Origin of the sequence: Bacillus sp. FSL K6-0138, from assembly GCF_037982765.1 — a bacterium.
Classification (GTDB): domain Bacteria; phylum Bacillota; class Bacilli; order Bacillales; family Bacillaceae; genus Bacillus; species Bacillus glycinifermentans.
Genome location: NZ_CP150286.1, coordinates 1,016,394 through 1,131,736, shown reverse-complemented (window position 1 = coordinate 1,131,736; position 115,343 = coordinate 1,016,394). Strand labels below are relative to the sequence as shown.

At 45.9% G+C, this 115,343-nt stretch carries 114 protein-coding genes and 3 pseudogenes (2 of these 117 cut by a window edge); 44 read left to right on the top strand and 73 right to left on the bottom strand.

Annotated features, from left to right (window positions below; translation table 11 throughout):
- On the bottom strand, positions 1-1,298 hold the 5' portion of the coding sequence (locus tag MHB78_RS06180; protein ID WP_046131331.1) for an alkaline phosphatase family protein. Its footprint begins 184 nt before the window's first position; 1,298 of the gene's 1,482 nt are visible here — the first part of the coding sequence; it begins with the start codon at positions 1,296-1,298; the stop codon falls past the left edge of the window.
- Between the two features lie 34 nt (positions 1,299-1,332).
- Positions 1,333-2,445 carry a glycosyl transferase gene (locus MHB78_RS06175; RefSeq protein WP_046131330.1) on the bottom strand — a complete coding sequence of 371 codons (1,113 nt, stop codon included), beginning with the start codon at positions 2,443-2,445 and terminating at the stop codon, positions 1,333-1,335.
- 94 nt (positions 2,446-2,539) lie between these two features.
- Between MHB78_RS06175 and MHB78_RS06170 the strand changes: the two genes are divergently transcribed.
- On the top strand, positions 2,540-3,088 hold the full coding sequence (locus MHB78_RS06170) for a hypothetical protein (RefSeq protein ID WP_046131329.1): 549 nt from the start codon (positions 2,540-2,542) through the stop codon (positions 3,086-3,088).
- Positions 3,089-3,118: 30 nt separating this feature from the next.
- Here MHB78_RS06170 and MHB78_RS06165 read toward each other — a convergent pair whose 3' ends face one another.
- The 3 genes from MHB78_RS06165 to MHB78_RS06155 form a co-directional block, all read right to left on the bottom strand.
- Positions 3,119-3,937: a metallophosphoesterase gene (locus MHB78_RS06165; protein ID WP_046131328.1), complete on the bottom strand. Its 819-nt coding sequence runs from the start codon at positions 3,935-3,937 to the stop codon at positions 3,119-3,121.
- A 187-nt stretch (positions 3,938-4,124) separates the two neighbouring features.
- Positions 4,125-4,955 carry an undecaprenyl-diphosphate phosphatase gene (locus tag MHB78_RS06160; protein ID WP_340033748.1) on the bottom strand — a complete coding sequence of 277 codons (831 nt, stop codon included), beginning with the start codon at positions 4,953-4,955 and terminating at the stop codon, positions 4,125-4,127.
- A 101-nt stretch (positions 4,956-5,056) separates the two neighbouring features.
- Complete coding sequence (locus MHB78_RS06155; protein WP_046131326.1) at positions 5,057-6,208, bottom strand: AI-2E family transporter; 1,152 nt, start codon at positions 6,206-6,208, stop codon at positions 5,057-5,059.
- 217 nt (positions 6,209-6,425) lie between these two features.
- Between MHB78_RS06155 and MHB78_RS06150 the strand changes: the two genes are divergently transcribed.
- Both MHB78_RS06150 and MHB78_RS06145 read left to right on the top strand, forming a co-directional pair.
- Positions 6,426-7,412, top strand: a complete 987-nt coding sequence (locus MHB78_RS06150; RefSeq protein WP_046131325.1) for a Gfo/Idh/MocA family oxidoreductase — start codon at positions 6,426-6,428, stop codon at positions 7,410-7,412.
- A gap of 80 nt (positions 7,413-7,492) precedes the next feature.
- Positions 7,493-8,853, top strand: a protein-coding gene (locus tag MHB78_RS06145) for an IS3 family transposase (protein ID WP_099047013.1) whose coding sequence is annotated in 2 segments (ribosomal slippage) — positions 7,493-7,964 and positions 7,964-8,853 — 1,362 coding nt in all. Because the reading frame shifts where the segments join, the coding sequence is not laid out codon by codon here.
- Between the two features lie 59 nt (positions 8,854-8,912).
- On the opposite strand, the gene MHB78_RS06140 is transcribed toward MHB78_RS06145, so the two are convergent.
- The 3 genes from MHB78_RS06140 to MHB78_RS06130 form a co-directional block, all read right to left on the bottom strand.
- Complete coding sequence (locus MHB78_RS06140) at positions 8,913-10,898, bottom strand: methyl-accepting chemotaxis protein (protein ID WP_046129952.1); 1,986 nt, start codon at positions 10,896-10,898, stop codon at positions 8,913-8,915.
- A gap of 129 nt (positions 10,899-11,027) precedes the next feature.
- A complete protein-coding gene (locus MHB78_RS06135) occupies positions 11,028-13,013 on the bottom strand; it encodes a methyl-accepting chemotaxis protein (protein WP_046129951.1) in 1,986 nt (661 codons plus the stop codon).
- A 144-nt stretch (positions 13,014-13,157) separates the two neighbouring features.
- A complete protein-coding gene (locus tag MHB78_RS06130; RefSeq protein ID WP_046129950.1) occupies positions 13,158-15,143 on the bottom strand; it encodes a methyl-accepting chemotaxis protein in 1,986 nt (661 codons plus the stop codon).
- A 176-nt stretch (positions 15,144-15,319) separates the two neighbouring features.
- Here MHB78_RS06130 and MHB78_RS06125 point away from each other — a divergent pair, with 176 nt between their 5' ends.
- Positions 15,320-16,057: a protein-glutamine gamma-glutamyltransferase gene (locus MHB78_RS06125; RefSeq protein ID WP_046129949.1), complete on the top strand. Its 738-nt coding sequence runs from the start codon at positions 15,320-15,322 to the stop codon at positions 16,055-16,057.
- Positions 16,058-16,105: 48 nt separating this feature from the next.
- Here MHB78_RS06125 and MHB78_RS06120 read toward each other — a convergent pair.
- The 7 genes and pseudogenes from MHB78_RS06120 to MHB78_RS06090 all read right to left on the bottom strand — a co-directional run.
- A pseudogene (locus MHB78_RS06120) lies at positions 16,106-16,284 on the bottom strand (nitronate monooxygenase); the annotation flags it as partial.
- Positions 16,285-16,408: 124 nt separating this feature from the next.
- The gene (locus MHB78_RS06115) at positions 16,409-16,810 is read right to left on the bottom strand and encodes a secondary thiamine-phosphate synthase enzyme YjbQ (RefSeq protein ID WP_046129948.1); all 402 of its coding nucleotides are present in this window, start codon (positions 16,808-16,810) and stop codon (positions 16,409-16,411) included.
- Between the two features lie 36 nt (positions 16,811-16,846).
- Positions 16,847-18,532, bottom strand: a complete 1,686-nt coding sequence (locus tag MHB78_RS06110) for an alpha-glucosidase (protein ID WP_046129947.1) — start codon at positions 18,530-18,532, stop codon at positions 16,847-16,849.
- 91 nt (positions 18,533-18,623) lie between these two features.
- The gene (locus MHB78_RS06105) at positions 18,624-19,355 is read right to left on the bottom strand and encodes a glycoside hydrolase (protein ID WP_046129956.1); all 732 of its coding nucleotides are present in this window, start codon (positions 19,353-19,355) and stop codon (positions 18,624-18,626) included.
- A gap of 238 nt (positions 19,356-19,593) precedes the next feature.
- Entirely contained in the window at positions 19,594-20,883 is a 1,290-nt protein-coding gene (locus MHB78_RS06100; RefSeq protein ID WP_046129946.1) for a hemolysin family protein, read from the bottom strand.
- Positions 20,884-20,932: 49 nt separating this feature from the next.
- Complete coding sequence (locus tag MHB78_RS06095) at positions 20,933-21,610, bottom strand: zinc metallopeptidase (RefSeq protein ID WP_046129955.1); 678 nt, start codon at positions 21,608-21,610, stop codon at positions 20,933-20,935.
- A gap of 99 nt (positions 21,611-21,709) precedes the next feature.
- Positions 21,710-21,934, bottom strand: coding sequence for a hypothetical protein (locus MHB78_RS06090; RefSeq protein ID WP_046129945.1), 225 nt, complete (start codon positions 21,932-21,934; stop codon positions 21,710-21,712).
- A 190-nt stretch (positions 21,935-22,124) separates the two neighbouring features.
- Between MHB78_RS06090 and MHB78_RS06085 the strand changes: the two genes are divergently transcribed.
- Both MHB78_RS06085 and MHB78_RS06080 read left to right on the top strand, forming a co-directional pair.
- On the top strand, positions 22,125-22,379 hold the full coding sequence (locus MHB78_RS06085) for a protein mistic (RefSeq protein WP_046129944.1): 255 nt from the start codon (positions 22,125-22,127) through the stop codon (positions 22,377-22,379).
- Positions 22,376-23,359, top strand: a complete 984-nt coding sequence (locus MHB78_RS06080) for a potassium channel family protein (RefSeq protein ID WP_046129943.1) — start codon at positions 22,376-22,378, stop codon at positions 23,357-23,359. The genes MHB78_RS06085 and MHB78_RS06080 overlap by 4 nt, the downstream gene beginning before the upstream one ends.
- On the opposite strand, the gene MHB78_RS06075 is transcribed toward MHB78_RS06080, so the two are convergent.
- From MHB78_RS06075 to MHB78_RS06060, 4 genes are all read right to left on the bottom strand, one after another.
- Positions 23,356-23,760 (bottom strand): YugN-like family protein, encoded by a 405-nt coding sequence (locus MHB78_RS06075; RefSeq protein ID WP_046129942.1) that lies wholly within the window; start codon positions 23,758-23,760, stop codon positions 23,356-23,358. The genes MHB78_RS06080 and MHB78_RS06075 overlap by 4 nt on opposite strands.
- A 44-nt stretch (positions 23,761-23,804) precedes the next feature.
- Entirely contained in the window at positions 23,805-24,371 is a 567-nt protein-coding gene (locus MHB78_RS06070; protein ID WP_046129941.1) for a YetF domain-containing protein, read from the bottom strand.
- A 132-nt stretch (positions 24,372-24,503) separates the two neighbouring features.
- On the bottom strand, positions 24,504-25,856 hold the full coding sequence (locus MHB78_RS06065) for a glucose-6-phosphate isomerase (protein ID WP_046129940.1): 1,353 nt from the start codon (positions 25,854-25,856) through the stop codon (positions 24,504-24,506).
- Between the two features lie 282 nt (positions 25,857-26,138).
- Complete coding sequence (locus tag MHB78_RS06060; RefSeq protein WP_046129939.1) at positions 26,139-27,302, bottom strand: iron-containing alcohol dehydrogenase; 1,164 nt, start codon at positions 27,300-27,302, stop codon at positions 26,139-26,141.
- Positions 27,303-27,438: 136 nt separating this feature from the next.
- On the opposite strand from MHB78_RS06060, the gene MHB78_RS06055 reads away from it, so the two are divergent.
- Positions 27,439-27,675, top strand: coding sequence for a DUF378 domain-containing protein (locus tag MHB78_RS06055; RefSeq protein WP_046129938.1), 237 nt, complete (start codon positions 27,439-27,441; stop codon positions 27,673-27,675).
- Positions 27,676-27,730: 55 nt separating this feature from the next.
- Here MHB78_RS06055 and yugI read toward each other — a convergent pair whose 3' ends face one another.
- From yugI to MHB78_RS06040, 3 genes are all read right to left on the bottom strand, one after another.
- Positions 27,731-28,120: a S1 domain-containing post-transcriptional regulator GSP13 gene (gene yugI / locus MHB78_RS06050; RefSeq protein ID WP_046129937.1), complete on the bottom strand. Its 390-nt coding sequence runs from the start codon at positions 28,118-28,120 to the stop codon at positions 27,731-27,733.
- Positions 28,121-28,326: 206 nt separating this feature from the next.
- On the bottom strand, positions 28,327-29,487 hold the full coding sequence (locus MHB78_RS06045) for an aminotransferase (RefSeq protein WP_046129936.1): 1,161 nt from the start codon (positions 29,485-29,487) through the stop codon (positions 28,327-28,329).
- Position 29,488: 1 nt separating this feature from the next.
- Positions 29,489-29,989, bottom strand: a complete 501-nt coding sequence (locus MHB78_RS06040) for an Lrp/AsnC family transcriptional regulator (RefSeq protein ID WP_046129935.1) — start codon at positions 29,987-29,989, stop codon at positions 29,489-29,491.
- A gap of 180 nt (positions 29,990-30,169) precedes the next feature.
- Here MHB78_RS06040 and MHB78_RS06035 point away from each other — a divergent pair, with 180 nt between their 5' ends.
- Positions 30,170-30,991, top strand: a complete 822-nt coding sequence (locus MHB78_RS06035; RefSeq protein WP_046129934.1) for an alpha/beta hydrolase — start codon at positions 30,170-30,172, stop codon at positions 30,989-30,991.
- 308 nt (positions 30,992-31,299) lie between these two features.
- Here MHB78_RS06035 and MHB78_RS06030 read toward each other — a convergent pair whose 3' ends face one another.
- Positions 31,300-31,554: a DUF1871 family protein gene (locus tag MHB78_RS06030; protein ID WP_046129933.1), complete on the bottom strand. Its 255-nt coding sequence runs from the start codon at positions 31,552-31,554 to the stop codon at positions 31,300-31,302.
- 168 nt (positions 31,555-31,722) lie between these two features.
- On the opposite strand from MHB78_RS06030, the gene MHB78_RS06025 reads away from it, so the two are divergent.
- Complete coding sequence (locus tag MHB78_RS06025) at positions 31,723-32,886, top strand: MalY/PatB family protein (protein WP_046129932.1); 1,164 nt, start codon at positions 31,723-31,725, stop codon at positions 32,884-32,886.
- A 29-nt stretch (positions 32,887-32,915) separates the two neighbouring features.
- On the opposite strand, the gene MHB78_RS06020 is transcribed toward MHB78_RS06025, so the two are convergent.
- Complete coding sequence (locus MHB78_RS06020; protein ID WP_046129931.1) at positions 32,916-33,110, bottom strand: hypothetical protein; 195 nt, start codon at positions 33,108-33,110, stop codon at positions 32,916-32,918.
- Positions 33,111-33,169: 59 nt separating this feature from the next.
- Between MHB78_RS06020 and MHB78_RS06015 the strand changes: the two genes are divergently transcribed.
- Positions 33,170-33,556: a kinase-associated lipoprotein B gene (locus MHB78_RS06015; protein ID WP_046129930.1), complete on the top strand. Its 387-nt coding sequence runs from the start codon at positions 33,170-33,172 to the stop codon at positions 33,554-33,556.
- Positions 33,557-33,584: 28 nt separating this feature from the next.
- On the opposite strand, the gene kapD is transcribed toward MHB78_RS06015, so the two are convergent.
- Entirely contained in the window at positions 33,585-34,202 is a 618-nt protein-coding gene (gene kapD / locus MHB78_RS06010) for a 3'-5' exonuclease KapD (protein ID WP_046129929.1), read from the bottom strand.
- A gap of 296 nt (positions 34,203-34,498) precedes the next feature.
- On the opposite strand from kapD, the gene MHB78_RS06005 reads away from it, so the two are divergent.
- The 3 genes from MHB78_RS06005 to MHB78_RS05995 all read left to right on the top strand — a co-directional run bounded on the left by MHB78_RS06005 (position 34,499) and on the right by MHB78_RS05995 (position 38,079).
- The gene (locus MHB78_RS06005) at positions 34,499-35,677 is read left to right on the top strand and encodes an MFS transporter (RefSeq protein ID WP_046129954.1); all 1,179 of its coding nucleotides are present in this window, start codon (positions 34,499-34,501) and stop codon (positions 35,675-35,677) included.
- An 89-nt stretch (positions 35,678-35,766) separates the two neighbouring features.
- A complete protein-coding gene (locus MHB78_RS06000) occupies positions 35,767-37,650 on the top strand; it encodes a transglycosylase domain-containing protein (RefSeq protein WP_046129928.1) in 1,884 nt (627 codons plus the stop codon).
- Positions 37,651-37,680: 30 nt separating this feature from the next.
- Positions 37,681-38,079 (top strand): thiol-disulfide oxidoreductase DCC family protein, encoded by a 399-nt coding sequence (locus tag MHB78_RS05995; RefSeq protein WP_046129953.1) that lies wholly within the window; start codon positions 37,681-37,683, stop codon positions 38,077-38,079.
- Positions 38,080-38,141: 62 nt separating this feature from the next.
- Here MHB78_RS05995 and MHB78_RS05990 read toward each other — a convergent pair.
- Both MHB78_RS05990 and MHB78_RS05985 read right to left on the bottom strand, forming a co-directional pair.
- Positions 38,142-39,697 (bottom strand): IS3 family transposase gene (locus tag MHB78_RS05990; RefSeq protein WP_231947364.1). Its coding sequence is split into 2 segments (ribosomal slippage): positions 38,142-39,040 and positions 39,040-39,697, totalling 1,557 coding nucleotides; the frame shifts between segments, so codons are not numbered across the junction.
- Positions 39,698-39,792: 95 nt separating this feature from the next.
- Positions 39,793-40,350, bottom strand: coding sequence for a YufK family protein (locus MHB78_RS05985; protein ID WP_046131669.1), 558 nt, complete (start codon positions 40,348-40,350; stop codon positions 39,793-39,795).
- Positions 40,351-40,542: 192 nt separating this feature from the next.
- Here MHB78_RS05985 and malK point away from each other — a divergent pair, with 192 nt between their 5' ends.
- The 10 genes from malK to MHB78_RS05935 all read left to right on the top strand — a co-directional run bounded on the left by malK (position 40,543) and on the right by MHB78_RS05935 (position 51,608).
- Positions 40,543-42,144 carry a malate sensor histidine kinase MalK gene (gene malK, locus MHB78_RS05980; RefSeq protein ID WP_046131670.1) on the top strand — a complete coding sequence of 534 codons (1,602 nt, stop codon included), beginning with the start codon at positions 40,543-40,545 and terminating at the stop codon, positions 42,142-42,144.
- Positions 42,137-42,844: a response regulator gene (locus MHB78_RS05975; protein ID WP_046131671.1), complete on the top strand. Its 708-nt coding sequence runs from the start codon at positions 42,137-42,139 to the stop codon at positions 42,842-42,844. The genes malK and MHB78_RS05975 overlap by 8 nt, the downstream gene beginning before the upstream one ends.
- Before the next feature lie 357 nt (positions 42,845-43,201).
- Entirely contained in the window at positions 43,202-44,281 is a 1,080-nt protein-coding gene (locus MHB78_RS05970) for a BMP family protein (protein ID WP_046131672.1), read from the top strand.
- 114 nt (positions 44,282-44,395) lie between these two features.
- Complete coding sequence (locus tag MHB78_RS05965) at positions 44,396-45,931, top strand: ABC transporter ATP-binding protein (protein WP_046131673.1); 1,536 nt, start codon at positions 44,396-44,398, stop codon at positions 45,929-45,931.
- On the top strand, positions 45,924-46,970 hold the full coding sequence (locus MHB78_RS05960; protein ID WP_046131674.1) for an ABC transporter permease: 1,047 nt from the start codon (positions 45,924-45,926) through the stop codon (positions 46,968-46,970). The genes MHB78_RS05965 and MHB78_RS05960 overlap by 8 nt, the downstream gene beginning before the upstream one ends.
- A complete protein-coding gene (locus MHB78_RS05955; protein ID WP_046131675.1) occupies positions 46,971-47,930 on the top strand; it encodes an ABC transporter permease in 960 nt (319 codons plus the stop codon). It begins immediately after the preceding gene.
- 228 nt (positions 47,931-48,158) lie between these two features.
- Positions 48,159-48,692 carry a CDP-diacylglycerol--serine O-phosphatidyltransferase gene (gene pssA, locus MHB78_RS05950; RefSeq protein WP_046131676.1) on the top strand — a complete coding sequence of 178 codons (534 nt, stop codon included), beginning with the start codon at positions 48,159-48,161 and terminating at the stop codon, positions 48,690-48,692.
- Between the two features lie 6 nt (positions 48,693-48,698).
- Entirely contained in the window at positions 48,699-49,181 is a 483-nt protein-coding gene (locus tag MHB78_RS05945; protein WP_046131677.1) for a DedA family protein, read from the top strand.
- Between the two features lie 34 nt (positions 49,182-49,215).
- Positions 49,216-50,004 carry a phosphatidylserine decarboxylase gene (locus MHB78_RS05940; RefSeq protein ID WP_046131678.1) on the top strand — a complete coding sequence of 263 codons (789 nt, stop codon included), beginning with the start codon at positions 49,216-49,218 and terminating at the stop codon, positions 50,002-50,004.
- A gap of 263 nt (positions 50,005-50,267) precedes the next feature.
- Entirely contained in the window at positions 50,268-51,608 is a 1,341-nt protein-coding gene (locus MHB78_RS05935; protein WP_046131679.1) for a 2-hydroxycarboxylate transporter family protein, read from the top strand.
- A gap of 48 nt (positions 51,609-51,656) precedes the next feature.
- Here MHB78_RS05935 and MHB78_RS05930 read toward each other — a convergent pair whose 3' ends face one another.
- On the bottom strand, positions 51,657-51,878 hold the full coding sequence (locus MHB78_RS05930; protein ID WP_046131680.1) for a hypothetical protein: 222 nt from the start codon (positions 51,876-51,878) through the stop codon (positions 51,657-51,659).
- A gap of 243 nt (positions 51,879-52,121) precedes the next feature.
- On the opposite strand from MHB78_RS05930, the gene MHB78_RS05925 reads away from it, so the two are divergent.
- Genes MHB78_RS05925 through mnhG form a run of 7 tightly spaced genes read left to right on the top strand, consistent with a single transcriptional unit; the run spans position 52,122 to position 57,888 of the window.
- Positions 52,122-54,524 carry a Na+/H+ antiporter subunit A gene (locus MHB78_RS05925; RefSeq protein ID WP_046131681.1) on the top strand — a complete coding sequence of 801 codons (2,403 nt, stop codon included), beginning with the start codon at positions 52,122-52,124 and terminating at the stop codon, positions 54,522-54,524.
- Positions 54,521-54,952: a Na(+)/H(+) antiporter subunit B gene (locus MHB78_RS05920; protein WP_046131682.1), complete on the top strand. Its 432-nt coding sequence runs from the start codon at positions 54,521-54,523 to the stop codon at positions 54,950-54,952. The genes MHB78_RS05925 and MHB78_RS05920 overlap by 4 nt, the downstream gene beginning before the upstream one ends.
- On the top strand, positions 54,952-55,293 hold the full coding sequence (locus MHB78_RS05915) for a Na(+)/H(+) antiporter subunit C (RefSeq protein ID WP_046131683.1): 342 nt from the start codon (positions 54,952-54,954) through the stop codon (positions 55,291-55,293). Before MHB78_RS05920 ends, MHB78_RS05915 begins: the two co-directional genes overlap by 1 nt.
- A complete protein-coding gene (locus MHB78_RS05910) occupies positions 55,286-56,764 on the top strand; it encodes a Na+/H+ antiporter subunit D (RefSeq protein WP_046131684.1) in 1,479 nt (492 codons plus the stop codon). The genes MHB78_RS05915 and MHB78_RS05910 overlap by 8 nt, the downstream gene beginning before the upstream one ends.
- Before the next feature lie 5 nt (positions 56,765-56,769).
- Positions 56,770-57,246, top strand: a complete 477-nt coding sequence (locus tag MHB78_RS05905; RefSeq protein WP_046131685.1) for a Na+/H+ antiporter subunit E — start codon at positions 56,770-56,772, stop codon at positions 57,244-57,246.
- Positions 57,246-57,530 (top strand): Na(+)/H(+) antiporter subunit F1, encoded by a 285-nt coding sequence (locus MHB78_RS05900; protein ID WP_046131686.1) that lies wholly within the window; start codon positions 57,246-57,248, stop codon positions 57,528-57,530. The genes MHB78_RS05905 and MHB78_RS05900 overlap by 1 nt, the downstream gene beginning before the upstream one ends.
- Positions 57,514-57,888, top strand: a complete 375-nt coding sequence (gene mnhG, locus MHB78_RS05895; protein ID WP_046131687.1) for a monovalent cation/H(+) antiporter subunit G — start codon at positions 57,514-57,516, stop codon at positions 57,886-57,888. Before MHB78_RS05900 ends, mnhG begins: the two co-directional genes overlap by 17 nt.
- Positions 57,889-57,929: 41 nt before the next feature.
- Here mnhG and MHB78_RS05890 read toward each other — a convergent pair whose 3' ends face one another.
- The 6 genes from MHB78_RS05890 to degQ form a co-directional block, all read right to left on the bottom strand.
- Positions 57,930-58,322 (bottom strand): hotdog fold thioesterase, encoded by a 393-nt coding sequence (locus MHB78_RS05890; RefSeq protein WP_046131688.1) that lies wholly within the window; start codon positions 58,320-58,322, stop codon positions 57,930-57,932.
- Positions 58,323-58,341: 19 nt separating this feature from the next.
- Positions 58,342-58,980, bottom strand: a complete 639-nt coding sequence (locus MHB78_RS05885) for a response regulator transcription factor (RefSeq protein ID WP_046131689.1) — start codon at positions 58,978-58,980, stop codon at positions 58,342-58,344.
- An 82-nt stretch (positions 58,981-59,062) separates the two neighbouring features.
- Positions 59,063-61,381: an ATP-binding protein gene (locus MHB78_RS05880; protein WP_046131690.1), complete on the bottom strand. Its 2,319-nt coding sequence runs from the start codon at positions 61,379-61,381 to the stop codon at positions 59,063-59,065.
- A gap of 40 nt (positions 61,382-61,421) precedes the next feature.
- Entirely contained in the window at positions 61,422-61,586 is a 165-nt protein-coding gene (gene comX / locus MHB78_RS05875) for a competence pheromone ComX (RefSeq protein ID WP_046131691.1), read from the bottom strand.
- Positions 61,587-61,596: 10 nt separating this feature from the next.
- Entirely contained in the window at positions 61,597-62,469 is an 873-nt protein-coding gene (locus MHB78_RS05870; RefSeq protein WP_046131716.1) for a polyprenyl synthetase family protein, read from the bottom strand.
- A gap of 189 nt (positions 62,470-62,658) precedes the next feature.
- The gene (gene degQ, locus MHB78_RS05865; RefSeq protein WP_046131692.1) at positions 62,659-62,799 is read right to left on the bottom strand and encodes a degradation enzyme regulation protein DegQ; all 141 of its coding nucleotides are present in this window, start codon (positions 62,797-62,799) and stop codon (positions 62,659-62,661) included.
- A gap of 492 nt (positions 62,800-63,291) precedes the next feature.
- Between degQ and MHB78_RS05860 the strand changes: the two genes are divergently transcribed.
- Positions 63,292-63,639 (top strand): hypothetical protein, encoded by a 348-nt coding sequence (locus tag MHB78_RS05860; protein ID WP_231947384.1) that lies wholly within the window; start codon positions 63,292-63,294, stop codon positions 63,637-63,639.
- A 50-nt stretch (positions 63,640-63,689) separates the two neighbouring features.
- Here MHB78_RS05860 and MHB78_RS05855 read toward each other — a convergent pair whose 3' ends face one another.
- The 7 genes from MHB78_RS05855 to MHB78_RS05825 all read right to left on the bottom strand — a co-directional run bounded on the left by MHB78_RS05855 (position 63,690) and on the right by MHB78_RS05825 (position 69,453).
- On the bottom strand, positions 63,690-64,907 hold the full coding sequence (locus tag MHB78_RS05855; RefSeq protein WP_046131693.1) for an HDOD domain-containing protein: 1,218 nt from the start codon (positions 64,905-64,907) through the stop codon (positions 63,690-63,692).
- 154 nt (positions 64,908-65,061) lie between these two features.
- Positions 65,062-66,531, bottom strand: coding sequence for a nicotinate phosphoribosyltransferase (locus MHB78_RS05850; RefSeq protein WP_046131694.1), 1,470 nt, complete (start codon positions 66,529-66,531; stop codon positions 65,062-65,064).
- Between the two features lie 17 nt (positions 66,532-66,548).
- On the bottom strand, positions 66,549-67,100 hold the full coding sequence (locus MHB78_RS05845) for a cysteine hydrolase family protein (RefSeq protein WP_046131695.1): 552 nt from the start codon (positions 67,098-67,100) through the stop codon (positions 66,549-66,551).
- Positions 67,101-67,237: 137 nt separating this feature from the next.
- A complete protein-coding gene (locus tag MHB78_RS05840; RefSeq protein ID WP_046131696.1) occupies positions 67,238-67,630 on the bottom strand; it encodes a YueI family protein in 393 nt (130 codons plus the stop codon).
- A 99-nt stretch (positions 67,631-67,729) separates the two neighbouring features.
- Positions 67,730-67,978, bottom strand: coding sequence for a YueH family protein (locus MHB78_RS05835; protein WP_046131697.1), 249 nt, complete (start codon positions 67,976-67,978; stop codon positions 67,730-67,732).
- 74 nt (positions 67,979-68,052) lie between these two features.
- Positions 68,053-68,277 carry a spore germination protein gene (locus tag MHB78_RS05830; RefSeq protein ID WP_046131698.1) on the bottom strand — a complete coding sequence of 75 codons (225 nt, stop codon included), beginning with the start codon at positions 68,275-68,277 and terminating at the stop codon, positions 68,053-68,055.
- 72 nt (positions 68,278-68,349) lie between these two features.
- The gene (locus MHB78_RS05825; RefSeq protein ID WP_046131699.1) at positions 68,350-69,453 is read right to left on the bottom strand and encodes an AI-2E family transporter; all 1,104 of its coding nucleotides are present in this window, start codon (positions 69,451-69,453) and stop codon (positions 68,350-68,352) included.
- Positions 69,454-69,634: 181 nt separating this feature from the next.
- Here MHB78_RS05825 and MHB78_RS05820 point away from each other — a divergent pair, with 181 nt between their 5' ends.
- The 3 genes from MHB78_RS05820 (at position 69,635) to MHB78_RS05810 (ending at position 72,694) form a co-directional block, all read left to right on the top strand.
- Entirely contained in the window at positions 69,635-70,075 is a 441-nt protein-coding gene (locus tag MHB78_RS05820; RefSeq protein ID WP_046131700.1) for an Rrf2 family transcriptional regulator, read from the top strand.
- Positions 70,076-70,197: 122 nt separating this feature from the next.
- Positions 70,198-71,094: a prolyl oligopeptidase family serine peptidase gene (locus MHB78_RS05815; RefSeq protein ID WP_046131701.1), complete on the top strand. Its 897-nt coding sequence runs from the start codon at positions 70,198-70,200 to the stop codon at positions 71,092-71,094.
- A gap of 145 nt (positions 71,095-71,239) precedes the next feature.
- Positions 71,240-72,694 carry a hypothetical protein gene (locus tag MHB78_RS05810; protein WP_046131702.1) on the top strand — a complete coding sequence of 485 codons (1,455 nt, stop codon included), beginning with the start codon at positions 71,240-71,242 and terminating at the stop codon, positions 72,692-72,694.
- Here the strand turns inward: MHB78_RS05810 and MHB78_RS05805 are convergent.
- From MHB78_RS05805 to MHB78_RS05765, 9 genes are all read right to left on the bottom strand, one after another.
- The gene (locus MHB78_RS05805) at positions 72,691-73,221 is read right to left on the bottom strand and encodes an HD domain-containing protein (protein ID WP_046131703.1); all 531 of its coding nucleotides are present in this window, start codon (positions 73,219-73,221) and stop codon (positions 72,691-72,693) included. The two genes, MHB78_RS05810 and MHB78_RS05805, sit on opposite strands and share 4 nt — an antisense overlap.
- A gap of 211 nt (positions 73,222-73,432) precedes the next feature.
- Complete coding sequence (locus MHB78_RS05800) at positions 73,433-74,164, bottom strand: (S)-benzoin forming benzil reductase (protein WP_046131704.1); 732 nt, start codon at positions 74,162-74,164, stop codon at positions 73,433-73,435.
- 21 nt (positions 74,165-74,185) lie between these two features.
- Entirely contained in the window at positions 74,186-74,641 is a 456-nt protein-coding gene (locus MHB78_RS05795) for a hypothetical protein (RefSeq protein ID WP_046131705.1), read from the bottom strand.
- Positions 74,642-74,652: 11 nt separating this feature from the next.
- Entirely contained in the window at positions 74,653-75,123 is a 471-nt protein-coding gene (gene essA / locus MHB78_RS05790) for a type VII secretion protein EssA (protein WP_231947385.1), read from the bottom strand.
- A 1-nt stretch (position 75,124) separates the two neighbouring features.
- A complete protein-coding gene (esaA, locus tag MHB78_RS05785; protein ID WP_046131707.1) occupies positions 75,125-78,235 on the bottom strand; it encodes a type VII secretion protein EsaA in 3,111 nt (1,036 codons plus the stop codon).
- On the bottom strand, positions 78,232-82,716 hold the full coding sequence (gene essC / locus MHB78_RS05780) for a type VII secretion protein EssC (RefSeq protein ID WP_046131708.1): 4,485 nt from the start codon (positions 82,714-82,716) through the stop codon (positions 78,232-78,234). The genes esaA and essC overlap by 4 nt, the downstream gene beginning before the upstream one ends.
- A 36-nt stretch (positions 82,717-82,752) precedes the next feature.
- A complete protein-coding gene (gene essB / locus MHB78_RS05775; RefSeq protein WP_046131709.1) occupies positions 82,753-84,069 on the bottom strand; it encodes a type VII secretion protein EssB in 1,317 nt (438 codons plus the stop codon).
- Positions 84,070-84,083: 14 nt separating this feature from the next.
- Complete coding sequence (locus MHB78_RS05770) at positions 84,084-84,323, bottom strand: EsaB/YukD family protein (protein ID WP_046131710.1); 240 nt, start codon at positions 84,321-84,323, stop codon at positions 84,084-84,086.
- Positions 84,324-84,403: 80 nt separating this feature from the next.
- On the bottom strand, positions 84,404-84,700 hold the full coding sequence (locus MHB78_RS05765) for a WXG100 family type VII secretion target (protein ID WP_046131711.1): 297 nt from the start codon (positions 84,698-84,700) through the stop codon (positions 84,404-84,406).
- Between the two features lie 485 nt (positions 84,701-85,185).
- Here MHB78_RS05765 and MHB78_RS05760 point away from each other — a divergent pair, with 485 nt between their 5' ends.
- Positions 85,186-86,424: a PucR family transcriptional regulator gene (locus MHB78_RS05760; protein WP_046131712.1), complete on the top strand. Its 1,239-nt coding sequence runs from the start codon at positions 85,186-85,188 to the stop codon at positions 86,422-86,424.
- Positions 86,425-86,537: 113 nt separating this feature from the next.
- Entirely contained in the window at positions 86,538-87,677 is a 1,140-nt protein-coding gene (gene ald, locus MHB78_RS05755) for an alanine dehydrogenase (protein ID WP_046131718.1), read from the top strand.
- A gap of 63 nt (positions 87,678-87,740) precedes the next feature.
- Here the strand turns inward: ald and MHB78_RS05750 are convergent, their stop codons facing one another.
- Positions 87,741-88,337, bottom strand: a complete 597-nt coding sequence (locus MHB78_RS05750; RefSeq protein WP_046131713.1) for a sulfite oxidase-like oxidoreductase — start codon at positions 88,335-88,337, stop codon at positions 87,741-87,743.
- Positions 88,338-88,437: 100 nt separating this feature from the next.
- Between MHB78_RS05750 and MHB78_RS05745 the strand changes: the two genes are divergently transcribed.
- Positions 88,438-89,034 carry a biotin transporter BioY gene (locus MHB78_RS05745; RefSeq protein ID WP_046131714.1) on the top strand — a complete coding sequence of 199 codons (597 nt, stop codon included), beginning with the start codon at positions 88,438-88,440 and terminating at the stop codon, positions 89,032-89,034.
- A 79-nt stretch (positions 89,035-89,113) separates the two neighbouring features.
- On the opposite strand, the gene MHB78_RS05740 is transcribed toward MHB78_RS05745, so the two are convergent.
- The 3 genes from MHB78_RS05740 to MHB78_RS05730 all read right to left on the bottom strand — a co-directional run bounded on the left by MHB78_RS05740 (position 89,114) and on the right by MHB78_RS05730 (position 93,673).
- Positions 89,114-90,442, bottom strand: coding sequence for a Na+/H+ antiporter family protein (locus MHB78_RS05740; RefSeq protein WP_046131715.1), 1,329 nt, complete (start codon positions 90,440-90,442; stop codon positions 89,114-89,116).
- Between the two features lie 262 nt (positions 90,443-90,704).
- On the bottom strand, positions 90,705-92,057 hold the full coding sequence (locus tag MHB78_RS05735; protein WP_046131917.1) for an IS1182 family transposase: 1,353 nt from the start codon (positions 92,055-92,057) through the stop codon (positions 90,705-90,707).
- 125 nt (positions 92,058-92,182) lie between these two features.
- Positions 92,183-93,673, bottom strand: coding sequence for a leucyl aminopeptidase (locus MHB78_RS05730; RefSeq protein ID WP_046131623.1), 1,491 nt, complete (start codon positions 93,671-93,673; stop codon positions 92,183-92,185).
- Between the two features lie 155 nt (positions 93,674-93,828).
- Here MHB78_RS05730 and MHB78_RS05725 point away from each other — a divergent pair, with 155 nt between their 5' ends.
- A complete protein-coding gene (locus tag MHB78_RS05725; RefSeq protein ID WP_046131624.1) occupies positions 93,829-94,305 on the top strand; it encodes a divergent PAP2 family protein in 477 nt (158 codons plus the stop codon).
- A gap of 39 nt (positions 94,306-94,344) precedes the next feature.
- Here MHB78_RS05725 and MHB78_RS05720 read toward each other — a convergent pair whose 3' ends face one another.
- The 4 genes from MHB78_RS05720 to MHB78_RS05705 all read right to left on the bottom strand — a co-directional run bounded on the left by MHB78_RS05720 (position 94,345) and on the right by MHB78_RS05705 (position 97,066).
- On the bottom strand, positions 94,345-95,007 hold the full coding sequence (locus MHB78_RS05720) for a 3D domain-containing protein (RefSeq protein WP_046131657.1): 663 nt from the start codon (positions 95,005-95,007) through the stop codon (positions 94,345-94,347).
- Positions 95,008-95,147: 140 nt separating this feature from the next.
- Positions 95,148-95,468, bottom strand: coding sequence for a YuiB family protein (locus MHB78_RS05715; protein ID WP_046131658.1), 321 nt, complete (start codon positions 95,466-95,468; stop codon positions 95,148-95,150).
- Between the two features lie 73 nt (positions 95,469-95,541).
- Positions 95,542-95,670, bottom strand: coding sequence for a YuiA family protein (locus tag MHB78_RS05710; RefSeq protein ID WP_161797075.1), 129 nt, complete (start codon positions 95,668-95,670; stop codon positions 95,542-95,544).
- 178 nt (positions 95,671-95,848) lie between these two features.
- Positions 95,849-97,066, bottom strand: coding sequence for an NAD(P)/FAD-dependent oxidoreductase (locus tag MHB78_RS05705; protein WP_161797076.1), 1,218 nt, complete (start codon positions 97,064-97,066; stop codon positions 95,849-95,851).
- Positions 97,067-97,435: 369 nt separating this feature from the next.
- Between MHB78_RS05705 and yumC the strand changes: the two genes are divergently transcribed.
- Positions 97,436-98,434, top strand: a complete 999-nt coding sequence (gene yumC / locus MHB78_RS05700; RefSeq protein ID WP_046131626.1) for a ferredoxin--NADP reductase 2 — start codon at positions 97,436-97,438, stop codon at positions 98,432-98,434.
- A 29-nt stretch (positions 98,435-98,463) separates the two neighbouring features.
- On the opposite strand, the gene MHB78_RS05695 is transcribed toward yumC, so the two are convergent.
- On the bottom strand, positions 98,464-98,670 hold the full coding sequence (locus MHB78_RS05695) for a hypothetical protein (protein ID WP_046131627.1): 207 nt from the start codon (positions 98,668-98,670) through the stop codon (positions 98,464-98,466).
- A gap of 144 nt (positions 98,671-98,814) precedes the next feature.
- Here MHB78_RS05695 and MHB78_RS05690 point away from each other — a divergent pair, with 144 nt between their 5' ends.
- The gene (locus MHB78_RS05690; RefSeq protein WP_046131628.1) at positions 98,815-99,039 is read left to right on the top strand and encodes a cold-shock protein; all 225 of its coding nucleotides are present in this window, start codon (positions 98,815-98,817) and stop codon (positions 99,037-99,039) included.
- Between the two features lie 494 nt (positions 99,040-99,533).
- A pseudogene (locus MHB78_RS05685) lies at positions 99,534-100,657 on the top strand (Rap family tetratricopeptide repeat protein).
- Positions 100,658-100,996: 339 nt separating this feature from the next.
- Here MHB78_RS05685 and MHB78_RS05680 read toward each other — a convergent pair.
- The 3 genes from MHB78_RS05680 to MHB78_RS05670 all read right to left on the bottom strand — a co-directional run bounded on the left by MHB78_RS05680 (position 100,997) and on the right by MHB78_RS05670 (position 102,694).
- Positions 100,997-101,362, bottom strand: a complete 366-nt coding sequence (locus MHB78_RS05680; protein ID WP_046131630.1) for an iron-sulfur cluster assembly accessory protein — start codon at positions 101,360-101,362, stop codon at positions 100,997-100,999.
- 76 nt (positions 101,363-101,438) lie between these two features.
- Positions 101,439-102,293 carry a diaminopimelate epimerase gene (dapF, locus tag MHB78_RS05675; RefSeq protein WP_046131659.1) on the bottom strand — a complete coding sequence of 285 codons (855 nt, stop codon included), beginning with the start codon at positions 102,291-102,293 and terminating at the stop codon, positions 101,439-101,441.
- Positions 102,294-102,457: 164 nt separating this feature from the next.
- On the bottom strand, positions 102,458-102,694 hold the full coding sequence (locus MHB78_RS05670; protein ID WP_046131631.1) for a YuzB family protein: 237 nt from the start codon (positions 102,692-102,694) through the stop codon (positions 102,458-102,460).
- A 272-nt stretch (positions 102,695-102,966) separates the two neighbouring features.
- Here MHB78_RS05670 and MHB78_RS05665 point away from each other — a divergent pair, with 272 nt between their 5' ends.
- Entirely contained in the window at positions 102,967-104,034 is a 1,068-nt protein-coding gene (locus MHB78_RS05665; protein ID WP_046131632.1) for an NAD(P)/FAD-dependent oxidoreductase, read from the top strand.
- A 206-nt stretch (positions 104,035-104,240) separates the two neighbouring features.
- Here MHB78_RS05665 and MHB78_RS05660 read toward each other — a convergent pair whose 3' ends face one another.
- The 3 genes from MHB78_RS05660 to MHB78_RS05650 form a co-directional block, all read right to left on the bottom strand.
- Positions 104,241-104,834 (bottom strand): dienelactone hydrolase family protein, encoded by a 594-nt coding sequence (locus tag MHB78_RS05660; RefSeq protein ID WP_046131633.1) that lies wholly within the window; start codon positions 104,832-104,834, stop codon positions 104,241-104,243.
- A 63-nt stretch (positions 104,835-104,897) separates the two neighbouring features.
- Positions 104,898-105,116, bottom strand: a complete 219-nt coding sequence (locus tag MHB78_RS05655) for a hypothetical protein (protein WP_202049493.1) — start codon at positions 105,114-105,116, stop codon at positions 104,898-104,900.
- A gap of 5 nt (positions 105,117-105,121) precedes the next feature.
- The gene (locus MHB78_RS05650) at positions 105,122-106,228 is read right to left on the bottom strand and encodes a Rap family tetratricopeptide repeat protein (protein ID WP_046131660.1); all 1,107 of its coding nucleotides are present in this window, start codon (positions 106,226-106,228) and stop codon (positions 105,122-105,124) included.
- Positions 106,229-106,472: 244 nt separating this feature from the next.
- Between MHB78_RS05650 and MHB78_RS05645 the strand changes: the two genes are divergently transcribed.
- A complete protein-coding gene (locus tag MHB78_RS05645) occupies positions 106,473-106,961 on the top strand; it encodes a phenolic acid decarboxylase (RefSeq protein WP_065894769.1) in 489 nt (162 codons plus the stop codon).
- A gap of 21 nt (positions 106,962-106,982) precedes the next feature.
- On the opposite strand, the gene MHB78_RS05640 is transcribed toward MHB78_RS05645, so the two are convergent.
- Together MHB78_RS05640 and MHB78_RS05635 are read right to left on the bottom strand one after the other, a co-directional pair.
- On the bottom strand, positions 106,983-107,255 hold the full coding sequence (locus MHB78_RS05640; RefSeq protein ID WP_046131661.1) for a hypothetical protein: 273 nt from the start codon (positions 107,253-107,255) through the stop codon (positions 106,983-106,985).
- A gap of 95 nt (positions 107,256-107,350) precedes the next feature.
- Positions 107,351-107,680 (bottom strand): YuzD family protein, encoded by a 330-nt coding sequence (locus tag MHB78_RS05635; RefSeq protein WP_046131636.1) that lies wholly within the window; start codon positions 107,678-107,680, stop codon positions 107,351-107,353.
- An 84-nt stretch (positions 107,681-107,764) separates the two neighbouring features.
- On the opposite strand from MHB78_RS05635, the pseudogene MHB78_RS05630 reads away from it, so the two are divergent.
- Positions 107,765-108,101 (top strand): annotated as a pseudogene (locus tag MHB78_RS05630) (NifU family protein).
- A 41-nt stretch (positions 108,102-108,142) separates the two neighbouring features.
- Here MHB78_RS05630 and MHB78_RS05625 read toward each other — a convergent pair.
- From MHB78_RS05625 to yutH, 6 genes are all read right to left on the bottom strand, one after another.
- The gene (locus MHB78_RS05625) at positions 108,143-110,113 is read right to left on the bottom strand and encodes a S9 family peptidase (RefSeq protein ID WP_046131637.1); all 1,971 of its coding nucleotides are present in this window, start codon (positions 110,111-110,113) and stop codon (positions 108,143-108,145) included.
- A gap of 104 nt (positions 110,114-110,217) precedes the next feature.
- A complete protein-coding gene (thrB, locus tag MHB78_RS05620; RefSeq protein ID WP_046131638.1) occupies positions 110,218-111,150 on the bottom strand; it encodes a homoserine kinase in 933 nt (310 codons plus the stop codon).
- Positions 111,147-112,205 (bottom strand): threonine synthase, encoded by a 1,059-nt coding sequence (gene thrC, locus MHB78_RS05615; RefSeq protein WP_046131662.1) that lies wholly within the window; start codon positions 112,203-112,205, stop codon positions 111,147-111,149. The genes thrB and thrC overlap by 4 nt, the downstream gene beginning before the upstream one ends.
- Positions 112,205-113,506: a homoserine dehydrogenase gene (locus MHB78_RS05610; RefSeq protein ID WP_046131639.1), complete on the bottom strand. Its 1,302-nt coding sequence runs from the start codon at positions 113,504-113,506 to the stop codon at positions 112,205-112,207. Before MHB78_RS05610 ends, thrC begins: the two co-directional genes overlap by 1 nt.
- A 229-nt stretch (positions 113,507-113,735) precedes the next feature.
- Complete coding sequence (locus MHB78_RS05605; protein ID WP_046131640.1) at positions 113,736-114,698, bottom strand: D-glycerate dehydrogenase; 963 nt, start codon at positions 114,696-114,698, stop codon at positions 113,736-113,738.
- A 97-nt stretch (positions 114,699-114,795) separates the two neighbouring features.
- Positions 114,796-115,343, bottom strand: the 3' portion of a protein-coding gene (yutH, locus tag MHB78_RS05600) for a spore coat putative kinase YutH (RefSeq protein ID WP_046131641.1). Its footprint extends 460 nt past the window's final position; 548 of the gene's 1,008 nt are visible here — the last part of the coding sequence; the start codon falls outside the window, past its right edge — the gene reads right to left on this strand; its stop codon occupies positions 114,796-114,798.

The following is a 115,343-nucleotide window of genomic DNA, read 5'->3' as shown; positions in this document are numbered from 1 at the left end:
CCTGGCTTTGCGCTGACGATCAAATAGTCGCCTTCATGTGAAAAACATGAGCTGTACAGCCTTGCCAAAGCATCCGGAAATTTCCCGTAAGCTACGCTTGTCTCTGCAACCGTCAAATCGAGCAATTTGCCGTCGCCTTCCAATGTCCACGATTGCCCGTATTCGTCCGTTCTATCGCCCCCCTGCTTGAATATCAGCTTTCCATCCCGTCCGCCTGATATCACCTCTACGGCATTCTCTTCATTTTTCCAGGCGATAATGTCGATTCTTTCGTCTTTTTTAAGCTGTTCGGCAACCTGTTGCAGCGGCAGCTTTTTTTGATCCAGCGTGTAGATGAACGCCATCCGTTCATTCACGGCCAGAACGATTTCATCATCAGATGTCACGCCTTTTTTCAGCTTTACGATTCGGTAGCGATCCAAAAGACCCCTTAAGTCAATCAGCGCTTCTTGCTTCTTTTCGCTGATCCACGATTGGCCGTTGTCCCCCAACACGATCCAGATGTTTTGCTTTAGCGCGTCTTCCCATGACCGAAAGCTGTTCAAAATCTTTTGTACATGCCTGTCGGCTTTTGCGATTCCTTTTACGTCGTTTCTCCCGTTTTTATGTACATGCTGGTCAAGGTCGGGAAAATATGCGAGAACGAGCGGAGGGACTTGATTTAATCGGATCAGGTGGCTCAATTCGTTCGCTGAAAAGCGGTCATTGAATCCGAATTTTTTCAAAAGGGAAAGGTTTCCCGGATTTATTTTTGAAAAACCTCCGTAAGAAAACAGCTGCGGCGCATTGATTTTCACGGTATGATTCAGCCCCGTCACCCAGGAAGCAAGTACGGGAACATGCAGATAGCCGTCCCTGCTTCCCCTGTGAATGAGCGCATTGATCGAGCATGTTTCAATGCCGTTTTCGGCAAGCTCTTCATGAATCGTTTTCACCTGCTGATTCAAGTGCGTTTGGTTCAAATTATAGAAGATGTCGCGTGATGATTGTTTGATGCCCAGCTTGATCAGCTCGCGGATATGGCTGCCGTAGTTGATGATCCGGTTTTCTTTCTTGTTGAACCAGACGAGGGCCGGCACCTTGTGGCGGTCGCTGTATACGCCCGTTAACAGCGAGCTGTCGACGGTGACGGACATTGTCGGAAACGGGCTGATGACATTCGGTTCATAATGGCCGTTTTCTAGCAAAAATTTCATGGCTGGAGCCTGTCCGCTATTAATCGCCCGGCTGAGGGGCTCGTGCATAAGCGAATCGATCAGCAGCATGATGACAGATTTCTTATTGTCTTCCGCTTTCATAACCCTTATCTCCTTTCTCTCGCAGCCATTCTATCTATTTGGCCGCCGTCATGATCTTTTCCAGTATTTCCTCGACGTCCCGTTCAGACGTTTCGTGCATGTATCGGCTGATGTTTAAGGAATGGCGGACGGTTCCGTCTCTCGAGCTTAAAAAGGATAGCAGCTGTTTTTCAATCGGTTCATCTTTTCCCTTTTTCAGCTCCATGACAAGCCTTTTTTTCTTGAGAATGTTCAGGTTCATTTCCTCCTGACCAGGCAGCGCATCATAAATGAAAACCGGCAGCCTTTTTTCAATACATTCGCTGATTGTCACGCCCCCCGGTTTTGTAATGATTCCCGAGGCCTGCTCGTATAATCGGTTCATTTCGGCTTTGCTTTCGATATAAGGCAGCGGTTTGATGAAAGGATCGTTTGCCCTTTTCACATAGCGGTAGAGCTTTTCGTTTTTTCCGCATAATATGTGGTATACGGCACGCCCTTTAGGCGAGAGCTCCCTCACCAGTTTAAAAATGCCGCCTACTCCCATGCTTCCTCCGGTGATGAGAATGTTGTAGTGCGGTTGCGTTCCCTCTTCTTCCATAAACGCCGCAGCCGTCTTGTACGAATGGTGGATCGGAATGCCGGTTAAAAAGATTTTTCCTTCATCAACTCCTTCAGATATGAGCTGGTCTTTTATGTCTTTGATCGGCGCAAAATGATAATCGATATGTTCCCTTCCCCATATTCGGTTAACGAAAAAGTCCGTATAGACATTCACAACGATCAGCCCGGGATATTGGGCTTTTAGCCGATTGAGCAAATAGGAAGGCAGCGCATGCGTGCAAAATACAATATCGGGTTTTTTTTCGGCAATGATCTTCTGCATGTTCTTTAAAAACATCAGCTCATATATGTAATGGCGTTTCTTCGGGCGATGATTCCCGCACGCCAGAAGATGATAGACGGCGCTGTACACTTTCGGGAAATATTGGATCCACTTCAAGTATGCTGAGGAGGACATCCGTTCGACGCGACCGTACGCATATGAAAAAATATCGATTTTTTCGCATTGGTGCCCTTGGATGCCAGGATTTGTATGAAGCGAATCGGCAACGTGGTGATGGCCGGTCGAAATGCTGAGAAAAGGAAAAATCAGAATCGTTGTCATCTCTATCCTCCATGAAATTGTTTTCCATTTATATTTTTCAAATAATCAAGGCAAAATATAAGTGCATTTTCTGAAATAAAAGGAAGGTGACGACTTGAGAAGCTGTTTTTTGTCAATTTGGAGCGTGATTGACCCTTTTTATTATTTTTTTTCAAGACTGACGCTCATCGATAAAAGCCAATCAAACATTTTTCGCGTCCGCTTAACGAAATACAAAGGGATCGATGTGGTATTAAGCGATGGAACGGTGATTAAAAAGAATGATGTTCTGATTAAAATTCATCTGCATAATATTAAACTGATCAAGGAGATGCAACATATTGAGAGCGCTGTCAGAAGAGGCATTCTCATTTATCAAAAGACGTGTATTTCAATGCCGGCATTGGCGGAATATGTCAACAACCATCGGAAATCGGATCAAATTAAAGGCATTATCGGCATTACGACGCTGCATAAAGGTGTGGAGAGACTCGGTTTCGAAGCTGTTGAGCCTGCAAATCGGTTTTACCGGTTTTTTAAAAAGCTGACGCAAATCCCGATTTTATATTTAACGACTTCTCAATTTTCTTTCCGCGGCATTCCCCCTTCCCGCTATTTGTTTATCTCTAAAGAAAAGCTGTTCAATTCCTATCTGCATAAATAAAAAAAGAGACTGATACTCCAGCCTCTTTTTTTATGAAATATGGTGGAACGTCACTTCAGGACGGCTGCCAATTCGGATATTCGCCCCGGTCTGGCCCAGCCCTTCACTGATGTAAAACGGTTTGTTATGAAGATAGTGAAGCCCTTTGATCATGTTCATGCGGACGAGCTTCCCCATTTTGACAAGGTGATAAGGCTTCGGCCAATGGATCTGTCCGCCGTGAAAATGTCCTGATAGAAGATAGTCAAAATGAAAATCCTTCATCTCGAGGACAACGTTTGGATCATGCGTCAGTACGAGACGGTAGCCATCCTTTACCCCTTTGTAGGAGTCGGTTATATTGCTTCTGTTCGTACTGTAATCATCGATGCCGATAATGTTCAGCGTCTCGCCGCCGACTTGAACGGAGACATTTTTGTTTTGAAGGGTGATACACCCGTTTTCCTCCAATACGCGTTTCAGCTTTTCGAAGTGTTCGCCTTTCAGGATATAGTCGTGATTTCCGAATACAGCGTACATGCCATAGGCGGGTTTGAGCTCCTGAAGAGCTTTCAAGTAGTTTGCGAGTTTAGGAATATTTCTTTTTCGGTCGAGAAAATCGCCGGTTAACGCGATAAGATCGACTTGTTTTTTCTTTGCAAGGTCAAGAATCTGTTTCGGTGAAATCGAAATGTTTTCTAAATGAAGATCTGACAGATGAAGAATGTTGAGCTTCTTCTTGAAAGTGTCGCCTTTCGCACGATCGACAGATATGGTGTTGACTTTCACATCTTTCGTATTGTGATTTGCTTTATATAAAAAAGGAACGAATCCTATGAACAACAATAAAAAAACAACAGCAAAAAACATTTCAATATCTCCTCCCTCCTACCAGTATAGTAAGTCAGGAGGCTGTTTAACAGTGGGAAATATTAGGATGTAAATCTATTGACCTATATAAAAACCGATTTCGTCAGCGAAATCGGTTTTGCATGCGAAGAAAGCCTGCCGCATCAGCGTTCTTCTTACAGCCTGACGCGGAATGATCTTCCACCTCTTACAGAAATAAAGCAAATAATACGATCCCTAAAATGATCCGATAGATGGCAAACGGAACAAGCTTAATTTTGTTGATCAATTTAAGGAAAAAACGGACGACAAACAGAGCAACAATAAAAGCGCTGATAAACCCGGCGATAAAAAACGGCAGAAGATCCGTGCTGAGATATTCCCAGTTTTTGACCAATGACAGCAGGCTTGCCCCCGCCATGATCGGCATCGCCATAATAAACGTAAAATCTGAGGCCGCCCTGTGGTTTAATCCGAAGATGACGCCGCCGGAAATCGTCGAGCCTGACCTTGAAAAGCCCGGCCAAAGGGCGAGACATTGGAAGAGTCCGATGCCGAACGCCTGTTTATAGGTGATCCGGTCGACTGAATCTGTGGCAGGTTTTCTTTTGTTGATCCAGTCGGCGGCAAGCATCAGCACGGCCCCTGCGATCAGGCCGAACGCCACCGTCTTGACGGAGAACAGGTGCTCGTCAATATAATCTTCGAATAGAAATCCTAATACCGCCGCGGGAACGAGTCCGACCGCGATTTGGGCGATCGTCAGGCGGCTGCCTTCTTTTTGGGCTTCCGTTATGTTTTTCTTCATTCCAAGCAGATTCAGAATCCTGTCTTTAAACACGATGGCGACGGCCAGAATCGAGCCGAGCTGAATGACGACTTTAAAGGTATTCGCCGCTTCCGGAGTCAAGATCTCCTTTGACTTCAGCCAGAGATCATCGACGATGATCATATGGCCCGTAGAAGAAACGGGCGCATATTCCGTCAAACCTTCAACGATTCCTAAAATGACTGCAACAATGATATGCCAAATGTTCATAAGTCCTTCCCTTCGCTTGACACGCTTCTTTGTGCCGAAATTTTTAAAACTTGTCTCTTATAGGCATTTATATATGTTTGAACGGCGTTTATGCCGATGAATTATGCGTTGTTCTCGTTCGTTTTTTCATAAAGGTCTGAACGCTGTTTAAACCAGTCAAACAAATGCGTGATCACCACTTTGATGACGGCATATCCCGGAATGGCTAGGATCACGCCGATGACGCCGAACAGCTTGGCTGACGTCAAAAGCACGAAAATGATCGTGACTGGATGGATGTGCAGATTTTTTCCCATAATCTGCGGAGAAATGAATTTCCCTTCAAACAGCTGGACAACGGTCCAGACGATGATCAGTTTCACGAGCATGAACGGAGATGTGACCAAAGCGATAATAATCGCCGGCGTAATTGCGATCGTCGGGCCCAAATACGGGACGATGCTCGTACAGGCAGCAACAAGTGCAAGCAGTGAAGCATAATCAAGGCCGATAATCAAATAACCGATGAACAACAGGCATCCGATGCAGAAGCTGACAATGATCTGTCCCCTGATATAGGAGCTCAGGCGGTGATTCATTTCGGACATGACGACATACGTCTGCTCCCGCAGACGGGTCGGGACAAATTTTAAGATAAACAGCGGCAGCTTTTTGCCGTCTTTTAATAAGTAAAACAGGATAAACGGTACCGTCACAATGGAAATCACGATTTCCGTCACGGCGCCGATGAAGGTTCCGACGCCTGTAAAAGTATTGTTTAATATCGTGCTCGCCTGATCGGATACTTTGCTGGCCAAATCCGTCAAGTTGATGTTCAGCGTTTGCTGGGCCTGGTTGAAAAACTGGCTTCCGATCAGCTGTTTCATTTGGTCTTCGACAATATGGACATACCTTGGAAAATTGTCGACAAGGCTCGTGATCTGTTCTTTCAAAAGCGGAATCACCGAGACGATCGAGATCGTAATAAGCCCGATGATCACGATATACAGAAGAAGGATCGAATAAATCCTTTTTACCTTTTTCCGTTCCAGAAAATCGACGATCGGATTCAGCAGATAATAGGCGACACCCGTCAGCACAACGGGCAGGCCGACCGTTTCAACCAAAACGATAAAAGGGGTGAAAATAAAAGACGCTTTCGTAAATACTAAGATGTTCAAACCGATCAGCAGCAGGACGAGCAAAAACAGTACGAATTTGTTGTCTAAAAAGAACTGTTTAAACCTGCCGCCCCACATATGTAAAGAGTTCATGGCGATCCTCCATTATATTTGATCTTTTTTATAAATTGTACACTATTCCTCCTATACTGAAAAATAAAATCCGTATGTATTTTGGTCTTTTTTTCCGCTTTTACCTTTATACATATACGACAGCGCTTTTTCATTTTTGCCGCTCCCTTTGCCCGCGCTTGTCCCGGCATTTACGGTATAATATGAAGTATAACCATGCGAAAGGGAGAGATTTGATATGGTACGGTTTGGGGTTATCGGAACCAATTGGATTACAGACCGCTTTCTTGAAGCTGCCGGAATGGCGGACGGTTTTCAGTTCACCTCCGTGTATTCCAGGTCTGAGGAGCGCGGCCGGGCGTTCGCCCAAAAATACGGCGTTACGGCGGTTTTTACAGATGCAGAAGAGATGGCGAAAAGCGATCTGATTGACGCTGTCTATATCGCAAGTCCTAATTCTTTACATAAAGAACAAGCGATCATGTTCATGGAAAACGGAAAGCACGTGTTATGCGAAAAGCCGCTGGCATCCAATATGAAAGAAGCCGAAGCAATGGTGAAAACCGCAAAGATCCAAAAAGTCGCTTTTATGGAAGCGATGAAAACGACATTTCTGCCAAACTTTACAAACATCATCAGCCATTTGCCGCGAATCGGAAAGATCCGCCGCTTTACAGCCAGCTATTGCCAATATTCTTCACGGTATGACGCGTATAAAAGCGGAACCGTGTTAAATGCGTTTAACCCCGCTTTTTCAAACGGCTCGCTGATGGATATCGGCGTTTATTGCGTCCATCCGGCAGTTGTCCTGTTCGGAAAGCCGCTTGAAGTCAAAGCGAATGGTCTGATTCTCGAGTCAGGCGCCGACGGGGAAGGGACGATTCTGTTAACATATCCGGAGCATGAAGCCGTTCTGATGCATTCGAAAATATCCAATTCCTTCATGCCGGCCGAAATTCAAGGGGAAGACGGGTCAATCGTCATCGATAAGATTCACCGCCCTGAAAAAGTCGAAATCCGCTACCGCGACGGAAGAGTCGAAGATATTACGGTTCCGGACGAAAAACCGGCCATGTTTTACGAAATTGAGGAGTTCATCACTCTAATCAAACAGGGACGGCTTGAATCCCGGCTGAATACGTTCGAACGCTCCCTTGACACGTTATCCGTCATGGATGAAGCACGGAAACAGATCGGCCTCGTTTTCCCCGCCGATCAAGCATGATCAGCCTGAAGAAAAGGCTGCCGGAATGAACTGCACCCCAATTGTTAGACACCATCTAACAATCGGAGGTGCAGTTTTTTATGGCTAAATTTACAGCTGAGGAAAAAATACAAGCGGTCAAAAGGTATCTTGCGGGTAGGGAAGGGCATAAAACAATCGCCAGAGAGATCGGTGTTTCGTCAGGTGTGTTTCAGGTATGGATTCGCAAATACCATTACCATGGAGAAAGTGCGTTTCAAAAACTCTATACAACCTATTCTGTAGAAGATAAACTGAAGGTACTTCACTATATGATCGAAAATGGGACGTCGATCCGTGAAACAGCCGCCATCTTCAATATTCAAGCACCTTCTACGGTGGCTCAATGGCAGAAACTGTTCGAAACCGGAGGAATCGATGCCCTAAAACCGATGAAAAAGGGGCGGCCGTCAATGACAAAGAAAAATCAAAAAAGAACGAAGAAACAAACACCGCAAGAAGGATCAGTGGAAGCCATGCAGGCTGAAATTGAACGTCTGCGAATGGAGAATGCCTACTTAAAAAAGTTGAATACCTTAGTTCAAAACAAGGAAAAATTACAAAACAAGAAAAGGCCCAAGTAGTATTTGAACTAAGGACTGAATTTCCGGTAAAAGCCCTGCTTAAACTGGCTGGAATTCCGCGCAGTACGTATTATTACTGGGTCAAAACCTTCGGTCTTCCAGACAAAGATGCCAAATTAAAAACACTGATTCAATCGATTTATCATGAACATAAAGGCCGTTACGGGTACCGCCGGATACGCGACGAGCTTAAAAACCGGGGATATCAAATGAATCATAAAAAAATATATCGCCTCATGAAGGAACTGGGGTTGAAATGTCTCGTACGGATGAAAAAATACCGTTCGTATAAAGGAGAAACCGGCACGGTGGCACCAAACAGGCTAGAGCGGAATTTCAAGGCGGAAAAGCCGAAGATGAAATGGGTAACAGATATCACGGAATTTAAATTATTTGGGGAGAAGCTCTATTTATCGCCAATGCTTGATTTATTTAATGGCGAAATCATTGCTTATACAATTGGATCCAGGCCAACGTATTCATTGGTATCCGAGATGTTGGAAAAATCATTTGAACAGCTGACAGATAAAGAAAATCTGTTGATTCACTCCGATCAGGGCTGGCACTATCAAATGAAACAGTATCGCCACGCCCTAAAGGAACGAAATATTATTCAAAGTATGTCTCGTAAGGGAAACTGTTACGATAACGCGGTCATTGAAAGTTTCTTTGGTATTTTAAAATCAGAGTTTATCCATTTCAACGAATTTCAAAGCATCGAGCATTTTAAACAAGAGCTCGTAACATATATCGATTACTATAATCACAAACGGATCAAGGCAAAATTAAAAGGCATGAGCCCAGTACAATACCGGATTCATGCCAGTCATGTTACTTGAGAAAATAAGCTGTCTAACTTTTGGGGGTCACTTCAGAAAAAGTCCGGCAGCCCTTTTTGCTATTCAATTTTAAATTTTGTCGTTAAATCGCGGAGCTCTTCCGCCATTTGTTCAAGCGTTGCCGCGGACGAGCTGATCTCTTCCATTGAAGCGAGCTGTTCTTCCGCCGAGGCAGCGATATCCTGAATGCTGCCCGAGCTTTCCCTTGAAACATCGGCAATCTCCTCAACGGCTTCTGCGACTTCCTCAGACCCTGCTGAGAGCTGTTCAACAGCCGCGTTCATGTCCTTTAGCTTTTCCGCGATTTCGTTCGTCATATTGTAGATTTGCTTAAAGCTTTTGTCCGTTTCGTCCGTAATCGTAAGCCCGGACTGAACTTCGCGGTTGACGGCCTGGAACATGTCAAGCGATTTTCCGATCTCCTGAACGATTTCCTGAATGAGGCCTTCGATTTCCTTCGCAGAGGATGCCGATTGTTCTGCCAGCTTGCGCACTTCTTCAGCTACGACCGAGAAGCCGCGTCCCGCTTCGCCGGCCCTTGCCGCTTCAATCGCGGCATTAAGCGCCAATAAATTCGTTTGATCTGCAATGCCGTTGATCACTCTGAGAATGGCCGTAATATCTTTTGACTTTCCTTCAAGTCCTTTGACGACAGATTCCGCCTGTTTCACGGACTGATCGATTGAATTCATCTGTCCGACCGTTTGCTGGACGAGATCTCCTCCCGTACCGGCGATTTGCGTCGATTGTGCGGACGAATCAGTAATCGCAGCGGAAACTTTAGACATTTCAAGCAGTCTCTTGTTCATCTGAGTCAGCTGCTGGGAGCTTGTTTCGACTTTCTCGCTTTGGCTTTCATTTCCGTTTGAAAATTGTTCGATCGCCATTGTAATGTGCTCGGTCGCTTTGCTTGTCTGATCCGCGCTTGCGGTCAGCTGTTCTGAAGAAGACGCCACATTTTCCACGGACGTTTGGATAACGCCGATCAGCGAGCGCAATGATTCAGCCATTTCATTAAAGCTCATGCCGAGCTGTCCAATTTCGTTTTTGGAGCGGACGTTGATGTTTTGCGTGAGATCGCCGGCGCTGATGCTTTTCGCCGAAGAAACGAGCTCGCTTAACGGTCCTGTGATCGATCTGATAATGAAGAACATCAGGATCACGCCCGCTGCGATGCTAACGGCCAGCGTGATGAGAGCGGCATACAAAACAGGCTGGGACGCTTCTTCGATTTCATTCGCATACATCGTACCGCCGATCTTCCAGCCCGTCAGCTTGTTTGTTGCAAAAGCCATCTGCTTGTCGCCGTCCAGGTTAAATTTAGCGATGCCTTCATCTTTTGCATACATTTGCTTGGACCAGCTGCTGTCTCCAATATCTGTGCCCGCTTCCTTTGTCGGATGGGCAACGAACTTTTTGTCGGCACTTGTGATAAAGGCGTAGCCTTTTTTCCCGATCTTGACGCGGTCGGTTGCTTTAATCAGCGCTTCAATCTTCATGTTGACCGCCACAACCCCGGAGCCGTCTGACGTTTGCTTGGCGATTGTGACGACCAGCGTTCCGGTTGAAGCTGTCTTATATGGATTTGTAACGATCACTTTTCCTTTATTTTCAACGGCTTGCTTATACCAGTCCCGATCAACCGGATTATATCCGCTCGGCATCTCCTGAAACGGATAGCGGACGAACAGCCCGTCTTTTGATCCGGCGAAAATGCCTTCAACATCTTGATTCAGCTTGGCGTACTGTTCAAACTTTGCTTTTAAAGTGGCGTTGCCTTTCTCTTTAAACGCACTTTCTTTAATCCAGTCGCTGAAGTAGGATATAGCCGTCGATTTCTGGCTGATATTCTGATCGATAATGTCATTGAGCTGTTTTACGTTTTCCTGCGCATTGCTCATGATTTCTGTATCAAGCGTACTGCTGGCCGTATGATAGGCGCTGTAAGAGAGCACGATAATAGGAACGGTTAAAATTAACAAAAATGAAAGAATTAATTTCTTTACAATTGAGGGACGTTTGATCCAATTTATCATTTTTGACATATTCTAGTTGACCCCTTTTCTTTTATATTTTTAATATCGGATTCTTATAAAAAATTTTTTATTGATTTTTTAATTTTTTATAATAGCAGATCGCCAAAAAAACACCCGGGGAACGCCCGGGTGCTTTCATTATTCGATTTTAAATTTCATTGTCAGATCGCGAAGTTCTTCAGCAAGCTCCGCCAAGGTCGTAGAGGATGCGCTGATCTCTTCCATTGAGGCAAGCTGCTCTTCCGCTGAAGCGGCGATATCCTGGATGCTTGCCGAACTCTCTCTGGAAACGTCCGCTATCTCTTCGACGGCGCCGGATACTTCCTGAGAGCCTTTTGACAACTGTTCGACCGCTGCATTCATCGTTTGCAGCTTGCCGGCGATCTCATTTGTCATATCGTAAATCGTTCTGAAGCTTGACTGTGTTTCATCGGTTATTTCAAGCCCTGACTGAACTTCATGATTGACCGATTTAAACATATTCAGCGAGTTGTCGATTTCTTTGACGATTTCCTGAATCAAGTCTTCGATCTCTTTAGCAGAGCCTGCCGACTGTGCAGCCAGCTTCCGCACTTCTTCGGCAACGACTGAAAAGCCTCTGCCGGATTCTCCGGCGCGCGCTGCTTCGATTGCGGCGTTCAGCGCCAGCAGGTTCGTCTGGTCGGCAATTCCGTTGATGACGCGCAGTATGCTTGTGATGTCTTTTGACTTGGCTTCAAGCCCTTTGACAACAGATTCTGCCTGTTTGACTGACCGGTCGATCGAATTCATTTGGCCGACCGTCCGCTGAACGAGCTCCTCGCCTTTTCCGGCGATCTCGGTTGATTTTACGGAGACATCGGTAATGGCAGCCGATGTTTTTGTCATGTCATGAATCCCGTGATTCATTTTATTTAGCTGATGCGCGCTTGCTTCCACTTTTTCTTTCTGGCTTTCGTTTCCGTCCGAAAATTGTTCGATCGCCATAGTAATGTGCTCAGTCGCCTTGCTTGTCTGCGCAGCGCTTGCGTGGAGTTCTTCAGAAGATGCGGCCACATTGTCAACCGACGATTGAATGACGCTGATCAATGAGCGCAATGATTCGGCCATTTCGTTAAAGCTCGTGCCGAGCTGACCGAATTCGTCTTTTGACTTCACTTCGATCTGCTGCGTCAAATCGCCGCTGCTGATGCTTTTCGCCGATGATACGAGCTGATTTAAAGGCTTGCTGATGCCGCGGACGATGAAGTAGACGAGGATGGCGCCAAGCACAATCGCGACGGCTAAAATGATTACGGCCATGTTGAAGACCGGCTGCGCCGCTTGTGTTATTTCATCTGTGAACATCGTTCCGCCGATTTTCCAGCCGGTTAATTTATTTGTTGTGAAAGCCATCTGCTTTTCTTTGCCTTCAAAGGTGTACTTAAACGAACCGTTTTCTTTGCCGTACATCTGTGTAACCCAATCGCCCTGGCCTTCCGTTCCGGCTTTGATTGTCGGGTGGGCGATATATTTTTTATCCGCGCTTGCAATAAATGCAAACCCGTCTTTTCCGATATTGACACGCTTCGTCGTTTTAATCAGATCATCTATTTTCATGTTGACCGCGACGACCCCTGAGCCGTCTGCCGTTTGTTTTGCAATCGTGACAACCGTCGTTCCTGTTGAAGCGGTCTTATAAGGATCTGTAACGACCACTTCGCCTTTTTTCTCAACGGCTTTTTTATACCAGTCTCTTTCAACAGGATTATAATCGCTTGACATCTTTTCTTCAGGATAGCGGACGAACAGGCCGTCTTTTGAGCCTGTATAGATGGCTTCAACATCCTGGTTGAGCTTTGCGTATTGCTCAAACTTTTCCTTCAACGTAGCGTTTCCCTTTTCTTTATAGAGCTTTTCATTAATCCAGTCGCCGAAATATGAAACTGCATTTTCTTTTTTTTCGATATTTTGATCAATGATTTCATTCAACTGTTCAACATTGTCGCGGGCGCTTCTCATAATTTCGCTTTCAAGGGTGCTTCCCGCGGTTTGATAGGCGCTGAAGGAGAGCGCCAAAATCGGAACCGTCAAAACCAATAGAAAACTTAAAAACAGCTTTTTGGAAATTGACGGACGTTTGATCCATTCCAATAGTTTGTTCATATGATATAACTCCTTTTAGCTTTCAAATTCATGAAATTAATATCGGACCTTTATCATATTTATGTATATAAAAAAACTTTTTTAAGCGTTTTGAAATATTCTAAAAATAAACAACAAAAAGAAGATGCCAGGCAGCTCCTTCTATTATTCAATCTTAAATTTTCTCGTCAGGTCGCGGAGTTCTTCAGCCATTTGCTCAAGCGTCGCCGCGGACGAGCTGATCTCTTCCATCGATGCCAGCTGTTCCTCCGCAGATGCGGCGATGTCCTGAATGCCGGCGGTATTTTCTCTTGAGACTTCGGCGATGTCCCCGACAGCTTCCGATACGTCCTGCGAGCCTTTTGACAGATGTTCGACCGCTGCGTTCATCGTTTGCAGCTTGCCGGCAATCTCATTTGTCATTTCATAAATATGTTTGAAGCTGGACTCGGTTTCTTCGGTGATTTTCAAACCTGACTGCACTTCATGATTGACCGACTGGAACATCGTAAGGGAATGTTCGATTTCTTTGACGATTTTCTGTATTAAATCTTCGATCTCTTTAGCAGAGCCTGCCGATTGGGCGGCCAGCTTCCGCACCTCTTCAGCAACGACGGAAAATCCGCGGCCCGACTCCCCGGCGCGTGCGGCTTCGATTGCAGCGTTCAGCGCCAGCAAATTCGTCTGATCGGCGATGCCGTTGATGACGCGCAAGATTGCCGTAATATCCTTTGATTTGGCTTCAAGCCCTTTAATGACGCCTTCGGCCTGTTTGACTGAGCGATCGATTGAATTCATCTGGCCGACGGTTTTTTGCACGAGCTTCCCGCCCGTTTCGGCCATTTTTGTCGATTGTACCGAGGAATCTGTTATCTCTTCTGATACCCGGGTCATATCCTTTAACCTGTCATCCATGTTTCTTAATCTGTGCGAGCTCGCCTCGACTTTTTCGCTTTGGCTTTCAGCCCCGTTGGAGAATTGCTCGATGGCCAGTGTGATGTGCTCCGTCGCCTTGCTCGTCTGATCTGCGCTTGCCGTCAACTGTTCTGAAGAAGACGCCACATGCTCGACCGATTCCTGAATGGCGCTGATCAGAGAGCGCAGCGATTCAGCCATCTCATTAAAGCTTGTGCCGAGCTGTCCGAGCTCATCATTTGAGCGGACGTCGATTTTCTGCGTCAGATCGCCGTTGCTGATGCTTTTCGCCGATGATACGAGCTGATTCAAAGGCTTGCTGATGGCACGGACGATGAAGTATACAAGAATGCCGCCAAGGACAATTGCGGCGGCCAAAACGATTGCCGCCATGTTGAAAACGGGCTGTGCCGCATCTGTTATTTCATCCGTAAACATCGTTCCGCCGATTTTCCAGCCTGTCAGCTTGTTTGTCGTATAAACCGTCTGCATCTCCTTATCCTGATCATTGTATGTGAGCATACCTTTTTCCTTGCCGTACATCTGCTCTGACAAGCTTGATTCGACTTCGGTTCCGGCCTCGATTTTCGGGTTGGCTACGTATTTTTTTTCAGCGCTTGAAATAAAGGCAAATCCCCTTTTTCCGATGCTGACGCTGTTTGCCGATTCAATCAGCTGGTCGATGTTCATGTCAAGCGCGACAACGCCTGAGCCATCGTCGTTTTGCTTGGCGATTGTTATGACCATATGGCCTGTTGAAGCAGACTTGTAAGGTTCAGTGACGATCGTCTCGCCTTTTTTCTCAACGGCCTGCTTATACCAATCTCTCTCAACCGGGTTATAGCCGCTAGGCAGTTTTGCATTCGGATATTGAGTATAGGCGCTTTCCTTAGATCCTGTGTATACAAGCTCGACATCTTTGTTTTGCTTAATGTACTGTTCGAATTTTTCTTTTAAAGAAGCCTGTCCTTTTTCGGTATAGGCCTTTTTATTGATCCATTCACTAAAATAAGACACATCGGTTTCCTTGCTCCCGACAGTTTGGTTGATAATATCATTTAACTCATCGACATTGGCTTTCGCGTTTCTCATGATTTCTTCTTTAAGCGTGCTGCTGGCCGTATAATACGAACTTGCCGCAAGTACGAGAATCGGAACTGTCAAAACCAGAATAAATGAGAAAATTAATCTTTTTGAAATAGACGGACGCTTGATCCAATCCAATACCCTTTTCATTTTCCTTACCCCTTTTCATCGATTTACTCATTTAATATCGGAGAAGGGGCCCGTTTTTACATCGAAAAAGAAAAAAAGTAATTTTCAAAAAACAGCCCTTTCGCGAATCGATGCCGCCGTTTCCCCTGCCCAAGCTTTAGGCATACGATAATAAAAAAGGAAAAAGGGTGCTTTTTATGATCAATATTTCAGGATATTGGCTTCGCCCGGAAGACGCGGAGAAACTGAACATCAGCCAAATGCAAAAGAACATCGTCAATCAGATGATTTCAATGCCTGCACAGTATAGATATGATGCGGTTCGCGAGCTGCTGTTCGAACTCAGCTTCAGGGAACATACCGTCGAATCGGCTAAAGCGCTGATCAACAGCGGAGCAAAGTTTGCCACTTTTTCAAAGACGTATGGCAATGAGGCGTTCTGGAGGGTGACGCCGGAAGGAGCGTTAGAATTGAGGTACAGAGCGTCCGCTTCCAATGCGATTAAAAACATTTTTGGAAGCGGTTCTCTTTACGCGTTTGAATGTGCGACCGCGATCGTCATCATCTTTTATATGGCGCTGGTCAGGACGATCGGCGATCAGGCTTTTGACAGGCATTATGACAGGATCATTCTATATGATTGGCATTATGAGAAGCTGCCGATCTTCACCGAAAAAGGAAACGATTTTCTTCCGGGAGACTGCCTGTATTTCCAAAATCCCGATTTCGACCCGTCAAGACCCCAATGGCGCGGGGAAAACGCCATTTTTTTAGGCAATGACCAATATGCGGCACACGGCTTAGGCATTTTGAGTGCGGGAAGCATCATTGAAAAGCTGAACCGGCTGAGAAAGCCCGGTGCACAGACGTCCGCCCACCTTCTTGCCCAAACCACGCGGGTTGATATTCCGGCGTTATACCAGATGGTTAGATAGCTCGGACGGCACAAGCTGATCCAGCAGTTCCTTTACGGTTGTTTTCCTGCCGCCGGCCGCAATGAGCGGCACAGACACATGATCGGCAGCTTGCAGAATCAAGGCCGTCGAGCCGCCGGCCGGCTCTCCTTTCGTCTGCAGAAAGTTCCCTTGCGGCCGCCCGCTTCGCTTCCTTGGACGACGATGAGATCCATTCTCCTTTCTTCAAGCAGAACTGTCTCTTTCACTAAGACCGCACAACAGCCCCGTTTTTTCAGCTCGGGGACGGCTGCAGCAAGTGCGGGCGTCGGCGGCGCCTGTATGACGGGTAGCGATAACCCTTCATAAACTCATTCATCGTATTTCCTCTTTTTAGCCGGCGATGATTTTAACATAACACGTCCTCGACCTCGGACCGTCAAATTCACAGAAATAAATCCCCTGCCATGTCCCGAGCACCAGCTTCCCGTCTTCAATGATGATATGCTGCGACGCACCGACTGTACTTGACTTCATATGTGCCGCAGTATTTCCTTCCATATGGCGGTCAAGCCGGTGTTCCCATGGATACACTTCGTCAAACCGCCTCAGCATATCCCGTTTTACATCGGGATCGGCATTTTCGTTGATCGTGATGCCCGCCGTCGTATGCGGGCAATAGACGATAACAGCGCCGCTGGATACTTCCTCTTCGCTGATAAATGCCTGCACTTCGTCAGTGATATCGAGCATTTCATCCCGTTTGTTCGTCTGAATGGCTATTTTTTTCAACATGTCAATCTGCTCCTTTCTTTCATCTTCAATTCGCTGTCAATTTCCGATCTCCTGTTTTGGCAGGACATAAACCCGTGCTTCATAAGGCTTCATCATAAACGAAGTCAGATGCTGATGAGGTTTTATAGCGATATTGGAAAGCAAGAGTCCGCCGCTCGATAAAGGGTAAGCGGGATGACGGTAAAGCGCGGAATCCGGACTGAGATTTGCCATCACTAGCGCGGTTTCTCCTTCAAGCTTGCGCAAATAGGCAAAAATTTGCGGGTCCTCCGCAAGGATGATTTCAAACGCGCCGTCAATGAACACATCATGCCGTTTCCTGATGGCGATCATCCGTTTGTAGAAATGGTAGATCGAATCCGGGTCCTGCTGCTGGCAGGCGACATTGATCAAGCGATGATTTTCATTAACGGGCAGCCACGGTATTCCGCTTGAAAAGCCGGCATTGCCGGAATCCGTCCATTGCATCGGCGTCCTCGCATTATCCCTGCTCCTCATCCAAATCGCTTTCATCGTGTCTTCGTGTGATCTGCCGGCTTGTCTTTGCCTGTCATAATAATGTTTTACGGAAATATCGTCATAATCATCGATATCGAAAAACGCAGCATTTGTCATTCCGATTTCCTGCCCCTGATAAATAAAAGGCGTACCCTTCATTAAAAAATACATAGCAGCCAAGGCTTTCGCACTCTCATTTCTGTATGTCCCGTCATCCCCCCATACCGAAACAGAGCGGGGCTGATCATGGTTTTCCGTAAAAAGCGCATTCCATCCCACCCCTTCAAGGCTGGTCTGCCAGTCTGACAAAATGCGTTTCAGTTTAACGATATCGATTCGCGCTCCTCCCTCAATGTCCCAAAGGCCGAGATGTTCGAACTGAAAAATCATGTTGAAAACCCCGTTTTTCTCGCCGGCCCATTCTGCAGCTTCATCCGCTTTGACCCCGTTTGCCTCCCCGACCGTCATGATGTGCCCGTGTTTTGCAAACGTTTCCTGCTTCAGCTCCCGAAGGAATTCCATAATCCCGTCAACATTCATGTGATAATCATAGGAGGGTACATAGGGAAGATCATTCGGATTGGGCAGGTCGGGGAGCCCTTCCTTTTTCTTAATATGGGAAATCGCATCCACCCTGAAACCGTCTATTCCTTTTGCAATCCACCAGTTCACCATCCCGTATACGGCGCGGCGCATGCCGCTGTTTTCCCAATTCAAATCAGGCTGTTTTTCCGCAAATACATGCAGGTAATACTGATCAGTTTGACGATCATGCGTCCAGGCGGAGCCGCCGAATATGCTTTCCCAATTATTCGGCTCACCGCCGTCTTTCCCGTCCCTCCAAATATACCAGTCGCGTTTCGGCGATTCTTTATCAGCCCTTGATTCGATAAACCATGGATGCTCATCGCTGGTATGGTTGATGACAAGATCGATGACAAGCTTCATGCCGAGCTGATGGGTCTCAGACAATAAGGCGTCAAAATCGTCCATCGACCCGAATTCTTTTAAGATGCTTTGATAATCTCTAATATCATAGCCATTGTCGGCATTCGGCGAATCAAAAACGGGACAAATCCAGATGGCGTCAGCCCCCAGTTCTTTTATATAAGAAAGCTTTGCCCTGATTCCGTTAATATCCCCGATACCGTCTCCGTTCGAATCCATAAAGCTGCGCGGATAAATTTGATAAACAACCGCCTCTTTCCACCATGCCCTTGTCATCAGCACACTCCTTATCAGTTATTTCGTTTGATATATATAGAAAAAAGCGCAAAAAAATCACCGCCCTTTTAAAAGAGCGGCGGTATCACCTTTAGCGGACCGTAACATCCCAATTGGAAATGTTAATCTGTCCCGTCCCTCCGAAAATTTCCGTTCCGAATTCGACGCTGCTGACATATTTGGTTTTAGAGAGCCATTTCTTTGAATCCGCGAGGTAGTTTGTGAAGTCGCGGATGTTTAGGCTTGCGCTTTGAACATTTGATGTTCTGACAAAGGAATACACATTCCAGCCCTTGCCGTTCCCTGCATCTACATATCCTTTGTGCACGTTCCATTTGTGGCCGCCGATTGAAACAGTTTCGACGTAAGAACCTAACGGCCCGGCGTTTGTATTGTTCAGCCAAATCATGATTTCATCGGTTGGAGCAGTGTCCCAGCTCGCTTTATTCGTGTTGTGCAGCCAAATGTCATAGGCGGCATTATACGTTCCGTTCGCACTGATCGAATAGCTGACTTTTGTGTTGATATTTTTTCGATCTGACAGACGGGTCGGTAGTCCGCTTCCCTTCGTATAGCCTTCTGTCCAATGCCAACCGCTGACAATCGACGGATACGCCTTCACAGAGCTTGTGCTGCTCGGCCAATTCCATACCCAGCCTAAATCGGAATCGCTGTTATGATAAATGGTCTGCCACCAGCCGCTGACTTGATCAGCTCCCCATACATTGTTGAAAATGTAGTACTTTTTGTTTTTAAAATATATTTTGTCTGACGGGGTTGAGGACGAAGCTCCAAAGGCCGTAAGCGGCCCCGCCAATAACATGATGCATGCGATGCCAAATAGAAGAATTGATTTTACGGCATGTCTGTTCACGTTTTCAAAACCTCCTTATATGATGTACAGACGATATTATAAAAGAGATTGGACAACAGTACATTCGCAAAAAGTCATGATTTCCCATGAATACATCTTCTTATCTTTTTCACATTACCCTTCAGACAGGAAGCAAACAGCGGCTATAGAACTAAAAAAGCAGCCGCACGGTCCCGGCAGCTGCAATTTAAAAATCCGTTTTTTTGATTTCGACAAAGCGAATATGATGATCTTCAGCGTCAAGAATCTTAAATTCGCATCCCTCCGAACGGAAAATATCGCCGTTTTTGAGTTCCATTTTTTGCGTGAGGAGCCATCCGCCAATCGTGTCGACCTCTTCGTTTTCGATCGCGATGTGAAGCAGGTCATTCACTTCGTCAATGAGCGCTTTGCCGTCCATGATATAATGATGCTCGCCTTTTTTAACGATATGCGGCATTTCATCCTGATCAAATTCGTCCCTGATTTCCCCGACAATTTCTTCCAAAATGTCTTCAACGGTGACAAGGCCGGCCGTTCCTCCATATTCATCGACAAGGATCGCCATGTGGATGCGCTCTTTTTGCATTCTGATCAACAGCTCCTGGATGGGGATGCTTTCGATCACTCTGATGACCGGCCTCATCAGCTCGGACAAATCAATTGTCTGATCGAGAAAGTACGATTTAAAGAGATCCTTGCTGTTGATGATGCCGATAATATGGTCTTTATCATCCTTTATCACCGGATATCTTGTGTAGCGTTCATTCATGACCGTTTCAATCGCTTCCTTCATCGACTGATCCGACGAAATCACCGCAATCTCCGTCCTCGGCACCATAATTTCCCTTGCCAGCCGGTTGTCAAATTCGAAGATTTTTGTGACATATTTATACTCCGACTGGTTGATCTCTCCCTTTTTATAGCTCTCGGAAAGCATGATCCTCAGCTCTTCCTCGCTGATTACCACTTCATGCTCCTTCACCGAATGAAAGCCGAACAGCTTGGCCAGCGCGCTGGCTGAGCCGTTTAATAATTTAATGAAAGGAAACATGATTTTATAGAAAATAATAAGCGGCCTCGCCGTCCATAAGCTGACAGCCTCCGCTTTTTGAATCGCAACCGTCTTCGGTGCAAGTTCTCCCATTACGACATGAAGAAAGGTAATGACGACAAAAGCCGTTACGACCGACGCGATCCTTAAAACAGATTCAGGCATGCCGACGTAGGCAAATACCGGGTGGATGATTTTTTCAAACGTCGACTCCCCCAGCCAGCCGAGTCCCAGAGCCGTAATGGTAATGCCGAGCTGACAGGCGGATAAATATTCATCAAGGTTTGAAACGACCCTTTTGGCTGCGATCGCCCGCACATCTCCGGTCGCAACCAATTGATCGATTTTCGTGCCGCGAATTTTGACAATCGCAAACTCTGCGACGACAAAGAAAGCCGTAGCTGCGATTAAAAGCATGACGAGTATGACATTCAAGATATTCAAAAAAAACCCTTACCAAACATGGTAAGGGGTCACCTCCTCTGACTAAAGGTTAATCATCATTACGACCGGACAGGAAAATCGCCACAAAGCGCAGCAATTCGAACAATGAAACGAGCGCTGCGGCAACATATGTCAAGGCAGCAGCATCAAGCACCTTGCTTACGCCTCTTTCTTCATTGTTGCGGATCATTCCTTCTGAGACGATAATCCTCTTCGCTCTGGAGCTTGCGTTGAATTCAACAGGCAGGGTCACGAGCTGGAAGAATACGGCCGCTGAAAATAAAATGATGCCGAGACCGATCAAATTGAAGCTTCTGAGCAGCATGCCTCCAAGGAACAGGAATGGCGCAACGCCTGAAGCAAAGTTTGCGATCGGAAAGATTTTATGTCTTAACACAAGCGCGCCGTATGATTCCTGATGCTGCAGGGCATGTCCGACTTCATGAGACGCAACGGAAATCGATGCGATCGAACGGCCGTAGTATACAGGTTCTGACAAGCGCACGACGCGTGTCGTCGGGTCGTAATGGTCTGTCAAGGTTCCACTTACCGGTTCAACCGGCACATCGTAAAGGCCGTTTTGGTCAAGAATATGTCTGGCCACTTCCGCTCCAGTTCTCCCGCTTGAGGCCTCTACTTTCGAATATTTTTCAAAGTTGCCCTTTACTTTAAATTGTGCCCAAATCGACAAACCTAATGCAGCAAATGTCAACAAGTAAAAAATCATGCTCATGCAATCATCTTCCCTCTTTATGCTAAATAGTTTTTTTATCGTAATATTATATATATTTTATTTGAGGGATCCTTTTTTGTACAGAAAAGTGCATCACCTGCTTTTTCGCGGGAAGCACACCCCGATAAACAAAAACACCATCCCCGACATCATCACGTATAAAGGCGGCCTCGTAACCAGCTCCTTAAAAAACTCCCTCCAGAACACCCCGTCAGAGGAATGATGAACCTCATTTAAATCAAAAACAAATTGAACGGATGCCCCGGCCATCAGGTGGAACCCGATCAGCATCATGATGAGTCTCGCCAGACACGACATTCGTCTCTCATCCCTCACTCGTTTTGTAACAGTGTATGGAAAGACAAGAATCAATATGCCGGGGCAAAACATGTATATTTCAAGAATGACATTATTTATTATCCGCATAAGCGCGGATTGTTATGACCTGAAAAATTTTCACAAATTAGGGATATACTGATTAAAAAACGCATTTCGGGGTGGTGACACGGTGAAAGTAACAGACCAGGAAAAAGAACAGCTCAGCACGGCGATCGACAAAATGAATGAAGGACTTGATGCATTTATTCTCCTTTATAATGAATCGGTAAAGGACGAGCCCCTGATCGACTATGAAGATGAAACGGCTGACGTTATTAAGCAGGCGATCGAGCAATACGGGAAGGAAAGTATTAATCAAAAATTAAATGCGATCATAAAAGAAATTTTATCGTTTTCTCTTTTGAAAGATGGTGAAAAATCGTGAAATCAAACCGCGTGTTCATCGGATGGCTCAGATGGCCGGTTTCTCTCCGCATCGCGACCATTATCATTTTGCTGATCATCTTATTCGGACAGCTCATTTCATTGGTGGAGCCTGAACAATTTCCAAACGTTTTTGAAGGAATCTGGTGGGCGCTGATTACCGTTTCTACCGTCGGCTACGGCGACTATGTTCCCAAAACCCCTGCCGGGCAAATCGTCGGCATGCTGCTCGTGTTATTGGGAGCTGCGTTTGTCACGGCATATTTTGCGACGATGGCAACGGCCGCTTTCCATAAACAGCAGCGCTATGCGGAAGGCAAAGTGAATTACAAGGGGCGCGGCCATATGATTTTGATCGGCTGGAACGAAAAAGCGAATAAATTGATGAGGACGCTGCAATCAGCTGATGCAAACAAAACGATCGTTCTGATCGATGAAACGCTGAGGGAAGGGCCCCTGTTGGAAAACATCCATTTCATCCGCGGATATGCGGCAGATGACGCCGTTTTGCAAAAAGCAAACATTGAAGAGGCGGAGATCGTGTTTATCACGGCAGACCAGCACAAAAACGAAGCGGATGCGGATATGCAGTCGATCTTGACATTGCTTGCGGTAAAAGGGCTCAATCCGTCGGTCTATTGCCTGGTCGAAATATTAACAGAAAAACAAAGAAAAAATGCCGAACGCGCTGGAGCCAATCAAATTTTCAGCACGGCGGAGCTTTTAAAAACGGCGATGCTCCGGCATTTTCTCATCAAAAACCAGCTTTCTGACCCGCTCTTTCACGAGGCAGACGTTCAATTGAAAATTCATGCGATTCCCGTGCCTGACCGGATGGCGGGCAGTTCTTTTCAGGAGGCGGTCAGCCATTTTATGAACGAGCACATTTTAATTATCGGCGTGCAGCAAAAAGACGGCCCGATTTTATCCCCTTCATTTTCTTACACGATAAAGAAAACGGATAAACTGCTGTCGCTTTAAGACAACAGCGCTTTTTCGAGCTCCTTTACCGAAGAACGCCCGAGCTCGACATACACATCCGGAATATCGGCGTCTTTTTCCTTCGGTTCGGCAAACTGGTCAAAAGACGCCCGGACATTTCCCTGTATCACATGATCATCAAGCGCCTCCTGATAGACGTGGCGGAGCAAAAAAGGCCGGCCCAGTTGGACGGTGGCGTTTTGTGAATCAAGCTGCCCGTCTTCAGCTTCAAACGGCAGCCGCAAAAAAAGGTAACCGTCCGCGTCGTCGAGTTTATAATCAAAAAAGCCGCGGTCATATTCCCAGCCACCGCCGATGATAAACCCGAGCGGCTTCAGCGTTTGTTCAAGATGGTAAAGCGAAAACGAACGATTTTCAAGTTCAGAAGGTATGCTGATCATGTTAAGACCCCTTTCCGATAAATGTCATGTTAAATGAAGAAAAGCTACTGCAGTTTTTTTTTTAATTCTTTCTGATGACCGTCAGATATTTCTTTGAATAAATCGTTCTCTGACTTTTTGTGCGGTGAGCGCAAAAGTTTTTTTAAATCCCCCATTGTCAAAGGCTTGGCATCATCGGTTAACTCATAGCCAATTAAGCCGTTCGGCTCAAGAGTCGCTGTCTTTACATCAGATATTTTTGAAATACCTGACGTTCTTAAGTGCATTTCCAACTGATCAACCGTCATTCTGTGCTTTTTGAGGTTTTTTTCATGCAGATGTCCATCTTTAATGAGAATAACGGCTTTTCCGGAAATCACGGTTTCAAAAAAATTAAATTTTAGTCTAAAAAAGTCGATGACCATCAGCGTGAAAATAAAGATAGATACGGAAACAATCGTTTTCCAGACGCTGTTGCCGTCCCGAACGATCGGCTGGACAATCATCGTGCCTATCGAAACCATAACAACGGTTGTTGTGACCGTCATCTGGGCAACGGACTGTCTGCCTGAAATCCTCACCAAGCACATGCCTGCTAAAATTAGAATAAATGCTTTAAAAATAAAGTCCATTTTTCTCCTCCTAATTCATTGCATTTAGTATTTCTTAAGAGGCTGTTCACTATGCCTTACAGGGACTTTTTCAAAAAAAGACAAAAAAGCGCCCCGCCATGTTATACACGGCGGGACGCCAATATGAAGATTTTATTGATCCAAACGCTTCTCAAGCTCAGCTTTTTTCTCTTCAAAGCCCGGTTTGCCGAGAAGGGCGAACATGTTCACTTTGTACGCTTCCACCCCAGGCTGGTCAAACGGATTGACGCCAAGCAGGTAGCCGCTCATCGCGCAGGCTTTTTCAAAGAAGTAGACAAGATATCCGAACGTATAAGCGTTCATTTCAGGTACGTTAACGATCAGGTTCGGCACGTTTCCGTCCGTATGTGCAAGCATCGTGCCCTGGAACGCTTTCTTATTGACGAAATCAACCGTTTTTCCGGCAAGATAGTTCAAGCCGTCAAGGTCATTTTCCGCCTCTTCAATCGTCAGCTCATGTCTCGGTTTCTCAACGTTCAACACCGTTTCAAACATGTCTCTTCTTCCTTCTTGTACGTATTGTCCAAGAGAGTGAAGGTCAGTTGAGAAGTTGGCGGAGGACGGATAAACGCCTTTTTCGTCTTTTCCTTCGCTTTCTCCAAACAGCTGTTTCCACCATTCTGCAAAGTACTGAAGGCCAGGCTCATAGTTGATCAGCATTTCGATCGTTTTGCCTTTATTGTAAAGGATGTTTCTGACGGCGGCATATTGGTACGCCTGATTGTCCTCAAGCTCTGAGGAAGCAAAGTCTTTGCTGGCATCGGCCGCACCTTTCATCATTTCGTCAATATCGGCTCCGCTTACGGCGATCGGCAATAAACCTACAGCAGTCAAAACAGAGTAGCGGCCGCCGACGTCGTCAGGAATGATGAACGATTCATAGCCTTCTTCATCAGCAAGCGTTTTTAATGCACCGCGCGCTTTATCAGTCGTTGCATAAATGCGGCCTTTTGCTTCTTCTTTTCCGTATTTTTCTTCAAGAAGCTTGCGGAAGATCCGGAAAGCAATCGCCGGTTCTGTCGTTGTTCCAGATTTGGAGATGACATTGATTGAGAAATCGGCATCTTCAAGAAGATCCATTACGTCTCTCATATAAGAAGAGCTGATATTATTGCCGACGAAAATCACCTGAGGCGTCTTCCGCTTTCCTTTCGGCAATACGTTGTAGAATGAATGGTTCAGCATTTCGATCGCAGCTCTCGCTCCGAGGTATGAACCGCCGATTCCGATGACGAGCAGAACGTCTGAATCGTTTTTAATTTTTTCAGCGGATGTTTTAATCCGGGCAAACTCTTCCTTGTCATAATCTGTCGGAAGGTTGACCCAGCCTAAAAAGTCGCTTCCCGCACCTGTTTTTTCATGGATGGAGTGATGGGCGACTTTTACGAAATCGCGCAGATATGTAAGCTCCTGTTCTTTAAAGAAAGGCAATGCTCTTGAGTAATCAAAACGGACATGCGTCATGATAATAAACCTCCAGTACTCACTGTTTTGTTCAGATATCCCGCCAGCGCTTTCATTTTAAAAGTAAAGCCGGGGCTCTGACATGTCGATTTTCGGCGACAGCCTTTTCCCTTTTCACTTTATATGAACTCCATTGCGAAATCAAGTGATGAAAAGGGATAAATGGCATATCTCCGGCCCGGAAAAACGATTGTTTAAAGGAACTGATTGATTTTTGTCAAAATGGCAACAAAAAACGGCCGGGGAAGAGCCGGTTCTTCCCGAGCCGTTTTCCTTTCGCTTTTACAAAGAAGCCTTCAAAATCGACAACACGTCTTCTTTATTCAATGTTTTAAAGCGGCCGAATTCGCCGTTTGCCATCGCTTTGTCAGCAATGAGGTCAAGCTTTTCATCGGTGATGCCGTAATCGGCGAGGCGGTTCGGCGCACCTAGGCTGGTCCAGAATTCAGAAAGCTTTTCAATGCCTGAAAGCGCGACTTCACGGTCAGTTTTACCCGCATCATCAATATCGAACACCCGGACGGCAAGCTGTTTAAAGCGGCCGACATTTTCAGAAAGCGTGTGCTTCATCCAGTTCGGGAACAGGATCGCAAGCCCTCCGGCATGCGGAATGTCGTACACCGCACTCACAGCGTGCTCGATATTGTGGGTTGCCCAGTCTCCGCGCGCGCCCATTGACAGCATGCCGTTAAGCGCAATTGTGCCCGTGTAGAGGATCGTTTCGCGGAGCTCGTAATTTTCAAGATCTTCGATCAGCTTCGGAGCAGTTTCAATCACCGTTTTCAGCAGGGATTCACACATCCGGTCCTGATACGGCGTATTTTTCGTATGGTGAAAATATTGCTCGAACACGTGTGACATCATATCGACCATGCCGTAGATCGTATGGTCTTTAGGAACCGTGAACGTGTTAACCGGATCGAGGATCGAAAATTTAGGGAAAACAAGCGGGCTGCCCCATCCGTACTTCTCATTGGTTTCCCAATTTGTAATCACGGACCCCGAATTCATTTCCGAACCTGTCGCCGCTAATGTCAAAACGGTGCCGAACGGCAGCGCTTCGGTCGGGATGTGTTTTTTCGTAACGATGTCCCAGGCGTCTCCGTCATATTTTGCACCGGCGGCGATCGCCTTTGTACAGTCGATGACGCTTCCGCCTCCGACCGCCAAGAGAAAGTCGATATCGTGTTCCTTGCAGAGCCTTGCGCCTTTATTGACTGTTGCGACCCGCGGATTCGGCTCAACGCCTGCGAGTTCATGAACATTCAGCCCCGCTTTTTCGAGGATGGAAACGACTTGATCATATAAACCGTTTCGTTTAATGCTGCCTCCTCCGTAAACAAGCAGCACGTTTCGGCCGTATTGTTTGACCTCATCGGCAAGCTTTTCGACTTCGCCTCGTCCGAAAATGAGTTTTGTGGGATTCCAATATGTAAAGCTGTCCATGCAATCTCCTCCTTTATCCATATTATCTTGAAAGACCTTCCGCCATGTAAAGCGATCTGCTCTTCTACGTATAAACTTTCCAAAACCGTCACAATCTATAAATGTTCATGATATGAAAAAGGAGGAACAGAAATACATGAGTACGCTTCAACGAATCGCATTGTTGCTTACGATCATCGGGGCAATTAACTGGGGACTGATTGGTTTTTTTCAATTTGATTTGGTCGCAGCCATCTTCGGAGGTCCAGGCTCCGCCATTTCCCGGACGATTTACGCGCTTGTCGGAATTGCCGGTTTAATCAACCTCGGGCTTTTATTCAAACCTAACGAGGAGACCGTCCGGGAAGACGCCAAAGAGCCTGAAATGCGCTAAAACATGCAGATATAAAAATAACTCCGGTTTTTAACCGGAGTTATTTTTTGCCGCCTTATTTTTTAATTAAATCTTTTCTGTTTGACTGCTCAATCCACTCTTCAAGCTTATCTTTCAACGTGTTGAAGCCTTGAGGAGTAGTAGCTTCTTCCGCTTGAGCGGCCTTTTGCTTTCTAGGCTTGTTTTCTTTACGTTCAGGAGCTGCCTGTGTCGCGCGGATGGAAAGACTGATCTTTCCTTTTTCTTCATCTACAGAAAGAACTTTCACCTGCACTTCATCGCCGATTGCCAAATGTTCATTGATATCTTTAACGAAGCCATGCGTTACTTCTGAAATATGCACGAGTCCCTGAGTTTCTTCATCTAAGGCTACAAACGCTCCATACGCCTGTAATCCAGTCACCTTTCCGGTGTAAACATTGCCCACTTCAAATTTTGCTGTCATACCTAACAACTCCTAAATCTTATGAATTTAATCTCTTTTTATACGCAATAAAAAATTATATCATACAAGTCATTTATAAGCAAAAAAACTTTTTTCGAAAATATATGTTTACAGTCCAAAGAAAAAGGGAATACTGAGAATCATTAGGCTTTCTAGTATTCCCCCCTTATTTTGAATGCGGACCTTTCAAGGTTTCGCATTTTTTTCTATATGCTTTGAACGAACCGCTTCATTCTGACGAGCGCTTCCTGAAGCTGCTCAAGCGATGACGCATACGAACATCTGATGTAGCCTTCACCGCTCTCACCGAATACATTTCCGGGAACGACGGCGACTTTTTCCTTCATGAGAAGTTCTTCGGCAAACACTTCTGACGTCATGCCGGTTTTTTTGACCGACGGGAATGCGTAAAAAGCGCCTCCCGGATGGTGGCAGTCCAGCCCCATCTCATTTAATGCATCTACAAAAAGGTTCCGCCTGCGCCGATAGCTTTTTCTCATTTTTTCCACATCATCCAAACCGTTCTTCAGCGCTTCTTCAGCCGCAAATTGCGCCATGCTCGGCGCACACATCAGCGAATATTGATGAATTTTCAGCATCGGGTCCCTTAAAAAAGCCGGTGCCGCGACATACCCGAGACGCCAGCCCGTCATGGCAAAGCCTTTTGAAAAGCCCGATATCAAAATCGTCCGCTCTTTCATTCCCCTGATCGCGGCAAAACTCGTAAATGCTTCGTCATAGGTGAGTTCTGCATAAATTTCGTCGGCAATAACGATGAGATCTTGCTTTTCCGCAAAATCAGCGATCTCTTCCAGCTCTTCTCTCGAATAAACAGACCCGGTCGGATTTGACGGCGTACAAAGAATGATCGCTTTCGTTTTTTCCGTAAGGGCCGCTTCAAAATCTTCGGGGCGCGCTTTGAATCCGCGCTCGGCGTTCGTATGAATGTGGACCGGATTTCCCCCGGCCAACGCGACGAGAGCTTCATAGGCGACAAAACAAGGCTCTGGAATCAGCACTTCATCCCCAGGGTCGAGTATTGCCCTGATGGCGATATCGAGCGCCTGGCTTGCCCCTACTGTCACGATCAGCTCGTCATCCGGGGAATAGTCAAGATGAAAGCGTTTATTTAAATAAGCGCTGATTTCCCTCCTTAAAGAAGGCAGACCGGCATTGGCGGTATAGGAGGTGTAGCCTTGTTCAAGCGATAGAATGCTCGCTTCCCTCACATTCCATGCCGTTACAAAATCAGGCTCCCCGACCCCCAAAGAAATTACGCCCTCCATCGTGGACGCAAGATCAAAAAACTTGCGGATGCCGGACGGTTTGATTTGCTGTGCTGCTTTTGATACATAGGTTGCTCTCATATCAAGGAGACACCACGATTCTTTTGTCATCATTACCGGAGTCAAAAACTTTACCGTCGTGCTTGTATTTCTTTAAAATAAAATGAGTGGTTGTCGATACGACAGATTCAAGCGTCGATAATTTTTCCGATACGAAGTGAGAAATATCCGACATCGTTCTGCCGCGGATGACAACAGACAAATCATATACTCCTGACATTAAGTAAACGGATTCAACTTCGTCAAACCTGTAGATGCGCTCTGCCACCTCATCGAACCCGACGCCGCGCTTCGGCGTTACTTTGACATCGATCATCGCCGTCACGCCTTCATGGCCGTCTACTTTCCGCCAGTCGATCATCGCCGAATAATCGATGATTACCTTTTCTTTTTCAAGCTTTTCGATGATGGCCTTTGTTTCTTCCTGAGAAATATTCGCCATTTTCGCAATCGTTTCCGGATTCAGGCGGCTGTTCTCCTCTAATATTTCCAGTATTTCGGTTTCTTTTTCTGTTAGCTTCATCTGCTTCACACCTTTTATGTCGAGAAATCTTCTGATTATTATAGCACGATTTTTTGCGAATGTAAGTCCGGAAAAAATCGCGTAAAAAAAATTTTTTCGGGTACGATATGAAAGACTGGCTGACGATGTGCAGTCAGGTCGCGTTACGATGAAACAAAACCATTCGGAGTGATTTTTATCATGCTGTTAACAAAACCTTCGACACAGAAAATACAAGGGGTCGATATCTATTACGAACATTATGATAATCCCGGAAAAACAACGCTGGTTTTAATACACGGATTTCTTTCGTCTTCGTTTTGCTACAGAAAAATCATTCCTTTATTAAAGGATGAATTTAACATCATCGCCATTGACCTGCCTCCGTTCGGTCAATCGGAAAAGTCGCAGACTTTTATTTATACCTACAGGAATATGGCCAAGGTGGTCATCGATTTGATTGAACAGCTCAATATTAGCGAGGCCATCCTGGTCGGCCATTCGATGGGAGGGCAAATCTCGCTTTATGCCGTAAAAGAAAGGCCCGAATTGTTTAAAAAGGTCGTGCTGCTGTGCAGTTCCGGGTATTTGAAGCGGTCGCCCCGTTCGCTTGTTTTCGGAAGCCATATTCCGTACTTTTATTTGTACATTAAACGCTGGCTGTCCAAACAAGACGTTCTGAAAAATTTGCGGAACGTCGTATATGACAGTACTTTGATCGATCAGGAAATGATCGACGGCTATTTGAAGCCGTTTCTCGACGACCAGATTTTCAGGGCGCTCGCCCGGCTCATCCGCCACCGCGAAGGAGACTTAACACCCGACGATTTAAAAAAGATCATAACCCCCTCCCTTTTAATATGGGGTGAGGAAGACCGCATCGTCCCGGTCCAGATCGGAAAAAGGCTGCATCAGGATCTGCCTGATTCCACGTTCTATTCTTTGCAGCATACCGGGCATCTCGTTCCTGAAGAAAACCCCGATTACGTATCAGACAGGATCGCAGAGTTTGTCCTCACATAAAAAACCGCCCATCAAGGCGGCTTCAGCGTGCCGGCACCCCCTGCATTCGTTGCCAGGTCTGCTAAGCCGGTGCTCAAAAGAACAGCGGCTAACGGCTCCTACTGCCTGCACGCCGCCGTCATCACGTCCTGTGAAAGCTGATGCTCGGCCTTCCTAGACCGCAAGGGTTTCGCCTCACGCTGAAAGGATGACAAAACCCTAAAACTTTACATCGTTTTAGGATTTTGTCAACAATCTGAGGCCGCCGGAACACCGGCGGCTTTTCGTTTTCCGGCACACAAGGCTTGGCCGGGTGCTTTCATATGATATCAGCAGGTGCTGCTGTCTTTAATGACGAGCAGCCGCTCCGCCAGCTTTTTGCAATCCTCCAAAGGCAGCTCTTTGTCAAACGATACGTCAAAAATGGTTTGAATCGCTTTTCCAAGCCGCTCGGGATCATCTTCTGTATAGACGGCCTGGACGATTTCCGCCGCTTCCGTTTCGTAAAAATCCCCTCCGGCCTGAAATGGGTCCCATTTTTTTATCATTTGAATGATTTGCGCTGCTGCTTGACTTTCTTCCATGTTTATCACCGCTTAACGTGTAATTATACACGGCTATTGTACCACAAGGATCGAGGTGTCCGGGAAGAAAAGCTCGTTTTTTCCCTTTTCATTTTTCCTGCTTAACCATTGCAATCTCTTTTCATGATCGTTAATGTATAACATATGAAAGAGACATGAGGTGAGATCATGGATTTTAATACAGAACATAACAGACTGGGAACCCAGTCCGTCAAATGGGATTTGACCGAGGAGCTGTTCGGCGTGAAAGACGCGCTGCCAATGTGGGTGGCGGACATGGATTTTCGCGCGCCTCAAGAAGTCATTGATGCGCTTCAACAGCGCATCGAGCACGGAGTATTTGGATATACGTCTCCAAATGCAGCCACGAAGGAATCTGTCGCGGAGTGGCTCAGCCGAAGGCACGGCTGGGAAATCGATCCGTCAGCAATCACCTTCAGCCCGGGCATTGTAACCGCTCTCGGCATCGCCGTCCAAGCGTATACAGATCCGGGTGACAGCGTGATCGTGCAGCCGCCCGTCTATCCTCCGTTTTTTGACATGGTGAAAAGAAACGGCCGCAACGTTTTATATAATCCATTAATAGAAAAAAACGGACGTTATGAAATGGACTTTGACGATCTTGAAAGGAAGCTTCAAGAACCGAATGTGAAGCTTTTGATCCTTTGCAATCCGCATAATCCTTCAGGACGTTCCTGGACGAAGGATGAACTGGCAAAATTGGGCCAGCTTTGTCTTTCCCGCCAGGTGACCGTCGTTTCTGACGAGATCCATTCCGACCTGATGCTGCACGGATTGAAGCATACACCGTTCGCTTCCATTTCCCGGGAATTAGCCGAGCTTTCCATCACATGCATCGCTCCGAGCAAGACGTTTAATTTGGCGGGCCTTCAGGTGTCAGCCATCATCATACCGGATCTGGCGAAAAGAAATGCATTTCTAAAGACGATGCAGCGCGTCGGGCTGTCATCTTTAAACGCGTTTGCCGTCACCGGTATGGAAGCCGCCTATTCAAAAGGAGAACCATGGCTCGACAGCTTGATTTCCTATATCGAAAACAATATGGAAGAAGTACGCGCCTTTTTGGCCCGTGAGCTGCCGGAGGTCAAGATGATGATTCCTGATGCTTCATATTTGATATGGCTCGACTGCCGGGCGCTCGGCCTCTCAGATCAGGAATTAAAGGACAGGCTGCTCCATAAAGGAAAGCTCATCCTTGAGCCGGGACCGAAGTACGGCCCTGGCGGAGAAGGTTTTGTGAGAATGAATGTCGGGTGTTCGCTGCAGGTCGTAAAAGAGGGACTGAAACGGCTGAAAACGGCCTTATCATAAGCACTCCGGCCGCAGGCCGGGTGCTCTTTTTACCGCTTATGCCATTCTTGATGCAGTTTTTTTTCAAGCTGTTCGGCTTTTTTCGCTTCTTGCCGGGAATGCTTGACGATCAGCCTGAATGCGAATGCGGCGATGATAAAGAAAACAGCCAGCGTGATAAAAGAAGGAATGTATTCTCTTTTATCCTCAGGGAAATACAGCATGAACTGAATGAGCAGCGGCAATGTTCCTTCCTCCCCGATTATGTTTTATAACACCATCATACCATCAGGAGGGGTTTTTAGTGAATCAGTTTCAAGTCGGAGATAAAGTGAAAGGCTTTTATAAAACAGGCGTATATATTGGAGTTATTACGGATATTAAACCGATGCACTATCTCGTCAAAATCCTCGCGGTCCTGACCCATCCGAAGCAGGGCGACCTTCACCACCCAAAGGATGCGGATGTGCCCTTTTTTCATGAGCGGAAGGCGCTTGCTTACCGGGAACAAACAAACATTCCGCACCATATGGTGAAGCCGTTCGACGGTCGGGTACCGGATTATGAGGAATCGCTTCGCGATGCTTTGGATCGTTTTAAAAGAGAACTATTACAAGACGCTTCCGATTATGCGGCAAAATCGCTGGAATGCGCCGCTGGGCTCGAAAAAGAATATTTTCCAAACAAATAACCCAATCTTCTGTATAAGATTGGGCTTTTTATGTGGCATGCGGAAATACTTTCGAAAGGTCGATCCTGTCTCCGATCGTCGTCGGTTTAGGATTCTCCAAATACTCTTTATCCCGTTCCACCAGCTGAAACAGCTTATATGTTGTCATGGCATCATCAAGCGCTTTATGCTGTTTTCCCGTCCCTGAATCGCCGTATTCCTCCGCAGCTTTCCACAAATTCGTCAGCGTTTTGTCGCCGAAAAACTCCTTGTACTCCATTGACAAATCTCTCATTTCCCCTTTAAATGGAAACGGAATGTGGTTGAACATGCAATTTTGCTTCAACACTTTCATATCCATGTTTCCCCATGTAATAATGACGCTGTTTTGATCCGAATCAAGCTCCCTCAGCTTCTCAATCAAGGAATGAAACGCGATGCCTTGATCGACTTTTTCCTGTGTGATGTTTAAAAACGATTTGCACCGTCTTGTTAATTTTGGAAATTTTTTTGGTTTCACATAGCTGGAAAACGTCTCTGTCACTTCACCATTCGCAACTTTGACAACCCCCGCTTCAATGATTTCCGGAAAAAAATTTTGCGGATGATATTTCCCCTCAGGCATTGTAAATTCAAAATCGATAATCAGCAATGTATCTGGTTTCACTTTTTACACCTGCCTTTCTTATCGCAATATAAAGACTTTCACTTGATTTGCACGGTCCCCGTCCCAATGTTTTCAGCTTGTTTTTGATTTTAAAAAACACGTTAACTTTTCTTTTATTATATCATTATATTTCTATCTTTAAGCGATTATTTTCTGAAAAGGTAGAAAATTCGTTCAAACGTCTCTCTTTCCTCGAACCCGGGAACGTCATTTCCGATATTCCTTTATAATGAAAAGGAATCCAACTTTTTAAGAAGGTGATTTCCATCTCTGTTTATAAGAAAAACCTTTTGATTATGTGGTTTGCGAACTTTTTTGTCGCGGCAAGCTCCACGATGGTTCTTCCGTTTCTCTCTCTGTACATCAAAACGCTTGGTGAGCATCCGGACGGATTTACCGAAAAATGGAGCGGATATGTTTTTGGCGTCACATTTTTAATGGCTTTTTTGGTTTCCCCTTTTTGGGGGAGGTTCGGCGATAAACACGGCTATAAAAAGATCCTGCTGATCACGGGCTTCGGAATCGGAACGAGCATTCTCCTCATGTCCCTTGTCTCGTCTGTCTATGAGCTCTTTTTTTTGAGAATGGCGATGGGTCTTGTCACAGGCTTCATTCCTACGTCTCTCGCGATGATTTCTGCTCAGACGCCGAAAAAAGCGGCGGGCAAAGTGCTTGGCACTTTGCAGATGGGCACGGTTTCCGGCGGTTTATTCGGCCCTTTGCTCGGCGGGCTTCTTGCCGATCATGTCGGTTTTACATATACCTTTTATATTACGGCATTCGTCATTTACACGGCCGTCATTCTCGTATTGACCGGGGTGAGGGAGCGCCCTCTGAAAACAACCCGCGACTCTTCCGCTTCCTATTCGAGAAAACAGGTATTAAAAACGATTTTGGGCCGTCAGCCGCTGATCACGGTTATGCTGCTGACAGCGGTCACCCAAATCGGAACCTTCAGCATTCAGCCGCTTCTTGCCTTGTACGTCGGAGAGCTGCACGGCACCGAGCATCTTGCATTTTTTTCCGGATTGGCGTTTTCCGCCACAGGACTTGGGAGCCTGCTGTCTGCCAGAAAGTGGGGCTCTTTAGGCGACCGGTACGGATATGGAAAGATCCTGATCATCCTCTCGCTTTCAGCGGCGGTTTTCTTTATTCCCCAAGGCCTGACATCGTCATATGTGATGTTCGTCATCTTCCGCTTTCTGTTCGGTATCGCCTTGGGCGGAATGATTCCCTGCATCACGGCGGCAATCCGCACACAGGCTCCGGGCGCCATTCAAGGGGAAGTGCTTGGCTATAATGTCAGTTTCAGATTTTTAGGCAATGTCATCGGCCCGGTGCTCGGCGGAATGATTTCAAGCCATTTCGGCATTTCTTCCGCCTTCTACGTCACCGCTTTTCTCTTTTTGACCGGAGCCTGCCTTTTGCTGTTCCAAAGAGCTCAAGCAAAAAAATCGGAGGCAAAAGCCAGCTGACGAGTATAAAAATGAGAAATCTACTAAAATATCCTTCTCCCCGTTCAAAAAGAATGGTACGATATGGCTAGAAATTTGCGGAAAAGAGAGTGACTAAGTTGCGTTCAATCATTGGATGGTTTTTACTTATTTTATTGATTCCTATTTTTGTATATACGTTAATCGCCTCCGGACAGGAAGCCCAGGTCATGAAACCGTTGGATGAGGTGCTGGATGAGAAGATCGATTCAAAATTAAAAGACAGCGGCCTTGTACAAAACAGCTACATGTACGACAGCGACGGCGCTTTGATTTCTGAAATCGTTTCAGATCACCAGAATCGGGTGTTTGTCCCATACAAAAATATTCCTGAAAATGTAAAACAGCTGTTTTTGACGTCGGAGGACCGCCATTTCTTTCAGCATAAAGGCTTCGATTTCATGGGTATGGTCCGGGCAGCCGCGGCCAATTTCAAAAAAGGCGGCATCGATCAGGGAGCAAGCACCATTACACAGCAGCTTACGCGGAACTTGTATTTGAGCCATGAGCGCTCCTTCGACCGCAAGCTGACTGAGCTCCTGTATTCGTATCAGCTTGAAAAAAAGCTATCAAAAGAAGAAATTTTTGAGAAATATTTAAATACGATTTACTTTAATAATGGTGTATACGGGATCGGATCTGCGGCTTCTTTTTATTTCAGCAAACCGCTGAAATCCCTGTCGCTTGCTGAAATGGCCTTTATTTGCGCGATCCCTAATAACCCTACATTATATGATCCTTTAAAACATTTTGACTACACGAAAACCCGTCAGGAACGGCTTCTGAAAGAGCTGAAAAACGCGGGGGTCATTTCTAAGAAGGAATATAAAAAAGCGGTAAAGCAAAAAATCAAGCTTGACATTAAAGAAAAGAAAGATGCTTATCCCGACTATACGACTTATGTCAATGACGAATTCACCAAGCTCGTTTCCTCTTCCGAAGGGTTTGACGAACGGCTGAAAAAGGCAAAAACAAAAGAAGAGAAGAAAAAAATCGAGAAAGAGCTGTCCAATCGGATCACCGCCCTTTTGACAAAAGGGGTCAAAATCTATACGGCGCTCGACCCCGCGATGCAGAACCGGGTCGTTCAGCAGGTCAACAGCAAGCTTCCGTATGAAGGCGTCCAAGGCGGTGCGGTTGTCATCAACCACCAAACGCATCAAATTGTCGCCATGTCAGGCGGAAAGTATTATAAAAAATACAATTTCAATCTGGCCTATCAAGCTTACAGACAGCCCGGCTCCTCGATTAAGCCGCTCCTCGACTACGGCCCTTATATCGAGGAAACGGGTGCGACTGCGGGGAGCATGATCGATGCCAGCAGATTTTGCAGCAGAGATTACTGCCCGAACAACTATAACGAAAAAACGTACGGAACCGTTTCGCTCAAAACGGCCTTTAAATACTCCTATAATACGCCGGCCGTCCGGATGTTAAACCAGATCGGCGTGCAGAAAGGGTTCAGCTATTTAAAACCGTTCGGATTCGATAAAATCGTTCAGAGGGACTACCGGCTTCCTGCTGCACTTGGCGGTTTTACGGACGGATTTTCACCGCTTGAAATGGCGGACGCCTATACAACCTTCGCGAATAACGGCAGCTACACGGCGAACCATGCGATTACGAAAGTGACGGATCTGAAAGGGAAAACGCTTTTCAAATGGAAGGACAAACCGAAGCAGGTCTTCAGCATCAGGACGAACAATCAAATGCGCACGCTTCTGTCAGCAGTCGTCAAAGAAGGAACCGGAAAAAAAGCGAATTTCGGCGGCGGATACCGGGGAGGAAAAACAGGAACGTCAAACGACTTCAGAGACCTGTGGTTTGTCGGACTGACGGATGTGTATACAATGAGCGTATGGGTCGGAAAAGAAGCGAAAGGCAATGTGGAATTTCTCCATAACACCGCGCCTCAACTTTTGATTTGGAAAGGAACGCTGCAAAACGCATATTAAGCATGAAACGGGGGTCTCGAGGTGAAAGATATGCCCGGCACAATCGTCCTTTTCGACGGTGTATGCAATGTTTGCGACGGAGCCGTTCAATTTATCATCAAGCATGATCCGAAAGGCTTGTTTTCATTCGCTCCCCTGCAATCTGACACCGGCCGGAAGCTGCTTGAGCAGCACGGGCTTTCGGCCGATCATTTTGACAGCATGATATTGATCAAAAACGGCCGCGTCTATGCGAAGTCCGCGGCGGTATTGCATGTGGCAAAGGGCCTTTCCGGGCTGTGGCGGGCAGCGGCGGTTTTTCTCATCATTCCAAAGCCGCTGCGCGACGCGGTATACGACCTGCTGGCGAAAAACCGCTATAAATGGTTCGGCAAAAAAGAATCGTGCATGATCCCCGGCCCTGATATCAAAAAAAGATTTCTCGAATAACAAAAAACCGGAGCAGTTGATCTGCACCCTGTCAAGTAGACAGTGGAAATAACTAAAACACACTAGACGGCTTTAGCCCTGTATTCCACTGGGCTGAGGCCGTTTAGTTTTTCTTGTAGACGATCGTGGTTGTAAAAGTGGATATATTCATCAATTGCGCTTTGAAGTGCCTCAAATGTCTCGTACGAATTCCGTCTGTATTTCTCGCATTTTAATTTCCCCCAAAACGACTCAATGGGGCCGTTATCAATACAGCGGCCGACGCGGGACATACTCTGTGTCATATTTGCGTTTTCAATCATCCTTCTAAACTGGTGGGACGTGTATTGAAAACCTCTGTCGCTGTGAAGGAGAGGACGTGCGTTTGGGGCTGCCTCAAGCGCTTGGTTCAAGGTTTTAAACACAAGGGCGTTATTATTGGATTTCCCCAGCACATAAGACACGACCATTCCCTCATGAAGATCTAAAATGGCACTGAGGTACGCTTTCCGATGGCCGTATTTTAGCTCTGTCACATCAGTCACCCATTTTTGATTTGGTTTGTCCGCTTTAAACTCTCGATTCAGGATATTTTCGGACACATGTTGAGGCGTCGCTTTGCCGTAACGTTTTTTCTTCCGCCGAATGACACACTCCAGCTTGGCAATTTTCATCAGCCGATAGATGCGCTTATGATTGAGGCGCTCTTTAAAGCGGCGGTTCATGTTTAAGGTCATTCTGCGGTATCCGTAGATACCGCCAATTTGTTCGTGAAGTAGCGCCATTTTGGCGATAATCTTTTCATTCTGTTTTTCTCTCGCTGAAGGTACTCGGCTCCTCCATTTGTAATACCCCTGGCGCGAAACTTCGGCAATCTCACATAACATTTGGACAGAAAAGCCTTCTTTTCGATTCAGCTCTAAAATGGCGAGATATCGATCTTCGTACCGAACCTGACTTAGAACCGCCTCCTTTTGATCTCTTCCAACTTTTTTAAGAACGCATTCTCTGCGCGCAAACGCTCATTTTCCTGTTCCAGCCGTTTGTTTTCCCGTTGAATTTTTTCTTCAGGTGTCAGTTCTTCTTCGGTTTTGCGTTTCCCTCGGTTGTCTTTTAAGGCCTCTTCTCCGCCTTCTTGATACTTTTTCACCCATTGATACACCTGTTGGTAGGAGACTTGATGAATCTCCATTGATCTGGCGTAGTCCTTTCCATGAGCTAGACAATCCTTCGCAATCTCAATCCGTTCTTCCAATGAAACGTTCTTCCGTTTGGTCATCAAACGATTCCTTCCTCTCCCGCTGTCTTTTAACGTTTTATGACCATTATAAAGCTCAACCCACTTCATGAGTACGGATTTACTGGAAATCTTATATTTTCTCGAGATTTCTCTTTGAGAGTAGCGTCCGGATAAGAAGTCTTTCACGGCATTGTATTTTAATTCTGCGGGATAGAACTTATGGCGCTTTGAACGTTCCAAACTCTCCACACCCGCCATATCATGCGATGTTCTCCATTCACGAATCGTTTCGGCATGAATGCCATATTTTTCTGCGATCTCCTTCACCGAATTATTGCCCTGATCACATTCTGATAGAATATTCAATTTTTCTTCTTTTGAAAACCATTTTCCAGCCATGAAAAAACTCCCCCAAGGCAAACAGATTTTTTTATTTCATCTGTCTACCTTTAGGGGAGCATATCACTGTCTCCGGTTTTTTCATGCCTCCCGTCTTACGCAGGCAGGCTGGCCATAATGCCGTTGTACAGCTTAAATATGAGATAAATCGTTCCGATGAAAAACGTAAACCAAAACAGCAGCTCAAACATAATAAAGCCGATCAACGAACCAAATGAAAGCGTGCTGTGAATCGCATAGACGATAAAAATAAAGTAAACAAGCGTCGCCAGCAGGAAAAGCGCTGCAATTCCGACAGGAAATTGGACAAAAATAAAGGATAAAAGCCCTGCTACGAGATAGATGACAGAACCGATCCTGATCTTCCTCAAGTTTGCGCCTTCAGGATCTTTTGCAAAAAATAAAAGGGAAAGCTCTGTCACCGTGTTGGCGATTAATTTAAGCGCGGAAAACACCATAAAAGAAATCAGTGCGAAAACAACAAACAAAGCCATCCTGATGCCGTTCTCAGAAAAAAACTCAAGCATTCCTTCGTAGATGCCGAAGGTTGACAAAAGCTGCATGGCATAGATAACGGCTGAAATCGCCAGTGAGGAGCTGAAAAGCAATATTGCAAAAAACGGAAAATAACCTGTTACATAAGTATTTTTCATGAAATAGACCCTTTCTGATATGTTCCACCATTCATTATGTACGACTTTAGCACCTGTTGACAAGAATATTTTCCATATTTTTATCTAAACCGGCTGTTTCAGCGGCGGAACATGCAGGATTCTTCACAAATCCGCCATTTGCCTGTAAAGTATTAATTGTTGACTTTATCAATAGATCGCGAGGAATCGCCATTGAAAAAAACATTAACACTCCAGACGCGCTTGACGATATTTGTCTGTGTTGTCGTATTTATTTCTTTATTGATCACCTTTTTTATGATCGGCTCTGAAACGGCAAGGAACATCCGGGAGCAGGAACAAACGATCGCGCTCCAGACGGCGCAGCTTGTCGCTGAATCCCCGTTGACGGTGTATGCTTTTGAAAGCGGCACATACAAAGAACTTCAGGACTATACGCTCCGCGTTCAAAAAATCACCAAAACGGATTTTGTCGTTGTGATGGATATGAACAGCATTCGCAAAACCCACCCCGATCCTCATAAAATCGGCAAGAAATTTGCAGGCGGAGACGAAAACGAAGCATTGAAAGGCCACCAGCATATCAGCACGGCAAAAGGCACGCTCGGCGAATCCCAGAGGGCTTTTGTCCCGGTTTATAATGAAAAAGGTAAACAGCTCGGAGCTGTTGCGGTCGGGATCACCCTCAATGAAATTCAGGAGATTATCAACCGGAGCCTCCGTCCTTTATATACGGTCATCGTTCTCAGCATCTGCGCCGGCATCATCGGAGCTGTCATCGTAGCCAGAAAAGTCAAGACGATCATGTTCGGAATGGAGCCTTACGAAATCGCCACACTGCTGAATGAACGGAGCGCCATGCTTGAATCGACGAAAGAAGGCATTCTCGCCGTCGATCAAAGCGGCAGTATCAAGCTGGCCAACGCTGAAGCAAAACGGCTGTTCAAAAAAATGGGGATCAACGAAAGCCCGATTGATCAGGACGTAAGCACTCTTCTCCCAAACAGCCGGCTGAAGCAAGTCATCGAAACGAAGAAGCCGCTAAACGACCGGGACGTCAGAATAAACGGCCTTGAGCTTGTCTTTAACGAAGTGCCGATCCACTTAAAAAAAGGCAACATCGTCGGTGCCATCGCCACGTTCCGCGACAAAACGGAGGTTAAACATTTAGCCGAACAGCTGTCAGGTGTTAAAATGTATGCAAATGCACTGAGAGCGCAATCCCATGAGTTCATGAACAAACTCCATGTCATCCTTGGACTCGTCCAATTAAAGAACTATGATGAACTGGGAAACTATATTAAAGATATTGCGATTTACCAGCAGTCTGAAACGAGTGAAATCATTAACCATATTAAAAATTCCGTACTTGCGGGCTTTTTGCTCGGCAAGCAGAGCTATATCCGGGAGCAGGGAGCGTCTTTGGAAGTGAACTGCTCAACGACGATTCCGAATACGGCGAATACGGAAGTGATCCATGACCTGATCACGGTCATCGGCAACCTGCTCAACAATGCCTTGGATGCCGTCTCCGCTTCGGACAAAAAAAATATCTCGATATCGTTCAGATACCATGACGGCCAGCTTGATATCGAGGTGACGGATACCGGGATCGGCATATCTGAAGAAGACCAGCGGAAAATGTTTGAACAAGGCTTTTCTACAAAAGGATCCAACCGGGGCTTCGGACTTTATTTCGTAGAACAAAGCCTCGAAAATTTAAACGGACATATCATCGTGACGAGCGAAAAGAATGAAGGGACGACGTTCAGTCTCCGCATTCCGTACGAACCTAAGGAGGAAGACCATGATTGACGTATTAATTGTTGAAGACGACCCGATGGTAGGAGAGCTGAATAAGCGCTATCTCAGCCAAATAGACGGATTTCATCTGAAGGGGATCGCCGCTTCATTTCAGGAGGCAGTCTCTTTCCTGAGGGAGCACCATGTCGACCTCATCCTGCTTGACATTTACATGCCGGGCAGAAACGGCGTTGAGCTCTTAACAGAAATCAGGCGCCAAAACCAGGCGGTCGATGTGATTGTCATTTCCGCCGCAAGCGAAATGGACGTTGTTCAAAAGACGCTTCGTTTCGGCGCAGTCGATTATTTAATTAAACCTTTTGAATTCGAGCGGTTTCAATCCGCCCTCACCGATTACAAGCGAAAACAGCAAATCTATGCAAGCAACCGGAATATCAGCCAAAAAGAACTCGACTTCGAGCTTTTTCAAAAGAAGCGCGCACCTGAAAAAGTCCATCTGCCAAAAGGGCTGACAAAAAGCACCTTGAAGTTGATCTGGTCAAGCATCAAATCGTTTGACAGCCTGACGTTTACGACGGAAGACCTGGCAAAACACACCGAAATCTCCCAGGTATCCATCCGGAAGTATTTGAAATTTCTCGAAGAAATCGAGGTTCTTAACGTTGAAATGGCCTATGGAACGATCGGAAGACCCGTCTTCCAGTACAAACTAAACACAAGCCAAATAAATGTGATTAACCAGTATTTATAGGCCCGTCCTCCCCCCTTCTCCGCCTGAAGGGGGGATTTTTTTTGCAGAAAAAACGTGGCAGACCGCTTGATCCGGCACGGGCCGCGATATACAAAATAGTTCAGATCGTGTCAGGTGAAATTTCAAAATTGAAGTGTTTTTTGAAATTCAGGGAATTTTCTATTTATTTATTCTGAACAAAGTGATAAATTTATGATTGATTGGCTGATTGTGAAATAAGACAGATGTCTTATTACCTGAAAATCGGGACCGGTACAGATGATATGCCGGCATTTATCGGGGATGGTGAGACATTGGTCCTCCCGCAGATAAATATGTATTCCGGAGCCGATCAATACAAAATTGGGGGGTTATTTCTTGAATAAGCGCAAAGCTGGACTGGCTCTTTCGCTTGTCGTGGCCGCAGGTGCAATCTTGACCGCATGCGGAGCAGGCGGAAATAAAACTGGTGCCGAGAAGAAAAAAGACGATTTTACGGTCGCAATGGTAACGGATGTCGGAGGGGTAGATGATAAATCTTTTAACCAATCCTCATGGGAAGGGATTCAGGCTTTTGGAAAAGCCCATAACATGGAAAAAGGCAAAAACGGGTACGACTATCTGCAATCGAAATCAGATGCTGACTATACGACAAATCTCAACAAGCTGGCACGCGAAAAATTCAGCCTCATTTACGGCGTCGGCTACCTGATGGAGGATGCCGTCACCGAAATCGCCGAACAGCGTCCTGACAGCCACTTTGCTATCATTGACGCCGTCGTGAAAAAAGATAATGTGGCAAGCATCACATTCAACGAGAATGAAGGCTCATTCCTCGTCGGGGTTGCCGCAGCTTTATCAAGCAAATCGAAAAAGATCGGTTTTGTCGGCGGAATGGAGTCGGAATTGATCGAAAAGTTCGAAGCCGGATTCCGCGCGGGCGTACAGGCCGCTGATCCAAAAGCGACCGTACAGGTCAAATACACGGGGGCCTTCGATAAAGCCGATCTTGGAAAAGCTACGGCTGAAAGCATGTACAAATCGGGTATCGATGTCATTTACCATGCAGCCGGAGGAACCGGAAACGGCGTATTCACCGAAGCAAAAAATCTGAAAAAAGAAGATAAAAACCGCAGCGTCTGGGTTATCGGCGTCGATAAAGACCAACACGCAGAAGGACAGGTCGAAGGAACCGACTTAAATGTCACGCTGACCTCTATGATCAAAAAGGTTGATGTTGCCGTTCAAGACTTGACTGAAAAAGCAAGCAAAGGCGATTTTCCGGGCGGCAAAACGATCACGTACGGCCTTAAGGAAGACGGCGTAGGCATCGCTCCGACAACCGATAACCTCTCAGAAGACACAATCAAAGCCATCGACGAATGGAAACAAAAAATCATCGACGGCAAGGTCAAAGTACCTTCTTCCCGCAAAGAGCTAAAAAACTTCAAGATATAACGTTGCTCAAAAACAATGTTCATAGCAGGCGGACGGCTTTGCCGAAGCCTAAAGGAGCTGCAGTCATGCAGCTTTTCTTATGCTGATCTTAAAACAAAGGAGCGGACCTGAACCGTGGAATATGTCATTGAAATGCTAAACATACGCAAGGAATTCCCAGGTATCGTCGCCAATGACCATATTACCCTGCAAGTAAAAAAAGGCGAAATTCATGCGCTCCTCGGCGAAAATGGCGCAGGGAAATCGACTTTGATGAACGTGCTTTTCGGTTTGTACCAGCCTGAAAAAGGCGAAATCAAGGTGCGCGGCAAAACGGTGAAGATCACCAGCCCCAACATCGCCAACGACCTTGGAATCGGCATGGTCCATCAGCATTTCATGCTTGTCGACACATTTACCGCAGCCGAAAACATCATCATTGGAAAAGAGCCGAAAAGATTCGGCATGATCGACAAAAAACGTGCCGTCCAAAAGGTGCGCGAGCTTTCCGAAACTTACGGGCTGAAAGTCGATCCGGAAGCAAAGGTGTCGGACATGTCGGTCGGAATGCAGCAGCGCGTGGAAATATTGAAAACCTTATACCGCGGCGCCGACATTCTCATTTTCGATGAACCGACTGCAGTCTTGACGCCTCAGGAAATCAAAGAACTGATTCAAATCATGAAAAACCTTGTAAACGAGGGCAAATCGATTATTTTGATCACCCATAAGCTGAAGGAGATCATGGAGGTTGCTGAAAAGGTCACGATTATCAGAAAGGGAAAAGGCATCAAAACCCTCAATGTCAAAGACACGAATAAGGATGAGCTCGCAAGCCTGATGGTCGGACGGGACGTCTCTTTTACAACCGCCAAGAAGGAAGCTGAACCGAAGGGCAAAGTCCTGTTGATCAAAGATTTGACTGTCAAAGACAAGCGCGGCATCGAAGCCGTCAAACGGCTCAATTTATCGGTCGCAGCCGGGGAAATCGTCGGCATTGCCGGAGTTGACGGAAACGGGCAGACAGAGCTGATTGAAGCGATTACAGGTCTGAAGAAAACACATGCCGGCACCATCTCCTTAAACGGAAAAGAAATCCAGAACCTGACGCCGCGGCGCATCACGGAAGCAGGCGTCGGGCATATCCCGCAGGACCGGCACAAACACGGCCTCGTTCTCGATTTTCCGATCGGCGAAAACATCGTCCTGCAAAGCTATTACAAACGCCCTTTCTCCAAATTCGGCCTGCTGAACCAAAAAGAAATCTATCAAAAAGCAAGACAGATCATCGGCGAATTTGACGTGCGCACGCCTGATGAATACACGCCGGCCAGGGCGCTGTCGGGCGGAAATCAGCAAAAAGCGATCATCGGCCGCGAAGTGGACCGCGGACCCGATCTTTTAATTGCCGCCCAGCCGACAAGGGGCCTTGATGTCGGTGCGATCGAATTCGTTCATAAGCGTCTGATTGAACAGCGGGACGCAGGAAAAGCGGTGCTCCTTCTTTCATTCGAATTGGATGAAATCCTGAATGTGAGTGACAGAATCGCCGTCATATTTGAAGGCAGCATCATCGCTGAAGTCAATCCAAAAGACGCGACTGAACAGGAGCTTGGCCTCCTGATGGCCGGAAGCAAGAAAAAGGAAGCGGGGAAAGAAGCAAATGTATAAACGATTATCGTCTTTACTCATACCGCTCACAGCCATTATTCTCGGATTGCTCGCCGGAGCCGTCATCATGCTTCTGAGCGGATATGACGTCATGAGCGGATATTCCGCCCTTTGGAACGGCATCTTTGGGGAAACCTATTATATCGGCGAAACCGTCAGACAGATTACCCCTTACATCTTATCAGGCCTTGCCGTAGCGTTCGCTTTTCGGACGGGATTATTCAACATCGGCGTCGAGGGACAGCTGCTTGCGGGATGGACGGCAGCCGTTTGGATCGGGACCGCCGTCGAAGCGCCGATGTTCATCCACCTTCCGCTCGCCGTCTGCGCCGCCGCGCTTGCGGGCGCTCTGTGGGGATTCATTCCCGGCTTTTTAAAAGCGCGCTTTTACGTACATGAAGTGATCGTGACGATCATGATGAACTATATCGCGCTGCACGTCACCAACTATTTGATCATGTACGTCATGACAGATCATAAGGATAAAACGGAAAAGATTTCCGAAACGGCGTCACTCAGATCGGACTTTCTTGAGAGAATTACCGATTTTTCAAGGCTTCATTGGGGAATCGTCATCGCCCTCCTCGCAGCTGTCATCATGTGGATCATCATTCAAAAAACGACAAAAGGCTTTGAACTGCGCGCCGTCGGTTTAAACCAGCATGCATCACAATATGCGGGCATGAGCGTAAAGAAAAACGTGGTCACGGCGATGGTGATTTCCGGTGCATTTGCCGGTATGGCGGGAGCGATGGAAGGTCTCGGAACGTTTGAATACGCCTCAGTAAAGGGATCTTTTACAGGGGTCGGCTTTGATGGAATTGCCGTCGCCCTTCTCGGCGGAAATACGGCGCTTGGCGTCGTACTCGCGGCTTGCCTGCTCGGGGGATTAAAAGTCGGCGCTCTGAACATGCCGATCGAAGCCGGCGTTCCGACCGAAGTCGTGGATATTGTCATCGCCATCATTATTTTATTTGTCGCATCGCATTACATCATCCGCCTCATGATTCAAAAACTGGGCAGCAAGGGGGGAAAATAAGTGGATATCCTGCAAATACTCGGCATTATCGTTCCGGCTACGCTCGTCTATTCTGCGCCGCTTATTTTAACCGCTCTCGGAGGCGTCTTTTCCGAAAGATCCGGGGTCGTAAACATCGGGCTTGAAGGCTTGATGATCGTCGGAGCGTTTACGGCCGTGATCTTCAATTTGTTTTTCGCCCAGCAGTTCGGGGCTTTTACGCCGTGGCTGGGGCTTGCCGCCGCAATGGCCGCAGGCGGGCTTTTCTCCCTGATTCACGCCGCCGCTTCGATTTCATTCAGGGCCGATCAGACGGTCAGCGGAGTTGCCATCAACATGCTGGCGCTCGGCAGCACGCTGTTTTTCGTAAAGCTGATCTACGGAAAAGCCCAAACGGATAAAATCCCCGAACCTTTTTACAAAACGGATATCCCCGGTTTAAGCAGCATACCGGTAGTCGGCGATATTTTGTTCTCAGATGTTTATTTCACGTCGATTTTGGCGATTGTACTCGCCGGCGTTTCATGGTTCGTTTTATTTAAAATGCCGTTCGGCCTGCGGATACGCTCTGTCGGCGAACATCCGATGGCCGCTGATACGATGGGCGTGAATGTTTACAAAATCAGATACATCAGCGTTTTTATCAGCGGCCTTTTCGGCGGTTTGGGCGGCGGGGTATATGCGTCAACGGTCACGCTCGATTTTTCGCACGCCACCATCACGGGACAGGGCTTCATCGCCCTCGCTGCGCTCGTGTTCGGAAAATGGCATCCGATCGGCGCCCTCGGGGCAGCCTTGTTTTTCGGTTTCGCACAAAGCTTGAGCATCATCGGCTCCATGCTCCCTCTGTTTAAAGAAATACCGAATGTCTACATGCTGATTGCGCCTTACGTCCTGACGATCCTCGCACTTGCGGGCTTTATCGGCAGGGCGGACGCGCCGAAGGCAAACGGCATTCCGTATATAAAAGGAAAACGATGACAAATAAAACCGGAATAAGAGAACATTGTGTTCTCTTATTCTTTTTTCGCCAATTCCCTTAATAAAACCTAAAATTTTTTAAGCAAAACCCATGTTTTTACCACTTTTATGGTATGATGAAAAAGTCTGGTTACTGTCTGTTTATTGCAGAGGCTGAACAAATGATATAAAATGTAATATTGTTTAATTTGAATATAAAACGGTTTTATTTAAAGGATGCGAAATCAATTGAAAAAAACGATCATACCTTCTTTGATTACGATTGGAAACTTTGTTTCGGGATTATCGGCCTTGCTATTGGCGTTCAGAGGGTATTTATTATTGGCGATTCTATGTGTTTTGATCGGCGCCATTTTTGATATGCTTGACGGCATGGCCGCCCGAAAACTGAATGCCGTCACTCCGTTCGGAAAAGAACTGGACTCATTGGCCGATATTATAACGTTTGGCATTGCTCCGGCCATTATTACATATTCTGTTATTTTTCACGATGCGCCGCTGATGGGCCTCCCTTCAACACTCTTGTTCCCTGTCTGCGGAGCCCTTCGGCTCGCCCGCTTCAATATTCAAGGGGAGCAGGAATATTTCACAGGACTGCCGATTACTGCGGCCGGCACAATTCTCGTGATCCTGAACCTTTTATTTGACATCCTTGGCAAAAAGATGTTCATTATGATCACCTTATTCCTGTCCTATCTCATGGTCAGCAGGATCAAAGTCATCAGCCTAAAAGGGAAAAATTTATTGAAGAAAGTGAGCTAGGGTTTAATGGATGTAGCAAAAGAATTGATTTCCCAGTACGGGTATTTTGCGATTTTCGGCATGCTCGTCCTCGGAATTATCGGGCTGCCGATTCCCGACGAAGTGATGATGACATTTGTGGGATACCTGTCTTCCATTCATATTCTACATTACGGTTTAGCCATTGTGATCAGCTTTTCAGGCGCTTTATCAGGAATGGTCATCAGCTATTTTTTAGGCAAGAAAATCGGCAAACCGCTTTTAGACAAGTTCGGAAAATGGATAGGCCTGACCCCGAAAAGGCTGGAAACCGTCCGCCGCTGGTTCGACAAATACGGACCGTGGACGATCGTTTTCGGCTATTTCATTCCGGGCATCCGCCATGTGACATGCTATCTCTCGGGGATGAACGAAATGAAAATGAAAAAGTTTCTGACCTTTGCCGGTTCAGGAGCTTTTATTTGGTGTATCGTCTTTATCACGATCGGGTACACAATCGGCGTAATTTAATAGCTTCCCGGATGATGCAGAAGGAGTGAACAGCTTGAAAAAGCGGCTTTACCGATGTTTGATAGAATTGACAAATAAAAAGGGCGTGTCCCGGGCATTGAAAAAATTTGCTCAGTCAAAACTCAGCAAACCGCTGATCCGCCCGTATATGAAAACCTTCCAAATCAATACGGAAGAAATGCTCGAGGATGTCAGCTCTTTTAACAGTTTGCACGAGCTGTTCATCAGAAGGCTGAAAGACGGAGCCCGCCCTATTCCTTCGGTCCCGGACTGCCTGATCAGCCCGGTTGACGGAGTCATAGAAGAAATGGGCACAGTCTCCGCAGATAAACAGTTTATCGTCAAACATAAACCTTATTCATTAGAGGAAATGATCGGCAATGATGCAATCGCAAACCGCTATTTAGGCGGAACCTATATCATCATCTATTTGAGTCCACGGGACTATCATAGAATCCACAGCCCGGCGGATGGCACGCTCGAAACGCAATATTCGCTCGGCAGCTCTTCATACCCTGTTAACAAGACAGGGTTGACATACGGCAAGTCGCCGCTGACGAAAAATTACCGGATGATTTCTGAAATCAGGCATCAATACGGATCAGCCCTTCTCGTAAAAGTCGGAGCGATGTACATTAATTCGATCGTCATGCTGCAGGAGGCGAAAAACTGGCGGCAAGGCGAAGAAATCGCCTACTTTTCATTCGGCTCGACCGTTATTTTGCTGTTTGAAAAAGATACTTTTATCCCGGTCGGCACCCTCTGTCCCTCATTGAAAGTAAAAATGGGGGACATTTTAGGCTCACTGGCAAGCGTAAAATAGACCTCAATCTCCCGAGTACACCTCCGGGGGATTTTTTAATCCGCTGATTTAAAAAGCTCCGTCTCCTAAATCAAAAAACAGAGAAAGGGTTTTCATTTTGATCCAAAAGACCTATAAAATAGGGAGTTTTGAAGGAAAGCGCTCTCTTAAGGGGTCTTTTTTCTCTTTAATTTAATTATCAATCACTTATTTTAATTTAAAAATACACAAAAAATACACTTTTCTTCTACAATTGTAACCATACAAATGTGGGGGTGTTTTTCATGGAAGCAGCAAAGAATTTGAAACCGATTACAACCGATCAAAAAGAACATAAAAATGCATTTCAAAAATTGATTCATTGGAAGATCGGCGTCATTCCGTTTCCGCTTTATCTGGCATTATCCATCATTATTTTTCTATCAGCTTATTTTAACCAGCTGCCTAACGATATGCTCGGCGGATTCGCCATCATCATGATTTTGGGAGTCGTGCTCGGAGATATCGGCCAGCGGATTCCGATTTTAAAAGATATCGGCGGACCTGCGATTCTTTCATTGTTCGTTCCTTCATTTTTAGTCTTTTATAAAGTGCTCAACCCGGCGTCTTTGGATGCGGTTACAACACTAATGAAAACGTCTAACTTTCTGTATTTTTATATCGCTTGTTTAGTTGCCGGAAGCATTTTGGGCATGCACCGCACGATTTTAATTCAAGGCTTTATGAGAATGTTCGTGCCGCTTTTGGCCGGTACTATCGCCGCCGTCGCTGCCGGAATACTCGTCGGCTTAATACTAGGCTACAGCCCTTATGAATCTTTCTTCTTTATTATCGTACCGATTATTGCCGGCGGTATCGGCGAAGGAATCTTGCCGCTGTCTCTCGCCTATTCGCATATTTTGGGACAATCTACCGATGTCTTTGTTTCACAGCTCATTCCGGCTGCGATTATCGGAAACGTCGTGGCGATCATCGCGGCAGGATTGATGAAAAAACTTGGCGAAAAGCGTCCTGAGCTAAACGGAAACGGACGGCTTGTCAAATCGAAAAAAGACGATGAAATTTTCAACCAAAAAGAAGAAGAGCCTAAAATTGATTTGAAATTAATGGGCGCGGGCGTTCTGATCGCTTGTACGTTCTTCATTTTCGGCGGCCTGGTTTCGAAATTCATCGCGATTCCAGGGGCGATTTTAATGATCATTGCAGCGGCTGCAGTGAAGTATGCGAAACTGCTGCCGGCCAGCATGGAAAAAGGCGCTCACCAGCTTTACAAATTCATGTCATCAAGCTTTACTTGGCCGCTGATGGTCGGACTTGGCATTCTTTATATCCCGCTTGATGACGTTGCAGCAGTCATCTCTGTTCGCTTCGTTATCGTCTGTGCATCCGTCGTTATCGCAATGGTCACTTCAGGGTACTTTGTCGGAAAATTGATGAACATGTATCCTGTCGAATCAGCGATCGTAACAGGCTGCCACAGCGGTCTTGGCGGAACCGGGGACGTCGCCATCCTTTCGGCTTCAGGAAGAATGGGCCTCATGCCGTTCGCACAAATCTCTACGCGTCTCGGAGGCGCATCCACGGTTATTATGGCAACCATTTTATTGAGATTTTTCACATCATAACAAACAAAAAGGAGTCTGATCGATACGATCGGATTCCTTTTTTTGTTTTCAGCGTTTTACAACTCTGATATATTCCCTCGGTTTAAAAGGAGCGTTTTCTTTTTCCATACCGCTTTCCGTCTGCATCGGGGCGAAATCGCCTTCAGACGTCCGCTCTTCTTCCGCCCCTGCTTCCGGATCGTTTTCAATGGGCATTTCCCTGTTGATGATAAACGCTCCCGCAAACATCGAGCAAAACAAACCGAGGCTGGCAAAAGCTTTTGTTCTCATCTTTTATCACCTTTCGAATAGTTTGTTCAAAAAAAAATGTATTATACAAATGCCTTATTTTTTGATAAAATTGTTTTCAAGTTCATAAGACCCCATAAAACCTTGATCCTTCGCGGTCATGCAGCCGTCCAAAAATTGAGTTATAATTTGTCTAGGTCGCCAGCTCTAAAAAAGTACAGCACGTTTGAAAATGATCGTATGGAACAAAATGTATGTATATAAGCTATCAAAAGGAGGTTAATGATGACGTCTTTACATATTGCAATAGTAGCGCCTTTAGTACTCGCCTTCTTGATTCCGCTGTTGGCGAAATATGTCCGCAAGATTCATACGGGCTGGTTTGTTCTTATTCTGCCTGTTTTATTATTCGTTTATTTTTTCCGTATGATCGGCATGACTTCACATGGCGGGACGTTAAAAGCAACTTTGGAATGGATTCCTTCCTTCGGCATTAATTTTACCGCCTATGTCGATGGTCTGGGACTCCTGTTTGCCCTCCTGATTACGGGGATCGGGGCACTGGTTGTTCTGTACAGCATTTATTATCTGTCCAAGGAAAAGGAACAGCTCGGGCCGTTTTACGTTTATCTGCTCATGTTTATGGGAGCGATGCTCGGCGTCGTACTTGTTGATAACGTCATTGTACTTTATTTATTTTGGGAATTGACCAGTATCTCTTCTTTCCTGCTTATCGGCTATTGGCACAAGCGGGAAAAGTCGCGTTATGGCGCGACAAAATCGATGCTGATCACGATTTTCGGCGGCCTTTCGCTGCTTGGAGGATTCATCCTGCTCTATATCATCACGGGTTCATTCAGCATCAGGGAAATGATCAGCCAGGTTGACGCCATATCGGCGAGCGGCTTTTTCCTGCCGGCTCTCGTGCTGATTTTGATCGGAGCTTTTACAAAATCGGCTCAATTTCCTTTTTATATCTGGCTTCCGGATGCGATGGAAGCACCGACGCCGGTCAGCGCTTATTTGCATTCGGCGACGATGGTCAAAGCGGGCATCTATTTGGTGGCAAGATTCACGCCCGTTTTCGCTTTTTCGGGAGAGTGGTTTTGGATCGTATCTTTGACCGGGATCATTACGCTTTTCTGGGGTTCATTCAATGCCGTCAAACAGACGGATTTAAAAGCGATTCTCGCATTCTCCACCGTCAGCCAGCTCGGAATGATCATGTCAATGCTCGGCGTCGGGGCGGCGGCTTTGCACTTTGAGCAGTTTAATTATTATTTGGTCGCGGTCATTGCCGCCGTCTTTCATTTGATCAACCATGCCACTTTTAAAGGCAGCCTTTTCATGGCGGTCGGAATCATCGATCATGAAACCGGAACGCGGGATATCCGCAGGCTCGGCGGTTTAATGACGATCATGCCGATCACCTTTACCATTTCGCTGATCGGCGCGTTTTCGATGGCGGGATTGCCTCCGTTTAACGGGTTTTTGAGCAAGGAAATGTTTTTTACGAGCATGCTTAGAATCACTGACTTCAACCTGTTCAGCGCTGATACGTGGAGCTTTTTGTTCCCTGTGCTTGCTTGGACGGGCAGTGTGTTTACGTTTATTTACAGCATGGTGTTGCTGTTTCAGACATTCGGGGGGAAATATCAGCCTGAAAAGCTTGAGAAAAAAGCGCACGAAGCTCCGCTCGGCATGCTGATTTCGCCGATCATCCTCGTGTCTCTGGCTGTGATCTTTTTCTTTTTCCCGAACATTCTGTCTTATACGATCATTGAGCCTGCGGCTGCTTCAATTATGCCGAGCCTTTTGGACGGGGATGAAAAATTCAAGGTCCATATTTCGATATGGCACGGTTTTTCGCCTGAGCTCTTTATGACGATCGGAGTTGCGGTGCTCGGTGTTCTCGCTTATCGAACCCTTGGCAAATGGAGGAAGGTCTATAGCCTGTTTCCTGATAAGCTGACGCTGAACAACTTGTACGACCGTTCCCTCTACGGGCTTGAAAAGGGCTCCAACAAAGCCACACGGACGTACATGACGGGTTTCCTTCGGGATTACCTCGTATACATTTTTGCATTCTTCATTATCGCAGTCGGCGGTACGCTTGTGCTGACGGGAGGCTTTTCCTACAGCGTGAAAGGGACCGCTTCAATCGGCGTTTATGAGCTCGTTTTGTCAGCGGTCATGATTGCCGCCACTTTTGGAACGGTTTTTGCGAGATCAAGGCTGACGGCGATTATCGCACTCGGTGTCATCGGCTATACGCTCGCTTTGTTCTTTGTAATTTTCAGAGCGCCCGATCTGGCGCTGACGCAGCTGATTATCGAAACGATTTCAGTGGCGCTGTTCCTGCTGTGCTTCTATCATCTGCCGAAGCTCAACTTCAAACCGAAAACGAAAACATTCAGGATCACGAATGCACTCGTTTCGATTGGCGTCGGAGCTGTCGTGACGCTGCTTGCTTTAGCTTCAAACAGCCAGCGCTCCCTTGAAAGCATTTCGTCTTATTTTATTGAAAACAGCTATAAGCTAGCCGGCGGCCACAATATCGTCAACGTGGTGCTGGTTGATTTCAGGGGATTTGATACATTATTTGAAATTACCGTGCTTGTCATCGCCGCGCTTGGCATATACGGAATGATCAGGCTCAGAATGGAGAAGGGAGGAGAAGAGCATTGAATAAACAGCAGACAAACGATGTGATTTTGCAGACCGTTACAAAGGTCGCCTGCTTTATCATTTTGCTCTTTTCATTCCACCTGTTTTTTGCAGGCCATAACAATCCGGGAGGCGGCTTTATCGCAGGGCTGATGACGTCTTCTTCCTTCGTGCTGCTCCTGCTTGCCTATGATTTGAAAACGGTGAAGAACATCCTGCCTATCAATTTTATTTATGTGGCTGCAACAGGCTTATTCATCTCCGTCTGCACTGGGATCGGGTCGTTTGTATTCGGCGCTCAGTTTCTCTCGCATGCGTTCGGCTATTTTCACCTTCCGCTTCTCGGGAAAACGGAGCTCGCCACCGCCGTGCTGTTTGACACCGGCGTATACCTCGTAGTGGTCGGAGTGACGATGACCATTATTCAGACGATTGGAGAGAGAGAATAATGGAGATTTTAATGGCGTTTATTGTAGGAATATTGTTCACGGCAGCGACTTATTTAATGCTGTCAAAAAGCCTTCTGAGGGTGATCATCGGAACGGCCGTTCTCAGCCACGGCGTACACCTCCTTTTGTTGACGATGGGAGGATTAAAAAAGGGTGCTCCTCCGATTTTAAAAAACGATACAGCGTCTTATGTCGATCCGATCCCTCAGGCTCTTATTCTGACGGCGATCGTCATCGCCTTCGGCGTCACGTCTTTCCTTTTGGTCATGGCCTTCCGCGCCTACCAGGAGCTGAAAATGGACGATATGGAACAAATGAGGGGAAATGATCAACATGAATAACCTTGTCATTCTGCCAATATTGATTCCTTTATTGGCCGCGGTTTTGCTAATCTTTATGAACAAATCGATCAAGCTGATGCGCGCCTTCAGCGCCGTCTCTTCCCTTGCAGCCGTGGCAGCGGCGGCCTTGCTCGTTCAGACCGTATTCACGGACGGGATACAAACCTTGTATCTTGGCGGGTGGAAGCCTCCGTTCGGGATCATCCTTGTCGCTGATCAATTCGCCAGCATTCTCGCATTGACGACTGCGATCATCGGATTCGCGACCGTCTTGTATTCGTTTCGTTCAATCGGGGAAAAACGGGAGCGCTTCTTTTATTATCCGGCTGTCCAATTTCTGCTTGCCGGTGTAAGCGGAGCTTTTTTAACGGGGGATTTGTTCAACCTGTTCGTGTTCTTCGAAGTTCTTTTAATGGCTTCATACGTTTTAATCGTCATCGGCGGCACGAAGATCCAGCTGAGAGAATCATTGAAATATATCGTATTTAATATTATTTCTTCCGCTTTATTCGTGATCGGAGTCGCTTATCTATACGCCGTGACGGGCACATTAAACATGGCGGACCTCAGCGTGCGGATCAGCGAATCCGGACACGCCGGGCTGATCACCGTTATCGCCGTGCTGTTTCTCATCGTCTTTGGATTGAAAGGCGGGATTTTCCCGCTTTATTTTTGGATGCCCGGCTCTTATTATGCGCCGCCTGCGGCCGTTTCCGCTTTGTTCGGGGCGCTGCTCACCAAAGTCGGAATGTATGCGATCGCCCGCGTTTTCACGCTGATTTTCACGCAAAACGCCGGATATACCCATCAGCTGATGGTCTGGCTTGCGGCGCTCACGATCATATTTGGCGTTATCGGGTCAATCGCCTATTGGGACGTCCAAAAAATCATCATCTACAATATCGTGACAGCGGTCGGGGTGATTCTGTTCGGCATCGCCGCCAATACGCCCGCTTCCATCGAGGGATCCATCTATTATCTGATACACGACATGATCATTAAGGGAGCGTTGTTTATGCTGTGCGGGGCGCTGTTTGCGCTGGCCGGAACGAACAGCCTGAAAAAAATGAGCGGCTATATGAAAACCCATCCTGCCCTCGGCTGGATGTTCATGATTTCTGCCGTTTCATTAGCCGGAATTCCGCCCTTCAGCGGCTTTATCGGAAAGCTGAAAATTGCCGAAGGCGGCTTTATCAGCGGAGAGTTCGTCATCACCCTGCTGATGCTGTTATCAAGTCTGCTTGTCTTATATTCCGTCATGAAAATATTTATATACGGGTTTTGGGGGGAAGAACGGAAAGACGCTTCGCGAAACAGATCGGTGAAAGGCTTCATTTATCCGGCAGCAATCCTGCTCTTTCTGTCACTCGCGGTCGGAATCGGCACCGAGTTCGTCGCTCCGTACTTTCATCAGGCAGCCGATACGCTGATTCACCCTGAAAAATACATTGAAGCCGTTTTGAAGGAGTAGATCGCATGGCATTACAAATCTTGCTGAATGTTATTCTTGCATTGTGCTGGATGTTTCTGAACAATGATCCAACCGCCGTCGGCTTTATCACCGGCTACGCGATGGGATTATTCTCGCTCTTTTTACTGAGACGCTTCTTTCCGCGCCGTTTTTACGTCCTGAACATTTGGGCGATCATCATGCTTCTCTTGATTTTCATCAAAGAACTGCTGCTCGCCAATCTCAGCGTGCTGAAGACGATCCTGGCGCCGAAGCTGAAAAATAAGCCGGGGATCTTCGCTTTTAAAACAGACCTGAAAGCAGACTGGGAAATTACGACCTTGGCGAACCTGATTACGCTGACGCCCGGCACATTGGTTATCGATATTTCAGATGACCGTTCGATTCTTTATATACATGCGGTCGATATAGACGATGCCGAAAAAGCCATCTACGACATTCGGCATTCGTTTGAAGAGGCCATTAAGGAGGTAAGCCGCTGATGTTTGAATTCATTCTCCAGCTCTCGCTCGGCATCCTGGCGATCTCCACTTTTTTATACGTCATCAGGGTGATCAAAGGACCGAGCATCCCTGACAGAGTGGTGGCGCTTGATGCGATCGGCATCAATCTGATCGGTATTACGGCTCTCGTCTCGATTCTTTTAAATACGTCCACATTTTTAGAGGTTATCTTGCTGATCGGCATTTTAGCATTTATCGGAACTGTTGCATTTTCAAAATTCCTTGAGAAAGGAGAGATTATTGAAAATGATCGAAGCCGCTAAAATTGTCATTGCCGTTTTCATTCTTTTAGGGGCGCTGATCTCCCTTGCCGCGTCATTTGGAACGTTAAGGCTCCCTGACGTCTATTCGAGAATCCACGCCGCTTCAAAAGGTGCGACATTAGGCATTATCAGCGTTCTGCTCGGCGTCTTTTTTTACTTCTGGTTCCTCCACGGCATCATCGCGGCAAAGGTGCTGCTCGGTATCGTCTTTGTCTTCCTGACGTCTCCCGTAGGCGCCCATTTGATCGCACGTGCCGCTTACAATTCAGGGGTGAAAATGGAAGAGAAAAGCGTCCAGGATGATTACGAAGGATACAGAAATTTCGTCATCAAAAAGAAAGAAGACTCTTATTTATAAAGAAAACTCGCCGAAACGGGCGAGTTTTTTTGATGAAATGGTTATGATGAGGAGGAATGCTGGACGACCGCCATGGTGCATCGAGACACGGAAATGAGCCGATCCTCTTCATCGCGGATGTCAATGTGGAATACCATCGTGGATCTTCCGACATGAAGCGGGGTTGCGACCGCTTTAACAGTCCCTTCCTTGATGGATTTGATATGGTTGGCGTTAATCTCAAGCCCGAAACAGGCCTGCCGCTTTGGATCGATGTGCTGATATGCTCCGATGCTGGCCACCGTTTCGGCCAGTGCGACAGATGCCCCTCCGTGAAGAAAGCCAAACGGCTGGCGCGTCCTTTCATCAACAGGCATGACAGCAACGCAGCGTTCTTTATTGCATTCCGTCACTTCAATGCCAAGCGCTTCAAGAAGCGTATGTTTCGTCTCCACTGGACAAGTTCTCCTTTCCTTAAAGTACGCCTTCGGATTTTGCGATCAATACAGCTTCCGTACGTGATCCGACATTCAGTTTGTTAAATACGGAAGTCAGGCTGTATTCGATCGAACGTTTGCTCAGATGCAGCGCATCGGCAATCTCCTGATTCGTATAGCCTTTTTCGACCTCTTTTAAGATCAGGCGTTCTCTTTCAGTCAATACGTCATGCTGGGTCTCTTGGCTGCTTGATTTTGTTTTTTGCTTGGTGATCAGATCTTTTAAGTAATCATAATCGACGACGATTTTATTATCCAACACCTGATATATGTACTCAATAATCTTTTCCTTTGACTCTGTTTTGCTGATCGCACCATGCATGCCGGAACGAATCGCTTCTTCAAAATAATCTTCTACTTCGTATCCGGTATAAACGATAATTTTGCATGATGAACAGGTCTCAAGGATTTTCTTGGAGAGGTCCATTCCGTTGATTTCGCCCAGATTCAAATCCATTAAGATCAGGTCATATGCAGAAAAATCATGTTTAGTCAGAAATTGTTCGCTGGCTTCCGGACTGAGGCAATCGACAAGAAAATCCTGATTCGTTTCAAGAATTGCCTTTGTCCCCTCCATGACAGCCGGATGATCATCGATCACAAGTAATCTTCTCATAATTTCCTCCCTTTTCCGTTCACCTAACACCATTTTATAGAAAAAACTTGGCAGATGACAAGCAAAATTCCTTTACTAAACATTACAATTCCATTTCAATGATGACCTTGAATCCTTTTCCCTCTGCTGTTTTAATGTCCAGTTTACCGTTCAATGCGCGGACGCGCTCGCGAATTCCCGACAGCCCCATACTGGAGCTGTTTTGATAAAGCTTGTCCTGATCAAAACCGATGCCGTCATCTTCATAATGGAGCACGACTTTTTCCTTAATGCAAACGAGCATAACCAAAACCTCATGCGCCTTCGAATGTTTCACTGCGTTGCTCAAAAGTTCCTGGACGATTCTGTACAGATTCAGCTGTGTATCGAGATCAAGCACTTTTGAAAACCTTTCCGTGTTTAATCTGATCCGAATCGAAGAGGATTCCTGATGCTGCGCCGCCAGTTTGGAGAGTGCTTTAACGAGGCCGAGATCGTACAATAGCTGCGGTCTCAGCTCCTGGCACGTCTCCCTCGTCATCTGGATCACATTCGACATTTGCTCATTCATATTGACCAGCCTTTGCTCAATTTCGGCCGTGCACACTTTATCTTTTTCAAAATCGGCAAGAAACATCTCGCTTTGATGCTTCAAAGAAATCATATCCTGAAGCACCGAATCGTGTAAATCCCTCGCCAAATCGGACCTCTGCTTCTCCTCGATCGCAAACATCAGCTTATTCAGCCATGCCGGATTCGGCCCTTCCTTTTTCACATTCTCAAGATGTTCCATCAGCTCGCCGATCTTCAGAACGTTTTCCAAGGAAACGCTCGTATAAAATGCCAGCGTCTCAAGCCACGAAATCTCATCACGGGTCAGCCTAGGCGTATTTAAAATCGACAGGCACAACATGACATAAGACGTCCCGCCCCGTTCACCGATTTTAATGAGAAACCCGCGGTCGACTTCGACGATTTTGCCGATTTCGGTGACGGCTTTGACAGCATCTTTTTCATATGGCTTCCAAACATGATCATTCACATCATCACTAAGCAGTCTCACTGTTCCATCATTTTTTAATTCAAGGACATATGCTTGGCTAACAAGTAATACATCAAGGATTGTGTTAGCTAATTCTCTAAAAACTTCTGATAAAGATGTTGAGCTTCGGATCATTTGTGTAAATTTAAAAATACTGTCCTGATAATTAAATTTTTCAGAAAATCTCTTTAATCGGAAGCGAAAATCAAGAATTTCCTTTAGATAAAAAACACCTAGCATGATAAAATATATAAAAATTGTTATTTTAATTGTATTAAAACTGTTGCTAATCTCTTGGGTTAAGGTAATTACACCTACAGAAATAAGAGTAGGCAATATAGCTAGCAACCCGTAATATCTAAATCGTCCTAATAAAAAATCGATATCATATATCTTAGTGGCAACAAACTGATAAACAAGCGAAAAAGGAATAATTAATAAAAAAGGAACAACAAACATTGCCTGAAATATATAATCGCCAATAAACACATAAGGGATGACGTAGAATATCAAAAATGGAATAAACGCAACAAAATTTGTTATAACCAGAATACGTAAAAAATAAGCTTGTTCAGAATACTTATATTTAATTAAACCATAAATGATTAATGAAAATGCTATAGTCGTAATAAGCAAGAATGAGATCAAGTTAAAACTTTTAATAGAACTATAGGATATCTCTAAAGTGTCACTGAAAATCTCGACTAATAAATTCAATACACCCACAGGGTATAGAAAAAGAAATATCTTATTACTAAAAAACACCTTTCCTTTTTCCTTAAAGTATTGATAAATATAATGAAGATATAATACAGGGACAAATTGAAAAGTTATCATCGTGACATAAACACTAAGGTTATCCCCTTTTGCAGCTCCCACTGAAGAAGAATAAGATGTTGAAGTTACTAAGAGAAATACAATCAAAATAAAAGCCGAAGCCGCGTTTAATTTTTTATTAGATTTTATTATAAAATAAACACAAAAGAGAGATAGAAGATAAAAGATCATTGGAATAATAAATAAAAAGAAACTTTCATAACTCAACAGTTCATATCCAGTTTCTACTAAACCGATCTCCCCATCCCTTTCCACAATCAATGATTTAACATCATTTAATTCTTTCTCTAACTCTTCTTCATTTGATTTTAATTTATCAACGTTTTTTCCATTTATTTCTCTAATAATATCGCCGTTTTTGAATCCAAGTGATTGTGCTAATGATCCCTTTTCAATTTGAAAAACTTGATACTCATTTTTCGCATTAAACTCCATTGTCATTCCAAGGTAGCTCGAATGAAGGTTTACATAAATAATATAAGGAACAAACGCTAAACTTATTAAAATTATGATTAAAGAGAGTTTATTATAATTAACATTCATGAATTTTACATCCTTATAAGAAGATCATTCAGAAATTACCTTATATCCAAAATCCTCCACCATACCACCTTTTCCCCAATAATCTAATACTGTCAACCACAGTTTCTGTTTTTTCCTGGTCAATTCCTAAAAGACACGCATTCCCATCAATAATCTCTTTTAACACAGCTGGGTTCTTCAATAAAAAGTCTACAATATCCTGCATAAAACTCTCCTTAACAAATCGTTTTTAAAAGGGCAGATGCTAATCGTTGAATCTCACCTTCCCCCAATTCCAACCCCGCTATCCCCTTTTTAAATTTCTGAATAGCGAGCTGATTCATGACATACATATACTGAGTGACGCCTGCTGCCTTTAACTTTTCTTTGTAGCATTTTATTTCTATATCGGTAAATTTATCCTCATCTTCAAATATATTTAACAAATCAATTGACGCCTGATTAAATTTTCTTGTCAAATATAAGTAAGCGAGCGTCCGCTTCTTTTTGGCGATGTCGCTTTTTGAATTATAAAAAAGGGCTTTATAATCGTTTTCGATCTGTGCTGCAATTCCCAACTGGCAGGCGTATTCTTCGACCGTCGGATTGAATTCGCCCGTGGCCAGCATCGTTCCCAAAACGCACGGAAGAGCCGTCAGGGAGCCCGATTTGCGTTTAATCATGTCGAGACACTCATCTTCGGTTGCAGACCGATTGCTCAGATCATCATGCTGTCCCTGCATCGATTGAAGCGTATATTCCATCAATTTATGTAAAAATACTGGCTCATTTGAAACACAACTGATCACTTTGATGCTAAGTGTGTAAAGGGCTGTCGCCGCGTTCAGAGCGACCGCGCGGTTCATCCTCATCCAAGGCTCATCCGGACTGTCTTCATCCTCTAAATCATCGAAGATGTCAAACGAAAGTATCAGCAGTTCGATCCCTGCTCCAAGCGTTTCTGCTTTATCCGTATCTGTGCCGCCGAAACTAAAGTAATGGTAAAAAACAAGTTCGCTGAAATGCAGATGGTCCTTTGCATCTACAAAAGAGCGCAATGTTTGATTTAAATCGCCGTTGGGAATTTCATCGTCTATAAAATGATTCATTTTTTGCTTGATTTTATCATGATCTAGACTGAAAAGCTTAGAGATGACACTCCCTCCTTTCTTCATATTTTACTAAATCAAATTCCTGATTGACAGTGCATTTTTCTTTTTTAACAATTATATAATAATTTATCCTTTTTTTGGGTCGTAACCGCAAAAAAAAAAAAAAGACTTGTGAAACAAGTCCTTTTAAGAGGTTTTTAAATATGAGTATTTATCATATTGGTCGATACTTTTGTTAATCTTGCGCAAGGAGTCTTTCGTTTCCCTGATTTCATTTTCAAGCCGCCAAAGCAATTGCTTTAACTCTTCAATTTGTTGCTTTTCCACTGATTCCACACTCCTTTTGGAAGATCAATCAATTTGTGTATAGTGAACGAGTCATAGGTATTTGATCTGTTAATACAAGTTTAAAGGGAAATGACCACTTTTTCACCGAAAAGTTGGCCTGACATTCGTGCGTTACACCGCAAACATTCAATAGACCATAACATCCATTTTACATCATTGAGCACTAGTTCTCAAACCCTAAGAAAATTTAAAAACTTTTCATTTTTTTCAAAAGGAAAACTTCAACCCTCTTCAAAATCCTTTTATAACAGGAATAAGAGCAAAATCAGTTCGTTTTATGACCGTAAGCCAAAAGTATCATCTGATGGAAAGCAAAAAAACGGACGGAGTTGCGGAACGCAACCGCGGCGTCAACACCGAAAAAAAACGCAAAACGATATTGCGTATGTTTTATCCTGAAAAAACCATTCCTTGTGCTCACACCGCAAAAACCGCAATTTGACCCGTAAAATGAAAAATGAGGTGTTCAGTTTGTTTCCATGTTACATCATCAACGCGCATTGGGCATATCCGTACCGTCATGTTCATGATCGGCAGCTATTTCCCGAGGTCAAAACAGACGTGTTTCTCCGCTCCGCAAGAACCGCAAACAGCCTGATGGCTGACGGGCAGCTGATCCTAAACAGAATAACTGCTTCGCGCGACCTTGCGCGAAGAATTATGGAAGCTGCGCAAAGATCGCAAAAAGAAACCGTCATCGCGCTTCTGAGACAAACCGGTATCAGAAGCCGGCTTGACGTATCCTTCAATCCGGACGGCCTCCGCATTATTCTCATCAATCCATCCAGTACAATGTCACTGATGCTGCGCTGGTCTTGAAAACGCAAAAAATCCGGCTTCTCGTATGAGAACAGCCGGATTTTTGGACGTTATAATATCTTGTGACACCATTCGATGGCTTCAAGGTAGCATCGGTGTGCTTCCTCCTTTGTTAAGCCGTCTGTTTGCGAGGTATCTTCCCATTCGTTTCGCTCAATTAATTTCGCAAGGTGCAAAACTTTTCGATAGTCGTTCTCTTTGCCAAGCAGCGCCTGTCCCACTTCGTCTGTCAGCGGCAGTTCACTGATGACTTCCGTCAGTTCCTTGTGCAAAAGCGTATCAATAAATGAAAACATTCCTGTCAGCATATAGGAAGAAGGCTGGGGACGCCTTGTTTTTTTGGCCAGCAATTCGCAAAGCTTCGCCCGGATCAGCGAAATTTTCACGACTTCGTTTTTGCTTGAATTTTGTTTTTTTGTCAGGTCTTTAAATGAGAGGATGTAGATCCATCTTTTGATTTCTTTAAATCCGAGCAGCACGATCGCCTGGCGGATGCTTTTAATTTTTTGTATCGGCCGGCTGGCTGCAGAATTCAGCAGCTTCAAGAGCTGGTAGGATAGCGACAAATCCTTTTCAATAATATTTGTGACAACCTGAATGTCAGGCTGTTCTTCGCTTAGCTCATGAAGCAGTTCATAATAGGCATGAAAATGATATGTAATGTCCTGACCGTCGATCACGACAGGTTCACTGAAAAAATACCCTTGAAACAAATGAAAACCGTCGGCCGCGGCCTGTTCATACTCTTTTCTCGTCTCGACTTTTTCAGCAAGAAATTTCAGATGGTAAGACCGGCAGGAATGCAGAATGAACCGCCGTTCGGCCTGCGTCGTTTTGAAAAAATCGACCTTTAGTATATCGATATACTTCAGCAGCTGATTGAGAAGCTCTTGATTCCCGCTGTGTTTTAAACAAAAATCGTCAAGGGCGATCGTATATCCGAGCTTTTTCAATTGTCTGCACCTTCTGATCAGGTCCCGGGTGATCGGGACATCTTCGAGAATCTCCACGACAAGCCGATCGGGATCAAAATACGTCGGCAATCCCGATTTCAAAAGGCCCTCTGTAAAGTTTACGTAGTATTTTTTACCTTCTGTCAGTTTATTGATTCCGATATTTACAAAGCTGTTGATCATTAGTTCTGTCGTCGCCTGGTCGCCGTCCGTTCCAGAGAAAAAGTTTTCTTCGCTTTCCCTGTATAAAAGCTCATATGCAACGACTTGTTCATTTCTGTTGAAAATTGGCTGTCTGGCAACAAATACCCTCATTCTTCTTCCCCCTAGCGACTCAGGTACCTTTGATCTAAGTATATCAAATAAATGGACGAATCCCTTCGACTTGCGAAAAAATTCATTGAAAAAAAACAGATAATCGCCGAGAATTATCTGTTTTTAGCATCCAGCTATACGGTCGTTTGCATGATCAGTCCCGATCCAGGCTTTTGATCGCTTTGATTTTCGCCTCATGAATCTGCTGCATTTTGTTATTCCAGCATGCTTCGCTTAAATCAACCGGATATTCTTCAGGCTTGCTGATCCGTTTATACTCTTCCCAAAGCAAATTAAGATTTTCCTGAACGTACAGCTTAATATCCTGAATGCTCGGATTCTCATAAACGAGCCTGCCTTTTTCGAAAATCGGTTTATGAAGATCTTTTGCGTCGAAGTTCGTAACAAATTTGCTGATAAACGTATGGACGGGATGAAACATTTTAAGCCGCTCCTGCTCATTCACCTTTTCGTAGTCCAAAGCGATATAGTCGCCTTCTGAATGATGATTCAGCTGGTTGATGATCCGATACACTTTTTTCTGGCCGGGAGTCGTTACTTTTTCCGGATTTGAAGAAATCTTGATCGTATCTGTCATTTTCCCGTTCTCCTCGATTGAGACGAGTTTATAAACCGCACCGAGAGCCGGCTGGTCATAGGCGGTAATCAGCTTTGTTCCGACGCCCCAGACGTCGATTTTCGCCCCTTGGGCTTTCAGGTTCATAATCGTATATTCGTCAAGATCGCTTGAGGCGACTACCTTCGTATCTTTAAAACCCGCTTCGTCCAGCATCGCTCTCGCCTTTTTGGACAGGTATGCAAGATCGCCGCTGTCAAGGCGGATTCCTGTAAATTCGATTTTATCGCCGAATTCTTTAGCTACCTTTATCGCATTGGGAATGCCTGAGCGGACCGTATCATATGTATCGACTAAAAACACGCATTTTTTATGGGTTTCCGCATATTTTTTAAATGCTGTGTATTCGTCTCGATAGGCCTGTACAAGTGCATGGGCGTGCGTGCCTGAAACCGGAATGTCAAACCGCTTTCCGGCGCGGACGTTGCTCGTGGCATCAAAGCCGCCGATGATCGCCGCTCTTGCACCCCACATCGCCGCATCCATTTCATGCGCGCGTCTCGTTCCGAATTCAAGCGCTGTTTCGTCACCGATCACGCTCTTGATTCTCGCTGCTTTCGTAGCGATCAATGTTTGATAATTCACAATGTTGAGCAAAGCGGTTTCAACAAGCTGCGCCTCGGCCAGCGGAGCTTCGATCCGCATGATCGGCTCATTTCCGAAAACGATTTCCCCTTCCTGCATGGAATAAAGGGACCCGGTAAATCTCATCCCTTTTAAAAAGGCGAGAAAATCGTCTTTGAAGCCGAGCTCTTCTTTTAAATAAGCTAAATCGCTTTCAGTAAATCTGAAACCTTGCAAATATTCAATCGCTTTCTCCAGACCGGCAAATACCGCAAAACCGCTGTCAAAAGGGAGCTTTCTGAAAAACAGTTCAAAGACGGCTTTTTTTTGATCAATGCCGTCGCGCCAATAGGTTTCCGCCATGTTAATTTGGTAAAGATCTGTATGAAGTGACAAACTGTCGTCTGTAAACCGGTGTTCCAACCTTCATTTCTCCTTCCTCAATCCGACACTGAGGCTCCAAGGGCGTTTGCAAAATGGGTAAGAGCCCAGTCGTGTCCATCCGGGTTGAAGCTAGCCACTGCGTTTTGATGAATGACAAGATCAAACCCTTTATTATAAGCATCAACTGCTGTATGCAATACGCAAATATCTGTGCACACGCCAATTAAATGCAGTTCTTTGATGTCTCTTTCGCGAAGCTTCAATTCGAGATTCGTTCCCGCGAAAGCGGAGTACCTTGTTTTTTCCATGTAGTATACATGACTGTCATTTTCGTGTTTTTTAAAAAGCGTTTCGAGCTTTCCATATAAAGCCTGTCCAGATGTGCCTTTTATATTGTGGGGAGGAAACAAGCGCGTTTCCGGGTGATGCAAATCGAGAGCATCATGGGCATCGACCGCAAAGACGACAAAGTCGCCGCTGTTTATAAACGTTTCCGCAAGCTTTGCGACGGCACCTTCAATTTTTTGGCCCGGCTCCCCGCACGTCAGCTTTCCGTCTGATGCGACAAAATCGTTCGTATAATCTATGCATATAAGAGCTTTTTTCATTGACGCCCTCCCCGCCTTTTGTATGATAGGTAACATTATAACTTATCTACTCGGACAAGTGAATGGGCGAAACAGCCGGAAGAGTTTGGCAAGCCGCGCCGCAAGCGGCTTTTTTAAGAAAAAAAACAAAACGTTTTTTAGCCTTTTGAACGTTCAAATATATCGTCCTCGACATAAATCGATTGTTTATCAACAGCGTCTTTCGATACGAGAATCAACCCGAGCGGTGTGTCAGACTCCCGGTTTGAGACGATCGAGAAAGGAACCCCGTGCTTGTTCGCGGCCTTGATGTAGACGGAAAAACGGGAATAATCGATGTCTCCGTTCAACAGCAATGCCGCATCAGAGTTTGATTCGATCGCGGTGATCACTTCATCGTACGCTTTCGGGCGGAGAACTTGTCCCTTTGTTAAAGCGATGATCACCCTTTCCCTCAACGAGCCCAAAAACAGCCTTCGCTCATCCGGCTTTGTTTCGCGGACTCCGTGCATCCCCTGCTGCAAATATAGATCGATTGATTCATCGCTCATGTTAAGACCCCCAGTTTATCTTGGCTGCAAAATTTGCGGTGATGACCGCAGCGTTTTTTATCCAGTATGGCATGAAACGGGCGGGGATAAACTTCGCTTCTACATTTCGGTTACCCATTGAACGATCTTCAGCGAAAGCTCCTCTGCCGCATCACTTTGCATGTTTTTTAGCAATGAACTTTTCAGTTTATCTGCGAGCACCTGCTTTTCTTCCTCATAGGAGATCAGCATGCTCCATTCCAGTTCCGGAACGGCTACAAGCGTATGAAACTGCTTTTTATTTTCATGCAGAAAAACATCCGTGATCAATGTTTCTCCGTTCATTACGTTCGCTTTCCTTATTTTCATGTCTTTCCACCTGCCTGTCTGTCTTTTTTCCCATTATACTACAAAAAACAAACAGCCTCTTTTAAAAGAGACTGTCATGCGTTAAAGCCCACCGTTCCATCGAAAACATCCGCGTCCATGAAGCTTGTTTTGCTTCTTTTGTTATTGACGTACCCAAAGTCGCCAACATGAAACCCTCCGCATCCTCCGATTTCGGACGATTGCGCCGTTTTTGGAGAAATGGCAAACACGTCTCCAAAAAAAATGGCGCTGGAGTCGACGACCTCCCGAATCAGAACCGGACCTACAATTGCAGGCATCATTCCACCTCCGCCATTCCTTTTACGATAGGATATGGGCCCTGCGGAAAAAAGGTTCTCAGAAATTTGATCTTAAGCTTCTTTCGTCATTTCCTTTTTCGATCTCTGCCTTAAACGGACGAGCCGGACGATATTCAATGTGAAAGCCTTCAGCACAGCGTAGGTCGGAACGGCAAGTATCATGCCGAGGACGCCCCCGAAGCTGCCGGCGCCGAGCAATAAAAGAATAATCGTCAGCGGGTGTGTGTTAAGGCGCTTGCCGATAATCAGCGGCGACACGAGGTTTCCGTCGATCTGCTGGACGACAACAACCACGATCACGGCAATCAGGGCTTTCGTCGGCGAGTCGAGAAACGCGATAATGACCGCCGGAGCCGCACCAAGAAACGGACCTACATAAGGAATGATGTTCGTCACGGTCATGATCATGCCGAGAATCAGCGCATACTTCACACCGGCGATCAAAAACCCGATGTAGCAGCCGATTCCGACAAAAAGGCAGACGATCAGCTGTCCCTGAATATAAGCGGCAAGCGTATCATACAAATCCTTAAAAATTTTCAAGCCTTCGTTTTTATATTGATCAGGAAGAATTTTTACAGCCAAATTCGGAAAACGGTGTCCGTCCTTCAGCATGTAAAACAGGATAAACGGGACGGTCAAGGCAATCAGCGCAAGATTGGTCACAACCCCAAACACGGAAGACAGGCTCGCCGTAATATTTTCCGGCAGATTCGTCAGAAAATCTCCGATTGATCTTTCGATTTTTGATACAGAAACAAAATCCTGATTCATCATCCATGTGAACCACTGTGAATTCGATAATTGTTTGATGAAAATTTGGATCTGCTTAACAATGTCCGGAATATTATTAAATAAATCGGTGACCTGCTTTGTAAACATTGGGCCGATAGATGACAGCACAAACCCGATGAGCGCCAGAAACGCCAAATAGATCAGCAAAATGGACAAAGTTCTCGGCAGCTTTTTCTCTAAAAGCCGTACGACAGGGTTGAAGATGAAATACAAGATCCCTGCGATCAATACCGGAAAAAACAGTGTCGATGCGAACACAATAATCGGTTCGAACAGGAAAGACACTTTTGTAGAAACAAAAATAATAAGGAGTACCAATAAAATTTGTACCGTCCAAAAATGAGTCTTTGATTTAAACAACTTTTTTCCTCCCGGTTTTTTCATTACTCTAAAAACTACTATTCACACCATCGCCTGTCAACTATTTTTCTTCCATACATACGAAGAAACCGAAAAAGGGTTTCATTTTCCTCTTATGGCAAAATCATTTGACATCTCTCCTCGTTGTAATTATTATATTTACAACGAAAGGATGATTTTGATGAAAATCAGCAGCAGATTTACGATAGCCGTTCATATGCTAGCCTTGTTGCACGTTCGAAGCGATCCTTTGACATCGGAACAAATCGCCGGCAGCGTCAATACAAATCCGGTTATCATCCGCCAAATCAGCCGATTATTAAAGAAAGGAGGCCTGATTGAGGTGAAGCGCGGCTCCGGCGGTGCCTACCTGCGGAAAGATGCTGACGCCGTTTCTTTATATGATGTCTATAAAGCAGTTGAGGTCGTCGGCGAAGGCGAACTGTTCCACACTCACGAAAATCCGAACCCCGATTGCTGGGTCGGAGCGAATATCAACCAGGTTCTGGAGCTTATATTGGTAAAAGCGCAAACAGCCATGGAGAATATCCTCCGGGATGTTTCCATACAGGATGTGACTGAACTGATCATCCAAAAAAAGAATGCTTCTCAGGAAGCATAATTTTTTCACCTCGTTGTAATAAATTCTATTACAACAGATTTTTTCGTTTTCGTTGTAATAAAATTTATTACAACGAAAGGAGCGAGAAACAAAGGGCAAATAACATAAAGGGAGGAATCAGCATGGCTGAAAATACGATAAAAGAATTAAACTGGGAGCAACATATCAATTCCTACATTCAATTGATCCCTAATATTGAATTTTTAAAAGCGGGAGACACATCCCTAACATTGAATCTGCTCGTATACCGCAACCCGATGGATGCGTTGTTTGGCAGAAAAGGCAATCAGGAGAAGTATCCATTGATGATTTACCTGCAAGGGTCGGGCTGGGGCTGGTCAAAGCAGGATACGTTCGCCTTTATTCCGCAGCTTGTTCAGTTTGCAGAGCAGGGTTATGTCGTGGCAAGCGTTCAATACAGAGGGAGCGGGGAAGCGGTATTTCCGGCACAGCTTCATGATGTCAAGACGGCGGTTCGTTTTTTAAAGGCAAATGCTTCCCGCTTCAACATTGATCCGGGCAGAGTAGGCGTTTGGGGAGATTCCTCAGGCGGCCATTTGGCTCTTTTGCTCGGATTGACTGAAGGAATTGAAGAGTTTGAAGGGAACGAATACCGCCATGTCTCGAGCAAAGTCCATGCAGTTGCCGACTGGTTCGGCCCGACAGATCTTCTTTCGATGAGCAAATATCCATCAATCTTCGACCACGATTCTCCTGATTCTCCGGAATCCAAACTGATCGGCGGAGCTGTTCAAGAAAACAGAGAACGGGCAAGAAAAGCGAGTCCGATACATTACGTTCACAAGGATGCGCCCCCTATCTTGATCATGCACGGGGATCAGGATGATATCGTCCCTTATGAACAAAGCGTTCAAATGTTTCATGCGTTAAAAAGAGAGGGCTGTGATGCGGTGATGTATAAAATAAATGATGCCGGTCACAGCGGATTTACGCAGGCTCATATCCTCGACGTTGTCAAATCGTTCTTTCGCAAGCATCTGCATCCCCGGAAAGCTTGAAAAGGAAGGCCGGTGTCCCGGCCTTCCTTGAAAATATTCCACCCGTTTATGAAGATTCTCTAAATTTTTTTCAGATGACGGTATAAAGTTCGCCTCGCGACAATATTATGAAACCGCTTACAAATTAAACCCCGAGGTGAACTTTATGAAAAAAATGGTGTTCTTGATTGCTGTGCTGCTGTTTTTGTATCCGCTTACATCAGAAGCGGGCTTTAAGGGAGGAGACGGCGATCCCGGCTATTGGTTCACGGGCGATCCTGTAGAAGCCCCTGATCCGCAAAAACCGCCGATCGTTTTTATCCATGGCTTAAACGGGTCGTCAAGTATTTGGTTTGATGAAAATGACATGTCGGAACAGGCATGGAAAAACGGCTATGAAACAGCCTATATCGATCTGTACCCTGATAAAGACATGCGGGACAACGGAGCGCTCCTCGCCTCCAGGCTGCGGGAAATGTATGAACACTTCGGCCGGAAAATGATTCTCGTCTCCTACAGCAAAGGCGGCATTGACACCCAATCAGCGCTTATTTACCATGACGCCTACCGCTATGTAGAGCATGTCATTACACTCGGAACCCCCCATTACGGATCACAGCTGGCAGACCTTGCATACAGCAGCTGGGCCGGATGGCTTGCCGGAATTATAGGCGTGAAAAATGACGCTGTCTATTCTTTGCAGACCGGCTACATGGCCTCCTTCCGGGAGCAGGCCGACAGCCACCCAAACAGGGCAAAAACGCGCTATTACACATTGGCGGGCAATAAAATCGGCGGATTCGGGAGCGTATTGTTTTTCGGAGGCGTCTATTTAAACATGTTCGGGGCAAATGACGGGGCTGTGGTCGAAAAAAACGCGAGGCTGCCGTACGCATCAAACGTGGCAGCCGGAAAATGGGATCATTTTTCGATTATAAAAGGGAATATCACGTTTCCCGTTTTTCAGTCTTTATTACCGATCGGTCAACATGCAAGTGCAGAATCGCAAACAGAAAAAGTTTCCTACCCGTACATCAGGGGCGGGATAAATGAAGGGATAAAAGAAGAAGAGTTTTCGGTGGAGAAAGGGGTAAAAGAAATTACCGTTCATTGGCTGAGCAATCATTCCTCGGGAAATATCAAACTGACAGACCCTCACGGCAAAGCTGTCACGGGCTTTTCGCTGTCAAAAACAGCAGACGTATTTAAAGGCGGGTTTGTTCATTCAGCTACTGTGAAACACCCGGTTTCAGGAAAATGGAAGATCTCATCTTCCGTAAAGCAGAAGGAAGCCTATTTATTCGTCGCAACATTTGACTCCCAGCTTGATCAACAGATTGCAAAGACTCTTGATGCGAAGACGTCAAGCCTTGCAAATGTCAAAACCGCCGTCCGCTCCATACGGTATGAAAACGGAAAACAGGTTGAGAAAAAAGGGCTCAAATCCGTCACAGCCAAAACGCTGCAGCAAAACCTTTCGTTCAAACAAGCGGGAATGTATTCGGTGACGCTCGACATCTCAGGAAAAACAGCGGACGATAAGGCGTTTAACAGAACGATCATCAAATCCGTTTATGTAAATGACAAAGGGCAGAGGTTCGAACAAAACCCTTTGCATTAAACCGTTTTTTTCATGGGTAAACGCGCTTGCTCAACCATGCGATCAAGCTGCTTGATTTTTTCGGCTGCAAGCTCAGGATCGATTTTGCGGTAATGATGATTTCCGCCGGGCTCTTCGTCAAGCTCATCGGCTTTTTTGACGATTTGCTGCAGCTTGTTTTTATCCAGGTCGCCTTCTGGCAGGTATGAATCGGTATGAAGCAGAATAGCCAAGGCGATCTCTTTTGCGGCTTTGGGCTCCTCGCCGAGGCGGATCAGCAGCTTGTGGGCGCGCTCCGCTCCTTTGATGGCATGAATGTCGTTCTGTTTGTACTTTTCATAGTCCCACTCGCCATCTGTATACCATTCATAATGGCCGATATCATGCAGCAGCGCTGCTTTTGTCGCAACATCCGGGTCAACGCCGGCTTTAACAGCCAGGCGGTATGCATGGTACGCACACGCCACAGCATGGGCGACGCCTGATCGTCTTAAATATTTTTGTGCGATTGGATGGGTGAATACATCCATTAATGTTACGTTTCTCATGTAAACCCCTCCTTTATATATTTTTAGAATCCTAACATATTTTTGCGGAAATCTCAATGATTCTGACACATCATCAATGAGAATTCCGCTTTCGTTTGTTTTTTGCGGAATGCTGCGCCGGCGGACATTTTTTAGTGGATCTTAAGAGGGCTGTGTGTAAGACGGGCAATCGGAGGAAAACAGAAAAAAGGACCTTTTTCAAGGCCCTTTTTTATAAAAATTCTTTGATGTCATACACCCTGCCGTTTTCAAATTCGGTCTCAAGGAGATCGAGCAAAATGCCGGCGACAAATGATGTGCTTCTCAGCTTACCTTCTGTTTGGTACGCTTTGAACCGTTCGATTTCGTAAAAATCTTTTTTCGATGAGGACCGTATAACCTCCTGCATGCCCGTGTCCATGACGCCGGGCGAAAACGAAATCATCTTTACCGGAAAGTCCTCGTCTTCCTGTTCGAAGCCGAATGTTTTCGTAAACATGTCAAGCCCTGCCTTTGAGCTGCAATAGGCGCTCCAGCCTTTATAAGGATTTTTGGCTGCGCCTGAGGATATGTTAACGATCGTTTTGTTGCCCTGAAAACTTTCTAGCCATTTTGTAAACAGCTGACTGAGGATTACGGGCGCTAATAAATTCAGGTCATAATGGCGCCTCAGCTCCTCCCGCCCGGCTTCGCCCGCGCGTTTGATCGGCGTTACCATTCCCGCGTTGTTGATCAGCGTAATGGAATCAACATCAGCCGGTTGGACGGCGTCCGTAAACCTTGCAAACCACATTTCTGCTTCGGCAAGCTGCGTCAAATCGACCTCGTGCTGACTCAGCCGGTCATGGCGGATGCCGGATTTGCTTCTCGATACGGCATGGACAAGATGCCCTTTTTCCAAAAGCCCTTTGACAATCGCTTCACCGAGGCCTTTTGACGCCCCTGTGACAATGGATAAATGCATGCGGATTTCCCTCCTTATCCATTAGTGTACCGATTTCGCCGCCGTCTCCTCAAGAGGTTCCTTCCCCCGATTAGGCAGAAATGCCGCCAGCACGTAAAAAGCCGCTGTCAAAACACTGAACAAATCAAATACGATGAGTTGAAGCAAAGCGCCAACAACGAGCAGCCATTTCAGACGAGGACCGTCCTGTTTGATCGTGATCATGATTGAAGCAAACAAGATGATGACGATTGCCAACATTGATCCCGCGATGCCAAAACCGGTATGAAAGAAGTCCATCATCGACTGATCATGGTCCTCCACAAGCGAGGGAAACAGCAGCAAAACGATCCCAAATGTAAAAATAACCGCAAGTAAGTAGAGCATGGATTCCAGTAGAAATAAACCATTCACTGTAACCAGAATAAAAAACCAGCAAATTGATAACCCTAAGGCTGCCCATACGGATAACAATTTGTAAAATCTTGGATTTCTCATCATAACAGCTCCTATTTCTTCTGCTGCCCGTTGATTCTCGGGATCAAAAAGAAGATGCCGGCGATGCCGAGAAGGATGAGCGCGCCGTAGAGGAACGGCAGGATGATCGATTGCTGGTCGGTGCTGTCCGCATCCTCCTTGCCAAGGCGTGAGGACTCAGAATCAAATGACAGCTGTTTCAATTTCGCCGCCACCGTGTTTGGTTCATCCGATGCAAGCGCAAATATTTGATTCAGCTCTTCTTTTGGGTCAGGCTTTTTCACTTCTTTAAATGAAAAATGTTTTAATTCCTCCGGAATCGAAATATCTTCTTGGTATTCCGGGTCTTCCTCCAGAAGATCATCTGTATTGACTTCGATGTTCTGTTTCTTATATTCATTAGGCTTAACATCAACATTATCGGTCTCTTCCGCTTTCACGAGCGGAGTGAAAAGAAAGAAGGAGAGCATGATCGCCATGATCCCCTTCTTCCCCCATTTCACACTACTCCTCATAGTCTTCCTCGCTTTCCTCTATTTTTGATTTTGCGATTGATATAACAAAAGGAATAGCGATCGCGACAGCCGTCACTAACACCAAAGCTCCGATTCCGAGACTGAACAGGTCTCCCGTTCCGTACTGAATCGACATATAAACGGTTGATACCGGATCATTAATACTGAAATTCGGCATAGCCAAATCGAGCAGCGGAGCAATGTAGAACAAAATCAAGGCAGCCGTTGCCACGCCTCCAGGGATTGATCCGAGCATGAATGCCGTACGGATAATCGCAGAGCTTGCGACAAGCAGCAGGATCGTAAAGACCGACCACATGATCGCCTGGTCATCGGCGAGAGAGTAGACATTCAAGCCGAACAGGCTGATCATCAAGCCGACAATGATGTTCAGGATGCCAAACAGCGCGCCTCTGACAAGCAGCGGTGCCTTTTGATAGTGATGGCTGAAATATCCGATCAACAGGCTTGAGATCATGACAATCACGAGAATGACGACCGGCGGAATATTCTGGGCTTTTGACTCCGGAACATCCCCGCTGATTTTCACCGGATTTGCCAAGTGGTCGTATACATACGTGTCATTGCCGCCGAAAGCATTTCCAAGAACGCTGTATACATCACCGCGGATAAGCTTAGTGGAATTCACGTTTTTGCCCCAGTTCGAATTCAGCGTATCCGCCTTTGTCTGAACATCGTTTACACTTTGCTGAATGTTGTTTGTGTAATTAATGACCCCGGATTGATGTTCTGACAATGCACCAAGCATATCTGAAAGGTTGAGAATGTCATTTCCAAGCGTATCCTGCATGCTGAGAACGACTGTACCGTCGGTTGCATTCCCTTCCATCACGGCGGATCCTGCACCTGCCGGATTGCTCAACTGCTCACTGACGACATTTGCCTTTTCGGTAATCGCCTTAAGCTCATTATTGATTTCATCTTGTTTTTGTTTGATGAATGTGCCGTATTCATCGACAAAATCGGTCATACCCGTTTTGTAATTTTCGATGTCCTGGCTTGTCGTGAGCATGTTGTTCTTCAGGTCTTCCCATTTTGTGTTTTCGTTGTCGCTGACTTTGAGGACTGTGTTGACATTGTCCGTTTGGCCGGCAATTACGTTTTGTTTAACTTGGCTTCCTAGATTATATGAACCGGTAAGCGTGGCTTCATATACTGAGAGATAACTATAATATTTTAGAAGTGCTTCAACATCTCTCGTTTTAATCTTAGAATCAAAAGTATTTTTCAGTATCTCTTGTCTAGGATTATTATCTAAAAACCTTAGTATGTTACTTTCCTTATCTTCAATATTCTTATAAATCTTTTTAAAATCTTCTGTGCGAGCATCTTTAAGCTTTGTTATTTCTTCTTTTAGCTCGTTTACATTATCTTTTAATCCATCAATTGTTTTATTTAAACTATTAATTTTATCATCTAGCTTTTCAAGCTGTTTTTGAAGCTCTTCATTATGTGTTTCCTGTTTTGCCCTAAGATCCTCTTCCACCTTTTTGATGCGGGCTGCGGCATTGTTCAACTGCTCTTTTAATTTGGCAATCTCATCGTCCTTCTGATCGTCAGGCGTTTCGCCTCCCGGCTGCTCGGACTGTCCGTCATCGCCGGTTCCCGGATCATTGGTTGGATCTTCAGGGGTCTGGTTATCATCCTGCTGTCCATTTTCAGCCGTTTCTGAAGCTGTCTGATTGTCATCTGTTGTTTGACTGTTGTCCTGATTTCCGGTTTGACCGTTCCCCTGATTCTGGTTTTGATCTGATCCATCTGAAGAATTATTATCGCCGGGGTTTTCGCTTCCGTTATCCGGAGATTCTTTCAACCCGTCCGATATCTCTTTTAGTTCAGCTGCGACGCTTTTTAATTCGTCCTGCTGCTCTTGAAGGTCAATCTTTAAATCCTTCGGCTGTTCTTCATCATCATCTTTATTATCATCGTTATTATGATCATCGCCAGGATCGGTACCCGGTGAATCATCTCCCGGTCCCTCGGTTAAACGCGACCGTGCATCAATCATTGAAGGCTGAATCCGATCTAAATTGTATATTCTTGTCTGGGCTTGATAATCATCAATCAGGTTGTTCTCAATCGCATTAATTCCATTAAACTGCTGCTGTGGCACCTGATTATATCTGTACTCCTGCAAAATATCTTTAGATCTCACAACCAAGTTGAATCGCTGCTGCAAATTCCCAAATGCCGTGTTCATATTGTTCATACTTTGGTTGAAGCTTGTTTCTGAGCTCGCCTGCTTTTCGTTGATGGATGCGAGGCCGGTTTGGATTTGCTTTTCGCTGTCAGCCTGGGCGGCTTGAAGCAGTTTGGCCTGCTCCTCTTGGTATTTTTTATACTGGTTGACGTTTTCGATAAAAGCGTCCAGTTGTTTTTTTGTTTCTTCAACGCCTGCATTGCGGTCTTTTGACGTGTCTTTCGTTTGGTTGATCGAGTCTTTCAAGGTGTCGATCATATCTTTTTGTTTTTCGACCTCGCCCGCCAGGTTGTTTGAGCTCGGTTTGTAAAAGTTGTACATCGCGTTTTGGAATTCTGATTCTTTGTTTACGATGTTGTCGAATTCGTCCCTGACGGTTTTCATATTCTCTTTAACAGCCTTCCAATAGAAGGAGGTCATCTTTTTGCTGACAGTTTTTTGCGCGTCCTGAAGCTCCCGCTGGACTTTTTCCTTGTTGACCGCGTCAAGCTTTCCTTGAATTCTGAATTCCAATTGCGCTTTTTGCGGACGCTTATGATTGTAGCTCAAAATATTGTTCGTAAAATCTGATGGAATATAGACGATCGCATCGTATTTTTGGTCGGTGAGTCCGCTCTCGGCGGTGCTGCGGCTGACGACCGTCCATTTATAGTTAGGGCGTTCAGCCAGCACAGCCGACATATCGCGGCCTAAATTTTGATCGTTTCCATTGGTTTGATCGCTGCCGATGTCTTCATTGACAACGGCAATCTCCTTCGTCTCGTTCGATACCTTTTTCGTCGGATCCTCTCCGATGAAGCGGAAAAATAAGACGGGCAGCAATATGATGACAAGCACGGCGCTGATGATTTTCAGCGAGCTTTTCTGTTGTTCCGTCATATCGTTTTCTTCCTTTCTACAGAGCATAAAGGAATTTGAATTTTCCTTTCCTTACCGTTTTCAACGATGTAGCCGAAGCCCGGCTGAATTTCAGGCTCCTGCCGCTCGTACGGAAGCTGGATAAGGTTTTGCTCGGACTTTTTCATCAGCAGGACAGCATGTCTGACTTGTTTGAGCTCGCTTGTTAATGAATCGTACCCTTTCGTAAACTCGTTGTGGTTTCCGGAAGGTATAAAATGGAAACCTAAATGGGCGTACGATTTCATAAACGTGGCCATCCTGTCTTGGATCGATGCGTCAATCGTTTGCTGGAAGCGCGAAATTCCGTCAACGATAAAGACCATCGGCGAGAAATCGAGGTTTGCGCTTTGTCCTTGTCTGACGGCTTCCACGTACATCGCTTCCCTCGTCCGGCAAATTTCTTCCGTCTCGGACAGCCAGAGCAGAATGTCATCCTTCGTTTCAAGATAGCTGATCTCATCTTCTGTTGCGTATTGCGACAAGCCGCGGTCTATCGAATCAAACACAGCGATGTTTTTCGTGTCGTGATCAAGCAGATGCTCGAGGATAATCTTGATGACGTTTGTTTTTCCGCGCTGCGTTTGTCCCATGACGAGGCAGTGTTTGTTTTTCTCAAGATTGAAATAAACAGGCTCGACGGTCTCTTCATCAAGCCCCATCGGGATCATGCCTCTTTCAGGCTGAAGCGGGTAATCTCTCATAAACTGCGTCACGGAAAGCTCAAGCGGCAGCATCGGCACCGGAGCTGGCTTTCTCATGCCTTCATAGCGGTCCGCGATTGCCTGAATTTCGGCTTTGATGTTTTCAAACAGTTCGATCTCGCTGTCTGCTTCAACAGGCATAAACATCTGGGCGAAGTACTGGTTCTCTTTATTGATGATGACCCGTCCCGGAATCGGTTCAAGGCTGTACTCCGGCCTTCCGATGATCGAATAGGCTTCAGACTGATCCATCAAGTAATGGACGACCCTTGTTTTCAGGTTGTTTAAGAGCGACTGCCTGATTGCATTGACCCTTGTCGCCGTCAGGATTAAATAAATTCCCAGCGACTGGCCGTCACGGGCAAACTGAATAAATTCAGCTTCAAGCTCGTGCATTTCGTCTTTAATAATGTCAAAGTTGTCCACCGTAATGAAAATGAACGGCAGCTTTTCTTCGTTCAGCGCATTGTACATCTTGATATGGCTGATTTCTTTCGCGCGGAACAGATTTTTGCGATGCTCGATTTCCTCTTTGATGCGGACCATGAATTTTTCGATTTTTCTTGTCTGATCCATCAGGAAATAATCGGCCGTATGCGGAAGTCTCGCAAGCGGCAGAAGCGTTCCGTTGCCAAAGTCGAAGATGTAGTTGTGCAGCTCTTCAGGCGTGTATTCGGCTGCAAAGCTCATCAGGAAGGTGATGGCGGTGAGCGATTTTCCGTAGCCCGAAGATCCGACAATACCGATGTTTCCGTCCTCCATCATGCGATAGCTGATCGGCTCCTGGCTTTGTTTCTCCGGCTCATCGATAAAGGCGAAGTTAAACGTATCGGCCTCATCTGACGGATACAGCGATTTTGGTATGCGCTCTTCAAGCGGCGGCAGCCACGGGCTCGGGAGCTTATCGATGCCCAGTTCTACCTGAATCTGCTCGATTTGTTCAACGACTGCCGAAATTTCCGTCTGAACTTCTTTTTTAGCGGACTGATCGGCGTCTACATCTGACAATGGAATCAGCCCAGTATCGGTTACGATTGCGACTTCGTCCTCTGTACCGTATGCATCCTCCATGTAAGGCGCACCGCTCCACGCCGACTGGAACAGCTCGTACACTTCATTGTTGCCGACCTGCAGATAGCCGCGGCCTGTGACCGTAATGGTCGCCGCATCCCCGTTTTTGAGGATCTCTTTACTGTCATTTGCATCCTGCACCTTTAAAGCGACTTTAAATCTGGAGTTGCTCCAAATCTGGTCATCGATGATGCCGCCCGGTTTTTGCGTCGCCAAAATCAAATGCACCCCAAGGCTCCGTCCGATCCTGGCGGCACTGACAAGCTCGCGGATAAATTCGGGCTCTTCGCTTTTAAGCTCGGCAAACTCGTCGGATATTAAGAACAGGTGCGGCATCGCCGTTTTCGCTTTGTTCTGTTTGTACAGCTTTGTGTAATCGTTGATATGATTGACGTTGTACTGGTCAAAGAGGCGCTGTCTTTTCTTCAGCTCGCTTTTAATCGACGCCAGGGCGCGCGTGCTGAAGTTTTTGCTGCCTTCGATGTTCGTGATCGTTCCGAGCAGATGCGGAATGTTTCTGAACGGCTGCGCCATTCCGCCCCCTTTATAGTCAATCAGCAGAAAAGCGACTTCATGCGGATGGAAGTGAACGGCTAAAGACAAAATATACGTCTGTAAAAATTCACTTTTCCCCGATCCGGTTGTCCCCGCAAGCAAGCCGTGAGGCCCGTGCGCTTTTTCGTGCAGGTTTAAATAGACGATGTCATCTTTTCCTTTATAGCCGATCGGCACGGCCAGCGATTTAGCCGACTCGCTTGACAGCCATTTCTCCCTGATTCCGATGTCATTGACTTCTTTTGCATGGAACAGCTCAAGAAACGATACGGTTTCAGGGATCGAATTGGTCATGCCCATCTGGTGATCAAGCGTCCGCAATGTCCGTGAGAAGATTTCATTGTCTTCCCTCTTATGGTGATCCAATTGAAACGGAATTTGGACGGCTTTCTTTTGCTTGATCAAAATGTCGCCTTCTTGTTCAGTAATATAACGAACAAGCGTATGAATGTTGTCGGACAGGCTTTCCTTCGTCTCTGCGGCAACGATCGTCGAGACGCCGAGATGTCTCAGCTTGCCTTCCAAATACTCTAAGATGACGTGTTCTGCAATGAGCTGCTGATTTGTGATGATAAAGACAAAGTGCGGTCTGAACCGCGTTTTTTCTTTGTTTTCGTCCAAATCGCGCTCTCTCAAAATCTCGTAAATGCTTGACAGCAGCTGGTCCCTCGTCTGTTCATTGTAAATAAACCCTTTCGCATATGTATGCGGAAGCTGAAAATGCGGGAGCCATTTCATCCATTCCCAGTCTTTATATTCCTCTTCGTCAAAAATGAACACGAAACGCAGATCGTGATAGCTGTGGAAAAAAGCAAGCTGTCCGACCAGCTGATGAATTTCATTTTTTACAACGGCTGCTTTCCCGACGACACCCATCGGACCTTCGGCAAGGTTCACGGTGACGGGAGCGTTTTTCAGCTCTCTGTAGACCTCTTCCATTCTTTGCGTTTGTTCCAGAAGGTGGTCTGTGTCGCGGTTTGCCAAATCCCCGCCGTTCAAATTGATTTGGTAGGAGGAGTGAACCGTCCCGGTACCAAGGCGAATTTGCAGAAAATCTTCGCTTTCGATCGATCTTTCCCAAATCCGGCCGCTGATTTCCCTCGTTAAATATTTCATTCTTTCAAATGAAGGAAAATGAAAGTTCAGGACAAATTTTTGCCTTTCTGCAAGCTCATGCAGCTCTTTCTTTTTATTTTCGAGGTAAAGGGTGTAGACCCGCTCCCTTTTCTCTTCGCGCTTTTTGCGTTGGTTTTTGTCGCGGAAATATTGCACCGTCGACGTAATCAGCGTCATCATAAACATCGCCAGGGAGACGAGGATAAAAATTCCGCGCGGCTGAATGATCGCCACGATTCCCATGACGACCAGCATGACAATCGGAGGCAGGATCATGAGCCATAGCCCCTTGTTGTCATTGTCTGACTCCTGAGCCGGAAAGCTGAAGGAGATTTTGTCATCAGGCAGATCATAGATCATTCTTGGCGGCCTGCGGTAGTGCGGGTATTTATTTTTCGTTTCAGAGCTTGGTCTGACCGTTTGTTCCAAGGCAGTTTCAAACGGTTCCCACGCATTGATTTCCAAAAGGTCGCCTTCAATCACCCGGAAGGTATTGAGTCCGTACAGGATTTCGTCTCCGTTTTGCAATGAGGCGGGTTTTGATCGTTTTTCTCCGTTCAAATAGACGTTCTCGCCATTCGGTACGACATTCCATCGGTCTTCAAGCTTGATGATCGAGAAAGCGCCTTTGTTTCCGAAACATGAATCCGTCCCGGAGAAATAGACGTCTGCTTCCTGATCAACGGAGGAAATCGTTATTTCCTTTCTTTCTCCTAAATAATAAGCAGGGGCGCTTTCATGTACTTCGGTTAAAAAGAGGACCAGTTCTTCCTCCCCGTCATTTACTGCCGCTTTTTCGCCGAGCGCCAGTACCTGGGCGGGCTCTCCCTCCTGATATACGCTGTATGCGTCGGCATCCTTATGCTTTTCCAAAATCACCGGACCTTTTTTAAACGGGAATTGCCGGATGGTGACGGAATGCTTCAGCTCGGGACCGATGGTCAGCGTGCGGGTGCTGGGATGATCCAGCTTTAGGTTTTGATAGTTTTCGTTATAAAAAATCCATAACAGATTCATTTTTCCGCCTCCTGCAAACAACAGGTTTTATCGCTTTTATTTGTCATCTTTTTTCTTGTTGTCTTCCTTTTCTTTTTTTTCCTTTTCAGCCTGTTTCGCTTTTTCTTCCTCCTGTTTAGCCTTTTCCGCTTCTTGTGCGGCCTGCTGCTGGTCGCTGGAAGTCTGCTCGGCTTCTTCGGAGTTTTTTGCTTTTTCTTGATCCTCTTTCACTTGTTCGAGTTCTTTTTCAATCGGTTCAAGCTGTTTTTCTCTTTCTTCGCTCGACAATTTGTCATCCGCTTTGATTTCCTGCTCATATTTAATGAGCGCATACCCGATCCAGCGGTTATCCTCCAACAGGCGGGCCGTTTCTAAAGCTTCCTTATTTTCGCCCCGGCCAATTTGAATAAAGTACTGGAAATACCTCGGATCGGCCTGAAGCGTGAGCAAATTAAGGGCAGCTTCTTGTCCTCCGTTGGTTTCCTTCAGATAATTGTCGACGGACGCGTAAGAATAAGCAAGCTGATATTGAACAGACTCCGGCATATCACCGGCGCCATATTTATCGAGCGTGCTGATGACTTTGCTGTATTGTTTATTCAAGAAGTAGCGGTTGCTTTCGATAAACGCTTCCTGTTTCGGCTGGATAAAAAACAGCGAATAACATGTAAATAAAACAGCCGGTATTAAACATATAATGAGTCCCAATCCTATGTATCTTTGGTTCTTCCATTTTTTCTTCGGAAGATGGACGAGCGTTTTTTCTTCGGCATCCAGTTCATCGATCTTCTTTTGGATGACGGCTTTCAAATCGCCGTACGTTCCGCTTGAGACGATGTCTTTGGCCTGGTCAGAAAACTTCATCGTTTCGCTGTATTTCAAGTAATCTTCGAAGGAAAATTCCCAGTCGACGGCAAGCGCTGCCGCCGCTTTCACTTCATTAAAAAGTCGTTCTTCGTCGTTTTCGTATGGCGGAATGCTTTCTTTCACTCCATAATGTAAAAATGCAGGGGTAAGCCCTTTGTCAAAGACAATGTTTTCTGGTGCTGCGATCATGTGCAGCCTTTTGACCGAATGCTCCTCAACAGCCTTTACGAGCTGATAGGCAAACAGCCACTTGCTCTTTTTGTTTTTCGATTTCAAATGACGAAACGGCTTGTATTCTGAAGGAGGCTGAATCGAAATTTGAACTTCGTCTTCAGTCATGACGGTTTCCTTTTGAAAGGAAGGATTTACTTCTTTAATGACGTTTGCTTCCAAGCCGTTTACAAGATTGATTTTTTCTCTTTGAAAACGAAAGATATAGGCATCTTTTTCTTTCGTCATGACGGCCTCTAATTGCTTTTCCAAATACGTTTTCTTTTTTTCTGCCATTCATTCAGATCCTTTCATAGTATTTCCAGGCGGTCTCCTGTCGTAATCCCGCAGTCGGCCAGCGTGTATTCGCCTGAAAAAACGGCGTCTTTATTCGTCACCCTTATCCAGCAGCCTTCGCGCGGGGGCAAGGGAATGCTTTTGGCCTGCCATGCGATGTCGATGACCTTTTTAATAGAATGGTAATCTGACAGTCTGAGATCAAAAGCGCTGCCGTCATAGTGCTTTAAATCGATGGTAATGTCAACATACACCGGTTCATCACCTCTCAATTAGAAAAAGCGCCGTCATCTTCTTTTGAATTAGGCGCTTCTCTCGTTCTTCTAATCTGTAATTAGCCGCGGATTTGGCTAGCGATATCTTGGTCAGTGCTTTCAAGAGTGTTAGCAGTCTGATGAAGCTGTTTAGAAACATCGCTTAGAAGTTCAGCCATTTTAAGGAAAGAAGGTCTTAGCTCTTGGTATTGCTCTGAGAATGCCCGGCTTGATTCACCTTCCCACATATCTTGAAGCTGGTTGATCATTTGATCAAGACGCTGGTTTACTTGTTCAGTTACATCCCCGCTTTCTTTTTGATATCTGTCAGCCATTTGCCGCAGCTCAGCCGGCGTTACACGAATGATTCCTGACATATTCCTTATACCTCCTGCGCTATTCGCCCTAGATATGGGCTAAATAACTTATTTTTTTGAACGCTCTTATTATAAAAACAAGATTGAGGCACAGTCAAACAAATCTGTTGTATTTTTACAAAATGAGTCTAAAGGTTTATCATCCCTCTGTTTCCAGGCGGCTGAAATTATAGAAATCTAGTAAAAATATCTCAATTTTGTGTCTTAACAAAGAATGAATCAAAAGACATAGTTCTATATAACCACTGCAACATCCGCCTGCTTTTCATCAATCGCAAGCGGACGGACATTAGGTAAAAGGTTGTGTCCTCATTATAATGAATGTCATCTTGATTAACGCACACCTGCTGAAGCACTGTTTCATATTTATAAAAGCAACAAATAACAGGAAACTTTTTTGTTGATTTCCCCAAACACCTATATCCATAATAAAAGTAAGATGGGGATGAGCTATAAATTTTTCATGAACAAAGTAGGGGTTTTTTATGAACAATCGACCGAATCCTTTTAAATACAGCTACGATCGTCTCGAAGATGTCGCAGACCATATCAGCGAGGTGCTGAACTGTCCTATTACAATAGAAGATGTCAACCACCGGCTTCTCGCCTACAGCACGCACAGCGATTATACGGATCCGGCGAGAACATCGACGATCATCGGCCGCCGCGTACCCGAAAAGGTGATCAACAAGCTCTGGAAAGACGGGACCATTCCAGCACTGCTGAAAACGAACGAGCCTGTCAGGGTAAAACAGATTAACGAAGTCGGGCTCAGCAGCCGCGTCGCGATTTCGATTTGGAAAAACAGCGAAGTCATCGGATTTATTTGGGCGCTCGAAAGCCAAAAAACGCTTTCTGAGGAAGAGCTGCATCTTCTGAAACTGGCAGCCGAATCTGTTAAAAATAAGCTTTTGCCCTACCAGGTCCGCAAAAGAAAAAACGAACAGCGCAGCCAGGAGTTTTTCTGGAAGCTGCTCACCGGGCACATTTCAGAGGAACGGGAAATCGCGGACGGCTTTCACCAGCTCGGCATCGGTGTTCCCTCATCCTATTCGGTGCTGATCGTGCGCCTGAAAAACGAAATTGACGAGAAAACGGAAAAACAGCTTCATTATTTATTGGAAACGACTCAGCAGGTGCAAATTCTGCTGGCCACGCTTGACTATAATGAACTGATTATCCTCGCATCCCCAAAAAAGGGGCTTAACGGACAGCCGTTCAACGATTTAAAACAATTTGCCGCAAATATTCAAAAACAGCTTGAAGAACGCTACAAGCTCCATGACTGCACGCTGTCGATCGGCGGAATGTATGAATTGATCACCCGCGTCGATCAGTCCTATCAGGAAGCGCTCTCCGTTTTAAAGGTAAAAGAACGGTTTGCTGCGGAAACAAAGCACCTTGTCAGCTTTTCTGAACTCGGCATTTATCAATATCTCGACGTGCTTGCCGAAAAACGAAAGCACGCCAACTATCCAAACTATTCTCTGACACGGCTTGAAGCGTATGACAGAGAACACAATTCAAACCTTGTCGAAACGCTTGAGCAATTTATCGAATGCGACAGCAATGTTAACACGGCCGCCAAAAAGCTGAACATTCACGTCAATACATTAAATTACCGGCTGAAACGCATCGGCAACATCGCGGAAATCGATTTAAAAAATATCAATGAGAAATTCTCGATTTACCTTGAAATCAAACTGAGAAACATGCATTTGTGAAATTCCACAAATGCGTGTTTTTTTATTTTCTCGATCAAACAAAGAAAATTCCAAAAAATCAATATACACTTAAAGAACAGAAAGTTTTTTTGAAGAAGGGGGAGGGATTTACGATGATTATCGGGGTTCCAAAAGAGATTAAAAACAATGAAAACAGGGTGGCTTTGACACCCGGTGCAGCTTCGCAGCTTATCGCCGCAGGGCACCGCGTCATCATAGAAACAAATGCCGGTGCGGGAAGCGGTTTTGATAACGAAGATTACGTGTCTGTGGGAGCCGAAATCGCTGAACAGGCGAAAGCCGTCTGGGATTCTGCCGAGATGGTGATGAAAGTAAAAGAGCCTCTTCCTGAAGAGTATCCGTATTTCAGAGAAGGTCTGATCTTATTCACATATCTGCATTTGGCTGCAGAGCCTTCCTTGGCTGAAGCGTTAAAACAAAAAGGGGTCACTGCCATCGCCTACGAAACGGTGAGCGACGGCCGCTCCCTTCCTTTGCTGACGCCGATGTCGGAAGTAGCCGGGCGGATGGCCGCCCAAATCGGCGCGCAATTCCTTGAAAAGCCGAAAGGAGGCAAAGGAATCCTGTTAGCCGGCGTTCCCGGCGTCGCCCGCGGAAAAGTGACCATCATCGGCGGCGGCGTTGTCGGTACGAACGCCGCAAAGGTCGCAGTAGGTCTTGGAGCAGACGTGACGTTGATCGATTTAAGCGCAGACCGGCTGCGCCAGCTTGACGATCAGTTCGGCCATCAAATTAAAACGCTCATGTCAAATCCGGTCAATATCGCCGACGCAGTGGCTGAAGCGGATCTTCTCATCTGCGCTGTGCTGATTCCTGGCGCCAAAGCTCCGACTTTGGTGACGGAGGAAATGGTGAAGCAAATGAAGCCGGGCTCTGTGATCGTCGATGTAGCCATTGACCAGGGCGGCATCGTCGAAACGGTCGACCATATCACAACCCATGACAACCCGACATACGAAAAACACGGAATCGTTCATTACGCCGTCGCCAACATGCCGGGCGCCGTACCGAGAACGTCAACCGTGGCATTGACAAACGTTACGGTTCCATACGCGCTTGAAATCGCGAACAAAGGCGCAGTGAAAGCCATTTTGGAAAACGCGGCCTTAAAAGCGGGCGTCAATGTGGCGAACGGACATATCACATATGAAGCGGTGGCAAGAGATTTAAATTACGATTACGTGCCGGCCGAACTGGCGATCGAAAACTCGTCATCCGCGGCTGAAGCATAATCGGTTCTAGGCAGGAGCCCGTTAAAGGGGCTTCTGCTTTTTCGCTTTATTAAAAACTGCTCTTTAATCAAAGCTGTACCTTTCTTCCTTCCATGGATTACCCCTCATATGGTAGCCGTTCTTCTCCCAAAATCCCGGATGGTTTTCCTTTGTAAATTGTATGCCTCTCAGCCATTTGGCGCTTTTCCAGAAATAGAGGTGCGGCATGACGGCCCTGAGCGGAAAGCCGTGCTCGGGAGTGAGCGGAGCGCCGTTGTAAGAATGGGCGAGCAGCGAGGAATCCATCAAAAAGTCTTCCAAAGGAACATTTGCCGTCCATCCCTCCTCAGCGTGCAGGATGACGTACCGCGCTTCCTTAAGCGGCTTTGCCCTTTCCGCGATCTCCTTTGTTTTAACCCCTTTCCAGACATTATCGAGCTTCGACCATCCCGTTACACAGTGAATGTCATTTGTCACTTCGCTTTGCGGCATTTTTTTCAGCTCTTCAAAGGTTAACAGAAGCGGACATTCTACAAGGCCGTAGATTTGCAGATTCCATTTTGACAAATCGTGATAATCGGGGACGCTGCCCGCATGAAGAACCGGGAATGACGTTGTAACGTTTTGGTTAGGCGGAACTCTGTCAGACAAATTGTGCCGTTTTATTTTCCCGAAAAACATTCGATCTCCCCTTTTGTTAACTTATTAAAATTATAGGTTGACAAACTGTTTACCGATCTCTTACGATAAGTGTGTGAATGGCTTTCTAGGAGGAACAAACATGAAAAAGCAAAAGCTTCGCGCCGGTGACATGGCGCTTGTCGGAATGTTTGCCGCCCTGATGGGGATCGGCGCCAATATCACATCGTTTGCCCCGTTTCTGCAAATCGGCGGTATTCCGCTTACGATGCAGCCCTTCTTCTGCCTGTTGGCGGGCCTGCTGCTCGGACGAAGGCTCGGTACGCTTGCGATGATCGTTTATGCTCTCGTCGGCATTATAGGGGCTCCTGTTTTCGCGCAATTTTCAGCCGGGATTTCCGCTCTTTTCAAAGGAAGCGGCGGATTTATTTTATCCTATATCCCTGCCGCCTATGCCGCCGGATGGTTAACCGACCGTAAAGCCGAACCTGAAAACAAGCATTTTTTAGCGGCTGCCGTCATCGGAACGGTCATCATTTATATCATCGGTGTCAACTATATGTATCTCGCTTTTAAATATTGGCTCAACACGCCGGTACATTATGCCGCAGCATGGACATCAATGGTCTGGTTTTTCATCAAGGATATGGCATTCTCCATTCTGCTCGCCGCTCTTGCACCAAAGGTTTATCGCGCTGTTCAAAAAGGAGCCGGTTTTAACCGAAATGCCTCTTATTAAAAAAACAGAACCCCCTTCGAGGTTCTGTTTTTATTTTAACAAATTGAGAAAAAAAATCCCCGTACATGGGGGATTTTTTTCAAAGGACAGCCGCTGCGATCCAGCCAAACACGATGAGCGGAATATTATAAAAGATGAACGTCGGAACACACGTGTCCCAAATGTGGTGGTGCTGTCCGTCCGCATTTAAACCGGATGTCGGGCCGAGCGTACTGTCGCTTGCCGGAGAGCCGGCATCGCCTAAGGCAGCCGCCGTTCCGATAACGGCGATCGTTGCCATCGGGCTGAATCCGAGCTGCAGGCAGAGCGGAACAAAAATTGTCGTGATAATCGGAATCGTCGCAAACGATGAGCCGATTCCCATCGTTATCAGGAGTCCGACGATCAGCATTAAGAGCGCTCCGATTGTCTGGCTGTGATGGATCATACTCGTCGATGCTTCAACAAGCGATTTGACATCTCCCGTTTTGTTCAGCACCGCGGCAAACCCCGCCGCTGCAAGCATGACAAATCCGATAAACGCCATCATGTTCATACCGTTCGTGATCAATTCGTCGGCTTCGCCTCTTTTCATCACTCCGGATACGAGCAGAACCGCAAGGCCGCTCAGCGCACCGAAAATCATCCCGTCGACGTTTAAGCTCTGTGATAAGTAGAGCTGCACGGCCAAGGAAACAGCGATCGCCAGAAGTGCAATCGCGAGGCTCTTTTTCGTATAAGGCGCAGGCTTTTCGCCGGTGATTGCCTTTGTTTCGTATGTGCGGGGTTTACGGTATACAAAAATGGAAAGGATCATTCCGGCAACCATTCCCGCCACCGGAATGATCATCGCATACGGGATATCGTTCATCGAAACAGAAAGCCCCGCATCTTTCATATTATCGCGCAAAATCCCCTGGAAAATCTGTCCGAACCCAACCGGAAGCAAAATATAAGGAGCCGTTAATCCGAAGGTGATGACGCATGCGACCAACCTGCGGTCAACTTGAAGCTCGTTAAAAATTTTCAACAATGGCGGTATCATAACAGGGATAAAGGCAATATGGATGGGAACGACATTTTGTGAAAAACACGAAACAATTAAAATAACAAAAATAATTAATACTTTCGATAGCGTTTTTCTTCTTGTATCCCCTTCTTTGCCGACCAGCTTCACAGAAGCCTCGACCATCGCATCCGGAAGACCCGTTTTTGTCAAAGCAGCCGCAAATGCGCCGAGAAGCGCGTAGCTGACCGCTATCGTGGCATTTCCTCCAAGTCCGTCCGTAAACACACTGACCGTCTCGCCAAGGCTGAGACCGCCCGTCAGCCCGCCGGCAAGCGCGCCCAATACAAGGGCAATTACAACATTGACGCGCAGCAGGCTTAATATAAGCATAATGAAAACCGCAATCACAACTGCATTCATATAAGAAACCTCCGAAAAAACGCTTTAGTTTGCTAATGTAGTAGATAATTAAAGTAATGAACGTATATTATCATATTTTTAACTGCTGCGTCAATGAAGCTTTGATAATTAGAAATTTTTTCCGCAAACTAAAAAAACCTCTTCATTACTGAAGAGGTCAGCTTGTAGAGAAAAACATGTTTTTTCCTACAAGCTTTTTTATTTCATAAAATTTCTTGTTCATTTTTTAATCTTTATAAAAGGAAAAAGCCCTCCCACACACTTAGCCAAGCTTGGCTAAGTGTGTGGCAATCTTCTTCATATTCTGGCAAGCGGCGGTGAGGAGAACTTGTTCGCTCACATTTTGTTTTCCCCTCAACCGGCAGTAGCGAAGCCCATGCAGCTGTTTTGAATCTGCAAAGCTCCGCTCTATTTTTTCTTTTCTTTTTTTGTAGAGGATTTTTCCGGAGTCGGACAAACGATTTTGCCTGACCTTTTCTTTATGGTCCTCCCATATGTGTCTTGAGACGACCTTCTGGTGGTTTTTCGATCTTGTACAGTTTTCAAGCAGAGGGCATGAGACACACTTTTCAGGGTTGGACTTATAAAATCTGTTGCCTTTTCGATCTGTTGTTGAGTATAAGAGTGTTTGTCCGTTCGGACAAATGTACTGATTTTTTTCACGGTCATAATGAAACTTCCACTTCGGAAACAAACCTTTTGTAGGATGAAAGCGTCTATGAGCAATAACGCCAAAAATTCGACGGTCGGACAGTCCTTTACAGATTGGAGTTGTCAGATAGCCAGAATCAAGAGCGACGGCTTCAACTTGAAAACCAAATCGTGCGATTTGGTGGTCTAATCGATCGAGATAAGGCGCAGAATCATGGACATTACCGGGCGTTACATAGGCATCGGTGATGATATTGAATTTCATATCCGTTGTTCGGTGATCTAAATAGAAAAAACCTTCAGGTTTGTTTTCACGGTAAAGATAGCCGCTTTCGGGATCAGTTGTACTATGACGAATTTCCTTTTTAGTTTTCACCTCCTCTTTGGCTTTTAAAGGCTTTTTTCCGCGTGCTTCCCGATCTTCTTGGACGGCTTTATCCAAGTCCTTTATATAGTTTTGTGTATCCTGCTCAATCGTTTTTCGCGTATATTTATGCTTATTGGCATTGGCTTTGAGGTGAGTTGAATCTGTGAAAAGGACACGGCCTCCTACCATATCATGATTAATGGCCTGAAGAACGATCTCATCGAAAATGTCTTGAAAAATGGTCGTATCTTTAAAGCGTGTACGTCTATTCCAACTGATGGTTGAATGGTGAGGAACTGGATCGTTGATGTTTAACCCTAAAAACCATCGGTAAGCCATATTATAGTAAATTTCTTTTTCGAGCTGTCTTTCTGAACGGATACCGTAAAGGTATCCGATAAACATCATTTTGAATAAAATCAACGGATCAAGTGAGGGGCGGCCTTTATTTTCGCTGTAGTAAGGTTTAACCTTTTCAATGATAAAAGAGAAATCGATGTACTTGTCAATTTTACGAAGCAGGTGATCCTCTTCAACAAGCTGATCAAGCAATACAAATTCAGCTTCGTTCTGGGAAGAATTCCTTGTGTAGAACATGAACAGACACCGTCCTTTTAGAAGGCTTTTCTTTATTATAAAATGGTGAAATGGATAATTTAAGGGAAAAATGAAAAAGGCTGTCGATTTTCTCGACAGCCTGACCTCTTCATTACTGAAGAGGTTTATAAATTTCCGTCAAACCGTTCGACAAATGTGACAAGGGTTCTTACCATTACGCCCGTTCCGCCCTTCGGTCCGAAGCATGTGCTCCCATTCGCCGTTGCCGTGCCGGCTATGTCAAGATGCACCCATGGCGTCTGCTCTGCGAATTCCCCGAGAAACGTCCCGGCCATGATGGCGTGCCCTTCTCTACCCGGTGAGTTATTCAAATCGGCCATTTGGCTGTTTTTTACTTTCTTCTTATCCTTTTCTGTGATCGGAAGCTGCCAGATCGCTTCACCCGCTTCTTCAGCCGCCTGACGCACCTGATCATAAAGCTTGTCGTGATTCGTCATCGCTCCTGTCGTATCGGTGCCGAGGGCTACGACAACGCCTCCGGTAAGCGTTGCTACATCGATCAGTACGGAGGCTCCGTGATGCTTGGCATATGTCAGGGCATCGGCAAGAGCAAGCCTTCCTTCAGCATCCGTATTTAAAATCTCAATCGTTTTGCCGCTAAGCGACACAATCACGTCATCCGGCTTCATGGCGCTTGCGGAAATCATGTTGTCTGTAGAAGGTATCACGGCAAGAACGTTTTGTTCAGGACGCAATTCGCCGATCGCTTCCATCGCGCCTAGCACACTGGCTGCTCCCCCCATATCCGACTTCATGCCGACAATGCCGGACTTCGTTTTCAAGGAGTAGCCTCCCGTATCAAACGTGATCCCTTTGCCGACCAAACCGATGACGTCGTCCCACGTATCTTTCCCCTGGTATTTTAGCACGATCATTTTCGGCGGCTCATCAGATCCTTGATTGACTGCCAGCAGTCCGCCCATGCCGAGCTCTTCCATGTCGCGCTTTTCGAGGATTTCACATTCAAATTCGTATTTGGCGGCAAGCTCGGCTGCGTATGATGCAAGATCTGTCGCGGTCAGCATGTTGCCCGGCATGTTCACGAGCGTTCTCGCCGAATTCGTCGCGTGTCCATACACTTGGCCGACATGCAGGCTTGCCTGGATTTCCTTCAAATCATGGTCTGTAAGAACATAAACGTTTTGGAGAGGCCGTTCGGGTTCATTTGATTTATGTTTGTAATCTTGCACTTCATAGCAGGACAGCATGCACGATTCCGCCAAAGCATGTGCGGCATCGTTTGCATGAACCTGCTCCGAAACAAAGCTGTCGAGGAAAACCGTCACTTCCTGTTTCCGGTCTTTGTGAATCATTTGTACAGCTTCGGCAAAGCATTGCTTCGCATCATCAAACGTAAATTCGGCTTCCCGCCCCAATCCGACGACATACAGCCGTTTGACTCCGGGAAGTGACGGGGTAAATATTTTAGACACTTTCGCTTTTTTGGAAGATACGTCCCCGTCCTTTAACAGCTGTGAGAGCTGACCGTGTAAAAGGCGGTCAATCTCTTCGGCTTTTCCGTACAATTGGCTTTTGTTAAACAGTCCGAGCAGCAGCGTTTCTTTTTGTTCAAAATCGTGAAAGGCATAAAACATGTGATCACAGCTCCTTACAAGCAGAGTGAGTAAAAATGAGGCAACAATGTTATAATAGGAAAAACATTTTTCCTAATTGCATTCCATATCTTTATTTTAGCAAATAAAACGCTGAATTCATCTTTATTTTCCTTATAGAAAGGATGTTCTAGAAAATGGAAATCCTCAAAAACTTTCCCGTACTGGCAAGCTTCGCAGCTATTCTTTTCGCTCAGTTTATCAAAGTGCCCATCTTCTTCTTCGTCTCCAAAAAATGGGATTGGCGGCTTGTGACAAGCACAGGAGGCATGCCGAGCTCGCATTCGGCGGCCGTCACGGCGCTTTCGACGGGAATCGCGCTTGAGCACGGGATGGATTCGTCTTTGTTTGCCGTCTCTTCGATCTTTGCCGTGATTACGATGTTTGACGCAACCGGAGTCAGAAGGCATGCCGGGGAGCAGGCCACCGTTCTGAACCGGCTTGTCAGCGACTTTAACCGCTTCGTCAATGAAGCGAAGGATTTCCCGAAATTCCAACAGGAAGAAAAGCAAAAAAAATTAAAAGAGCTGCTGGGGCACCAGCCGATTGAAGTCTTTTTCGGAGGGCTGACGGGAATCGCCCTGACGCTGCTCCTTGATTATTTATTTATGTAACATTAAAAAAACGTTTAAGCTCACCAGGAGCTTAAACGTTTATTCTTTTGCCATCTTATATTTCTGCCTGAATACCTGCATCGATTTGTTTTCGTTCAGCTTTGACAGGTCCTCTTCGGTCACGGAGCCTTTTCCTTTCTTGATGACATACACATCAAGGGTCTTCTTTCCCCATTCATTATAGACGTCTTCCACCGTTTCATAATACAGGTCAAGGCGGTTTCCTTTAATAGCCGATCCTGTGTCTGCCACTACGCCGTAGCCGTAGTCCGGAATGAACAAAATCGTCCCGATTGGAAAAACAGACGGATCTGCCGCAACTGTCGAATATAAATCCCTTTTGACCTTTACGCCGGAATATGTAACCCCGTATTCGGGATGATGGGGCTGTTTACCCGTAGATTCGACTCCGGCCGTGTACCCCGTCGCGACCACTTTTTGTTTCGGATATTTGCTCCAGTCAAAAGCATCCTCAAGCTTTTTCGGTTTGTTTTTCATTTGTTTTGCGGCTGATAATGACGTCTTGTCCGCTTTTTCTTTCGGAAGTGATTTAAACGTCAGATATAATTGTTTTAAGGGTAAATCCCGTTTTTTTGCCCAGTTCGATAAATCCTGCGCTTCCACTCCTGAGACCGCCAAGAAAGTCGTCATGAAAGCCAGGGCAAACAAAGCTGACATAAAGAAGCGCCTGAATAGAGTCATCGCTTTTTTCAATTCTTTCCACTCCTCTCACCATCTAGTTGTTTCCAACAGGAAAGAGAAATATTCAACCGGCGAGAGAGTTTTAAGAAAAGTATGAAAATTACCAATGCAAAAAGCCTTCCTCAAATGCAATAGAAGGCTTAAAACATTTGATATCCTCTTTTTCGTAGCGCTTTGATCGTGACTCCGGAGAGAAGGGCCCCGGCCATCCCGCTTGCCAAAATCATGATATCCGCAGCCGCCAAAGAAGCAACGCGGTTAAGCAGTCCGGAAAACGCATCCCCGGGAGCCTCTACATAGCGGATCAGCTTTTCCTGATTGACAATGAAAAGGCATACAATCGGGTATATAACAGCCATAATCCAAGACATTCTAAGAAGCATGTTCAACAAAAAGCCAATGCCGAAAAACAGCACGAAAAACAAGACAATCGAAATGATAACGACAGGTAAACTAATCAAGCTTTCCACCCCCATGTAACCTCTTTTAGTTTACATTGGAGCAGGAAGATGAGTCAATCATTGGAAGGACAATTCAGCGGACTTTTCCTGTGCCCCGGCAGTTGCTGCACGTCTCTGATCCGCCGAGCAAAAGCTGGAAATACCCTTTGCCTGAACAAAATGTACACGATGAGCCAGAATGCTGAGCTGAAGAAGTCTTCATGATAAACACACCTTTTCCCAATTTTCAGATAATAATAACATGAACGCTGTCAATGATAAAGTGAGAAAATATAACGGATTATTCGATGTAAGCGCTTAAAGATTAAGTATTCTTGCTTTTTCTTTTGTTTTTAAAGTTTTAATCAGCCTGCAGCATCAAGCTGCAGGCTGTTTCTTAATTAGAAAAACTTGAACTTCCCTTTTTTCAGCACGAGCCCCGGTCCGCCGATCAGAAAAAGCGAGCGGTTGTCGATGATTTTTTTCATCATTGAAGCCGTCGTTCCCGTCATTTTTTTGCCGAATGCGACACCGATTGCATCGTGTTCGCCGAGGGAAGCGACAGAACCTTTATTATCAAACTGAAACGCCTCTGTCTCTTTGCCGTGTATCAATGCGGCGATGTTTTTAGCGCACGTTTCGCCCTGCTGCATTGAAATCTGGGCAGTCGGCGGGTATGGGCGGTCATTTTCCTCATTGATGACGAGCGAGCAGTCGCCGATGACGAAAATATTGTCATGGCCTTCGACCCTGAGATCAGGTTTCACTTTGACGCGGCCGCGCATGTTTTCGAATCCTGATTCTTCAATGACCGGATTTCCGCGGACACCTGCCGCCCATACGACCGTTCCGGCTTTTATTTCCTCAGTCTTGTCGTCCTTGCCGACGATGATGCCGTCAGGCGTGCATTCTTTTACAGCAGTGCCGATCTTGAATTCGACTCCTTTTCCTTCAAGATAGTTCACCGCGTAATCGACAAGTTCCGGATCAAACCCCGGAAGAACGGACGGCGCCGCTTCCACGCAGATCAAGTTGACCTTCTGGCGGTCAATATCGTATTCCCTGCACAATTCGGGGATGCGGTTGGCCAGCTCGCCCAAAAATTCAATCCCGGTAAAGCCTGCCCCTCCAACGACGATCGTCAGGCGCTCAGGACGTTTTTCTGCTTCTGTGTTATATGTTGCAAACTGATATTCAATATGCTCGCGAAGCTGGCGCGACGTGTTGATATTCGCAATCGGGAAAGCATGCTCCCGCAAACCGGAAATTCCAAACGTCTCAGGGATAGCCCCCAGCGCAACGACCAGGTAGTCGTATGACAGCTCTCCGGTTTCGAGGACGACTTTGTTTTCATCTTTATTAATTTTCTTTACCGTATCCTTTACAAAGCGGACACGCGATTGGTTGATGACGTCTTTGATCGGATAGCGGCATCTGTCATGATGAAGCGTCCCTGCGCTCGCCTCGTGCATCCATGTTGTTTCATAATGATAGTTGTGCTTATTGACAAGCGTAATTTCTGCTTCATTAACGCCGATTTTCTTGAGGAGTCTTGTGACAGTCATTAATCCTCCATAACCTGCACCTAACACTACTACTTTTGGCTTATTCAACGGAATCACATCCACCTTTTCTATATTTTACTGGCAAGCCGGATAAAAATAGCCTTTGGGTTATTTTCAACATGATGCCGGCTTTTTATCAAAAAAAGTTTGTGAAATCCTTCACTTTAAGAACACCAAAAAGCTGAATGCTGTCCATCTAATCGACGTAAAAGTTTCATAAAGATGTAACAATTTGTTCACAACTACATCATAGCGATTCATATTTGTTTTTTCAAGGTTCGATATGCTTGATAAAACGTTCGGGTTGATCAAACCCGGTAAGATTTTCTTACAAAGATCCTCGGAAAAATCCCGCACGCTCGTATTTATTTTATGTGATATGATATAATTAAGAACAATTTTCATTTAGGGGGCATTATTTTCATGCGTGAAGACTCAAAAGTATATGATATTACAATCATCGGAGGCGGCCCTGTCGGCTTGTTCACCGCGTTTTACGGCGGAATGCGGCAAGCGAGCGTCAAAATTATCGAAAGCCTGCCGCAGCTCGGCGGCCAGTTGTCCGCTTTATATCCGGAAAAATATATATATGATGTAGCCGGCTTCCCTAAAATCCGCGCACAGGAACTCGTCGACAATTTAAAGGAGCAGATGGCTAAATTCGACCAAACCGTTTGTCTCGAACAAGCCGTTGAAAGCGTCGAAAAACAGGCAGACGGAATCTTTAAGCTTGTCACAAACGAAGAAATCCATTATTCAAAAACGGTGATCATTACAGCCGGAAACGGCGCATTCAAGCCGAGAAAGCTTGAACTCGAATCGGCGGAACGTTTCGAAGGTGCGAACCTGCACTACTTTATCGATGATTTGAACAAATTTGCCGGCAGGCGCGTCGCCGTATTGGGAGGCGGAGACTCTGCCGTGGACTGGGCGCTCATGCTTGAACCGATCGCGAAAGAAGTGTCCATCATTCACCGCCGCGACAAATTCCGCGCTCATGAGCACAGCGTAGAAAACCTGCACAACTCAAAAGTCAACGTGCTGACCCCGTTTGTTCCGACCGAGTTGATCGGCGAAACAAACATTGAGCAGATCGTGATTGAGGAGGTCAAAGGAGAAAGAAAGGAAATCCTTGACGTGGATGATGTCATTGTCAACTTCGGATTTGTCTCATCCCTCGGCCCGATCAAAAACTGGGGGCTTGAAATCGAGAAAAACTCCATCAAAGTCAAATCCACGATGGAAACGAACATCCCCGGCTTCTATGCCGCCGGCGACATCTGCACATACGATGGGAAGGTCAAGCTGATTGCCAGCGGATTCGGTGAAGCACCGACAGCCGTCAACAATGCAAAAGCTTATATGGACCCGAAAGCGCGCGTTCAGCCGCTTCATTCCACAAGTATGTTTGAAAATAAATAATAAAAAGGAGCCTGACCACCGGCTCCTTTTTATTTCAACAGTCTTATATACGAAAAGATCGTCCCCAAAATCAGGACAACCGTCAGCACGCCAACAATGCCTGCAGTACCCAGGATGATACGGTCTTTGATTTTATCAGCTTTTGGCAGAGGATCCTTGCCGCCGCACGCTTCGCATACTTTTGAACTGTACGGAATCAGCTGATCGCAATGTCTGCACTTGATCTTTTCTTCCATGGTTGCACTCCTTTTCAAATGTCGGGCTTAAGTTCCAAAAGGAAACTTGTCCAGTATAGAATAACAAATGAACGAATAGAATGTCTTAAGATTCACAAAATATTCTTACATGCTCCATAAAAACCCTTGTGAGGAAGTGACGTTATGTCTTACTACAACAATCGTAATCAAGAACCTTTGCCGAAAGAAGATGTCAGTACATGGGAGTGTACGGCAGAAGACTGCAACGGATGGATGAGAAAAAACTTTACGAGCAGCGAGCGTCCTTTATGTCCTCTTTGCAATCAGGAAATGGCAAGCGGCACCCGCTTCTTGACGTCGATCACCAACAATACAAGCAACCTTCACCGCCTCTTCAACCGAAAATAAAACACCCTTTCCGGCCCGCTCACTGCAGCAGGGTTTTGCGTGCATTTTTAGGCGGACCGGAGCGTTCGCATGCATATGTAAGGGTCGCCATGTGAGCAGAAAAAAATACGCCTTTCTTCGCGATGGAAGAAAGGTGCATTTTTCGTTAGTTTATTACCAGCCTCTTCCCCATAATACAGAGGCGCGGCCGTACAGTGCGATGGGGCAAGGGCTTTCCGGTTAATTTGCGGTCCTCAGATACAAAAGGAAATGAACAGCGTCTATTCCTCGCTTCTCTACAGCTTCCAAGGAAAAGCGCAGCATATCAGCGAAAGCGCTCAGTAGCTTATTAATACGGAGGTAGACGGAGAAAGCTTTGTAAACGGGTTTAAGAAACGAGTTAAAGGCGCCAAATCGGCGTCTTATTTTTATAATCATTTTTTAATTTTTTCCACTTTTCTCCTTTTTATATAGTAATATGTTTTAAAAAAGGAAATAAAAAGGGAGAGGTGGAATTGAAACAGTTGATACCCTCGTCGAAAGTCGGGGTTAAAATCCATGAATGGTACAAGATGGTGAGACAATTCAGTGTTCCAGATGCAGAAGTTCTAAAAAGAGAAGTTGAGAAGGAAATAAACGAAATGGAAGAAGATCAGGATTTACTCCTTTACTTTCAGCTTATGTGTTTTCGGCACCAATTAATGTTAGAATATTTGGAACCCTCTAGAAAAAGAAAGAAACGGCCTTCAATACAGGAATTGTTAAGTCGGAACCGCGAGAAAATTTAAACGGCCTCCTTAGGTATTACTCATTTTTCTTTAAAGGAATGTATGAGTTTGAGCAAAAACAGTACATCAAAGCAATAGAGTTTTATAGAAACGCAGAAAAACAGCTGTCTTATGTTCCAGATGTTATCGAGCAAGCAGAGTTTCACTTTAAAATGGCTGAAGCATACTACATCATGAAACAGACTCACGTATCCATGTATCACATACTAAGGGCCTTGAAAATATACAATAACCATGAACTTTATAACGTGCGTAAAATTCAGTGTTTATTTGTTATTGCGGGTAACTATGATGATTTAATGTGCCAAGATAAAGCATTTCCGCATCTAAAAAACGCACTTGAATTAGCAAAGCAGATAGGAAATAAGAGGCTCATTAGCTCCGCATATTTCAATATGGCAGACTGTTATGAGTGTATGGGAGATTTAGATACAGCGGTTGAATATGCCGAAAAAGCTGTAGACATTAACATAAAGGAAGAATACAACAATCTTCCGCAATCCTTATATTATTTTACTCAGCTCCTTTTTAAACAAAAAGACTACAATCGTGCGATTGAAATGTTTCGAGTCGGCAGTCAAACAGCACGAAAATACAAAGATCCTCTATTCACTTTACTTTTTGAATACTTAGAGGCGCTATATATCTACTCCGTCAATAAAAATGAAATTTTAAACATATTTCAATATTTGGAGGAGAATAAAATATATGAGTACATAGAGACTTTGTCCCTTGAAGTTTCTAACCAATACCTTGAGAAAAAGGATCATCAGAACTCAGTTGAATTTCTTCATAAAATGATGTATGCCCAAACACAAATAAAAAGGGGCGACTGTTTATATGATTATTAAAAAATTGGTTATTTCCGTTTTAGCTACGGCGATATTATAAATAGCCATTAGCCTTGTTACAACCGATCATTCTAACGACATACAAAAATTGACCGAGAACAAACATATGCCCTAAAACAGGACTCTTTTTGTTTCTCGCCCTGTAAAGTGAAATATCGTAAACGCTTATGATACAGACGGAGATTACAAAAGAATCGTCCCTTTTTCACGCCACAGAAAAACGGCCTCCTTAACGATGAACTTAGTTTCACCGCTAAGAAGGCCGTATAGGATCGTTTTTATGCCTACTGTAAAGTGAATATCAACGGATTTTGAATTCAACGATTCGTTAATATACTATCAGCACTCTTCCGGCTTCCCGGCGTTCGCCGCCGTCCGGAATGAAGAACCGCAGCCGCACGATGCGATGGCGTTCGGATTGTCGATCGTAAAGCCTCCGCCCATCATCGATTGTTTGAAGTCAATGACCGTTCCGTTCATGATATCGAGGCTTTCCTGATCGATCAGCACGATGATCCCATGCTGAACGAATTCATTGTCATCGTCGTTTTTTTCGTGTTCAAATCCCATTCCGTATGAAAGACCGCTGCACCCGCCGCCTTTCACACCGATTCTCAAAAAAGCATTTTCCTCTTCATGCTCTTTCATCATATCTTTTATATGAAGGGCAGCCGCTTCCGTAATTGTAATCGTTTTTTCGCTCATGAATTAGCACCTCCTCCGGCTGTCATGTGCACCTCTATTATAAAGGGCCGTCATTTATTTCTCAAACAGGCTGTTTTCAAACGTAAAATACGCCTTCACACACCGTTTCCGCCGGGCCCGTCATCATGACGCGGCCGTCGTGCTTCCAATTGATGACGAGATCGCCTCCGGCAAGGTGGACGGTAATGTCCGTTTCCCTTTTGGCAAATCCGTTTAATACCGATGCAACCGCTGCCGCACAAGCCCCTGTTCCGCAGGCCTGGGTAATCCCTGATCCCCTTTCCCATACACGGAAGTGCAGCTCGTTTTCATTCTCCACTTCGACAAATTCAACATTGACGCCTTCCGGAAACCTCTCGTCTTTTTCGATCATAGGTCCCATCGTATTAAGCGGTGCCTCCTCGATATCGTCCAAATAAAAGACGATATGTGGATTCCCCATCGAAACAGCGGTTCCTCTCATTTCCCGGCCGCCGAATTCCATCGGTTCGTTGATCGTGTCAGACTCGCCGTCTCCGAGCATCGGAAGATCGGATTTGCGGAGGCGCGGCTCACCCATATCGACCGTAGCCGAAACGACTTTTCCGTCTTTTACCTCGACCTCGGCTGTCACAAGACCTGACAGAGTTTCAATGAAAAATGTCTTCTCTTTTACAAGTTTATGTTCATAAGCATATTTTGCGACACAGCGCAATCCGTTTCCGCAATTTTTGCCTTCAGAGCCGTCGCTGTTGAAAATCCGCATTTTAACTGGCGCTTTGTCAGATGGGCAGATCAAAATCATTCCGTCCGAACCGATGCCCGTGTAAACCGAGGATACTTTGACGGCAAGCTCCGGCAGCATCTCCTCAGGGAGTTTTTCTTCAAATTGGTTAACATATATATAACTGTTTCCTAAACCGTGCATTTTCGTGAAGCGAAAAAAATTCATAGCGGCCTCCAACATTTTTTTATTTCTTTTAGTATAAAAGCTGAAAGGATCGGACACAATATGAATATCCCCCGTTTTTCATACATAAAAGCTCTCTGCTTCCATTAGCAGGGAGCTTTTATCATGCGGCAACATGAGAAAACGGGATCGCCTTTTGATCCCGCTTAGATAAATTCATTTTCTTCGATGAATTTATATATGTTTTCGACCAATTCGGCCGGATTATCCCCTGAGACCATTTCCCCGTTTACAAGGGCGAATAATGTCTGCATGCATTGACCGCAATAACTTAGACAGCCGTACTCGATAACGTCTAAATTCGGGTCTTTCTCCAATATTTCTTTTGCCTTTTGAGAGCCTTGGGCAAGATTGCTGACGCAAAATTCAACAATTGGAAACACTATCATTCACCTCACATCGCATTTTTATCGTACCCTAATCCTCTCCGGTTAGTCAAAACATTGAGCTGATGAATAAAGCTTTTGTAACATATCAATTCCGTAAAAAAGTTTTACTAATTCTGTTATCATGGTGTATTTGTAGGTTATTTTCCGAGAAATATTGTGATTTTGCATCAAATTAGATATAATTCTAGAGGGTATTTACGTAGTTTTTTATTTTTGCAATGTAAAAAGATAACTTACTTGAATCTGAGGGGAAAAGGGGAATTAGCATGAGAAACTTAGTCTTGCTTGGCGGCGGTTACGGCAATATGCGCGTCATGCACCGCCTGTTGCCAAATCAGCTGCCTGATGATGTGATGATCACCTTAATTGACAAAAACCCTTACCATTGTTTAAAAACGGAGTATTATGCGCTTGCTGCAGGAACGATTTCTGATCATCATATCAGAGTGTCCTTCCCGGATCACCCTAAATTGCAGATTGAATACGGCAATATTTCCGCTGTCGATTTGAAGCAAAAAAAAGTGCTGTTTCATGACAGAGAGCCGATTTCCTACGACGATGCAGTGATCGGCCTCGGCTGTGAGGATAAATATCACAATGTTCCCGGAGCGGCTGAATATACGTACAGCATTCAAACGATCGACCAATCCCGCAGCACGTACCAGGCGCTCAACAATTTATGCGCTGAAGCGACCGTTGCTATCGTCGGGGCAGGACTTAGCGGCGTGGAACTCGCAAGCGAATTGAGAGAAAGCCGGGAGGACTTGAATATTATCCTCTTTGACCGGGGGGAATTTATTTTGTCCAGCTTCCCTACCCGGCTCAGCAAATATGTTCAAAGCTGGTTCGAAGAGCACGGGGTCAACATCATTAACCGCGCCAACATTACAAAGGTGGAGGAAGGCATCGTTTACAACCACGATGATCCGATTCGCGCCGATGCGATTGTCTGGACCGCCGGCATCCAGCCGAATCAGATTGTCCGCGACCTCGACGTGGAAAAGGATGCACAGGGCCGCGTCGTCCTGACGCCGCACCACAATTTGCCGGGAGATGAGCACGTCTATGTCGTCGGCGATTGTGCAAGCCTTCCGCACGCCCCAAGCGCACAGCTTGCCGAGGCACAAGCGGAACAAATCGTCCAGGTCCTTGAATGGCGCTGGAAAGGCGAAGCTCTTCCTGAAACGATGCCGAAATTCAAGCTGAAAGGCGTCCTCGGCTCGCTCGGGAAAAAAGCCGGCTTCGGATTGGTAGCTGAACGACCGCTGATCGGAAGGGTTCCGCGCCTGTTGAAATCCGGGCTGCTGTGGATGTATAAGCATCATAACGGATAAGGTTTCGCGGGATTTTTAATTCAGGCAAAAAGAGCTCATCTGTCATGATGAGCTTTTTTTTGCAGGCCGTTCAGCGGCTCTTTCCCTTCAGTCATTCGTTTTACTTATTGTTTTGCAATGTAACGCTTTTCAATCATTCTAAAGCTTATTTCCGATCAGCGCTAAACACGGCCCGCATATTCAGTTTTTTCATATCAATCCATTCATCACAATCCCTTTAAAAAGCGCATCATGTGCCCGAAAGCGGTTTGTGCAGACTGCCGATCGTATGTCATGGAATACGGATCGGCAAATCCGTGCAAGCCCGCTAATTTGTGCGTCTCTATCCCTTTTTCTTTTAACGCAGCTCGCAATTCATCAACGCAAAATGACCGCTCCTCTTCTGGAAAAAACAGCATCACCGGGCATGCAGGGGTCATGTCCAAGTAATCTCTTATACGGGAGCCGTAGTATCCGACCATTCCGCTGACATGCTCTTCTTCACTGCACAGCCAGGCTGCCGTCGCCCCCACGCTGAAACCGACGATGATCACTTTTTGATATCTGTTTTTCAATTGACTGATGATCGTTTTTATTTTTTGGGAGGCGTCGACAAAACCGACATTCTCTGTGAAGTGTGTGTATGCGGCTTTCTCGTCGGCATAATCGAATGTTGTTTCCTGATTGAATACATTCGGGCAAAACACGTCAAAGCCATAATCAGAAAGCGCTCGCCCAAAATCCAATATATGCCGGTTTACGCCGTATATTTCGTGCAGTACGATGATGGCTGAATCGGAATTTTTCTGGAAATGCATCATATTGTAAAGGCCTCCCGTTACCTCAAAAAAAGGCGCCGTGAAGGCACCTCAAAATGGACGGCGTCAGCTTAATGCCGGTTTTGCAGTTTTTTCTTTGACAGGATCGGCTGATGCAGTTCCTGTGAAGCGATCAAGAAATATCGCTCTTCCTGCAAGCTGCTTTGTGGATGAATGCTCAAGAAAAATGGCTCGTCCGGCAAACTCGGCGTTTCCTTTTGGTTGGGGCACAAAGCTGGCTGCGGCAAGGCTGGCGACAACGGCCGCCGACACGGCGGCAAGCATCTTCTTCACTTTAACTCCTCCGTTCTTTTCAGGATTTGGTCTCTTGCATGATGAGACTCTTCAAAGTATTCGGCCGCATGTTTTGCATCACCATTTTTTTTATAGAAAAGCGCAATGTCCAATGTTAATTCTGCTATATCCGTCCAAAGATTAATCGTTTTGAGGTATTCTAAAGCATGTTCGACTGTAAGCGAATCGTGTTCATCATACAGAGCATGGATAAGTCTAAATTTCGACAAATATTCCCTTTCTCCTGCTTTTTTTGCACGAGAAAAACCTTTTTTATACCATTCGCGGGCTTCATGAAAACGTTCTGATTTGTACAGGACATGCGTCAATTCAAACATGGAGTGGATTCCGTATACAGATTCTTCATGATCTTGCAGGCGAAGCGCCTCCTTAAAGTGCGTTTCCGCCATGTTGAGAAGGTCGCGGCTGACGCAGCTCAACCCTAAATTGTGATGAGCCATGCCGATGAGGGTGTTATTTTCGATCTGTGTTGCGTCTTTTAAAGCCTGCTTGTAGTGTTTTTCCGCTTCGTCAAAACGAAATAAATCGAGTTTATTCGCACCTAAAATCATTTCGCTGCTTATCGCTTTTTGAATATAGTCATCATGCGTTTTGAAGGTTTTTAAGGCAGCTGTCGCGTGGTTTAAGGAGAAGAAATTTTGTTTGATTTGGTAGTAGGCGACCGCCATTTTGTAGTGGAATTCGGCATTTTCGATCTGATCGGGGATTTTTCTGAGCTTGTTCTCTGCGAGTTTGTAATAATTGATCGCATTTGTGTAGTCCTTTTTATGAAATTCGTACATGCCGGCAAAAAAGAAAAAATAGTATTCGATCATGTCGTCCGTGCTTTGCATATCTGCTTTTTGATGCTGAATGTCTTCAAACAGCCTGTTTGAGGCGGCAAATTCTTCTGTCAGCAGCTTATGCCGGTAGTCTAAAAGGTTAAAATAGAGCAGCAAATCTTGATTTTCCTCCATGTTCGGAAGCTGATTCTCGATGTCATACTTTATGGAGACCGCCTGGGATATTTCATGGCGCTTGATCATGACGTACCATTGATTCAGCATTTTGGCGACTTCTTCATACGCAATTTTTGTTTTCAATCGATTATCATTCCCTTCTTCTTTATTCATTTTCCTTTTTATGGGTTGTCTTTCATTTTACAGAATCGAGCATTTTTTGACAATCCATTTTTCTAAATATTAGCAAAATTTCCTAATATCACTTATAATTCTTTTCCATCACTTAATTTTTGACAATATCATAAGCGATGCTTTAAACTTATATATGTAAAGTGTTACATGTTTATATTTACATTGAAAAGGAGCTGTTCATATGAATCAGGATGTGCAAGATTTTGTCGGAAGCCACATGATCTATACTTATGAAAACGGCTGGGAGTACGAAATTTACATTAAAAATGATCATACGATCGATTACCGCATTCACAGCGGCATGGTTGCAGGCCGCTGGGTCCGGGATCAGGAAGTCAACCTCGTCAAACTTACTGAAGGCGTGTACAAGGTATCTTGGACAGAACCGACAGGCACTGATGTTTCGCTGAACTTTATGCCAAAAGAAAAACGCATGCACGGCATCATTTTCTTTCCAAAATGGGTTCACGAACGCCCGGACATTACCGTCTGCTACCAAAACGATTATATTGATTTAATGGAAGAGTCCCGTGAAAAATATGAGACATATCCAAAATACGTCGTTCCTGAGTTTGCGGACATCACGTTTATGGAAAACGCAGGCGCAAATAATGAAGAACTGATTTCCAAAGCGCCGTATCCAGGAATGACGGATGACATTCGCGCCGGAAAACGGGTGTAAACATGAGGCTGAAGGATCCCTTCAGCCTTTTTTATATAAGGACTGGACTTTTGACAAATCGTTCAGCAGCGCTTTAATGTCCGCCTGTGACAAAGGTACAAGCATTTGGTCGTAAAGGGTGATGATCTGCCCGTCTGCTTCATCTTCATGCTGCTTCAAATATTGCTGCAAGGCTTCAAGCTGGTTTTCCTTTAAACTGGTCTGCGTGTGGAACTGCTTAACTTTTTTAAGAGAAAAGACGTTCATCTCCTGATCAAAATCACCGGAGACGATCTGCCCTTCGATGAAAGACATGTGTACCACTCCTGCACGTTTTTCATCAGTTTGCCCGTTTTTCTCAAAAAAGAGCCATAAAAAAAACAGCAAGGTTATGACACCCTTGCTGTTTTTTATATCGCCGGCTTATATCCCTGCTTTTCCATTTCCTTATACACGTCCTTCAGCTTCGGATTTCCTTCGCCGACGACTTGGTCACCGACGAGGACCAACGGATAGAAGTATTCGTCATTTAATATTTTTTGCGTTATCTCCAGTTTTTTCGGATCGTTCTCAGGAGGCTGATGAATATCGATGTACGTAATCGTGAACGGCTGGCCGGGATACTTTCTTTTGAGTGCGGCTTCGAGCCATTCGTACGTTTCTTTTGATGACGGAAGGTTCACACAGCTCGGACAAAGAACATCTGCGCCGTAAACAAAAAGTTCGGCTTGTTTTGTCATATCAACACGCTCCTTTCCCTTTTTTTATTTTAGTCTATTTTCGCCCCGCTCTCCATAAAAATCGTTTTTTGTCTTTGGGGGCAAATATGATATAATAGGTGGGAAAACGCTGAAACTAAACAATAGCTTTTTATTGTTCGACTGAATATAATGGTTGTATGATTTGAAAGGAGCGATATGAATGGCGACAGAAGTCGAAATGAAAGAACAGGTGCAGGAAGTGCTGGACAAACTTCGTCCGTTTTTGCTTCGTGACGGCGGTGACTGCGAGCTTGTCGACGTTGAAGACGGCATCGTAAAGCTTCGTCTTCTCGGCGCATGCGGAAGCTGCCCGAGTTCCACGATCACGCTTAAAGCCGGAATCGAGCGCGCGCTCTTGGAAGAAGTTCCGGGCGTTATTGAAGTAGAACAAGTATTTTAATAGCAAAAAGGCTGCCAAACAAAAGTGGCAGCCTTTTTTATTTACAAGTGGCTGTCAAACCATCCGGCGATATATTGCAGCCGCTTGATGCGCTGCTTCGGGTGGCCGCTTCGCGACAAGTCGTGGGACGCGTTCGGAAATCTGACAAACTTTACGTTCTTCCCCATTTTTTTCAGCGCTGTAAACAGCTGTTCAGCCTGTTCAATCGGACATCTGTCATCGCGTTCGCCGTGAAGGATCAAAAGCGGGGTTTCAACCCTTTCGGCATATTTCAGCGGCGAACGGTCCCATAGTTTGTCCGGATCTTCAAAAAGGTCTGCTCCAAGCTGCCAATCCGTGAAAAAGTAGCCGATGTCGCTTACGCCGTAAAAGCTGACCCAGTTGGAAATCGACCTCTGCGTCACCGCGGCTTTAAAGCGGTTCGTATGGCCGACGGCCCAGTTTGTCATAAAGCCGCCGTAGCTTCCGCCTGTGATTCCGAGTCTGTCCTGATCAATAAAATCGTGATGCGCGAGAACATGGTCAACGGCTGCCATGACATCGCCGAAGTCTCCGCCTCCGTAGTCGCCTCTCACTTTGTTGACGAAGTCCTGGCCATAGCCGTGGCTTCCCCTCGGATTGACATAGACGACTGCGCTGCCTTTGGCGGCGAGCACTTGAAATTCGTGAAAATAGGCGTTCGCATACATCGCGTGCGGTCCGCCGTGAACCTCTAAAATGAGCGGATATTTTTTTCCTTCCTCAAAGCCGGCCGGCTTCATCAGCCACCCGTGCACCATTAAGCCGTCGGCCGTCTCAAATTGAAATTCTTCAGGTGTTGAGATGATGTGCTCCTTAACGAAATCCTCATTGGCATCCGTCAGGCGCTTCGCTTTATCTTCGCCCAATGCAATATCATACAGCTCACTCGGCCAAACGGGCAGGGCGATCGAAGCGGCAAACCCCGTTTCATCCGGACGGAGGCTGAATCCGTTCAGATGCTCTTTTTCCAGGCGGACCGGGTAGGCGAGGCCTTCTGTTGATATGTAATAAATGCCCGTTGCTCCCTGATCGGTCCCGATCACGTAAAAACCGTTGCCATCCTTCGTCCAAGCCGGTTTTGGCAGTACACCTCCGACAAGGCTGTCCCCTGCGACCGCATCGTTTAAATGAACGTCAAGCATCTCGGTTAGGCATGTCAGCTCGTCTTTTTCAAAATCGTACATCCAGGCTTTATCAAGCGTCGCATTTTGGAACTCTTTTTCGTGCCCTAAAAAGGCAAGGCGTTTTCCGTCAGGAGAAAAAGACAGGGATGAAAAGATCCCGTTTTGTCCCGTCAGGCGTTTGAGCTCTCCGCTTGACAGCGTCATCAAGTAGACGTCGTTTACACGGTTGTCATCTTCTTCGGTCAAATTGGCGCAAAAAGCGATTTTCTCCCCGCAAGGTGAAAACGCATGGCTGACATGATCCCTTTCGCATGCGGTGATTTGCTTCATGTCCCCCGTTTCGATCTGGACGAGGACAAGCTGCGTATATTTCCCCCTTTTAAAGCCCTGCCCGTCTGCTTTATATGTTAAGGAATCGACTTCCAATGGTTCGTGGTCTTCGATTTCGGGCTTTTTTTCGTCTTTGACGCTTTCGGTTTTCGTCAGCTTGACAGAGCAAAGCAAGTATTTTCCGTCGGGCGACCATTCAGGCTGCACGACGTCATAAGGAATGTCTGTCACTTTTTTCGCTTCGCCTCCAGCCGTATGGATCACATATACCTGTGACGAATCATCCCGGTTTGATGTAAATGCGAGCATCCTGCCGTCAGGCGACCATCGCGGATGCTGATTTCTTCCTGTTCCGAACGTCCATTGCGCCGTTTCCTCTGTTTCGGTATCAAAGACCATGATATGCGCATCATACGAATCTTGTTTTTTGTTCACTTTTGTTTGTACATAAGCGAGTTTTTTGCCGTCAGGCGAATATTGGGGATCTGTAACCGATGCGAGCCTCGTAATGTCTGCTTCCGTTATGAGCTGCTTCAATCGCGATTCTCCTCTCTTGTTCAGTGTCTATACTCTATTTCGACTTCCTAAATAAAAATCCTTGTTTTCCCGGCAAACTAAAAAAGAGCCTGTAAAAGCTCTTTTTAGTCGGCTGGGGATGCGCTTTTCACCGGTTTTCTTTCGACGGCTGCTCCTGTGTCCGGCACATGGAGGCAGTCGACTTCACAATGCGGAAACTTTGACGCGAGCCTGGCTTTCAGTTCTTCTCCTTTTCCTTTTTCAATAAAGGAGAGAATCGTCGGTCCCGCGCCGCTCAAAGCCGTTCCATATGCGCCGCACAACCCGGCTTCATGCTCGACCTTGGCAAGTTCGGGAACGAGCGCCCTCCTGTACGGCTGATGAAAAAGGTCTTTTTTCATCATGTGTCCGACGAGGTGCCAGTCCTTTGACATGAGCCCGGCCACAAGCAGATTGCTGACTGCACTTGCCTCGACCGCTTTTGAAAATGTGAGGCTTTCCGGAAGAACGTCCCGCGCATCTTTTGTCAGAACTTCGTAAAAAGGAATGACAACGACGACATCGATGTCTACGTCCTTGATCGAGACAAGCTGTGTCTCGTCCTTCTCGTGAAGTCCGATGACAAGGCCTCCTGAAAGCGAAGCCCCGGCATTGTCGGGATGTCCTTCTTCAAGGCTTGCAAAATGCAGTTTATCGCGTACAGACAGCTTTAAGTCAGCCAGTTCGTTTGCAAGCTCCACGGCAGCGGCAATCGCAGCCGCACTGCTGCCGAGCCCGCGGGCAAGCGGGATGTCGCTCCACACTTTGACAAGGCACGGCGAAAGCTCTTTTCCAAAATGGGCGGCAGTCCGCTTGGCTACTTGATAAATCAAATTTTCCGTTCCGGCGGGTATACCTGCCACGATGTCTGTTTCAGCTTCAAACCGCCACTCGTCACAAGGAAAAACAGACAGCTTTAAATAGCGTGATAGCGCCATTCCGACTGAATCAAAACCCGGACCCAGATTGGCAGTACTTGCCGGAACCGTAATGGAAATCAGCATGTCAGCCTCTGTCATACACGTGCGGCTCCTTTTAAGTGCTCAAGAATTTTTTCCTCATCTGTCGGCAGTGTGACCGGTTTGATGTTTGAGACATCGATGGCTGTATTTGGATCTTTCAGGCCGTTTCCGGTTAAGACGGCAACGACTTTTGCCCCCTGCTGAATTTCTTTCGTTCTCAGCTGCTTCAGCACGCCGGCGACTGACGCGCAGGAGCCCGGCTCGGCGAATACGCCCTCTTCCCTCGCCAACAGCCGGTAAGCGGAGAGGATTTCCTCATCTGATACTTCATCGATTTTTCCGTTTGATTCGTTTGCCGCATTGACCGCCTTGTCCCAGCTTGCCGGATTTCCGATTCGAATCGCCGTCGCAACGGTTTCCGGATTTTCTATCACCCTGTTTTTTACGATCGGAGCAGCGCCTTCCGCCTGAAAGCCGCGCATGACGGGCAGACCTGTGCCGTGTTTTTCATGGTATTCTTTAAAACCTTTCCAGTATGCCGTAATATTTCCCGCATTCCCCACCGGAATCGCAAGGATATCAGGGGCGGTGCCAAGCTGCTCGCAGATTTCGAACGAAGCCGTTTTTTGCCCTTCGATCCGGTAAGGGTTTACGGAGTTCACCAATGCAATCGGCTCTTTTTCACAAATGCTGCGGACCATTTTCAAGGCATCGTCAAAGTTACCGTCGATTGCGATGATTTCAGCCCCGTACATGACGGCTTGAGCCAATTTTCCAAAGGCGATTTTTCCGTCCGGAATGATGACGATGCACTTCATGTTGGCGCGGGCCGCATACGCCGCAGCGGCAGCTGACGTGTTTCCCGTCGAGGCGCACATGATCGTATCATTGCCCTCTTCCTTCGCTTTAGCAACAGCCATCACCATCCCGCGGTCTTTGAAGGAACCTGTCGGGTTGACGCCTTCGGTTTTCACATAAAGCTCGATGCCGAGCTTTGCAGATAAGTTTTTCAAGTGAATGAGCGGCGTGTTTCCTTCGTTCAATGTCAGCCCCGGCGTCTTGTCTGTTACAGGAAGATAGTCTTTATATTGGTGAATGAGTCCTTTCCACATTAGCTCCAACCGTTCCCTTCTACTCGATAAGTACTTTTGACCTGATGAACGACTTCAAGATCGTCCAGCTTTTTCAAAATGTCTGAGAAATCTTCTTCAGACGTATGATGCGTGACGATGACGATTTCAGCCAGGTCGTCATTGTCTTTGATCGGAAGCTGCAGGATCTTTTCAAAGCTGACCCCTCTTTCCGAAAAAATCGCGGTGATTTTTGAAAATGAGCCGACCTGGTCTTTGACATGGATTCTTAAAAATTGCTGGGCAAAAATTTCAGCAGGCGACTTCATTTTTTTCTCAAACTGCGGATCGACAAAGCTGCGGCCGTTTACACCGAGGCGCATGTTTTTCATGACGGACACCAAATCTGAGACAACGGCGGTTGCAGTCGGCATGCTGCCCGCCCCCGGTCCGTAAAACATCGTCTCTCCGACGGCTTCCCCGTATATGTAGACCGCATTGAATTCGTTGTGAACCGAAGACAGCGGATGATGATCGGGAAGCAATGTCGGCTGAACGCTGACTTCGACTTTTTGGCCGTCGCGCTGGGCGATGCCGATCAGCTTCATCGTATAGCCGAGCCGTTTGCTGAAGTTGATGTCTTCATCAGATACCTGGGAAATCCCCTTTACTTTAACGTCTTCAAGGTCGACATTCATGGAAAAGCCGAGCCTTGCCAAAATCGCCATTTTCCTTGCGGCATCTAAGCCTTCCACATCGGCGGTCGGATCAGCTTCCGCGAAGCCGAGCCGCTGCGCTTCCTTCAGCACCTCTTCGTATGGGGCCTTTTCTTTGTTCATCTTCGTCAGGATGAAGTTGGTTGTTCCGTTGACGATTCCCATCATTTTCGTGATTCTGTCTGAAGCAAGGCCGTCCTCAAGCGTCCGTAAAATCGGGATTCCTCCGGCAACGCTCGCCTCAAAATAAAGGTCGCAGCCGTTTTCCTTTGCCGCAGCTAAAAGCTCTGACCCGTAAAGGGCAATCAAATCCTTATTCGCCGTCACGACGTGTTTTTTTGCGCGGAGAGCGTCAAGCAAATACCGCCTCGTCTGTTCGATGCCCCCGATGACCTCGATGATGACATCCACTTCCGGATCTTCTATCACATCATAGGCTTCCGTCGTCAAAACCTCTTTGGGAAGCTCGACATCTCTTTTTTTATCTTTATCTTTAACTAGCACTTTTTGGATGGTGACAGGGCATCCGACCTGATGCACCAGTTTGTCCTGATGATCCTGGATGATTTTCACCACCCCGCTCCCGACTGTTCCTAAACCAAGAAGCCCGACTCGTATCGCCTTCACTAAAATTCCACCTTTCTATCCGATCGTCCATTCTAAAAGGACATTTGTAATTGCAACGCAGACATTTGAGTTACAAACATTATAATGGGGGATTTTTGTTTTGACAAGATGACGATTGCTGAAAAATGGCGTTTGTAAACGCTTTAGTTTCTGATATAATAAGATTCTATATATTCAGAAATATTTTTGTAAGAAAATCTTCCGGACTAAAAAAGCCGGAAGAGGAGAGCTAAATCTCCGTTTTCACCGGTTTGCCGCTCAGGACGAGCGCAATATTTTCCGCACAAAGCCTCATCATTTCTTCCCTCGTTTCTCTGCTGGCGCTTCCGATATGAGGAAGTGCGGTCACCTGCGGGAGACCGACGAGCGGATGTTCCTTTGAAATCGGCTCTTCGGCAAAGACATCAAGGCCTGCACCGGCGATTTCGTTGTGAATGAGCGCATCATACAGATCCCGTTCATCGACGACCTGTCCTCTTGAAACATTGATGAAAATTGCGCTTTTCTTCATCTTTTGAAAAGCTGAACGGTTAAACAGATGCTTCGTCTCCTCTGTCAGCGGCGTCAGGCACACGACAAAGTCGGCTTGTCCAATGAGCTCATCAAACGGTGCGTAAGAAGCGCCCAGTTCTTTTTCAGCTTCGGGATTTCGTTTCCGGTTGTGGTACAAAATATTCATGCCAAAGCCTTTTGCCCGCCTTGCCACAGCCCGTCCGATGCTTCCCATGCCGACGATGCCGATCGTTTTATGATGCACATCGGCGCCTGCCAGCAAAAGCGGTCCCCAGCCCGTCCATTTTCCTTGCTTGATCCAGTCGCTCGCCTCAATGATTCTGCGCGCTGCCGCAAGCAACAATGCAAAGGTTAAATCGGCGGTCGACTCCGTCAATACATCCGGCGTATTGCAGCAGATCACGCCCCGTTTTCTTGCTGCTTCCACATCGATATTGTCAAATCCGACCGCCAAGTTGGCGACCGCTTTTAATCGGGGGGCTTTTTGCAAAAGCTCCGCATCGATCCGGTCCGACAGCATCGTCAAAAGCCCGTCGGCCGTTTTTGCTTTTTCAAGCAGGACGTCCCGCGGACACGGCTCATCCTCTTTTTCCCACATCTCGATATCAGCCAGTTCTTTTAATGGAGAAAGCTGTTCTTCGGGTAATTTCCTCGTCACGTATACAAACGGTTTGTCCATTGTGCCACGTTCCTTTCTAAGAGCTGATTTCTTTTAGCATATCGAAAAAGGCGGCAAAAGTTAAGAGCCTCATGCGACTAAGAAAGAACACCCCGCCTTAAGGTGTCCTTTTCAGCCAATTGACGGAAGGCATGACAGCCAATCCTCCCGATCTTATGCTGACCATCTCCTGAAATCCGCTCAGAAACCGTTCATACGCCGGCACCTGGGACAATAGATGGTCGAGCTTGTTCTCATAATAGTGGTGCTCTGATTCAGGAGAGATATAATAGCCTTCAACCGTTTCAAAGTAATGAAGCGGAAACAGGAGCCTGCTGTACATGAGCCGCTTTGAAAAGGAAGAAAGCGGACTGACCTGTTCATATTGCTGAAGAAATAGCATCACCTCATTGAGATCGCCTTTTTGCTGAAACAGGCTTCTGGCGTATTCTGCAAGATCCCGTGCCGCATGATCAAACACCCATTCTACGGGAACCTTGACCAAAGGCTCCTGCTTCCATGTCTCACAGGTGAGGCGCTGCTGGCAGATCGTCCCGGAATCAGCAGCCTGGGGCTTGTCATCTAATTCGGTATCTGCCAAATATTGAATGGCGTTTTCCGTTAAGCCGAGATAATAAGGGAACGATTCGATAAACCGTTTTTCAA

Excerpts from the sequence above, each read along its gene's own strand:
- MHB78_RS05885 (WP_046131689.1), bottom strand. The coding sequence starts at position 58,980 with ATGAGAAGATTACTTGTGATCGATGATCATCCGGCTGTCATGGAGGGG.
- MHB78_RS05995 (WP_046129953.1), top strand. The coding sequence starts at position 37,681 with ATGCCCGGCACAATCGTCCTTTTCGACGGTGTATGCAATGTTTGCGAC.
- MHB78_RS06105 (WP_046129956.1), bottom strand. The coding sequence starts at position 19,355 with ATGTTATTGGCGGGGCCGCTTACGGCCTTTGGAGCTTCGTCCTCAACC.
- esaA (WP_046131707.1), bottom strand. The coding sequence starts at position 78,235 with ATGACGGAACAACAGAAAAGCTCGCTGAAAATCATCAGCGCCGTGCTT.
- MHB78_RS05905 (WP_046131685.1), top strand. The coding sequence starts at position 56,770 with ATGGCATTACAAATCTTGCTGAATGTTATTCTTGCATTGTGCTGGATG.
- MHB78_RS05635 (WP_046131636.1), bottom strand. The coding sequence starts at position 107,680 with ATGACAAAACAAGCCGAACTTTTTGTTTACGGCGCAGATGTTCTTTGT.
- MHB78_RS05605 (WP_046131640.1), bottom strand. The coding sequence starts at position 114,698 with ATGGACAAACCGTTTGTATACGTGACGAGGAAATTACCCGAAGAACAG.
- MHB78_RS05740 (WP_046131715.1), bottom strand. The coding sequence starts at position 90,442 with ATGAATGCAGTTGTGATTGCGGTTTTCATTATGCTTATATTAAGCCTG.
- MHB78_RS05695 (WP_046131627.1), bottom strand. The coding sequence starts at position 98,670 with ATGGAAGAAAAGATCAAGTGCAGACATTGCGATCAGCTGATTCCGTAC.
- MHB78_RS05855 (WP_046131693.1), bottom strand. The coding sequence starts at position 64,907 with ATGAGGGTATTTGTTGCCAGACAGCCAATTTTCAACAGAAATGAACAA.
- MHB78_RS05830 (WP_046131698.1), bottom strand. The coding sequence starts at position 68,277 with ATGCCTGCAATTGTAGGTCCGGTTCTGATTCGGGAGGTCGTCGACTCC.
- MHB78_RS05880 (WP_046131690.1), bottom strand. The coding sequence starts at position 61,381 with ATGAATGTTAATTATAATAAACTCTCTTTAATCATAATTTTAATAAGT.
- MHB78_RS05735 (WP_046131917.1), bottom strand. The coding sequence starts at position 92,057 with ATGTTCTACACAAGGAATTCTTCCCAGAACGAAGCTGAATTTGTATTG.
- MHB78_RS06115 (WP_046129948.1), bottom strand. The coding sequence starts at position 16,810 with ATGTTGAAAAAAATAGCCATTCAGACGAACAAACGGGATGAAATGCTC.
- MHB78_RS05845 (WP_046131695.1), bottom strand. The coding sequence starts at position 67,100 with ATGAAAAAAGCTCTTATATGCATAGATTATACGAACGATTTTGTCGCA.
- MHB78_RS06040 (WP_046129935.1), bottom strand. The coding sequence starts at position 29,989 with ATGAAGCTAACAGAAAAAGAAACCGAAATACTGGAAATATTAGAGGAG.
- MHB78_RS06090 (WP_046129945.1), bottom strand. The coding sequence starts at position 21,934 with ATGTCGTGTCTGGCGAGACTCATCATGATGCTGATCGGGTTCCACCTG.
- MHB78_RS06055 (WP_046129938.1), top strand. The coding sequence starts at position 27,439 with ATGAGTACGCTTCAACGAATCGCATTGTTGCTTACGATCATCGGGGCA.
- MHB78_RS05910 (WP_046131684.1), top strand. The coding sequence starts at position 55,286 with ATGAATAACCTTGTCATTCTGCCAATATTGATTCCTTTATTGGCCGCG.
- MHB78_RS05795 (WP_046131705.1), bottom strand. The coding sequence starts at position 74,641 with ATGAGAAATCCAAGATTTTACAAATTGTTATCCGTATGGGCAGCCTTA.
- mnhG (WP_046131687.1), top strand. The coding sequence starts at position 57,514 with ATGATCGAAGCCGCTAAAATTGTCATTGCCGTTTTCATTCTTTTAGGG.
- thrB (WP_046131638.1), bottom strand. The coding sequence starts at position 111,150 with ATGACAGAGGCTGACATGCTGATTTCCATTACGGTTCCGGCAAGTACT.
- MHB78_RS05800 (WP_046131704.1), bottom strand. The coding sequence starts at position 74,164 with ATGCATTTATCCATTGTCACAGGGGCGTCAAAAGGCCTCGGTGAAGCG.
- MHB78_RS06065 (WP_046129940.1), bottom strand. The coding sequence starts at position 25,856 with ATGACGCATGTCCGTTTTGATTACTCAAGAGCATTGCCTTTCTTTAAA.
- MHB78_RS05710 (WP_161797075.1), bottom strand. The coding sequence starts at position 95,670 with ATGAAGACTTCTTCAGCTCAGCATTCTGGCTCATCGTGTACATTTTGT.
- MHB78_RS05975 (WP_046131671.1), top strand. The coding sequence starts at position 42,137 with ATGATTGACGTATTAATTGTTGAAGACGACCCGATGGTAGGAGAGCTG.
- essC (WP_046131708.1), bottom strand. The coding sequence starts at position 82,716 with ATGAATCTGTTATGGATTTTTTATAACGAAAACTATCAAAACCTAAAG.
- MHB78_RS06025 (WP_046129932.1), top strand. The coding sequence starts at position 31,723 with ATGGATTTTAATACAGAACATAACAGACTGGGAACCCAGTCCGTCAAA.
- MHB78_RS06095 (WP_046129955.1), bottom strand. The coding sequence starts at position 21,610 with ATGATTTTTTACTTGTTGACATTTGCTGCATTAGGTTTGTCGATTTGG.
- MHB78_RS06045 (WP_046129936.1), bottom strand. The coding sequence starts at position 29,487 with ATGAGAGCAACCTATGTATCAAAAGCAGCACAGCAAATCAAACCGTCC.
- MHB78_RS06035 (WP_046129934.1), top strand. The coding sequence starts at position 30,170 with ATGCTGTTAACAAAACCTTCGACACAGAAAATACAAGGGGTCGATATC.
- MHB78_RS05835 (WP_046131697.1), bottom strand. The coding sequence starts at position 67,978 with ATGAAAATAAGGAAAGCGAACGTAATGAACGGAGAAACATTGATCACG.
- MHB78_RS05660 (WP_046131633.1), bottom strand. The coding sequence starts at position 104,834 with ATGATGCATTTCCAGAAAAATTCCGATTCAGCCATCATCGTACTGCAC.
- MHB78_RS05925 (WP_046131681.1), top strand. The coding sequence starts at position 52,122 with ATGACGTCTTTACATATTGCAATAGTAGCGCCTTTAGTACTCGCCTTC.
- MHB78_RS05960 (WP_046131674.1), top strand. The coding sequence starts at position 45,924 with ATGTATAAACGATTATCGTCTTTACTCATACCGCTCACAGCCATTATT.
- thrC (WP_046131662.1), bottom strand. The coding sequence starts at position 112,205 with ATGTGGAAAGGACTCATTCACCAATATAAAGACTATCTTCCTGTAACA.
- MHB78_RS05640 (WP_046131661.1), bottom strand. The coding sequence starts at position 107,255 with ATGTCTTTCATCGAAGGGCAGATCGTCTCCGGTGATTTTGATCAGGAG.
- dapF (WP_046131659.1), bottom strand. The coding sequence starts at position 102,293 with ATGAATTTTTTTCGCTTCACGAAAATGCACGGTTTAGGAAACAGTTAT.
- MHB78_RS06135 (WP_046129951.1), bottom strand. The coding sequence starts at position 13,013 with ATGAACAAACTATTGGAATGGATCAAACGTCCGTCAATTTCCAAAAAG.
- MHB78_RS05760 (WP_046131712.1), top strand. The coding sequence starts at position 85,186 with ATGAACAATCGACCGAATCCTTTTAAATACAGCTACGATCGTCTCGAA.
- MHB78_RS05840 (WP_046131696.1), bottom strand. The coding sequence starts at position 67,630 with ATGAGCGATGAATCAATCGATCTATATTTGCAGCAGGGGATGCACGGA.
- MHB78_RS06075 (WP_046129942.1), bottom strand. The coding sequence starts at position 23,760 with ATGATCAGCATACCTTCTGAACTTGAAAATCGTTCGTTTTCGCTTTAC.
- MHB78_RS05720 (WP_046131657.1), bottom strand. The coding sequence starts at position 95,007 with ATGACTCTATTCAGGCGCTTCTTTATGTCAGCTTTGTTTGCCCTGGCT.
- yugI (WP_046129937.1), bottom strand. The coding sequence starts at position 28,120 with ATGACAGCAAAATTTGAAGTGGGCAATGTTTACACCGGAAAGGTGACT.
- MHB78_RS06165 (WP_046131328.1), bottom strand. The coding sequence starts at position 3,937 with ATGTTTTTTGCTGTTGTTTTTTTATTGTTGTTCATAGGATTCGTTCCT.
- MHB78_RS05815 (WP_046131701.1), top strand. The coding sequence starts at position 70,198 with ATGGCTGAAAATACGATAAAAGAATTAAACTGGGAGCAACATATCAAT.
- MHB78_RS05820 (WP_046131700.1), top strand. The coding sequence starts at position 69,635 with ATGAAAATCAGCAGCAGATTTACGATAGCCGTTCATATGCTAGCCTTG.
- MHB78_RS05985 (WP_046131669.1), bottom strand. The coding sequence starts at position 40,350 with ATGAAAAATACTTATGTAACAGGTTATTTTCCGTTTTTTGCAATATTG.
- MHB78_RS06175 (WP_046131330.1), bottom strand. The coding sequence starts at position 2,445 with ATGACAACGATTCTGATTTTTCCTTTTCTCAGCATTTCGACCGGCCAT.
- MHB78_RS05810 (WP_046131702.1), top strand. The coding sequence starts at position 71,240 with ATGAAAAAAATGGTGTTCTTGATTGCTGTGCTGCTGTTTTTGTATCCG.
- MHB78_RS05900 (WP_046131686.1), top strand. The coding sequence starts at position 57,246 with ATGTTTGAATTCATTCTCCAGCTCTCGCTCGGCATCCTGGCGATCTCC.
- MHB78_RS06005 (WP_046129954.1), top strand. The coding sequence starts at position 34,499 with ATGTGGTTTGCGAACTTTTTTGTCGCGGCAAGCTCCACGATGGTTCTT.
- MHB78_RS06130 (WP_046129950.1), bottom strand. The coding sequence starts at position 15,143 with ATGAAAAGGGTATTGGATTGGATCAAGCGTCCGTCTATTTCAAAAAGA.
- MHB78_RS06125 (WP_046129949.1), top strand. The coding sequence starts at position 15,320 with ATGATCAATATTTCAGGATATTGGCTTCGCCCGGAAGACGCGGAGAAA.
- MHB78_RS05945 (WP_046131677.1), top strand. The coding sequence starts at position 48,699 with ATGGATGTAGCAAAAGAATTGATTTCCCAGTACGGGTATTTTGCGATT.
- MHB78_RS05725 (WP_046131624.1), top strand. The coding sequence starts at position 93,829 with ATGGAAATCCTCAAAAACTTTCCCGTACTGGCAAGCTTCGCAGCTATT.
- MHB78_RS05745 (WP_046131714.1), top strand. The coding sequence starts at position 88,438 with ATGAAAAAGCAAAAGCTTCGCGCCGGTGACATGGCGCTTGTCGGAATG.
- MHB78_RS05730 (WP_046131623.1), bottom strand. The coding sequence starts at position 93,673 with ATGTTTTATGCCTTTCACGATTTTGAACAAAAAGAAACGCTGCTGCTC.
- MHB78_RS05930 (WP_046131680.1), bottom strand. The coding sequence starts at position 51,878 with ATGAGAACAAAAGCTTTTGCCAGCCTCGGTTTGTTTTGCTCGATGTTT.
- MHB78_RS06070 (WP_046129941.1), bottom strand. The coding sequence starts at position 24,371 with ATGGACTTTATTTTTAAAGCATTTATTCTAATTTTAGCAGGCATGTGC.
- comX (WP_046131691.1), bottom strand. The coding sequence starts at position 61,586 with ATGCAGGATATTGTAGACTTTTTATTGAAGAACCCAGCTGTGTTAAAA.
- MHB78_RS05805 (WP_046131703.1), bottom strand. The coding sequence starts at position 73,221 with ATGAGAAACGTAACATTAATGGATGTATTCACCCATCCAATCGCACAA.
- MHB78_RS06155 (WP_046131326.1), bottom strand. The coding sequence starts at position 6,208 with ATGAACTCTTTACATATGTGGGGCGGCAGGTTTAAACAGTTCTTTTTA.
- MHB78_RS06160 (WP_340033748.1), bottom strand. The coding sequence starts at position 4,955 with ATGAACATTTGGCATATCATTGTTGCAGTCATTTTAGGAATCGTTGAA.
- essB (WP_046131709.1), bottom strand. The coding sequence starts at position 84,069 with ATGGCAGAAAAAAAGAAAACGTATTTGGAAAAGCAATTAGAGGCCGTC.
- MHB78_RS06110 (WP_046129947.1), bottom strand. The coding sequence starts at position 18,532 with ATGACAAGGGCATGGTGGAAAGAGGCGGTTGTTTATCAAATTTATCCG.
- MHB78_RS06030 (WP_046129933.1), bottom strand. The coding sequence starts at position 31,554 with ATGGAAGAAAGTCAAGCAGCAGCGCAAATCATTCAAATGATAAAAAAA.
- MHB78_RS05765 (WP_046131711.1), bottom strand. The coding sequence starts at position 84,700 with ATGTCAGGAATCATTCGTGTAACGCCGGCTGAGCTGCGGCAAATGGCT.
- MHB78_RS06140 (WP_046129952.1), bottom strand. The coding sequence starts at position 10,898 with ATGTCAAAAATGATAAATTGGATCAAACGTCCCTCAATTGTAAAGAAA.
- MHB78_RS05680 (WP_046131630.1), bottom strand. The coding sequence starts at position 101,362 with ATGAGCGAAAAAACGATTACAATTACGGAAGCGGCTGCCCTTCATATA.
- MHB78_RS05935 (WP_046131679.1), top strand. The coding sequence starts at position 50,268 with ATGGAAGCAGCAAAGAATTTGAAACCGATTACAACCGATCAAAAAGAA.
- MHB78_RS05870 (WP_046131716.1), bottom strand. The coding sequence starts at position 62,469 with ATGAATCATTTTATAGACGATGAAATTCCCAACGGCGATTTAAATCAA.
- ald (WP_046131718.1), top strand. The coding sequence starts at position 86,538 with ATGATTATCGGGGTTCCAAAAGAGATTAAAAACAATGAAAACAGGGTG.
- yumC (WP_046131626.1), top strand. The coding sequence starts at position 97,436 with ATGCGTGAAGACTCAAAAGTATATGATATTACAATCATCGGAGGCGGC.
- MHB78_RS05690 (WP_046131628.1), top strand. The coding sequence starts at position 98,815 with ATGTCTTACTACAACAATCGTAATCAAGAACCTTTGCCGAAAGAAGAT.
- MHB78_RS05750 (WP_046131713.1), bottom strand. The coding sequence starts at position 88,337 with ATGTTTTTCGGGAAAATAAAACGGCACAATTTGTCTGACAGAGTTCCG.
- MHB78_RS05655 (WP_202049493.1), bottom strand. The coding sequence starts at position 105,116 with ATGCTTGCCGCCGTGTCGGCGGCCGTTGTCGCCAGCCTTGCCGCAGCC.
- MHB78_RS06150 (WP_046131325.1), top strand. The coding sequence starts at position 6,426 with ATGGTACGGTTTGGGGTTATCGGAACCAATTGGATTACAGACCGCTTT.
- MHB78_RS05915 (WP_046131683.1), top strand. The coding sequence starts at position 54,952 with ATGGAGATTTTAATGGCGTTTATTGTAGGAATATTGTTCACGGCAGCG.
- MHB78_RS06060 (WP_046129939.1), bottom strand. The coding sequence starts at position 27,302 with ATGGACAGCTTTACATATTGGAATCCCACAAAACTCATTTTCGGACGA.
- MHB78_RS05665 (WP_046131632.1), top strand. The coding sequence starts at position 102,967 with ATGAGAAACTTAGTCTTGCTTGGCGGCGGTTACGGCAATATGCGCGTC.